Source organism: Brucella lupini (assembly GCF_002252535.1).
In the GTDB taxonomy this organism is placed as follows: domain Bacteria; phylum Pseudomonadota; class Alphaproteobacteria; order Rhizobiales; family Rhizobiaceae; genus Brucella; species Brucella anthropi.
In genome coordinates, this window is sequence record NZ_NNRN01000062.1 from 1 (window position 1) to 115,343 (window position 115,343).

Below are 115,343 nucleotides of genomic sequence, written 5' to 3' on the forward strand. Positions count from 1 at the left end.
CTCGGTGGAAACGCCGGGTCAGTTCTCAGTGGCAATCAACACTACTGTCTCTGTTGTGACTGAGTTGCACAGAAAAGTCTTTCAATCAACACGACAAGCATACGATTTGACTAATGTCAAATGATGGTGCCAATTGTATTTGAGAGTAAGAAGAGTTTCCATAAGGCATTGTTACACAACATAAAAAGAAAATCTCTTATGAAGGCATCTATGAGTTCGCACTTCAATTTGTGGGTCAGCAGTTAAGGAAACTGCAGATGAAATCAAATCGGTGACAGGCAGACTTCGACAGGATTGTCAGCTTACGAAAAGGCGAGGGCGGCTTCTGGTATGACAAGCGGCGATGCGCCTCCCAGTGTTAGCCGGTCTACGAAGCTGAGGGATGCTTTCAAATCGCCCCAACATGAGACGATAGGCGTCAGGCTTGTCGTGGGCCATCGGCTTCCCTGTCTGGATGCCCATTCGTCATGCACCAACCTGTTGCAATTAGTCTGATCGTATTGACCCTTTTGTTTACAATGAACGCATATGGCGAAGGCTTTCGCTCATTATGTCCAGCTGTCGGATGTAGTAGTGCCCCGAACAGCACTCAGCCTATACCGGCGCTTCCGCTACGATGCGCTCATTTGATGTCATGCCGGGACCGACGAATGGCTCTTACCTTTCCGCTGCTTCCACCTCCGCAGAAAAAGAGGTCGCCGCCATCGGATTCAAGTCCCGATACTCCGGTTCCGTCCGGCATGTCCAAACGTTCTAGCACGGCACCCGTTTTCTGATCGATGCGGCGAATATCGCTCCCGGTGTCTTCCCACGTACCGTGCCAAAGTTCGCCGTCGACCCAAGTGACGCCGGTGACGAACCGATCGGATTCGATCGTGCGCAGTACTTCTCCTGTCTCGGGGTTCACCTGATGTATCTTTCGAGCACGATGCTGTCCGACCCAGAGCGAACCTTCTGCCCAGGCCAGGCCGGAGTTTCCGCCATTTCCGGGAGCCGGTATTGTGGCGACTATCTCCCCGGTCTTGGGGTCGATCTTTCGGATGACGGAATCACCGATCTGGAACAAGTGCTCGCCGTCGAACGCGGTTCCCGCATCGGCCGCGACGTCGAGCGAGCGCAGGATCTCCCCGCTTTCGGGGTCAAGAGCATTCAGTTTTTTGCCCGTTGCAAACCAAACTTTATTGCCGTCGAAGCTGACCCCGGCCACATCATCTGCATCGGGGAAGGGGCCATATTCACGGATGATTTCAGCGGTTGAGTGTTTCATGTCTTCATCCTAACTGTAAATCTGTGTGGCGGGGAGCAACAAGCTTGTCGGGAATCCAGGCACACTCGCCGCGATCCAGCGGCATGCTCTTCCGCGCCCGAACGTCTCGACCTTGTTGTCGCGGGCAAGCTCTTCGAGTGCTCGCTGCACCGTACGCGGGCTCACGTTCAAGGCCAGCGCCAATGCCGAACTCGACCAGGCTTCCCCATCGCTGAGCAAAGCTAGGATTTGGGCACGGTCGCCTTCTACGTGCGGCACCAGCACGGCGACATTGCGCGTGGTGTGAGGTTGCAGAACAAACCCGTCCCTGGTTGCATTCAGTGTCGCCAGCGGTTTGACGGCCTCACGCAGCCGGGCAACTTCAACACGCAGGCGCGCGCGGTGTGACGCATCAGCTTGCCGCGCGTTGAAAGCGCGTTTGAGAAGCGTCTCACGTGCTACATCCTTCGGCCAAGCTTCCGCCAGAGCGCGCATGAGTTTAAGCAGCACCGGACGAGTGATGAGTGGAACTATTGTTGTCCCTCCACGCACCACATTGCGGCAGGTATCCACTATGAGTGTATCGGACGCCAAAAGCCTTTCGATGTCTTCGAGATGGAGCAAACGCTCTTTGCCACAGGTTACCAAGCGAGCTGCTGGCGCGCCGAATGCTTGTGCTGCCCGGTCGACCTCGGTCGAGAGCGCCGGAATACGTGCGTCTGTCGCCGCCTGTCTTGCCCGTTCCAGAGCTGCTTTCGCCGGTTCGGTCCTGATGCGGCGGATGGCTATGCCAGCCGCCACTAGTTCCCGACCGGCCAGCGACGCGCGAGGCAGAGCGCTGTCATCCAATTGACTGAGCAATGCTTCGGCTTCATCAAGACGGCCGATCAGGAGAAGGTGCCGGGCTTCGAGATAGCCGGCGTGGGCCGCGTTGCTGCGGTCACCGAACGCTTGAAGTGCCGACCGGGCTGCATTGAGCCTTTGCAATGACCGGCCGAGATCACGCGAAACAAGTGCGATTTCGGCTTCGGCAACGGCGCAACGCGCACGCGCTACAATTTCTTTCGAGCCGAAGCTGCGCGCCGCGCTTCGCAGCAGTCCTCGGGCACGCACGAAGTCGCCGAGTTGCGCCATTGCGATGCCGCGCAACGCCAGTGCCGGCGGATCGTCGCGTAGTGCAACCCTTTTCAGGGCAGCGAGGGGGTCGCCTGCCGAGAGAGCGTTTGCAGCGGCGGCGATCAGCGGGTCCATTGAAATCCCGTCATACTTGTAACTCTCATGATCCCCTCCATCCGAGCTAGCTTGATTGTATCGCAACGGCTGGAAACGGCAATTCGATGGGAGAAGCAGAAATGCCAAGGCGCACCTTAACAGAAAAAGTTGGTTCGTCGTCCAAGCTGACGAGTGATGCGTCCGGTTGGATTGGGCTCGCCGCCACCCCGACATTCGCGCTGATGGCGTGGATGTCTGCAGTCGGCTCGCAGGACATAATGATGTGTTCTGGCGCATCGACCTTCGTCTCCGTCAACAGTATGGCCGTGATGTACGTGTTGATGAGCCTCTTTCACCTACCGCCGTGGATGAAGCTTTTTGCCGCCCGTTTCCAACTCCCCAATACCAAACCATAGGAGACTCACAATGCAACACGCTGTTGTTTCACATGATGACTGGCTGACCGCTCGCCGGGATTTCCTGAAAGCGGAGAAGGAGTTGACGCGTCTTCGCGACAAGGTTGCCCAGCAGCGGCTCGCCTTGCCGTGGGTGCGCATCAACAAGGAATATGTCTTCGACACGCCGGACGGCTCAAGCACGCTGGCAGATCTCTTCGATGGCCGGTCTCAACTTCTGGTGCAGCATTTCATGTTCGCGCCGGGATGGAAGGAAGGCTGCCCCAGCTGCTCCTTCATGGCTGACCACACCGATGGTATGAACAAGCACCTTGCGCATCACGACGTCACCATGATCGCCGTCTCCCGCGCGCCGCTTGCCGACATTGAACGTTACCGCAAACGTATGGGCTGGGAGTTCAAATGGGTGTCGTCGTTTGACACTGACTTCAACTACGATTTTCGGGTGAGCTTCTCACCCGATGAGGTCGCCAGCGGAAAAATTGACTATAATTTCGGCGAATGGAAGGAAAACGGTGAAGAATGGCCGGGCGTCAGCGCCTTTTACAAAGACGATGCGGGCGAGGTCTTCCGGACCTACTCCACTTATGGGCGCGGCGTCGAGGTAATGATGGGCACTTACAATATGCTCGATCTCGCTCCGAAAGGTCGCAACGAAGCCGGAGGCATGGACTGGGTGCGCCGTCACGATCGCTACGGGCAATCGCTCCATAAGGCATGATAACCGGACGGCAAAGAGAGAACGAAGCACTAGCCGGAATCCGTTGGAGTTCCGGCTAGTGCCTTTCGCCGTTATGGCACCGCCTTCTCTTTTAAACTGTTCAACAACGGCCCCTGTGAACATTTGAGTATTCAGGGCTCGGGGAGCAAACTCTGAACGCAGATCAAGCCGACGCCGTATTCTTGGAATTGGCCGTTTAATGTGTTTTTGCTCGGATATTGTCTTCGTATGAATACATGAACCATCTTCTTGATAGTCCAAGTTTTCTTCTGCATTCCCTTATGTCAGGTTGCTTCGGCTTATTGTCATGGTTTCTGTTCTTGTGCCGATCCTGCAACATTTTTATCTCGACGCAATGCGAGTTTTCGCACCACGACGTAGAATATCGGCGTCAGGAGCAGCCCGAACAACGTGACGCCGAGCATGCCGGAAAACACGGCTATGCCCATGACATGCCGCATTTCGGCACCCGCTCCTGTTGCGATCACAAGTGGCACGACACCGGCAATGAAGGCGAGCGAAGTCATCAGGATGGGTCGAAGTCGAAGCCGTGCCGCCTCTAGCACCGCATTTAACGGATCGACGCCCTCATTTTCCTTCGCTCGCGCGAACTCGACGATCAGGATCGCATTCTTGGCAGCAAGGCCAACCAGAACGACGAAACCGATCTGAGTAAAAATGTTGTTGTCGCCACCGGTAAGCCAGACTCCGACAATTGCCGAAAGGAGAGCCATCGGCGCGATCAGCAATACAGCAAGCGGTAATGACCAGCTATTATACTGGGCAGCCAGAATGAGAAAAGCGAGTAGAACGGAAAGTGGGAAGATATACATTGCCGTGTTTCCGGCCTGCTTCTCCTGATAGGCGAGCTCCGTCCATTCGAAGGCCATGCCGGATGGCAGGGTTTCTGTCATGATGCGTTCTATTGCGGCTGTTGCCTGTCCGAACGAATAGCCGGGGGCCGGACCGCCGCTGATATCAGCTGATGGAAAGCTGTTGTAATGCATGACACGATCCGGTCCCGAACTATGCTGGATCGTCAAAAGCGCCGACAACGGAATCATTTCGCCCGCCATGTTGCGCACCTTCAGTCGGCCAATATCTTCCGGGTGCATCCGGAAAGGCGCATCTGCCTGGACAACCACCCGATAAGTCCTGCCAAAACGATTGAAATCATTCACATAGAGAGAACCAAGGTTCACCTGCAGCGTTTCAAAAATTGTGTTGAGGGGCACACCTTGCGATTTGGCTTTCACCCGGTCGATATCCACCTGAACCTGTGGCGCATTCATCTGGAAGCTTGCAAGCATGCCCGCGAGTTCCGGTGCCTGCATCGCCTTGGCCATGATTGCCCCTTGCGCCCCGGCAAGCGCTTCAAGCCCCAGGCCGGCCCTGTCTTCGATCTGGATTTTGAAACCTCCAGTCGTACCGAGGCCAGGAACCGGCGGTGGCGGAAATATACCGGCAAAACCATCAGGTATCTGGCTGAACTTGCCCATCAAGCGGCCTGCTATGGCAAAGGCGGACAAGGAGGGATCGTTACGTTCGTCAAAGGGCTTGAGCATCGTGAACATGACAGCAGCGTTCGGGATATTGACCATGCCATTGACCGAAAGCCCCGGGAAAGCGACCACACTTTCCACGCCGGGTTCGGCAAGTGCGATCTCTGACATTTTCTTAACCACCGCCTCGGTTCTGTCGAGCGACGCTCCCGTTGGCAGCTGCGCAATACCAACGAGATAATATTTGTCCTGAGCCGGAACAAATCCGCTAGGTACAGTCTGGAACCCCATCCATGTCATGCCGAGCAGGCCAGCATAGACGAACAGGACGACCGCGCTCAACCTCAAGGCCCGTCGCACCGACCAGACATAGGCAGTCGATGCACTGTCGAAGAACCGGTTGAAGAGCCTGAAGAACCAGCCGAACAAGCCGTCGATCACCCGTGTCAGGAGATCACGTTTGACGTCGCCGTGATGCGGCTTCAAGAGCACACCTGCAAGCGCAGGAGAAAGTGTGAGGGAGTTGATTGCCGACAGGATGGTCGAAATTGCGATTGTAAGGGCGAATTGGCGATAGAACTCACCTTGCAGGCCGGACAGAAATGCGGAGGGGATAAAGACCGCCGAGAGCACAGACGTAATGGCAATGATTGGTCCCGTCACTTCGTCCATAGCCTTGCGAGCAGCTTGCTTGGGCGTTTCGCCGAGCGCGATGTGACGCTCGACATTTTCGACGACGACGATAGCGTCATCGACCACAATTCCGATGGATAGCACCAAGCCGAACAGAGATAGCGTGTTCAGCGAGAAACCGAACATATACATGAGGGCGAATGTGCCGACCAACGATATCGGCACGGCGACCAAAGGAATGATCGAAGCACGCCAAGTCTGAAGGAAGAGCACGACAACGATTACGACCAGGACAATGGCTTCAAGCAATGTCATCACGACAGCCTCAAGGGAGGCTTTCACGAAGACTGTGGGATCATAGGCAATGCGATATTCGATCCCTTCGGGAAACCCCTTCTGCAGTTCTTCCATGGTGCCGCGAATGGCACTGGCTACATCAAGTGCGTTGGCGCCGGGGCTCTGGACGATCTGCATCGCCAGTGCCGGTTTTCCATCGAGAAGACTGCGTAGAGCATAGCCGTCAGCCCCTAGTTCGATTCGTGAAACGTCCCGCAACCGGGTAACCTGACCATCAGCGCCGGTCTTGACGACGATATCGCCGAACTGTTCCTCATTGGATAACCTGCCGAGTGTATTGACCGTAACCTGAAGTGCAGCCGAGGCATCTGGTTGTTGGCCTACCGAGCCTGCGGCTACCTGGGCATTCTGCTCCTGAATTGCTGCCACGACGTCCGAAGCGGTCAGACCGCGGGCGGCCACTTTCGCCGGATCAAGCCAGACCCGCATGGAGTATTCACCAGCCCCCCAGACAAGCACATCGCCTACACCCGAGATACGCGCAAGCTGGTCGCGTACCTGCAAGGTGGCGAAATTCGACAGATAGAGCGGATCATAGCGATCATCGGGTGATACGAGATGAACCACCATCAGGATATCGGGCGAAGTCTTTTGCGTCACCACGCCGATGCGCTGAACCTCCTGCGGCAGACGCGGAAGCGCGCGTGAGACGCGATTCTGCACCTGAATTTGCGCCATGTCAGGATCCGTGCCCTGCTGGAACGTTACGGTCAACGTCATACGTCCATCGGTGGCAGCCTGCGAGCTCATATAGAGCATATTCTCCACGCCATTAATGACCTGCTCCAGCGGCGCGGCGACCGTTTCGGCGATCACTTCAGGGCTGGCACCCGGATAGTTCGCCGTAACCTGCACCGTTGGAGGAGTTACCTGCGGATACTCACTCAAGGGCAGCTTCAGGAGTGTGAGCCCTCCACCAATCAACATCAGGACAGAGAGGACAACCGCAAAGATCGGGCGGTCTACGAAAAAGCGCGGGATGTTCATCGATGCGCCTCCCGAACACCTGCTGCAGCCTGGGCAGCTTCGCCCTGCTGGTTGGAGAGCATCGGCACTATCTGCGGATCGACTTCCATTCCGGGGCGAACGAGCCCCTTGATGATGATTTTTTCACCGGACTTGAGCCCCGCAGAAACAACGCGCATTCCGTCGATCATCGGCCCCAGTTCAATCGGGCGGTACTCTGCCTTATTCTCCGCTCCGAGTACCAGCACATAGCGTCGCCCCTGGTCGACGGCAATCGCCTGCTCATCAATGAGTACGGTTTGGGTCGGTTCGGCAGTCACGAGCTTCACTCGCACGAAAAGGCCAGGAGCCAGCCTGTCGTCGTAATTCTGAACGATTGCACGGGCTCTGATCGTGCCTGTGCCCCGGTCGATGCGGTTGCCGAGAAAATCGAGTTCGCCGACAAGCGGGTGGCCATTATCGGTCATCAAGCCGACCTTAACCGGAAGCCTGTCCGCTTCGCCCTCCGTCACGGATGCGCGTCCACGAGCTGCGAATTCCAGATAGGTTGCTTCATCGATATCGAAATAAACATAGAGTGGATCGGTCGAAACAATCGTGGTGAGAAGCGTGGCAGCCCCCGCATTGCCGCCGGTAACGAGATTGCCTTCTGTGACAAGAACGCGATCAACGCGACCGGCAATCGGTGCTGTGACACGCGTGAAAGACAGGTCGAGTTCTGCAGCTGCAATGGCAGCCTTGACGATCTCCACCTGAGCCTTGCGTTGCCGAAGTGCAGCCCTCGCATCATCAAAGGTCTTACGCGATACAGTCCCATTCGGAGCCAGCGCTTCAGCGCGTTTGAAATCGACCTCAGCCTGATCAAGCAAAGCAATAGCCTGCTGCAATTGAGCTTTGGCTGCATCCAATGCGACCTGGAACGGCCTTGCATCAATCTGGAACAGAAGGTCGCCGGGTCGAACAAGGCCGCCTTCAGGAACGCTGACGCTAACTATGGCCCCACCTACACGTGGACGCAGGTCAACTGTCCTTGTTGCCTCGGTATGACCGGTAAACTCTACGGATGGGGCAACATTGCGTGTGACGACCTCGGCAATCGGTACTTGGGGAGCAGGCATTTGAGCGGGCTGTGCGGCTGCGGATGAAACAAGCGAGAGGAATCTTTGGGTATATGGCTCGATATCGTCTCGATAGACCGCATAAAAGGTACCACCAACGATGACGGCGCCGGCCAGGAACAGGGCGGCGGCTCTATTACTCATTCTCGTTCTCCTTCATAGGGCCGCAGCGTCTGCCAGCGGGACATGACGACGGTCATTTGACGACCTTGCTGTTTCCAACGGTGGAAAGGTCAAGGCCCTGAGAGTTATTTTCCCAAGGAGAGTATTGGTGGCAGCTGCAACCTCGTTTGGCGGCCAATCTCGCGCATTGTTTCGCCAATATTCCGGGAAAGAGAAGAAGCGATTGATCAAACGATGCTGCTCTTACATGTGAGGGCCGGAGCCTTCGCACTGTTCGTGATCGGGTTCACGTCCCTGCGCAAAAAAAACGGCCTTGACCTTACAAGTGTTGGAAGCTGCAGGCTGACAAAAATTCCGCTCAGAACGCCAGTCGATTGTCGGCCGAACTGGGAACGAAAGCACGTCCACCGAGTGAAAGGCCCATATATGACGCACACCAGTACGCCACGCATTCTCATTTACACAACCCCGACTTGTCCGGACTGTCATGCCCTTAAGCGCTGGCTCTCCGAGCAGGGGCTTTCCTATGAGGAGCGCGACCTCAGTGAGCCGGAGATTGCCGAGGAAGCCAAAGCGCGCACAGGGGTTCGGGTGGCTCCGATCACGATTGTCGGTTCCGAAATTTTCTACGGAACATTCGTGCGGCAGAAGCCAGGTTTGCTCAAGGCCCTCGGATTGAATGATGGACTGTAAGGAAAGCCGGATGACCAGAAGAATCGTTGATATACGACAGACACGGACCCGACTGGAAGTCTTGAACGGACAAACAATCCTCGAAGCTGCACTCGCTGCCGGTATTTCCTATCCTCATGGCTGCCGATCCGGTCGCTGCGGCTCATGCAAATCGCGCCTGATCGAGGGTGAGGTTCAATTGCTTCAGCACTCGCGCTTTGCACTGACTGAGGAGGAGAAATCCGACGGCTTGATCCTCGCGTGCTGCGCATTGCCGCAAACGGATGTCGCTGTCGCGTGGCTTGTCAGCGACGAAAAGGCCGTGGAGGCTCCGCGGCGTCTTGATGCGGTCGTGACCGGGCTATATGACCTCACGCACGACATCAAACTGATACGAATTGCGCCTGCAGATGGCTCGTCTTTGCCGTTTACCGCCGGACAATATGCCTAGATCAGATTTACCGGAACTCCGGTGCGCAGCTATTCCATGGCCAACCGTGTAGGTGAGGGCAGTCTGGAATTTCACGTTCGCCGCGTCGCAGGAGGTATTACGTCCGAACACATACACGGCGCGCTGAAGTCTGGTGACAAAGTTGAACTCGAATTTCCCCTTGGTTCCTCCTATCTGCGCCAAAATCATTCCGGTCCGATGCTGTGCATCGCTGGCGGTTCCGGCCTTGCGCCGATCAAGTCGATCGTTGAGACCGCCCTTGCTCACGGCATGAAGCAGCCGATCCATGTTTATTTCGGAGCACGCAGCGAATGTGATCTCTACCTAGTCGAGCATTTTCAGTCCTTGGCCGAACAGTATGCCAATCTTACCTTTGTGGTGGTGTTATCCGAGGCAGAAGCGACACAGTACCGCTGTGGTTTTGTGACAAAGGCGGTTGCCGACGACCTGATGGACCTTGATGGGTGGAAGGCCTATGTCGCCGGCCCACCGGGAATGGTTGACGCTGCCATTCAGCTCGCCTTGGCGCGCGGATTACGTGGTGAGGACATGCATGCCGATGTGTTTTTCACGCCCGATGACGGGCCTAACCAAACACCAGCCCAGTGAACTGGATCAAGGATCAATCCTGAGAGAGTGCGAAGGGAGAGAATTCATATGTGCAATAGGTTCGACTGTTACCCGGAGCCAACCGCTCAGGAACTACTCTCGGATCCCATAATCCGCGCTGTCATGGCTGCAGATGCTGTGGATGAAAACCAGTTGCGAGGCTTGCTTGAACAGATGAGCCGGCAGCAGGCGGCGAAAACTCAGAATATTGCTGCTCGCCACTAAAATCGCTGTGCAAGTCGACGAAGTGGACAACGTGATGATAGAGCGCAGGTCTGGATCAGATTTGCGCCCTTTAACTTTGCTCCGAAAGCCGACCTGTTCGAAACCTTTTCACTTTTTCCGAGATGCGTTCCAGACAGGACAGCCCCATACCGATGATTTCCGGCGGAGAATAATACTGAAATAAAAAGCCGCCGCTGCGTATGGTCATGATACGCGGCGGCGGTTCCAGGCAGCTAGTCGCTGTGATCGGCGATTCATTTCTTCATCATGGTATCCATGGAGACTGTAGAAGCCTTTGTCGAAGGGCTGCTCGGCAAAGGGCTTCTACATTGCAGACATATCGTGACAGTGCATGGATTATCCGTTGTCATCTAGCCTTGTGCGATCGCCATGCCCGCGCTGATCGCAAGCACATCCGTGATGAATATCAGCGCGATCTTGTTCCTATTCAGTTAGCGGTTGCGGGATAACCTGCTTCCTCGAGAACCTTCAAGACAGACGCCAGTGTCGCAGTTGTTTCGACCTTGACCGCGCGCTCTGTCGGATTGGTGTCGACCTTAGCGCCGGAATCTACCGATTGGATCGCCATAGTTACAGATTTGGCGCACCCGCCGCAGGTCATGCCTTCGATTTTCAATTCCATGAGATTTCTCCTTGTTTGGGTCTCATGACATGCAAGGTGGTTCTTCCAACCGTGGAAAGGTCAAGCGGAAAAAACAAGAAAAATATCATTGACCTTCCCACGGTTGGAAGAACCATACTTCGACTGAACCTGAATTTCGGAACGAAAAAGGAGTCAGCTATGAATGCTCTTGTTAGAACTCCAGAGACGAAGAACGCAGCAATTTGTCTACCCAATAAAGGCGATACTTGCACGTTCCAGATCGGCTCTCGCGAAAATGCTCTTAAGGCTTTGCCGGCCTGAAGATTGCGGGAGTGATTACATGAATATTGGACAAGCTTCTAAAGCATCCGGCGTATCAGCCAAGATGATCCGCTACTATGAGCAGACCGGCCTCATACCTGCTGCCGACCGAACAGCTTCCGGCTACCGCGACTATTCGGACACAGACGTGCATATGCTCCGTTTCATACGGCGAGCCAGAGATCTCGGCTTCTCCGTTGCGGAGATAGGCGATCTTCTCGGGTTATGGCGTGACGAGACGCGACAGAGCGCGGTAGTCAAACGTTTGGCACAAGTTCATATCGACGAACTCCAGAAGAAGATCGCCGATCTGCAAGACATGACCCAGACACTCACGACGTTGGTCAACGCCTGTCACGGCGACCATCGCCCCCATTGCCCGATTCTGCAGCGGCTCGAAACCGATCAGGATGATGAAGACCTTTCGGTTCAGCCGCGTAGTGGTGCTATTGCCCGCTTCATGCAGTGAGACTGACGCCACTGCGACAGAACCCATGAACGCCTTGCGTCTGCCGTCATTGAGAACCTCGACTGGAGCGCCTTCATCGACCGCTACGACCGACCGGAGACGCTGTTTTATCTCGATCCGCCGTATTGGGGCAGCGAGGACTGTTATGGGAAGGAGTTGTTCAGCCGAGGCCAATACGAGGTGATGGCCGAGCGCCTCGGTCGCATCAAGGGTCGCTTTATCATGTCCATCAACGACGTGCCGGAGATCCGATCGATCTTTTCGGTCTTCGACATCGAAGATGTGGACCTGACCTACGCAGCGGCTGACGGTAAGGGGAAGGTGGTCAACGAACTGATAATTAGCGGGAGGGCTTAACGGCCCCTTTAGTGGGGCTTCAATGAACGTTCCGCTCAGTTCTTTGAAATCGTAAAACTGTTGTCATTCGATTTTGCGCGCTACACGACGATGATTGCTATTTGATTGCTAGCGTCAATGTGGTGAAAACGAAAACTGGCTAAATCATTGATTTTATGGTGCCGCTTAGGTGACTCGAACACCTGACCCCATCATTACGAATGATGTGCTCTACCAACTGAGCTAAAGCGGCCCGGAACATTACATTCCAATTTCCCGAAGGAAGCCAACCGTTTCCGGTTGAACGGTGCGCTGATAACCAAAAGCATGAAGGAAAGCAAGGCCCAAATCAAACAATCTCGTTGTTTGTTCAAAAGCTTTCACAACATGTATACCGCCAGCGTCAGGCAGGGCGGAAATCAACCGGTTTTTACAGCAGGCATGCGACAATGACCCGTTGAGTGTGAAACGCTGGAACCACACCAGCCTTTAAGCTGGCGCGGTTCCGTGACCATCAAAGAATCAAACGCCTGTGCAGAGACGCTGGCGGGCGTCGTTATATTCACGCTCCAGCCGGTCGACCAGTTGCCCGGCAGGTGCCACTTCGTGGATGGCGGCGATACCCTGACCGCAGCCCCATATATCCTTCCAGGCCTTGGCGCCTTCCTGCTGAGCCTTGTCGAAATCCATCTTGGATGGATCGGCTTCCGGTAGGTTTTCCGGATCGAGACCTGAATTGGCGATCGACGGCTTCAGATAATTGCCTCCGATGCCGGTGAAGTAGTTGGAATAGACGATGTCGGATGAATTCGAGTCTACGATCATCTGCTTGTAGGCATCTGTCGCGCGCGCTTCGGTCGTGGCGATGAAGGGCGAGCCGATATAGGCGAGGTCGGCGCCCATGGCCTGAGCGGCGAGGATCGATCCGCCATTGGCGATGGCGCCCGAAAGGAGCAAGGGGCCGTCGAACCAAGAACGGATTTCCTGCACAAGCGCGAAGGGCGACAGCGCACCGGCGTGGCCGCCAGCACCGGCAGCGACCGCGATGAGGCCGTCCGCGCCCTTGCGGATTGCTGAATTAGCATGGCGGTTGTTGATGACGTCATGAAGGACGATACCGCCATAGGAATGGATTGCCGCATTCACTTCCGGCACAGCGCCGAGCGAGGAAATGACGATCGGCACCTTGTATTTCACACAAAGGCCGAGATCGTGCTCAAGGCGCTTGTTGGAACGGTGCACGATCTGGTTGACCGCGAAGGGCGCGGATGGCCGATCCGGATTGGCCTTGTCGTAAGCGGCAAGTCCTTCTGTGATCTCTGCCAGCCACTCGTCCAGTTGTGCTTCAGGACGGGCATTGAGTGCGGGAAAGGAACCGACGACGCCTGCCTTGCACTGCGCCATGACCAGAGCCGGATGCGAAATGATGAATAGGGGAGCACCAACCACCGGGATGCGCAGTCTGCTTTTCAGGATATCCGGCAAGGCCATCTTCAATCGTCCTCCATGATTGACGTTTCCGTAAACGTAATAGTTTTAGCATCTCCTCGCTCAACGGCAATATCAAAAGCGCGCGAGCCGATCTATCAATACAGGTCGCCCGCGGTTTTCCGAGAATCTTGACAGGGAGTGACGGAAACCAGCTGATTGGGACATTCTTGATGCATGGACACTCCATGGTTAGCAGAATTGCCCGGAGGGGAGGGAATCGCCAGCCTACTTCGGGATGTCTCGTTCATTCGCATGGGGCAGTTCGGCGCTGTAAAACCATACGGATGGGGGAAAACCGCAGTCAGAGTTAATATTTGGTGTCTCCGACATGCTTATTGGCTAGTCAAAGCGGGTGATGAACAGCTAAATGCCTTGATTCAGACGTTAATTTCGCTGAGGCTTATGAAATCGTCTGCATCGGAGACCGCTTGCTCCTGTTGAGGGCGTGACGAAACGGCGGGAAGAACGAACAAGGGAAGAGCAGCCTTTGGAAAGTATTGAGCGCGCGATCAGGAATGCATTTGCCAAGGCGGATGCGCATAATCCGGCGACCCGCCAGCGAATCTATGAATCCGCTTGGGGTGCGCATGAGCGCGCTCTTGCGGCAAATACCGCGCTCAGCGATGTGCAGAAGGAACAGCGCCGCCAAAAGCTAAAGGACGCGATCTCGCACATTGAACAGGAATTCAAGACCGGTGGTGACAAGACTGAGCGTCACGACCCGTCACTTGATGCTCCGCACAGGGAAGATCCGATCCTTGGCGGTAAGGCGGAAGAGGCATCGCCTGCGCTCGATACCAGCGACATCCGTGCGACCTCGCGGCAGAAGAAGCGCAGCAATGCCGATCTCGGTTATGAGGGCGGCGTTTCGCGTAAGGACCGCAGGAAAAAGAAACGTCATTCACCTTTCTATAGCTATGGTATTCCGGCGCTTGTGCTCGCTGTTGCCGCTTTCATCGGTTATTCGCTCTATAACAGCTTTATCGATTTGAGCCGTGGACCGGCGAACAATCCGCTGCATAGCGATGGCAGTATTGCGCCTTTGAAAGAAGGCGAAGAGCCTGGCGGATTGAAATGGATCACGATTTTCCAGCCGTCTGAGGCAACACGAATGTCCGTCAAGGGACGTGCGACGGCGGAAATCAGGCAGGAAGGCACACGCAGTTTCGCACGTGTACAATCTTCCGGTACCGAAGATACGGTCACATTCGATGTGGGCGAAGGCATTTTGAACCAGCTGGAAGGCAAGAAGGCGACCTTCGACATTGTTGCGCGAGCGGATGATGGCAAGACGACCCAGATGTCAGTCAATTGTGATTTCGGCGGTCTTGGCGATTGCGGGCGCAGGCGCTACGACGTTCGCGATTCCGTGAGCGACTTCCTTTTCGATATGGATATTTCGTCCGGCCAGAAGGCAGGTCGCGCCGGCACGATCACGGTCAACTCGGATTTGAGCGGTTCCGGCAAGCCGGTCAATATCTACGAAATCCGCGTTTCAACGGCGGCTGAATAATCAGCTCAGCAGCTTTTCCAGCGTTTCAAGCCGGTCCGCTTCGCGGGGCGGCTTGTCCCAGCGAAGCCGTGAGAAACGCGGAAAGCGCATGGCAACGCCGGATTTATGGCGCGTGGAGCGGTTGAGACCCTCGAAGGCAACTTCCACCACCAGCCCATGATTGGGCTCGGCGCGGACAGATCGCACCGGGCCGAAGCGCTCGGTGGTGTTCTCGCGCACAAACTTGTCCAGCAGCTTCAATTCTTCGTCCGTAAAGCCGAAATAAGCCTTGCCGACCGGCACCAGCACTGGCTCGTCTTCCGGTCCCGTCCAGACGGCAAAGGTGAAATCTGAATAATAGCTGGAGCGCTTGCCGTGCCCACGCTGGGCATAGACGATCACGGCATCGACGGTGAAAGGATCGCGCTTCCATTTGAACCAAGGTCCTTTCGGGCGTCCGGGCAGATAAGTGCTGTCGTGGCGCTTTAGCATCACGCCTTCGATGACGGGATGGGGTGGATTGGCGCGAAACTGCGCCAGTTCCTGAAAGTCAGCGAAAGGCAGTATCGGCGAAAGATCGAACCGGCGGGGGTCGAGCTTGCCGAGGAATTTTTGCAGGCGGGCACGGCGTTCGGAAAAGGGCAGGGCGCGCAAATCGGTGCCGGTCTGCTGGTTCCCTTCCTGCAACAGATCATAGGCCCGCACGAAAGCCGGATAGTCGTGTAACTGTTTTGCACTCACGGTCTTGCGGTTCAATCTTTGCTGGAGATCGGAAAACGTGGCGGTTTCTATGCCGGTTTTGCCGTGATGACCGACGAGCAATTCGCCATCGATTGAACCTTCGAAATCCATAGCCTCCAGAATGTCCGGGAATGCGCCGGAAATATCGTCACCGGTGCGTGAATAGAGACGGCGCACGCCGTTTTCCGCAACGGCCTGAACCCGAATGCCGTCCCACTTCCACTCGGCGCTGTAAGCGGATGCATCGAGCGAGGGGATTTCAGCTTCATTAAGCGCTGTCGCCAGCATGACGGGGCGAAACGGTGCGGCTGCGGTGGCAGCAGGTTTTTCGCCACGGCCTTCCAGCCAGGCGAAAAGCACCTCATAGGGCGGTGACTGGCCGTGCCAGAGTTCCTCGATTTCGACAACGTTGACGCCGCCGAAATCAGCAAGAGCCTGTTTGGCGAGGCGGGCCGAAACCCCGATGCGCAAACCGCCGGTGACCAGCTTCAACAGTGCATAACGTTCCGAAATGCCGAGCAGATCGAGCCATCCGGCCACAAGCATCGGGCCTTCGCGGCGCGAAGCATTCTGCAACTCGTGCACGACGATGCCAAGCGGCAGGTTGGCTCCCGGAGCAGTTTCACTAGGGCCGGGCCAGATGAGCGAAATCGTTTCGGCGAGGTCTCCAACATAATCATAGGAATAGGCAAAGAGTGTGGGATCGGTGCGCTCGGCTATCAGTGCGCGCAGCATGGCGGGCTTCACGCTTTGCAGTTCGAGATCACGCGTGATTGCCGCCAATGCCAGACCGCGATCGGGGTCGGGAGTAGCACGGAAATAGTCAACAAGCAGCCGAAGCTTGCCGTTGCGCTGCGGTGTCAGAACCAGCCGATCAAGAAGTTCAGCGAAAGCACGCATCAATCGCCCTCATCTTCATAGCCGACGAGATGCAGCGGCTTGGCTGGTATGTTCTGCAGTTCGCACCAGCGAACGAGCGCTTCCTCGCGCCCATGTGTGACCCATACTTCGGCGGGTGCAATTTCCGTAATTGTCGCCGTCAGTTCATCCCAGTCGCAATGGTCGGAAATGATGAGTGGCAGTTCCACGCCCTGTTGTTTGGCGCGCTGGCGGATGCGCATCCAGCCGGAGGCGAAGGCTGAAATGGGATCGGGAAAACGCCGCGCCCAACGGTCGGAAAAAGCCGATGGAGGACCGACGATGATCTTGCCTGTAAAATCCGGCTGCGCCTCGTCACGCTCCACGGTTGCCGGTTCGAGCGGACCGAGATCGATACCTTGTGCCTGGTAATAATCGCAGATCTTTTCCAGTGCACCGTGAATATAGATCGGTTCCGAGTAGCCTGCATTGCGTATGAGTTTGATAACCCGCTGTGCCTTTCCCAGTGAATAGGCGCCGACAAGATGTGCGCGTTCAGGAAATTGCCGGATTGATTTGAGAAGCGTCGCGATCTCGTGTGACGCATCAGGGTGACGGAACACCGGCAGCGCAAAGGTTGCTTCGGTGATGAAGACATCACAGGCCACCGGCTCAAAAGGCGCGCAGGTTGGATCGACTGCGCGCTTGTAATCGCCCGAAGCGACAATGCGGGTTCCATCTTTTTCCACCGCGATCTGGGCCGAGCCGAGCACATGGCCCGCGCCATGAAAACGGACCCGAACACCGTTGATCGTCAGGGTTTCACCGAGGCCAATCGGTTGTGTGGTTTCGGCGAAGTTCGCGCCGTAGCGTAGCGCCATGATGTCGAGCGTTTCGGGCGTTGCCAGCACATGGGTGTGGCCCGAGCGAGCGTGATCGGAATGCCCGTGGGTTATGAGCGCGCGTTCCACTGGACGCACGGGGTCGATGTAGAAATCGCCGGGCGGGCAATAAAGGCCTTTGGGAGAGGAGCAGAGAAGCTGGTTGAAACGCATGGTTTGAAGATAGGTCACGAAGTTCGCCCCGAAAAGAGAGGGAGCTTGCGTCTGCTGACAAAATGAGAACAAAAGTGAACAAACACCTTGGCGGCTTGCCTTGCTGCGATTAGATTGACGGCGTGACACTGAACCTGAAACCCGCCGCCGCATCTGCCGCTTTTCCCTTGCCGGACCGTTTTCTCGAATGGTTTGCGGCCAAGGGTTGGTCGCCGCGCGCGCATCAGCTTGAGCTTCTGGCCCGTGCAGAACAGGGCCAGTCGACGCTGCTGATCGCGCCGACCGGTGCGGGTAAAACGCTGGCCGGGTTTCTGCCGGCGCTGGTGGACCTGGAACGAAATGGCCGTAAAAAGCCGGGTATGGCGAAGCGCGGCGTGCATACGCTTTATATCTCGCCGCTGAAGGCTCTGGCCGTCGATATTCATCGCAATCTGACGGTGCCGGTCGAGGAAATGGGTCTCGACATCTCAATCGAGACCCGGACCGGCGATACGCCTGCGCACAAACGCCAGCGGCAGAAGCTGGCGCCACCGGATATTCTACTGACGACGCCAGAGCAGCTTGCACTGTTGATCGCTTCCAAAGGCGCGGAACAATTCTTCAAGGGTTTGCGCTACGTGGTGCTGGACGAATTGCATTCGCTGGTGATTTCCAAGCGCGGACACCTTCTGGCGCTGGGGCTGGCACGGCTGCGCCGCCTGCAACCGCAATTGCAGACCATCGGCCTTTCCGCAACGGTGGCTGAGCCCGATGAACTGCGCCGCTGGTTGGTGGAACAGGACAGCACCGGGCCGATGGCCGGACTTGTGACGGTGGACGGCGGAGCCAAGCCGGAAATCACCATTCTCGATTCCGACGAACGGGTGCCATGGTCAGGCCATTCGTCACGTTATGCCATTCCTGACATTTACGAGGCGATCCGCCAGCACCGCACGACGCTTTTATTCGTCAATACGCGCAGTCAGGCGGAGATGCTGTTTCAGGAACTGTGGCGGGTCAACGAGGACACGCTGCCCATTGCGCTGCATCACGGTTCGCTCGATGCCAGCCAGCGCCGCAAGGTCGAGCAGGCCATGGCCGCCAACACATTGCGGGCTGTGGTCGCGACTTCGACGCTTGATCTGGGGATCGACTGGGGTGATGTCGATCTGGTCATTCATGTCGGCGCACCGAAAGGGGCGAGCCGCCTTGCGCAGCGCATTGGCCGTGCCAATCACCGCATGGACGAGCCAAGCCGTGCCATTCTTGTGCCCGCCAATCGCTTCGAGGTGATGGAGTGCCGCGCCGCACTCGACGCCAATTATCTGGGCGCGCAGGATACGCCACCCCTGATCGACGGGGCGCTGGATGTGCTGGCGCAACACGTGCTTGGCATGGCCTGTGCCGAGCCTTTCAACGCCGATCAGCTTTATCGTGAAGTGCAGAGTGCTGCACCTTATTCGAACCTTCCGCGAGACACGTTCGACCGTATTCTGGATTTCGTGGCGACTGGCGGCTACGCGCTCAAGACCTATGAGCGGTTCGCGAAAATCCGCAAGACCGTGGACGGCACGTGGCGGGTGTCCAATCCGCGCATCGCGCAGCAATATCGGCTCAATATTGGCACGATTGTCGAAGCGCCAGAGCTGAATGTGCGGCTTACTCGTGGCGGCAAGGGTGGAAACGCGCGTGGCGGACGTGTTCTTGGTCGCATCGAAGAATACTTCCTTGAGACGTTGACGGCTGGCGACACGTTCCTGTTTGCCGGAAAGGTGCTGCGGTTTGAAGGCATCCGTGAGAATGAATGCATCGCCTCCAATGCTGCCGGGCAGGATGCCAAAATTCCTGTCTATGCAGGTGGCAAATTTCCGCTTTCCACCTATCTTGCGGCACAGGTGCGCGCCATGCTTGCCGACCGCACGCGCTGGCAGTTTTTGCCGGAACAGGTGCGGGAATGGCTTGAAGTGCAGCAATGGAAATCCGTGCTGCCTGCAACGGATGAGCTGCTGATCGAAACCTTTCCGCGCGGCAATCGCTTCTACATGGTCGCCTATCCGTTCGAGGGCAGGCTGGCGCATCAAACGCTCGGCATGTTGCTGACGCGCCGTCTGGAACGCATGGGCGCACATCCGCTTGGCTTTGTCGCGACCGATTATTCGCTGGGACTCTGGGGCCTCAAGGATATGGGCGCGATGATCGGCACGGGAAAGCTCAATCTCACCCGCCTGTTCGACGAGGATATGCTGGGGGACGATCTCGAAGCCTGGCTTGATGAAAGCTACCTTTTGAAACGCACTTTCCGCAATTGCGCCGTGATTTCAGGGCTTATCGAGCGCCGTCATCCGGGACAGGAGAAAACGGGCCGTCAGGTTACGGTTTCCACTGACCTGATCTATGACGTGCTGCGGACCCACGAGCCGGACCATATATTGTTGCAGGCGACGCGCGCGGATGCGGCGACCGGACTTCTGGATATCAAGCGTCTTGGCGACATGCTGGCACGCGTGAAAGGTCATCTTTTGCACAAGCCGCTCGACAGGATTTCACCGCTGGCGCTGCCTGTGATGCTCGAAATCGGACGTGAGCGTGTGGCAGGCGATGGCGAGGAAATGCTGCTTGAAGAGGCCGCAGATGATCTGATCAAAGAGGCGATGCAATGAAGACTGCGGTATGGGGCAATGGAGAGGCCTACAGTCTGGCCCATACGGAAGTGCGTGGCGTTGCAGCTGTGTGCGATCCATCCGGTGCACTGTTCCTGCCCGACCTGCATATGCTGATCGTTTCCGATCTGCATCTGGAAAAAGGTTCATCCTTTGCCCGGCGCGGCCAGCTCATCCCACCTTATGACACAGCAGCGACGCTCGACATGCTGGCGCTGGCCATCGCACGCTATCAGCCGCGAACCGTCATCAGCCTTGGCGACAGTTTTCATGATGCCACGGCCAGCGAGCGCCTGCCGTCGCTTTATGCCATCCGGCTGAAGTCGCTTATGGAGCATCGGGACTGGTTCTGGATCACCGGCAATCACGATCCGGATCGCCCGGTAGACCTACCGGGCGATTGTGTGGAGGAACTGGCAGTCGGGCCGCTTGTTCTCCGGCATGAACCATCGCGCAAGGCCGGGCAGGGCGAGATTGCAGGGCACCTTCACCCCGCGGCCCGCATTGTGCGACGTGGTCGGTCGGTGCGTCGCCCTTGTTTTGTAAGCGACGGCGAAAGGCTCATCATGCCTGCTTTTGGAGCCTATACGGGTGCGCTGAATATTCTGGATCGCGCTTTCCGAGGGCTGTTCGCTGACGAGACCCTGCGCGCCTATATGCTGGGACAGGGGAAGGTTTACCCTATTGCGCGCGGTGCGCTTTATGGGGGTTAATCCCTGCGGAACAGAATGCGTCCGAACCAGCCGGTGAAGACGGCAAGGAAAACGGCAAAAAGGCCGTAGAGAAAGCTGTTCTGGTGGGCGGCGTTGTAGATGCTCTGTTCAAAACCAGCCTTGACGATTTCGAGACTGGCATTGGCTTCACGCAAAAAAACACCGTTGCGGAACAGAAGCGCCCGAGCCTTGTGGCGCCCGACCGGCACATTGGCGGGCAGGTTCAATGTGGCGCGAAACAAGGTGCGGGAAATGAACTCCACGCCCCCGATGCGCTGCGTATAGAGGCCCTGGCGGATTTTCATTTCCCGCAGTTCGTTGCCGAATGTCGGGATATTGCCCGACAGGCTACCCGGATCTTCCGGCACGAGATAGAAGTTGCGCACGCCCACCGAAAGTTGTCGGTAGATTTTCTCTTCGGTAATGTCCTGCAGATTGCGGGTAGAGGCCAGCGAGTAGGAGAGCGGCACGCCCATGAAGGTTTCCGAATCCGAATTCACCCAGACACCGAGATAACGGTCCTTCTTGCGCACCACGAGATCGCGCGAGGGGCCTTGTAGCACGACGATGATATCGTAACGGCCTTGTCGTTGGATCATCGGATCGGCATTGTCGAGCGCGCCGAATATGGTGAGGTCAGTGCCGCCGAAATTCGATGTGATGGCGATGGTTTCGGTTGAAAGTCCGATTTCGATGGTTTCATCCGCAGGGTTCTGCAATTGCGGAACCGTGTTGCCGTTGCCGCTGGAATCGACCTGCGCCAGTGCGCTTCCCGTCATTAGAAGGAACATCAATGCGGAGGAAAGCGTAAGGCTCCGCATGTCAGATATCCGCAATCGAAATGGAAAACAGATTGTCGGGCCGCACGAACAGGCCAAAGGCGAGGCGCAGGCCAACGGCAAGCACGAGAAGCGCCAGCAAAAGGCGCAACTGTTCGCCGCGCAGTTTTTGGCCCGCGCGTGCGCCATATTGCGCACCGATCACGCCGCCAACCATCAGCAGGAAAGCAAGTACGATATCGATGGACTGGTTGGTCGTTGCCTGCAGGACGGTCGTGACTGCGGTCACAAAGGTGATCTGAAACAGCGAGGTTCCGACAACCACATTGGTCGGAACATGCAGCAGATAGATGAGCGCCGGAACCATAATGAAACCGCCGCCGACACCCATCACCGATGACAGAAGGCCGATGAAGAAGCCGATGCCGAGAACCGGAATGATGCTGACATAGATGGTGGAGGCGCGAAACCGCATCTTGAATGGCAGGCGGTGTATCCACGTATGCTGGCCGGACCGCCGCACAGCACCTGCTTGTCCCTTTTTTACGCGGCGCAAGGCGCGCAGGCTTTCCACCAGCATCAGACCGCCGACAGTGCCGAGAAAAAAGACGTAGAGGATGGAAACGATCAGGTCCAACTGGCCGAGATCGCGCAGCCACGAGAACACGAAGATACCGACGAGGGAACCCAATATACCACCCGCCACGAGAAACAGGCCGAGCTTGATATCGAGCGTGCGACGTTTGAAATGCGCCAGTGCGCCGGAAACCGACGAGGCGATGACCTGATTGGCACCGGTGGCGACCGCGATTGCAGGTGGAATGTTATAAAAGATCAGAAGCGGCGTGATCAGAAAGCCGCCGCCGACGCCGAACAGTCCGGAGAGAAAACCCACGGCGGCGCCCATGCCGAGAAGAACCAGCATGTTGACCGATAATTCCGCAATGGGAAGATAAATACCCAATTCCGAACCCGGCTTTCACGAACGCATGACACACAGCTGCTTGCGGTCGCGCTTCTCCGCAAGATGTTTCACTCTACTAAAACATCTCCGGCAAAATTATGAAACTGTTCTGCGTGCGGAAATGCATGAAAACAAGTAGTTAGGCTTAACTCCACACGTGAGTTTCAGCCCGGCCACTTCTCATAATGTCTTGCTCTGTCGCCATCGCGAAGTCAAACGCCGATTGCTGATAAAGTTATCTCGCGAAACTCTATTCGAGGAAAAATGCTAGGTGTTGTTTAAGAACAACAAAAAGAGCCTAGAAGAGAGCTTAAAACAGTCATTGTTGGTATAATCCCATAGAATATATAGGAAATACATGAGCGCAATCTGGCCACGATGCACTGTCGATCAGTCGGTAGCGTTCTGTCGGTTGCTGATGACGATATTGATATCTTCTTTCGGCGTGATGACGGAATGACCAGACGATGGGTAAAACTGTGCACGGATCGAAATGTTGTCGGACATTTTACTGTCGGTCAGGCTGCCGTTCTTTATGATATAAAGATAGGGATTGGTCAGGTTTACGCTGAAGTTTCCAGCAAAGCGGCTGCTGGACTTGAAGCCAAAGCAGTTCATGCTTTCGGCATAGTAGTTGCCATTCATGACATTCCATTCTTCCATAGGGCTGGACCGTGTGAGACAGGTCTTTTTGCCGTCTGGTGTGGTGAAGTTCGCATTGAACGACACGCCTATGAAGATGTTCTTCAGCTCGAAACTGCCGGATAGGACTTTGAAAATGGATTTGTACGGATGAATATCCTCGGCAGGGATAAGTTGCTTGTCGCCGGAAGAAATCTCAAAGTCGATCGCATCTCCCTGGAAGCTTTTGATGTCCTTGTCGAGCGCGAGGGGAATCTTCGCGATGATCCCGTTTTCCATGTCGTTGTTTACGTGCAAGAGCATCGTCTATCCCCTCGTTGATAGGGCTTAGATAATAAGGCTCAACGAGTCGATTCAACCTGTCACTTCTTTCAGACGCTTGTGATTGAAACGAGAAAGGGCAGCTTCTGCTGCCCTCGAAAAATCCGATTTACTTCAACGTGTTACTTGTTCTTCTCGAGAAGAAGCTGGACCAGTTGCTGGTCAACGTCGCCGGTCGGCGTCTGGCCATTCGCCTTCTGGAAGGCGGCAATTGCAGCGCGGGTCTTGCCGCCCATCAAGCCATCGGCAGTGCCGACGTCGTAGCCGTTCTTCTGGAGAATAAGCTGGATGTTACGAACAGCCTTCTTCATATCCACCGAGCCGGTGGTGAGCGGTTTGCTCTCGGTCCAAGCATCCGGGACGTCGATGGAGTTGGTTGCCTGATCGAGCGGCTTGGCCTTCCAGAGCTTGACCAAATCCTTGGCGCGTTCAAGCTGTTCCGGTTTCAATGCCTTGGCAATCTGGTCGCGCTTGTCGGCAGCATCCTTGTCACCAGCATTGGCGGCAAGCGAGAACCACTTGTAGCTTTCTTCCAGATTGACTGGCATGCCCAGTCCCTTGGCCGCAAGGATTCCGAGATTGAACTGGCTGTCCTTCACGCCGAGTTCGGCGGCATCGGTGAACCAGCGCACGGCGGAAGCATTGTCAGGGTTTCCATTGGCGCCGGTTGCGAAAAGGACGGCGAGGTTGTGCATCGCGCTGGCGTTACCCTGCTGCGCTGAAAGCTGGTACCAGGTCTTGGCCTTTTCGAGATCGCGGGCCATGCCAAGGCCCTTCTCGTTGAAGTTGCCGAGACGATATTGCGCCGGGGCAAAGCCTTGACCTGCAGAAATCTCATACCATTTCGCCGCCTTGGCAAAGTCGGCGGCAACGCCGCGACCTTCCATATAGCGATTGCCGACCTCGAAGAGCGCACGAGCATCGCCCTTGGCCGCAGCCACGCGAAGCGCTGCCGGACCGGCTTCTTCCGGTACAGGCGGAATGGCCGCCTGAGGCTTTGCGGCAGGTTCGGCCGATGCCGCCGTTTCAACAGGCTTCACCGGATTGGCGATTGTTGCGGCAGGCTGTTCAACCTGTGTCGGTATTTCCACCGCCGCCTGCTGCTCGTTTCCTGGTTCCGGGATTTCTTCCTGCGCAACTTTCTCCGAGCGCAGCTCCGTAACCGGAGGCACTGTTGCGGGGGCGGACGGCTCGAGCGCAGGTGTGGTGTCCGACGCGATTTTTGCAGCGATTTCGTCGGCTGGCACAGGTGTATTATCGGCGGCAGTTGTGTCGATCTGAGGCGGCACCGTATCAAGTGCGGCTTCCACCGGCTCGTCGCGGTTGAGGAAAGCTGAGCCGATCTGCAGGCCGGCCATCGCGATCATCACAGCACCGATTGCCATCAGGATCGGCTTACGCTGGCGCTGGATCATGTCGCCGACTGATGACTTTTTCTTACCGGTGCGCTTGGTCGCGCCCTTCTGAAGCTGTTCGGATTCGGCGGCGGCAAGCTGCGCGGCCCGCCGGGCCGCCGTGATGAAGTCCACCTTGCCGTTGGCTGCAAGGGCCAGATCGGCAGCATCTTCGCGCTGGCGGCGTTCTTCGCGCACCCGCTTCATAATCGAATTGAGGTCCGGCATGCCTTCGCCCTGAGGGCGAGGGGATGGTGTCGTTTCCAGCTCCGGTTCTTCGCGTGTGATCGGCTCGATGGCCGCAAGATCGCTTTCAAAGGCTGGCGCATCAAGCGTCGCGTCAAAAGCGCTGGCTTCGAGCGTTTCGTCGTTCTTTCCGACGGATTTGTCGGCGCGGCGACCGCGTATAGCTTTCGCGAAACCGCCGAAGAGCGATGACTTCCCGGTCAAGTCACCTGCCTGCGTATCGGCGGGACCGGCTTCGCTCTGGACGGTTGCAAAAGCTGCTTCCGCTGCCGCTGCAGCCGGGGAACGTGGTGCCGACGGACGCGGCGATCCAGCGTTGGGGCTGGTGAAGGCCGGTTTTTCAGTGTCCGACGTGTCTGATTTGCCTGCCACGTCTTGCTCAAGCCTGGCCAGACGATCAACGATCTTGACCAATGTGTCGTGGACGGTCTCGAATGTCTTGCCGTTGCGCTCGTCGGAATTGCGCGCCAGGGCCTCGAGCGATTTCATGTCTTCGGCGAGTTGCCGGGCGATCACGCTGTCGCCATGTGATCCATGCTGCAGAACGCGCGCGACAGCACTTTCGGCAGCTTCGCGCGCTGCATCCAGCACTGTTTCGCGATTGGAGGCGATGGAGCGCTCGATGGAATCGAGACGCGGCTTCAATTCTGCGATCTCGGCAACGGGCTGCGCAAGATGATGGGCGATATTTGCAATCTGATCTTCGAGGCTGCGGATTGCCTTCACATCCAGTCCAGGGCCGTCATAGGTCGGCGCCTGAAGCAGACCCAGTGAAATCTGCTGCGAAAGATCGTCGAGGCGGCCTTCCAGAGTGTGGATCGCGCTGTTGTCGACATGCTGCGTGGCATATTGCGCGTCGAGACGCTCGGTCAGTTCTGCAAAGCGGCGGTCGATTTTGTCCAGAACGGAAGGATGCGGCTCCTCTACCCGGCGCTCGGCAGCTTCGAGCTTCTCGCCGATGGCTTCAAGACGCGCCTCTACAACGTGATAGTCGGACTGGTTCAGATTCTCCATGACCTTGCCAACCTGATTGGCAAGCAGGTTAATCTGGTGTGCGAGCTGGTCGATGACGCCTTCCGGTAGCGCTGAGCCGCTTGAAAGACCGTCGATGCGAGAGGAAAGTTCGCCGAGCTTGCGATAGAGCGTGTCGGAATTCTGCTGCGTTGCCGAAGTGGCGAGCTGTTCTGCGAGCTCTGCCAAACGGCTTTCGATACGCTCCAGTCGGCGCGCACTGTCCTGATCCGGGCGCTGGGCGCGGCTGGTGGCGATGATAGCGCGGCTGATTTCGTCCAGCCGCTCATCGATCTGCTGCAGACGGCTCTGATCGAGCGACGACGCGTGTTGTGGGCTGAGCGATTCCTCGATGGAATTCGCGAGCTGGCCGATGCGATCCTCGATTGCGCTCAGGCGGTTCGACTGGGGCAACGTACCGATGGCGTCGCGCACCTGCTCAAGTCGCGAGCCTATCGCATCCAACGCCGGATCGACGGCGTTGTGGCGCTGTTCGAAGGCCTCGAAACGCGCGTCGAAGCGATCCCAACGATTGTTGAGACGATGCAGTGTTTCTTCGCGCGCGAGGCTCTGGACGGTGCGATTGAGCTCTTCGAGCTGGCGGCGGAGCGCCTGCGCGTTTGCCTCACTGCTGCGTTCGGCGAGAAGGCGTACACTGTCGTTGATACGCTCGAAATCATCGCTCATCTGCTGTGAAAAGCCTTCTTCGCTTGCGGCGCGCTGAAGGCGGGTCATCTCGCGGCTGGCACGGCTGACCTCGGCGCTTGAGGCATAATGCGGCTTCGGCTGCGGCTCTTCATGGCTACCGCGCATCCGACGCAGATTTTCGGCAATCTCGGCGAGGCCGGTTACAGTCTCGTCCGGATGGCGAACTGGGTGACGTTCGGAACGCAGAATATCACGCACGTCCGGGGCGCTGTCCTGTTCCAGATCCATCAGGCGTTTCTCAAGGCTCGCCAGCGTGCGGTTCAGTTCTTCCATGGCAGGTGATGACGCTCGGCGCTCGCGGCGGGCATTCAAATCGTCAATAATTGATCGTGAACCTGACGCCATATCTGGATTTGCCATGATAAATTCACTTTTTCTAATGATAGAGGCCGCCGGGAGCAAATTTCACCAGCGCAACAGGCAAGAATTTGCTCTGCTTACATTTGTACAAACGTGGTAAATAACTCGTTAATATATGCGGCTAAGTGAGTGCTTTCGTGGATGCCGAATAGCATCCCATGGTTGAGCGGGCTGAATTCAGCGTGTCAAACGCGACCCGGCATGAAAAGCGGATCTATCGAATACGAAAGATGCGTGAACCGCGGCGGCAAAATGTAAATCGAAGCTACGGCACTGACAGCAATGTCAATGTGAGCTGTCATCAACAGTGGTTCCATCGCGCAATCGCGCGGTGACCGGGCGTTTCCGGGGGCGGAAACAGGGTAGGACATGAGTAAACAGGCTAACGCACCAGGGCTGGTCGCAGATTTAGCAATTGCGGATTTGCTAACCGGCGCAAGCGGGAATATGCGAAAGGAAGGTCAGTCAGGCGGTCAACTATACCGGATCGGCGATCTAGCGGAGGAGTTCGACCTGACGTTGCGCGCCTTGCGCTTCTACGAAGACAAGGGATTGCTCAATCCACGCCGCGCGGGCGTGACGCGGCTTTATGATTACAACGACCATACACGCTTGCGTCTTATCCTGTTTGGGCGGCGCATCGGCTTCACACTGAGCGAGATGGGACAGTTGATCAGCGTGTGGGAAAATGAGACCCGCGACGCTGTCGAAGTGGAGAAGCTACGCAAGCGTTTCAAGGAAAAACTGGTCGAGCTTGAGAAGAAGAAGGACGAGGTGGATCGGTCGGTTGAAGAGCTGCGAACCATCCTCGCACGAATGGGGCGACAGTCGTTTTGATTGCGGGTGTATGAAGTTTGAAAATATGGCTGCCCCTATCTGATTGGCAGGACAGATAAGGGCAGCCTATTTGCTCGTAATAAAAAATATATATAAAAATCAACGCCTTTAGAATGCAATCTAGACCTTGACGCCATACGGGGAATGACGGAATAGCCTATCCTGTATCGGTAATATACAAGCCATTTTGCATCCTCCGTTTTTGCTCCGCATGCTGTGTTTGGTCTAATCCACCAACACAGATGTTGCTTGCAGAGCAAGAACGGGTCGCGTTTAGCAATAAGAAAGAGTTTTAAAACCTCCTGTTCGTTGAAAACAAAGCCATCTTAACTGGATTTAGATCGATCTTAAAATAGCAACTTGCTGGGTAAGATTTCTCAATCTACATTGTCTAATTTAACTAGCGCTAAAAATTGAAATGTAATTTTCGGATAACTGAATTATCCGCAAGGAAGCTTCCGGAAGGCTTCGTTCTGGGATTCCTGAAAACTTGTATCGACTTGTGTCTCGCCAAGTGCGCTCTGGGGCGGCTTTGGACGATGAAACTACGGTTCACAATTATTCGCCGTCATCTTTTTAATTTGGGTATATGTGTGCATCCACGAATGTGCGGCCTCGGCCAGATCGAAGTCGGAGCGAACTCCGCCTGGCAGGTCCGAATGTTTCAGCCTGTTGCATGAAGTGTGCCGTGGAGTGGGAACCTCGACGCATCGACGGGGTTATTCCAGCCTTGCGACTGATGGCGCATCCAAGATGTGCCCAGAACGAACAGATGGAGCGCCGGTCTGATCCAATCAGATCGAATTCGCTCTGATGCGAAAGTGAGGCCGACAATGAAAAAAGCTCTTGTTCTGACCGTAGCGACGTTTCTCACCAGCTCCGGTTTTGCGCTGGCGCAGGATCGAGTGCTTATCGAAGTGCCTCAGGCAGCACGCGATTATGTCATTGCAAATCCTTCGGACCCGGTCGTCATTGAGGGCGAAATCAGTGACGGTTATGTTCTCCCTGATGCAATCGCGGTTCATCCGATCCCCGACAATCCGGGTTTCGGTTACATCTATGTCAATGGTGAACCGGTGATCGTTTCCATGCAGAACCGTCAGGTCGTCTATTATACCGAAGGGCCGAATGCCGGTCCGCTGGTGCCGAATGAAGTCGTGACTTACATCGAAACCAATCCGGTTGATCCGGTCATCATCGAAGGAGATATCGCCGAAGGTATGGTCATCCCCGAGGATGTGCCTCTGGTGGCTGTTCCTGAGCAGCCGACTTATTCCTATGTTTATGTGGAAGATCGTCCGGCTCTGATCGATACGCAGACCCGCCGCGTTGTATGGGTCAAGTAAGCCTTCAAGGGTCGATGAATAGTAGAAGGGCGGCAGAATTGCCGCCTTTCTCATGTCTCACATGTGGTCATCCGGTCTACGTAATCGGCGTGATTTTCACCGTTCAGCTCGCGTTACCGGTCAAAAATGACCGTTCACGAAGCCGCAAATTTGACCATAACACCACGCTGGCGAAAATATGCCTGCATGAGCTTCCTGCCGGAGCGATTGTTCTGCACCAGCTTGGCCGGATCGAACACAGCCTCTTTCAGGCCCGCGCGCTCAAGCGCTGCTTTCAGGGCGGCGATATGTAAATCGATGTCGACATTATCCGCCTGAAGCGATTCATAAATTCGGTCTGTCGCTTCCGCTACAGTAGGTTCGCTCACCACTATACTCCTGTTGTTGCTTGCAGGCGCTTATCACACTTTCCCTTCGACCACTATCAGGATGAAAAGCGTCTTTACATGAACATTTCCCCGTCCCGCACGAACTTGTGTAATTTTTGACGTTTACGGAAACGTCAAAGTAGGTTAGCTTCGAGCCGAAATTGACTGGACGAGCGCGAATTCCGTGATGTGGTCAGTCAAAAAAGCGGCAAAAATGGCTGTTTTCGCAGAAAATCATCCCTTTTTGTTGCAACATGCGCGCTGTCACAACGTTTTGCTATAATGTGGCATGCAGGCATGAAACGCGGTTACGGGCTCGTTCCAGCCATCGCGGAACGGCTCAGGTGGTGAATTTGGAGGATTTCTATGCCGAGCTATCGCGCGCCAGTTGAGGATACGAATTTCGTTCTCAATGACGTTCTGAATTATCAGCGCTACAACAATCTGCCGGGCTTTGCCGACGCGTCGCCCGATGTCGTCGAGGCAATCCTGTCTGAAGGTGCGAAGCTCGCCGAGGGCACCCTGTTTCCGGTCAACCAGACCGCTGATCGCGAAGGCTGCAAGCGTCATTCGGATGGTTCGGTGACGACGCCGAAAGGCTACAAGCAGGCTTACGACCTTTATCGCGAAGGCGGCTGGCTCGGCCTTGCCGTGCCGGAGCAATATGGCGGGCAGGGGCTTCCTTATCTCCTGCACACGGCTGTCGGCGAATATATGTCGTCAGCCAATATGGCGCTCACCATGTATCCGGGCCTGACGCAGGGTGCGATTGCCGCAATCCTGACCCACGGCACCGATGAGCAGAAGGACACCTATCTGCCGAAGATGGTGGAAGGCACCTGGACCGGCACGATGAACCTGACCGAGCCGCATTGCGGTACGGATCTGGGCTTGCTGCGCACCAGCGCCGCGCCGCAAAAAGACGGTTCCTATAAGATTTCCGGTCAGAAGATTTTCATCTCGGCTGGCGAACACGACATGTCCGAAAACATCATCCATCTGGTGCTGGCCCGTATCGACGGCGCGCCGGAGGGCGTGAAAGGCATTTCGCTGTTCATCGTGCCGAAGTTCATTCTTGATGAAAATGGCAATCCCGGCGAGCGTAACGGCGTCTCCTGCGGTTCCATCGAAGAAAAGATGGGCATTCACGGCAACTCCACCTGCGTCATGAATTATGACGAGGCAAAGGGTTTTCTGATCGGTGAAGCCCATAAGGGTCTGCGCGCCATGTTCACCATGATGAATGAAGCGCGTCTTGGTGTAGCTTTGCAGGGCCTTTCGATTGCCGAAACCGCTTACCAGAATGCTGCCATCTATGCGCGTGAGCGCATTCAGGGCCGCGCGCTTTCGGGTGCTGCGGCACCGGACAAGAAGGCCGATCCGATCATCGTGCATCCGGATATCCGCCGCAACCTCATGAATATCCGTGCTTTCAACGAAGCCGGTCGGGCGCTTATCCTTTGGACGGCACTCAACTCCGATATCGCCCATCGTGCAGGCGATGAGGCGGAACGTCAGGCAGCAGATGATCTCGTTGGTCTTTTGACGCCGGTTCTGAAAGGCGTTCTGACCGACAAGGGATTTGAACACGCCGTCATGGCGCAGCAGGTCTTCGGCGGGCACGGCTATATCGAAGAACACGGCATGAGCCAGTATGTGCGCGATGCGCGCATCGCGATGATCTATGAAGGTGCAAACGGCATTCAGGCGCTTGACCTCGTCGGTCGCAAGCTGGCGCTTAACGGTGGCCGCGCAATCACCGCCTTCTTCAAGGAAGTGGGCGATTTCTGCGAAGCTAACCGTGAGAACGAGACGCTTTCTTTCTGCACCAAACATCTGAAGAAGGGCCTCAACGATCTTCAGGCCGCCACCATGTGGCTGATGCAGAATGCGATGGCCAAGCCCGACAATGCAGGTGCCGCCTCCAACGACTATATGCATCTGTTCGGTCTGGTGGCGCTCGGCTTCATGTGGGCGCGCATGGCCAAGATCGCGGAAGAAAAGCTTGGCAGTGGCGAAGGCAACAAGGCGTTCCTTGAAGCTAAGCTTGTTACCGCGCGCTATTATTTCGAGCGGATCATGCCGGAAAGCGCAGCACATCTCGCACGCATCCAGTCGGGCGCGGATTCGATGATGGCGCTCAACGCGGACACATTCTGAGTTAGGGATTGAGCTAAATTTCGAATTTAGCGGGAAGGAGTCAACATGGCTGAGGCTTATATTTACGATCACGTGCGCACACCGCGCGGACGTGGCAAGAAGGATGGCAGCCTGCACGAAGTGCCTGCCGTTCGTCTGGGTGCGAAGGTTCTGGAATCCCTGCGCGACCGCAACGGTATCGACACGGCAAAGGTCGATGACATTATTTTTGGCTGCGTCGACCCGGTCGGTGAAGCTGGTGCGGTCATCCCGCGGTCGTCAGCTTTTGAAGCCGGTTACGACTTCAAGGCGCCGGGCATCCAGATTTCGCGTTTCTGCGCCTCGGGCCTCGATGCGGTCAATCTGGCAGCAGCCAAGGTCGCCTTCGGTTCCGACGATCTGGTGATTGCAGGCGGCGTGGAAAGCATGTCGCGTGTCGGCATGGGCATGTCGGGCGGTGCCTGGTACATGGACCCATCGGTCGGCTTCCCCGGCTATTTCATGCCGCAGGGTGTTTCTGCTGATCTGATTGCCACGAAATATGGCTTCAGCCGCGATGACGTCGATGCCTATGCTGTCGAAAGCCAGAAGCGTGCCGCCAAGTCGTGGGAAAAGGGCTATTTCAGGAACTCGGTCATTTCGATCAAGGACCAGAATGGCCTGACCATTCTCGACCATGACGAGCACATGCGCCCGACGACCGATATGCAGGCTCTGGGCCAGCTCAACCCGTCATTCGTGATGCCGGGCGAAATGGGCGGCTTCAATGCGGTCGGCATTCAGGCTCATCCGGAAATCGAAACCGTCAATCACGTCCACCATGCTGGTAACTCGTCGGGCATCGTCGACGGTGCGGCTGGCGTTCTGGTTGGCTCCAGGAAGGCTGGCAAGGCATTCGATATCAAGCCGCGTGCGCGCATTCGTGCTTTCGCCAACATCGGCTCTGAACCAGCGCTCATGCTGACCGGCCCGGTCGATGTCACGGAAAAGCTTCTCAAGCAGGCGAAGATGAAAATCTCGGACATCGACCTGTTCGAGCTGAACGAAGCCTTTGCCGCTGTTGTTCTGCGCTACATGCAGGCCTTCGACATTCCGCACGACAAGATGAACGTCAATGGCGGTGCCATTGCCATGGGCCATCCGCTCGGCGCAACCGGCGCTATGATCCTCGGTACGGTGCTGGATGAACTGGAACGCCGCGATCTCAACACCGCGCTGGTGACCTTGTGCATCGGTGCCGGCATGGGCACGGCGACAATCATCGAGCGCGTTTAAGGCGAGGGAGGTTTTACGAATGGCTTATGTAAATTTCAAAGTTGAAACCGACGCCGATGGCATTGCTCTCGTCACCTGGGACATGCCTGAAAAGTCGATGAATGTCTTCACCGTCGAGGCGATGCAGGAACTGAATTCCATCATCGACGCGGTGACTGCCGATGATAAGATCAAGGGCGTTGTTATTACGTCAGGTAAGGACAGCTTCTCTGGCGGCGCGGACCTGACCATGCTGGAAGGCATGTTCAAGGAATTCCAGAAGCAGAAGGCCAAAGACCCGCAGGGCGCGGTCCAGACCCTGTTCGACAATGTCGGCAAGATGAGCGGTCTTTTCCGCAAGCTTGAAACTTGCGGCAAGCCTTGGGTTTCGGCTATCAACGGCACCTGCATGGGCGGCGCATTTGAAATGTCGCTCGCTTGCCATGCACGGGTGGTGTCGGATGCACCGGGCGTGAAGATGGCTCTGCCGGAAGTGAAAGTCGGTCTGTTTCCGGGCGCTGGCGGCACGCAGCGCGTTCCGCGCCTTGCCAATCAGCAGGATGCGCTCCAGATGATGACGACCGGCTCCAGCCTGACCGCGCAGCGCGCCAAGGCAATGGGTCTCGTCACCGAGATTGCTCCGGCCAAGAAGCTGGTCGAAACCGCAAAGAAGCTCATCAAGGGCGGTCTCAAGCCGGTTCAGCCATGGGATGAAAAAGGCTTCAAACTGCCGGGAGGCGCGATCTATTCGGCTGCCGGTGCGAATCTCTGGCCTGCCGCAACGGCAATCCTGCGTCGCGAAACATCCGGCAATTATCCGGCAGCGCTTGCCATTCTGAAGTCGGTTTATGAAGGCCTGCTGGTGCCGTTCGATACCGGCCTCAAGATCGAGCAGCGCTATTTCACCGAAATTCTCCAGACGACCGAAGCGGGCATGATGATCCGTTCGCTCTTCGTGTCGCTGCAGGAATTGAACAAGGGCGCACGCCGTCCGGTCGATGAAAAGCCGACCAAGCTCAAGAAGATCGGCGTTATCGGCGCTGGCTTCATGGGTGCAGGCATCGCCTATGTGACGGCCAAGGCAGGCATCCCGGTTGTGCTGATCGACCGCGATCAGGAGTCTGCCGACAAGGGCAAGGCGCATACGGCTGACCTCATCGCCAAGGAAATGCAGAAGGGCCGCGCGACGGAAGCAGACAAGGAAAAGCTCCTGTCGCTCATCACCGCAACGCCTGATTATGCGCTTCTCGAAGGTGCCGATCTGGTGATCGAAGCCGTGTTCGAGGACCGCGAAGTCAAGCGTGTTGCGACTGAGAAGGCCGAGGAAGTGCTCAAGACTTCCGCAGTCTTTGCTTCCAACACCTCGACCCTGCCGATCACTGGTCTTGCCAAAGTCTCAAAGCGTCCGAAGAACTTCATCGGCATTCACTTCTTCTCGCCTGTCGACAAGATGATGCTGGTGGAAGTGATCCTTGGCAAAAAGACGTCCGACAAGGCACTGGCCGTAGCCCTTGATTACGTTCGTGCGATCAAGAAGACGCCGATTGTCGTCAACGACACGCGTGGCTTCTACGTCAATCGTTGCGTGCTGCGCTATATGTCGGAAGCCTACAACATGCTGGTTGAAGGTGTTCCGGCGGCCATGATCGAAAATGCCGCCCGTATGGCCGGTATGCCGGTTGGTCCGCTTGCGCTCAACGACGAAACCGCTATCGACCTGTCGCAGAAGATCCTCAAGGCAACGCTTGCCGATCTTGGCGAAAAGGCGGTCGATCCGCGTCATGTGGAACTGGTGGATCGTCTCGTCAACGAGTTCGACCGCAAGGGCCGCAAGAACGGCAAGGGCTTCTACGATTATCCGGCAAAGCCCGCCAAGAAGCAGCTGTGGCCGGGCCTCAAGGATCTGTATCCGCAGCAGAACCCGGACAAGATCGATGTGAACGAGCTGAAGGAACGTTTCCTCGTCACCATCGCTCTGGAAGCTGCCCGCGTGATGGAAGAAGGCATTGTCACCGATCCGCGTGAAGCCGATGTCGGCTCCATTCTTGCCTTTGGTTTCGCGCCTTATACCGGCGGTACGCTGTCCTATATCGACGGTATGGGTGCGAAGAAATTCGTCAAGCTTGCCAAGGAGTTGCAGAAGAAGTACGGCCAGCAGTTCAAGGCGCCGAAACTTCTGCTCGACATGGCCGAAAACGGTGAAAGCTTCTACCAGCGTTTCAACCCGTACAAGACGGAAGCAAAGAAGGCAGCGTAAGTTTAACCCTTCGCAAGATTATCAGGCGCGGCATGTTTCATGCCGCGCTTTTTGTTTGTGCTCCTTGCCATAGCTGAACTGCACCATATCCAGGATAAGAAAATTTTCCCTGTTAATTCAGCCGTCTTGCGCAATTACTGCTTTTTCGGTAGGTTGAAGCTGAAGATGGGACGGAATAATAGGTTTAAAATCCTTTGAAGCATATCTTTCCTGATGGGGATTATTCAGGAAGATATGTCGGAACCTAGGTGGCGGATCATTACTATGTTTTCTCACGAGAGCGTGTGGGCGGCCATTGATGCCCTGGCTGAACGTCATTCCCTGAGCGCGTCCGGGCTGGCGCGTCGTGCAGGGCTCGACCCTACGACCTTTAACAAATCCAAGCGCTATGCTTCCGATGGGCGTGCGCGCTGGCCTTCGACGGAATCGCTGGCCAAGGTGATGGAAGCAACCGGCTCGACGTTCGATGAATTCACGCGGCTCATCCGTGGCGAAAATCGCACGCCGCAATTCGGCGAATATACGCAGGACATGCCGTCCATTCCATTGCTCGGCATGGCCGAAGCGGGCGCTGGCGGCTATTTCGATGATGCCGGGTTTCCGGCTGGACAAGGCTGGGACATTGTGGAATTCCCAGCCGGATCGGGAGAAGGTGTGTACGCGCTGGAGGTTTCGGGCGACTCAATGTTGCCCCTTTACCGTGATGGCGATACGCTGATCGTAGCACCCAATACCGCCATTCGCCGGGGCGATCGCGTGGTGGTGCGGACGAAAGACGGAGAAGTGATGGCCAAGATCCTGCATCGCCAGACGCCACGAACCATTGAGCTCCATTCGCTCAATCCCGAACATCCGAACCGCATTTTCGAGTCCAAGGATATCGAATGGGTCGCCCGCATTTTATGGGCGAGCCAGTAATGGCGCAATCGCAGGATAGAAGCCATGCACGCGCCGTTTTCGGCGGTCTGGCTGGCATAACAGGCGCAGTTCTGATCGCAGCCTTCGTGGCGCCGTTCTATGGTGCACTGGATCGCCCGGTGGTCGTCATCAACTCCAGTGATACGAAGACAGAATCCGGTACGGGAAACGGCATCGTCGTCGAACAGTTCGACTATAACGAGCCGGGGACATCGCCTGAAACGGGCAATGCCTCAGAGGAGACGTCGCCGCAACCGGGCCAAGCCGCCCCCGTTGAAGGGCAGCCGCCTGCGTGGAAAGAGAACGGCAAGGTCAACGACCAGGTGAATGACAACGGCATTGAACGCGAGGCACCGCGTCCACCGCTGAGCGATCTCGGTCTTGCATCCACGCCCAAACCGCCAGAGCCACCGGCACCGGCCACGCCTGTCGATGCGGGCGAACAGATGCAGCTTTTGCAGCGACCTGTCGCTGTGGCGGCCGGACGGCTTGAAAGTCAGGGCCGTATGATTGAATTGCAGGGCATCGAAATCGTACCCTTAGAACAGACCTGCCAGACCGCTTCCGGTGAAAGCTGGCCGTGCGGCATGCAGGCGCGCACTGCCTTCCGGCAATGGTTGCGTTCCCGTGCCGTTATGTGCCGCCTGCCGCAAAATGACAGCGGTGCTGCGGTGGCGACCGAATGCATGCTGGGCAATGAAGATGCAGCCGCATGGCTGGTTGCCAATGGCTGGGCGAAGGCCGCTCCGGGCGGTGCCTATGATGAAGCGGGTCGTAAGGCTGTGGAAGCGCGTCTCGGCATTTTCGGCGACAAGCCCGATACGTCTCTGCCCAATCCGGAGCCAGATAGCGGCAATATGATGGATAATCCGTCGCCGCTGGCCCCTGAACCGGAGCTGCAGCCATCTTCGCCGTCGCCACAGTTGCAAGGCGATTTTCCGCCCGCACCGCCTGCGCAATGACGAAAGAGGCAAAAACTCCTAAAGCAAGCCTCCAAGAAGAGGATCGTACCGAACTGGAATGCGGGTGCACCTGTTCTCAGATGCCAGAGAATACCGTTCGAAATGTGCTGTTCATCGACATGAGGCTTGCCGCGCACTGTGGTCGGAAGAACTGGTTCGATCACCGACCATTCGAAATCAGTTCAATCAAAGGCACTCTCACTGCCTCCAATCGCTGGAGACAGTGAATCGCAACATACTTTATAGTATGTGACGCAGACTTTCTTGGCTCGGTGCAGGACTTCCTTGTCGCAGATGCTACTGTCCGGTCGTTTTTTCTCCGACGACGAGTGCGAGTGCACGGACCGGCGAGCCGGTTCCTTTCACGAATTTCAAGGGTGCTGCGATCAGGATCGCCCCCTTGGCCGGTAGCTGATCAAGGTTGCTCAGGCTTGCCAGTCCGTATCGGTTTGCCTTGTGCATGAGGTTGTGTGCCGGAAATGGAGGGGTCATGGCTCCTGCGGATCCTGCATCCGTACCGACTGTTTCCTGACCCCAACCGATAATGCCTTTGGAAAGCAGATACTCGATTGCTTCAACGGTTGGTCCCGGAGAATGCGGGCCGTTTTCATCGGCATTCAGAAATGTATCGGCCGAACCATTGCGCTTGTACCAGTCGGTGCGCATCAAAACCCATGACCCGGCTTCAATTTCGCCATGCTCTGCTTCCCATTCCCTGATGCTATCAACCGTCAGCAGATAATCAGCGTCGGCGGCGGCTTGTGCGGAACGGTCGATTACGTTTACAGGAGCAACGAAGTTCTGTGGCGGGATCGTATCGGTGGTGTTGTTGGAGTGATCCTTGCCGGTGATCCAGTGACACGGGGCATCGAAATGGGTGCCGGTGTGCTCGCCAAGCTCTATCCAATTCCAGGCCCAGAACGGACCATTCTGATCGTATTGGCTGATAGTGTGAACTTTAACGTTCGGTGTGTTTTTGCCGAATTGTGGGGGAAGGTAAAGGACGGGCGTATCCGGACCGAGTGGTGCGGTGATGTCAACGACCTTGACGGTGCCAGACAGCAGTCCGGACGCAAGGCTGGAAAGAGCAGATGTATCGTTCATGAAATCCCCATTTCGCCCTGAGCCGGCGCCGGCATTATTGTGCGGTCCTTGATGAACCGGTCTCTTTCGGACGTTCACTCGAAGCCTATGGCAGGGAATATGCTCTTGCAAGTATCTCTTTTACAGAATCTTCCAGGAATTTTCTCGCGGCAGAAGAGCGTTCGCCAATAAACCGAATTTTCTGGACTTTTTTGTCCGTGCGTCCTGTCGTGACTGGTAGTGAAACCTCGTGCAAGGTAATGCAGTTATATGCATTCAAGTATAATATCGGTCATCTGTAAAAACTGGGCTCGCATGTCGACGGCATTCTTCACAGTTCGATTGCTTTAAGGGAAGGTTTTTGTGTGATCTGCCGACCAATAAAGGGCAGGGGTGTAGCGGTCAGGTTAATTTAGGCTTGAAATATCGGCTGTCTGGCGCAATTCTCATTGATTGCAGCGCAACGATATGCACCGGGCGGATAATGGATCTCGAATTTATAGTCACCGAAGTCGATGAGAGCGAAAAGCAGGAGTTGCGCCTCTGGCTGCGTATGCTTGCAACAACCAGACTGGTTTCACAGGAAATCCGCCGCCGTCTGCGCAAAGAATTTGGTGTCACGCTGCCACAATTCGACATTCTTGCCCAACTTTACCGGGAACCGAACGGGTTACGGCTCGGGGAACTCTCGCGCCGGACCATGGTGACGAATGGCAACATCACCGGCTTGATTGAGCGATTGGAAGCCGACGGTCTTGTGCGTCGTGAAACACCCGGTGCCGACAGACGCGTTACCGTCGCGCGATTGACTGATTCTGGGCAGACGGTGTTCGCAGAAATGGCGCGGGTCCATGAAAGCTGGTTACGTGATCTGATGGCCGAGGTCGATCGCGACACCATCGCTTCGTTGCTGAGAGATATGAAGTGTCTCAAAAAATCGGTCGGCAATCACCTCATTGATGACAATGAGGAATAGCATTCCCAGCTCCGCCATTCGATATGGATGACTGATCTACTCTCTGCCTTCGCGTTGAGGTACGATAAAAAACACAACAATAACAATTGGATATGAGGAATGATATAATTCCTGCACTTGCAGAAATTACCAGGGAATATTTCACTTGCTTATTTGATCAAATGATCTTTAGATGCGCGCATGTTGGGAAGCCAATCCAGGTTGAAGCTGCGTTCATGCAGTGTGCTCACGACGAAGATGTGAAAACAAAGGGACAGGACGGTGCTGGTTTGATTACGCCAAGCTGACCAGGCTCCCGGAAGGCCGGCTTTGACACTCGCTGAGGGGCGGGGCTGAGACGGAAAACAACAGGAGAGATAGATTCATGATCCGCCTTGCCAGACGCATCACCGAAAGTTCCAGCAAATCTTTTGGCATGTATGCCCGGGCGGCGGCACTCGGAGCGGATGCCGGTGACCTCATCCACATGGAGCTTGGCAGCCCCCATGCCGATACGCCACTGCATATCAAGCAGGCGACGGTCAATGCATTGATGGCAGGCGATGTCCATTATTCGCATTTTCAGGGAATCCCAAAATTGCGCGAAGCCCTGGCCGCCCGTCTGCGTGAGAAGAATGACATGGATGTTTCAGCCTCCGATATCGTTGTCACTAACGGGCTGACCCATGCGTCCTTTGCCGCTTTCATGGCGCTGCTTGACCCGGGCGACGAGGCAATCCTCTTGGAACCTTATTATCCTCAGCATATCGGCAAGATAGAACTCGCCGGAGCCAAACCTGTTCTGGCGCCGCTGGATGCCAGCGACCGTTTCTCGATCAAGGCGGAACTGATCGAACCGAAGATCACGGCCCGCACAAAAATGATTGTTCTGATCAATCCGTGTAACCCGACGGGACGGGTCTACAGTCGCGAGGAGCTGGAAGTTCTGGCGGATATTGCTCGCCGTCACGATCTGGTGGTGGTTTCTGACGAGGTTTACGAAGAGATACTGTTCGATGGCGCGCGCCATGTTTCGATCGCTTCGTTGCCCGGCATGAAGGAGCGAACGATTTCAATGTTCGCTTTTACCAAGAGTTTTGCCATGGATGGTTGGCGACTTGGGTATCTCACAGCACCGCAGCATATGATCGAAGGTATCTTGAAGATCACGACCAACGACGTCACTCACGTGAACACATTCATTCAGGCGGGGGCGCTGGCGGCGATCTCAGGGCCGGAGGAGATATTGGCCGAACTGGTGACGGAAGACAAAGTAAAGCGCGACATTGTCGTGTCGCGGTTAAATCAAATGTCTGGTGTCACGTGCGACTGGCCGGAAGGCACGATCTACGCGTTTCCCAAAATCGCTGCATTGGGTCTTAAGTCGCAGGACATGGCCGAACGCATCATGACAGAGGCGGGCGTTGTGCTGGAAGCGGGGAGTTTTTACGGAGCGGGCGGTGAAGGGCATTTGCGTGTCTGTTTCGGTTCGCAATCGCTTGCACGTGTCAATGAAGCCATGGATCGCCTTCAGCGGTTCTTTGGTTCCCTTTGAATGACTGGAGCATCTTCGCTGCGGTCTGGTTGCTCAGACCAATGCGATTTTAGTTGAAACTTAAAATTCCATATGATCAAATAATCAAATAGGTCGACGCAGGTAGGAGCAGGGACTTCTGCCGAAAAGAAACGACCCATAGAGGGAATAACAACATGATGATCTGTCGCCGTAATTTTCTGGCTATGGCAGGCCTTGCAAGCGCTCTGGCTGCGAGCTCCTTTGCCATGACATCTGCATCTCTGGCTGCCGACGCACTTAATATCGGTGCCTATCCCAGCAACCCTCCTTTCGAGTTGAAAAATGCCGATGGGACGTTTGAAGGCTTCGAAATCGATATCGCGACCGAGGCAGCCAAACGGGCCGGACTGGAGCCGGAAATCGCTGATTACGGGTTTCAGGCCCTGTTTGCCGCAACGACTTCCCGGCGTATCGACGTGGCGGTTTCGTCCATAACAATCACGCCGGAACGCCTGAAATCACAGTCCTTCACCCAGCCTTACTACGATTCAGATATCGGGGTTGCGACCAAGACCGATAGCGCTGTCACCGGACTGGCCGATTTGAAGGGCAAGACCGTTGGTGCCCTTTCCGGCTCTACCGGCGAAAAATGGGTCAAGGAAAACAAAGAGGCCAAAGGCTTCGCCGATATCAAAGGCTATAACTCGCAACAGGATCTGTTTCTTGATCTCGGTGCAGGCCGCATAGATGCCGTCATTTCCGACATACCCGGCATGGAACATCTCTTTCTGAAGATGAAGGGGTTTGCCGTGAAAGACCGAATTCAGACCGGGGAGCAATATGGTCTGATGATGGCGAAGGACCATCCGTTGCTTGGCAAGCTCAACGATGCGATTACCGCCATGAAGCAGGATGGGACCACTGCGGCTATTCACAAAAAGTGGTTCGGTACGGACCCTGCCGCCAATTCCTCGACAGTCACCGTCGTGCCGATCCCGCAGCCGTAATCTTTTGACGTTGGTGACAGATGGGCCGCATTTGCAGGATCGGCCCATCTTCGACCGTTACTTCTCAGACTGACCGGTCGTGCGCTCCCAGGATTTGCCTGCGAAGGACGCCAATATGACATTCGTCGAAACCTTCTTGAACACCGATGTTCTCGTTTCGAGCCTGCCAGCGCTTGGACGTGGCCTGCTCAATACGTTTCTCATCGGTATCGCCAGCATTTTCTTTGGTGTTCTGTCGGGCTTGCTGATCAGTATTGTCCGTATCTACGGACCGAAGGTTCTTCGTTATCTCGCGATCGCCTATATCGATGTATTCCGCGCCATGCCGGTTTTGGTCGTGCTGATCCTGATCTATTATGCACTGCCATTCATCGGGATACGCTTTTCTGCCTGGACCTCTGCCATCATGTCTTTCTCCATGGTTATGGCGGCATATTCGGCGGAAGTGTTCCGGTCCGGCATCGAAAGTGTACCACGCGGCCAGTTCGAAGCTGCTTCTGCGCTTGGAATTCCATTCCCGGTTACTCTGTGGAAAGTGGTTTTGCCACAGGCGATCCGTATCATCATTCCGCCGACTACCAGCAATTGTGTTTCCATGTTCAAGGACACCGCATTGGCGTCTACTGTGGCTCTGCCCGAGCTTTTGAAGGAAGCGCAGGACGCACAGGCGCTTTATGCCAATCCGACACCGTTGATCGGCGCAGCGCTTATCTATCTCATCCTCCTGCTGCCGCTGGTGCGCCTGGTCGCGCTTCTTGAGGCGCGGTTCAAAAAGGAAAGAGTCCGATAGTTCCAATTTCGGTTTCATCGACGGATATCGGCAACAGCAATGGCAGGCATAATATGAGCGGTTATTTTCTCTATCACTCGATCGGTACCTTTCCGGGTAAAGCGGAAAAGGTGAAAGCGGCACTTAGTCGTTATTCGGATATCTGGTCGGCAGAAAATGACTCTCAATGGCCGGCAATGCTGGCGGAGCGCGGGCATTTCATCCGAAGCTGGGAGAACCTGATTGGCGCCCCCGCAGGCTCCATGACTACCGTAGAGAATGTGACACTGGCCCTTTACAGTCTGATCGGTGCACTGCCTGAGGAATTATTGCGCGGCCGCCGAATTCTGGCCGCCGCCGATTGCTTCCCGAGTCTGCATTTTTTGCTGGCCGGGTTGCAGGCGCGGTTCGGATTTACGCTCGAAACCGTACCCATGAGACAGGGCGAGAGTTTTGTACGCGACGAGGATTTCATCGATGCTTGGGGCAGCGATGTTGCGATTGCGTTGGTGACATGGGTGTCGTCCACGACATCGAAGCGCGCCGACCTGGACCTGATGTCCCAACACGGCAGGCAGCACGGCACGATCATCGTTGCAGATGTCACCCAGGGCGTAGGCATCCGCCCCTTTTCCGTCGGAGAGATAGATGTCGTGGTGGGATCGTCTCTCAAATGGCTTTGTGGAAGTTCGGGAGCAGGGGCAATCTATGTGCGTCCGGGACTATTGACGACTTGCAAGCCGGAATTGCGTGGCTGGTTTAGTCAACCTAATCCGTTTTCCTGGGATCTTGATACTTTTGCCTATGCCGACGATGCGCGGCGCTTCGACCATGGCACGCCTGCCGTGCTGGCGGCTATAGCCTCGCAACCCGGCCTTGATTTTGTTTCCGCGACAGGTGTCGACGTGCTGGCCCGGCACAACGAACTGTTGACCGGCAAGATTGTGGAACGGGTCGCTGCCAACACTGCACTGTCGTTGGTCTCTCCAGAAAGGCCTGAAGAGCGCGGCGGCAGTGTGATGGTGCAAGCGGTTTCGGCTGAAAGGGCGGCGGCGATCGTGACCGCACTGAAGGCTGAAAATTTTTACTGTGATTGTCGCAGTCGTATTCTGCGGTTTTCACCTGGGTCGGTGACCTCCCTGATGGAAACGGAAGCCTTGTGTGATGCGCTGGATAGGCTGGCGCTCGATTAAACCTTTTGGTTCCATGCTGACTTCTGCTCGAACCTGTTGTTTTCACCGTATTTATGCGACACCCGGTGATCCTATCGGGTGGTAAAATGCTATAACTGAGGAACACGGAGACAAGGGATTTGAAGCAAATGATCGGTGAAACCCGTCTGTTGAAGGTATCCTCGCGCGTAACTGTGCAGGACGGTGTCTACCAACAGCTTCGCCAGGCTTTGATGTGGGGCTCATTCGAGCCGTCGCAGGCGGTGACGATCGCTTCACTTGCCGAGGAGTTCGGCACAAGCCATATGCCCGTACGTGAGGCGCTGCGACGGCTGGCGGCGGAGAACGGACTGGAAATCGCCCGCAATGGATCGGCACGTGTGCCTGATATTTCGCGGACACGGCTGGATGACATTTGTCGGGTCCGCGTTGCTCTCGAGGGGCTTGCCACCGAACTTGCGACGCCGCGGATGACGGCTGCCGATATTGACCGCTGTTTGACGCTCGCGCGGGAGCATGAAGCTCTCGGTCAAGAAGGCAAGATCTATGAGATGCTGCGCAAGAACCAGGAGTTTCATTTCACGATCTACGAACTATCGGGATCGGAAACATTGCCCCAGATGATTGAAACGCTGTGGCTGCGACTTGGACCCTATATGCGCCTTCTTTCCAATCATGTCCGTCAGCAAGTGGACCAGGGTATTATCCATCCTTATTCAGCCTATCATTACGAAATGCTGGATGCCATTCGTGCCGGCGACGCAAAAAAAGCGGGCAGTCTGATGATCCAGGACATTGAAGCAACGCAACGACTTTTGCAGAAACTTTGTTAGGCATCGAGATACGCTTGCCTTGATTGCGGACTGACGCGCTCTAAAGGGCTGATCGTTGCGATGGACGTTAAACCCTTTCAAGCGCGATGGCGATACCTTGCCCCACACCGATGCACATAGTGGCGAGCGCAAAGCGACCGCCGCCAAGTTTCAATTCCAGTGCTGCCGTGCCGGTGATACGGGCTCCGGACATGCCGAGCGGATGTCCGAGAGCGATGGCACCGCCATTCGGATTGACGCGGATGTCGTCGTCGGCAATTCCAAGAAGACGTAACGTGGCCAATCCCTGGCTGGCGAAGGCTTCATTCAGTTCGATTATATCGAACTGCTCCTGCTTCATTCCCAGCCGTGCCATCAATTTCTGGCTGGCTGGCGCTGGGCCGATACCCATGATGCGTGGAGGAACTCCTGCCGTAGCACCACCCAGAACTCGAGCAACAGGCGTGAGGCCGAACTTGCGGGCAGCGGCTTCCGAAGCAATGATGAGCGCTGCCGCTCCATCGTTGACGCCCGACGCATTCCCAGCTGTAACCGTGGCACCTTCCAGCCGGTTGATTGGTTTCAGTTTGGCCAGTGCGTCCAGCGTGGTTTCGCGCGGATGTTCGTCAGCACCGACGACCACGGGATCACCCTTGCGCTGAGGAATGGAAACGGGCGTTATTTCTTGCGCCAGTCGGCCGTTGCTTTGTGCTGCAGCAGCCTTCTTCTGGCTTCGCGAGGCGAATTCATCCTGATCGGCGCGTGTGACCGCGTAATCGACAGCCACGTGATCCCCGGTCTCCGGCATGGAGTCGATGCCGTATTGAGCTTTCATCACCGGATTGACGAAACGCCAGCCAATTGTCGTATCGTGAATTTCTGCGCGGCGGGAGAACGGGCTGTCTGCCTTAGGTAAAACAAAGGGCGCGCGGCTCATGCTTTCCACACCACCCGCAATCATAAGTTCTGCTTCGCCTGCACGAATGGCGCGCGCGGCGGCAAGCACGGCGTCCATCCCGGAACCGCAAAGCCTGTTGATCGTCGTACCGGTGGCGGTAACGGGATAACCAGCAAGCAGTGCCGCCATGCGCGCAACATTGCGGTTATCTTCCCCTGCCTGATTGGCGCAGCCGAAAATCACGTCCTCAATCGCCTCGCAATCCAGTGCCGGATTGCGCTCGACCAGTGCTTTGAGCGGAATAGCGGCAAGATCGTCCGTGCGGATGCTGGACAACGCCCCGCCAAAACGTCCGATGGGGGTGCGGATGTAGTCGCAGATGAAAGCTTCTGTCATCGGGTTTCTCCAGTCTGGCGTGTCGCGAACATGGGGCCGCCCTTGATCGAGGGAAAGCCGTAGCCATTGACCAGAACGAGATCAATGTCGTCGGAATGGCGCGCAATGCTTTCTTCGAGCAGGGCTTGCCCTTCATGCGCCATGGCGGCGAGCAGGCGCTGCATGATCGCTTCATCGCTGAAACTGCGAGGAACAATGGCGTTGTGCGCGCGATAATCGTCGATCAGTGCGTGGACGTCGGGGTCGCTTGTGCGGACACCGTCCGCATAGCGATACCAGCCGAGACCGGCCTTGCGGCCAAAACGTCCGGCTTCGCATAATTTGTCGGCAACGTCGAAATAGGGAAGGTTCGGATCGCGGCTTGCCGCCGCTCTCTTGCGCCGCGCCCAGGCAATTTCCAGGCCGGCCATGTCGTAAACCGCGAAGAGTCCCATCGGAAAGCCATAGGCTTCCATGGCACGGTCGATATCTTCGGGATAGGCGCCTTCAGCCAGCATTTTCTCGGCTTCCGTGCGATAGGCCGAAAACATCCGGTTGCCGATGAAGCCTTCACAGACACCGGTGACGATGGGCAGCTTCTTGATTTTGCGGGCAAAGGCGATACCCGTTGCAAGCGTCTCGTCGGAGGTTTTCGCACAGCGCACCACTTCCAGGAGCCGCATGATATTGGCTGGCGAGAAGAAATGTAATCCCAGCACCCGGTCGGTGCGGTTCGTAACGGCGGCCAGTTCATCCGGATTGAGATAGCTGGTATTGGTTGCCAGTATGGTTGCCGGAGACAGCAAAGCGTCGAGCTCGCGGAACAGCGATGCCTTGACGGTGAAATCATCGAAGACGGCTTCGACGACGAGATCGGCATCGGCAAGCGCAGCCATATCGGCACTGACGGAGAGCTTTGCACGCTGCGCGTCTGCGGCTTCGGTGGAAAGCCTGCCCGCATTGACGGCCTTCTGGATCATGTCGCTGATCCGCGCATGGCCCTTGGCGGCTGCTTCCACAGTCGTTTCATAGCCGATGACCTTATAGCCAGCGGCAAGGCAGGCGACGGCAATGCCTGATCCCATCAGGCCGGTCCCGGCAATGCCGATAGTGGAAAGCGCCAGAGGTTTTGCCTCCATGCCTTCGACTTTTCCAGCGGCGCGTTCGGCAAAGAAAAGATGCCGCAAGGCGGCTGCCTCTTCGCTGTCGCGCAGGCGGATGAAGGTTGTCCGTTCTTCGGCCAGACCTTCGGCAATCGAGATCGTGGTGGAAAGTTGCACCAGCCGCGCCGCTTCTCCGGGAGCGGTCGCGCCGCGCGCCTTTTTCAGTAATTTGGCTTTGGCCTGTTCAAAGGCGGCAGCATCGGGTGCGGTAACGGGCAGATCGCCGGTCCGGCGTAACGGCTTGCCGATCAGCGCATTGGCGAGCGCGATAGCGTCGGCCACAAGATCGCCGACCGATATCTGGTCGATCAGGCCCAGTTGCTGCGCTTCGTCCGGGGCAATCTGGCGTCCCGTGGCGATCATATCGAGTGCTGCGAGCGGCCCGATCAATCGGGGCAGGCGCTGTGTGCCGCCAGCGCCGGGCACGATCCCAAGCTTGACTTCCGGCAAGGCAAAGGAGGCGCTGGTCGATGCGATGCGGGCGTGAGCCGCAAGTGCTACTTCAAGTCCGCCGCCCAAAGCGGGGCCGTTGATTGCGACCACCACGGGTTTGTCGGCGTTTTCGATGATCGTGATGACATCGGGCAATGTCGGTTCAACCGGCGGTTTGCCGAATTCGCGAATGTCCGCCCCGCCGATGAAGATCTTGCCTGCACCGCTCAGCACGGTCGCCCGGATCGCAGCTGTTGCGGAAGCATGGTGAATGGCTGCGGCAAGCCCTTTGCGCACCTCGGCAGAGGTGGCATTGACCGGCGGGTTGTCGATCGTGACGACAAGAATGCCATCGACAACCATGCCTGTCACAACGGGGGAGAATTCGCGTCTATCGGCCATGGTGGTCTCAGTCCGGTATTACGGCAAAAGCCTGTATTTCGATCTTGGCCCGGTCTTCGACCAGCGCGACCACCTGCACCGCCGCCATGGCGGGGAAGTGCTTGCCGATCACATCGCGATAGGCGCGACCGATGCCTTTCAGATTGGCGGTATATTCAGCCTTGTCGGTGAAATACCAGGTCATGGAGGCGATATGCTCCGGCCTGCCGCCAGCTTCCGCCAGAATGGCGACAATGTTCTTCAATGTCTGCTCGGTCTGCTCGACAAAATCGTCGGTCTCGAACTGTTGCTGTTCGTTCCAGCCGATCTGGCCGCCGATATAGACGGTGCGCCCACGCGCTTCAACGCCATTGGCATATCCGATGGGGCGGGCCCAGCCTTGCGGCTGAAGTGTCTTATGCATGTTGTGTCTCCAGAAAATACGTGCGGGAAAGGCTTAGTTGGCCTTCAGCAGTTCGCGCGCGATAATGAGTTTCTGCACTTCCGTTGCGCCCTCATAGATGCGAAGTGCGCGTATCTCGCGATAAAGCCGCTCGGCGATTTCGCCGCTTTTCACGCCGCGACCGCCAAACATCTGCACGGCCTTGTCGATGGTTTGCTGGGCGTTTTCCGTCGCAACCATCTTGGCCATCGCGGCTTCCTTGGTGGTGTTCAGCTTCTGAACGTCGCGCCGCCATGCGGCGCGATAGGTCAGAAGTGCTGCGGCGTCGATATCGGTCGCCATGTCGCCGAGCGTGGCTTGTGTCAGCTGCAAGTCGGCCAAAGCGCCGCTGAACATCGGGCGCGACTGCGCATGGGACAGCGCCTCGCTGGCTGCACGGCGCGCAAAGCCAAGTGCCGCCGCCGCAACCGATGCGCGGAAAATATCGAGCGTGCGCATGGCGATCTTGAAACCTTCGCCCGGCGCACCGAGGCGACGCGAGGCCTGGATGCGGCAATTGTCGAAGCGGATCGTGGCGAGCGGATGCGGCGCGATCACATCAATGCGTTCTGCGATGGAAAAGCCGGGATCGGTAGCGAAAACCACAAAGGCGGAAATGCCCCGTGTTCCCGGTGCCTCGCCCGTGCGGGCAAAGACGGTGTAGACATCGGCGATGCCGCCATTAGAAATCCAGGTCTTTTCACCGTCGAGCACATAATCATCGCCGTCGGCTCTGGCGGCGCAGCTCATCGCCGCCACGTCGGACCCCGCCAGTTTTTCCGACAGGGCAAAGGCCGAAATCCATTCGCCGCTTGCCACTTTCGGCAGCACGGTCTGCTTGAGTTCGTCCGATGCCGTGAGGCTGATCGCACCGGTGCCAAGGCCCTGCATGGCAAAAGCGAAATCAGCGAGACCGTCATGATAGGCCAGTGTCTCGCGGGCAATGCAAAGCTTGCGGGAATCTATACCTTCGCCGCCCGTCAGGCTGACTGCTGCTTCCAGCAGCCCGGCTTGGCCGAGTGCCTTCACCAGCGCGCGGCAGGCATTGTCCGTGTCGCTGTGGTCGACACCGGCCAGCGCCGGGCTTGCCGCGAAGGCATCCAGTTTTGCGGCCCAGTCGGCATGGGCGCTTCCAAAAAACGGCCAGTCGAGATGCTCCCGCGTCAGCGGTTTTGCTGCGGAACTATCCATCGTCAGTTCCCCTCGAAAACGGGCTTCTGCTTGGCTGCGAAAGCCTCGAAGGCACGGCGGAAATCCTGCGTTGCCATGCAGATCGCCTGTGCTTGCGCTTCCGATTCCACCAGCTCTTCAATGCCCATCGCCCATTCCTGATTGAGCATGGTTTTGGTCATGCCATGCGCGAACCATGGACCGTCGGCAATACTACGCGCCAGCGCTTCGGCCTTACCCGAAAGATCGCCTTGCGGATGTAGCGCGTTGAAGAAGCCCCAGCGCTCGCCTTCGTCAGCACTCATGAAACGTCCGGTATAAAGAAGTTCCGACGCGCGGCCCTGACCGATCAGTCGCGGGAGAATGCCGCATGCGCCCATATCGGCGCCAGCAAGGCCGACGCGGGTGAAGAGGAAGGCCGTCTTGGCTTCCGGCGTGGCGATGCGCAAATCCGATGCCATGGCGAGAATAGCGCCAGCACCGGCGCAAATGCCGTCAACGGCGGCAATGATCTGCTGCGGACATTTGCGCATGGCCTTGACGACATCGCCGGTCATGCGCGTGAAAGCCAGAAGATCTGGCATCGTCATATGGGTCAGCGGTTCGATGATCTCGAAAACATCGCCGCCCGACGAGAAGTTTCCTCCAGCGCCGGTCAGGACGATGGTGCGCACGTCGGAGGCATAGACGAGATTGCGAAACAGGTCGCGCAGCTCGGCATAGCTTTCAAACGTCAGCGGATTTTTCCGGTCCGGGCGGTTCAGGGTCAGCGTGGCAACGCGACCGTCTTCGCTCGTCTGCCATAGAAAATGCGTCGCCTGATAATCCTTGAAAGGCTTCAGATTGCTCGCCATCGAAATTGTGCCGTCGTTCATCCTGCCATTACCTCCCCACCGGCGATTGCAATCGCCTGTCCAGTTATCGATTGCGCGCTGGGCGATGTGAGCCACAGCACGGTTTCAGCCACTTCTTCCGGCTGTATCAGGCGTCCCTGCGGGTTCGCCTTGACAAATTCCGCCAGCACATCTTCCTCCGACCGCCCGGTCTTGGCGACAATGGCCGCAATCGAGCGGGAAATGATCGGCGTATCGGTGAAGCCGGGGCAAACGGCGTTGACGGTCACGCCCTTGCGGGCGAGTTCCAACGCCAGCGCGCGGGTCAACCCGACGACCCCGTGCTTTGCGGCGCAATAGGCCGAGACATAGGAATAACCGCTCAGGCCCGCCGTGGAGGCGATATTGATGATGCGCCCGCCTTTGCCGCCCGCCTTGATGTCGTCAAGGGTGGCCTGCGTTACATTGAACACGCCGGTCAGATCGACATCGAGAACGCGGCTCCACATATCGAGACTGGTTTTCTCGAAAGGTGCGCTCGGCGCTTCCCCTGCATTATTAATAAGAATGCTGACCGGTCCGAAAGCGGCGCGCGCGCTGTCCAGCCCGGTTGCAATGGCTTCGCGGTTGGTCACATCGAAACCATCGGCAATGAAGCATCGCTGCCAGTCCAGAAGGGCGGCGGTTGCTTCCAGCGGTTCGCGGCGGCGACCCGCCAGGGTCACATTCGCCCCGGCGCGCGCAAGGCCAACGGCGATCGCGGCGCCGATGCCGCTACCGGCGCCGGTGACCAGCGCATGCTTGCCGGAAAGGGCAAGGCCAACAGCGGCATCGTTCATCGCAATCTCCCGTTACTTCGCGCCTTGCGGCGCTGTGGCGGCGCGGGCGAGATTGGCTTCATACTGATATTTGGCGGAGCGATATTGCTTCGGCCATGCGATGGAGTTGATGCCGATTTTTGCCGCCTCATGCAGCGCCCATGACGGATCGGCAAGATGTGGGCGTGCCACGGCGCACAGATCGGCGCGCCCGGCAGCAATGATCGAGTTGGCATGATCGGCTTCCGAAATCGCACCGACGGCAATGGTCGGAATGTGGATTTCGTTGCGGATCTTGTCGGAGAACGGGGTCTGGAACAGACGGCCATAAACCGGCTTTTCTTCCTTCCAGACCTGACCCGACGAACAGTCGATCAGATCGGCACCTGCGGCCTTGAACATGTCCGCGAAGATGGCTGCATCTTCCGGCGTGTTGCCGCCTTCGAACCAGTCGTGGCAGGAAAGACGAACCGAGATCGGCTTGTCCTGCGGCCAGACTTCGCGGATTGCGTGGAAGACTTCCAGCGGATAGCGCGCACGGTTTTCGTAAGCGCCGCCATATTCATCCTCGCGCCGGTTGGTGAGCGGCGAGAGGAAGCTCGACAGAAGATAGCCATGCGCACAGTGCAGTTCGAGCCAATCGACGCCAGCTTCTGCGGCGCGCTTGGTGGCGGCGACAAAGTCCGCTTTCACCCGATCCATGTCGGCGCGGTCCATCGCCTTTGGCGTCTGGCTGTGCTTGAGATAGGGAAGGGCGGAAGCGGACAGAAGCGGCCATGAACCCTCTTCCAGCGGCTGGTCGATCCCTTCCCATGCAAGCTTGGTAGCACCTTTGCGCCCGGCATGGCCGATCTGCATGGCAACTTTGGCATTGCTGTTGTTGTGCACGAAATCCACAACGCGCTTCCAGCCTTCGGCCTGTGCATCGTTCCAGATGCCGAGACAGCCGGGCGTAATCCGCGCATCAGGAGACACGCAGGTCATTTCGGCAAAGACCAGTCCCGCGCCGCCCATGGCGCGGCTGCCCAGATGCACCATATGGAAATCGTCGATCAGGCCATCGGTCGCGGAATACATCGCCATCGGCGACACGACGATGCGGTTTGGCAGCGTCACGCCACGCAGCGTATAGGGCGTGAACATCGGCGGCAGGCAACGCTCGTCTTCCGTCACGTTCAACCCCTGTTTGCGGGCAAACCAGCGCTCATAGCCTTCCAGCCAGTTCTTGTCGCGCAGGCGCAGATTTTCGTGGCTGATGCGCTGCGAGCGCGTCAGCATGGAATACATGAACTGTTCCGGCTCCAGCGTGTCGGCATAACGCTGGCCTACGACCTCGAACCATTCCATGGCATTGCGCGCAGCGTTTTGAATGCGTGCGACATCGACGCGGCGGATTTCCTCATAGGCATGCAGGACTTCAGGAATGCCTTCCTTGCCGTGACCGAGTTTCTGGAACTGGTTGGCCAGTTCAATCGCGTCGTCGATGGCAAGTTTGGTGCCCGATCCGATGGCGAAATGCGCGGTATGGGCTGCGTCACCCATCAGCACCACATGGGAATTGCCGTTGAAGTGGCTCCATTTTCCGCAAATCAGACGGTTGAAGTTCAGCCAGGCCGAGCCGCGCATATGGCGCGCATTGGTCATCAGCGGCACGCCTTCCAGCGTTTCCGCAAACAGCTTTTCGCAGAAATCGATGGATGCTGTCTGGTCCATCTGGTCCAGGCCATGCGCCAGATAGGCTTCCTCGGTGGTTTCGATGATGAAGGTCGAGGTTTTGTCGTCGAACTTGTAGATATGCGCCTGGAACCAGCCATGATCGGTCTTGCGGAAGTCGAAGGTAAAGGCGTCGAACAGCTTTTCCGTGCCGAGCCAGATATAGCGATTGGGCCGCACGATCAGGTCGGGCTCGAACACATCCTCATAGCGATTGCGAATGCGGGAGTTCAGGCCGTCCGAAGCGATGATGAGATCGGCGTCCGGGAAATCGAGATCGCTTTCCACGTCGGTTTCAAACTGAAGCTTCACGCCCAGCGCTTCGCAGCGCAGCTGAAGAATGTTGAGCAGGCGCTTGCGCCCGATGCCGACAAAGCCGTGACCGCTGGTGCGCTGGCGCGTGCCCTTGAACAGCACCTCGATATCATCCCAGTGATTGAAGGCGTCCTGAATTTCGGCCGCACTTTCCGGGTCCCAGACCTTCATGGATTCCATGGTCGCGTCGGAAAACACCACACCCCAGCCGAACGTGTCGTAAGGGCGGTTCCGCTCCACGACCGTAATGTCATGTTCCGGATGAAGTTTTTTCATCAGAAGGCCGAAATAAAGGCCGGCCGGACCTCCTCCAATACACACGATACGCATGTTGAGTTCCCTTTCCGATATGCTGCCAAACGGCGCCGGTTAATTATTTTAAGTTTAAAATATAATTGGCGACTTCGACGCGTCAAGTGAAAAAATCGCCATCTTTTTCATATCGCCTGCGACACAGGGGAAATGGCTGTGAACTAAAATATGCAAATGCAATAATTATAATCACACCAAAAACCGCTATTGACACAGTTTAGAATTGGAAAATATGCTGATGCAAATGAATTGATATTCCGGCAAACGGAAAAGGGGAACTATCATGGCGGAGCGGTCATTCGCCCGCGAGGTCGAGGATCTGAAACTCGGCTCAGGCGAAATTTTCAGTGGTGAAGGCATTCTCGCCATCACCAAGGCGCTGTTGCAGTCGGGCGTGTCCTATGTCGGCGGCTATCAGGGTTCGCCGATTTCGCATCTGATGGATGTTCTCGCGGATGCGAAGGACGTGATGGAAGACCTGGGCGTCCATTTCGAATCGTCCGCGTCGGAAGCCGCAGCCGCAGCCATGCTTTCCGCCTCCGTGATGTATCCGGTGCGCGGTGCAGTGACCTGGAAATCGACGGCCGGCACCAATGTCGCCTCCGACGCCCTGTCCAACCTTGCCTCTGGCGGTGTGACCGGCGGCGCGCTGGTCATCATCGGCGAGGATTATGGCGAAGGCTCCTCAATCATGCAGGAGCGCAGCCATGCCTATGCGATGAAATCGCAAATGTGGCTTTTGACGCCGCGGCCCAACCTGCCCTCGATTGTGGAAGCCGTTGAAAAGGGCTTTGAACTGTCGGAAGCCTCCAACACGCCGGTCATGTTGCAGGTCGGCATTCGCAGCTGCCACGTGCATGGTCAGTTTGTGGCGAAGGATAACAAGCGGCCTGCCCACACGCTGGCCGAAGCGCTGGAAAATCCGAGGCGCGACGTCAACCGCATCGTGCTGCCGCCCGCGTCTTTCCTGCACGAGAAGGAAAAGCTCGAAAAGCGCTGGCCCGCAGCCGTCGAGTTCGTCAAAGCTAATCGTCTCAACGAATATTTCGGCCCGAAAGAGGGCGATGTCGGCATCATCCTGCAAGGCGGACTTTACAACAGCGCCATGCGCGCCTTGCAGCAAATGGGGCTGGCCGATGTTTACGGCGAAAGCCGGGTTCCGCTCTATGTGATGAATGTCGCCTATCCGATGATAGACGACGAGGTCATCGACTTCGTTGCCGGCAAAAAAGCCGTGGTGATACTGGAAGAGGGCGCGCCTGAATATATCGAGCAGGCGCTGCATACGTTGCTGCGCCGCCGCGATATCCAGACAAAACTGTCCGGCAAGGATGTGCTGCCGCTGGGCGGCGAATACACAACGCCTGTGCTTTTGAAGGGCCTGACGGCATTCTTCGATGCGCATGCACCGCAATTGCTCGGTAACCGTCCGCCGCTGCCAGATCCGTCGCCGGTTCTGGCCGATGAGCGCGTCAAGGCGCTGGCCGAAGTGGTGCCGCCGCGCCCCGCAGGTTTCTGCACCGGTTGCCCGGAACGCCCGATCTTCGCCGCCATGAAGCTGGTGGAAAAGGAGCTCGGCGAGCATCACGTGTCAGCGGATATCGGCTGCCACCTCTTTTCCATTCTGCCGCCGTTCAATCTCGGCGGCACGACCATGGGTTACGGCCTTGGTCCGGCCTCGGCCTCCGCTTTCAACGTGCCTGCGGGCAAACGCTCCATTTCCGTGATGGGTGATGGCGGTTTCTGGCACAACGGTCTTGCCACTTCGGTCGGCAATGCCGTCTTCAACAAGCAGGACGGCGTCATCCTCGTGGTCGACAATTACTATTCGTCGGCGACGGGCGGTCAGGACGTGATGTCCTCCAGAGCGATCAATCCGCGCCGCAAGACCAACAATTCCATCGTCGATGCGGTCAAGGGAATTGGTGCGGGCTGGGTCCGCCAGATCGACCACACCTATGACGTTGCAAAGATGCGCGACACGCTGAAGGAAGCGCTGACGACGGAAGAAAAAGGCCCAAAGATCATCGTGGCGTCGTCGGAATGCATGCTCAACAAGCAGCGCCGCGTGAAGCCGCAATTCGCCAAGGCCGTCAAGGACGGCAAGCGGATGGTCAAGCAGCGTTTCGGTGTCGATGAGGATGTGTGTACCGGTGATCACGCCTGCATCCGTCTGTCGGGTTGTCCGTCGCTTTCGGTGAAGCACACCGACGATCCGCTGAAGGACGATCCGGTCGCGGCCATCGACAATTCCTGCGTCGGTTGCGGCAATTGCGGTGAGGTTTCGGAAGCGGCGGTTCTGTGCCCGTCCTTCTATCGCGCCGATGTTATCCACAACCCGACGGGTTGGGACAAGTTCGTGCATCGCCTGCGCTCGGGCGTCATCGGCTGGCTGCAAAAGCGCCGCCGCGCGTCGCGCATTGTCTTTGCGGATTGAGGAACAGGCATGTCTACATTGAATGCATCGCCGTCCGCCCCTCTTTCGCAGGACAAGCCGCTATCGATTGCTATTCTCGCCATGGGCGGTCAGGGCGGCGGCGTTCTGGCCGACTGGGTTGTGGCGCTGGCGGAAACCAATGGCTGGGTCGCGCAGACCACATCCGTGCCCGGCGTGGCGCAGAGAACCGGCGCGACGATCTATTATCTCGAACTGTTGCGGGCCCGCGAAGGGGCGCATCCGATCCTGTCGCTGATGCCCACGCCCGGCGACGTCGATATCGTCATCGCGGCTGAATTGATGGAAGCGGGGCGCTCGGTGCTGCGCGGCCTCGTGACGCCCGACAAGACATTGCTCATCACCTCCACCCATCGCTCCTTCGCGGTGGGCGAAAAGGAAAAGCCTGGTGATGGTATCGGCAATCCGGTGGTGGTTGAGGACGCGACGGCCTTTGCTGCGCGCAAGACCATTGCCTTTGACATGGAAGCGCTGGCAACGAAAAGCGGCAGCGTGGTGTCTTCGGCTTTGTTCGGCGCGCTTGCGGCTTCCGGCGCTTTGCCTTTTGACAAGGCCGCCTTCGAAGCGACCATCAAGTCTGGCGGCAAGGGCATCGAGGCAAGTCTCAGGGCTTTTGAAGCTGCCTATCAGCGCGCGCTTGGCGGCGCGAACGACAAGCTTGCGGCAACGCCCGCAAAGCGGCTCGACCCTCTGCCCGAACGGTCCGATCATCCGGCACTTGACGGGCTTATCAAGCGCATTCGCAGCGAATTCCCGGGTGAATGTCATCCGATGCTTTTTGCGGGCATCAAGAAACTGACCGAGTTTCAGGACCCGGCCTATGCGGATGAATATCTGACCCGTTGCGCTGCCTTGCTCAAGGCCGATCGCGATAATGGCGGCACGGCTCACGGCTTTGCCTTCACCGTACAGGCGGCAAAATATGTCGCTATCGCCATGGCCTATGACGATGTGGTCCGGGTGGCCGATATCAAGGTGCGGGGCTCGCGGTTTGAGCGGGTGCGCAAGGAAATCGGCCTCAAGAAAGACCAGATTGCCTATACGACCGAATATATGCATCCGCGCATGGAAGAAGTGTGCGGCACTTTGCCCAAAGGCATCGGCGTCTGGATCGAAAATCGGCCAAAACTCTTTGCCTGGCTTGACAAGCGCATCAGCAAAGGTCGCCGGGTAAACACGGGAACGTTGTTCTGGTTCACCGGGCTTTATGTCGTTTCGGGGCTGCGGCGTTTTCGACGCGGCAGCCTGCGCCATCAGCGTGAGGTCGAACATCGCGAAGCCTGGCTGGCACAGGCGATGGCCGCCTTACCCAAAAATTACGATCTCGCGGTCGAGGTGCTTGGCTGCCGCCGTCTGGTCAAGGGCTACTCCGACACGCATTCGCGCGGCTTGTCGAAATTCGACCGCGTCCTGTCCGCCTTGCCTGTTCTGACCGAGCGGGACGACGGCGCGGACTGGTTGCGGCGCCTGCGGCAGGCAGCCTTGCTGGACGAACAGGGTATCGCGCTTGATGGCGCGCTGAAAACAATCGCGACGCTCTGAGAGAAGCGCGCCGCTATTTCAAAGAAAAAAGGGGAAGGACTATGTCTCAAGCGCAGAGCATAGATGCGCCGGCTGTTGCCGGAAAGGAAATATCGGCAGGCAAAAGCCTGCTCGTCGTCGGCCTGTGCTGGCTTGCCATTTTTGCGGAAGGCTATGATGTCGGCGTCATCGGGGCCATTCTGCCCGCCTTGTCCGTCGATCCGGTCTGGCAACTGACGCCGATAGAGCTTGGCGCCATCGGCAGCTATACGGTGATCGGCATGCTGATCGGCGGCATTCTTGCGGGCACGCTGAGCGAGCTTCATGGACGCAAGCCGCTATTCGTCGCCTGTATCACCCTGTTTTCGCTGTGCATGATCGTCAGCGCCGTGGCGCCGTCGCCTTTCATCTTCGGGCTGAGCCGGTTCATTTCCGGCATCGGGCTTGGCGGGATTATTCCGGTCGCCGCCGCGCTGACGGTGGAATATTCCCCGATCAAGAAGAAGAGCTTCAACTACGGTCTCATGTATTCGGGTTATTCAATGGGATTGCTTGCCGCCGCCTTGTGCGGTCGTGGCTTTCTGGAAGTCCATGGCTGGCGCACCATCGTTCTGATCGGCGCAATCCCGCTGCTGTTTGTTCCGATCTTCCTCGCATTCCTGCCGGAAAGCGTGGAATCGCTGGTCCAGCGCGGTAAGCATGATGCAGCGCGCAAGACGGCAGCGCGCATGGGCGTCGGCGTTCCGGCGGCAATTGTCCGCAAGCATGGCAAGGTCGGCTGGCGCACTGTTTTCAGTGAAATCTTCTCCCCGAAAAAGGCGTTCGAAACAGCCTGCTTCTGGATCGCGCTCTTCATGGGGCTGCTCTTGGTCTATGGTCTCGCGCAATGGCTGCCGCAGATCATGCGCAAGAATGGCTATGATCTTGGCAACAGCCTGCTGTTCCTCGCTGTCTTCAGCCTCAGCTCGGCGATTGGCGGTATTGTATTGGGCACATGGGCGGATCGCTTTGGCGTGCGCCGCACGGTTGCCTGCTCCTATGCGCTGGGCGCGCTTGGCATTGTGGCGCTCGCCTTCAAGGGTTCGCTGCTGATGAACTATGTGTTCGTCGCAATTGCCGGTTTTGGCACCGTGTCGGCGTCGCTGGTTCTGACAGGCTTTCTGGCCCAGCGACTTGATTCCTCGATCCGCTCCGCCGGAACTGGCTGGGCGCTGAGCTTCTCACGCATTGGTGCGTTGTCAGGTCCGCTGCTGGGCGGATTGATCGCAAGCCTTAATGTCGGTCCGCAATGGAACTTCTATATCTTCGCCATTGTCGCTACACTGGCCGCTGTGGCAACTGCGTTGATCCCGTCACGCCCGACGGACTAAGCCACAAAAAGCCGATCCGCTCTCAATAGCGGATCGGCCTATTATCGAACATAATATCAAAGTTCGTTTTTACGGATGTTCCGCAGCATTTTCTGCAAGGTGCCGACAAAGGCGCGATGCTCGTCTTCATCAATGCCTTCAAACAATTGCAACAGCAGATCATACATGACCGGCCATGCTTCGTTAAAAATGTTGCGGCCTTCTTCGGTCATCGAAATATCGCGGATGCGCATATCTTCGGCGCGCGCCTGACGGCGAATGTAACCCTGCTCCTCAAGGGAATCGAGCGTGCGGCTCATCGTCGATTGTTCGGTCACGGTAAAGACCGCAAGCTCATTGATCGTCGCCGAAGGCGTGACACTCAGGACAGCCAGCGTTCGCAATTTGACTGTCGTGATCTGGCGGCCTTTCAGCGCCTCCGCAAGGTTCGCATTGTAGCGTGCCATCAGGCGGTTCATCAGGTAGGGCGCAAAACTGTTCAAGCCGATCTCGCCCAGCGAACGCGCGGGGTTCTCCTCCTGATGTTCGGAAGCCAGAACCGTACCTGAGAAGCGTTCCTCCATGAATTCCCTCACTTTAGATCATGGTTACAATAGTCATGCGCCCGATGCGGTAAGGCATCAGGCGCAACAAGGCGCTCTCATCGGTGTTAATATCGGTTGTGGAAAGATGCCAGAGAAAAAGGCGGATGCGATCTTGCAATCGCATCCGCTGCTGTTTCTGGATCAGGGGCGGGAGGCCTCACCCGAGATGCCGTTACCGCTGGTGGCAATGGCAACCTTGTCGTCGTTGAGGCTGAAACTCTCGCGGGTGACTACAAGAACGATAGCCAGAATGATCGCTTCCATGATTGCGAAGGTCAGGAAGGCGCTGACAAAGGACCCGCCCGAAACCTTGATGACCACGCCCATGACCCAGGGCGAAATGAACGTCGCAAGGATGGCGAAGATTTCGGCATAACCAACCGCTGCTGTTGCCAGCTCTTCTGGGTATTTTTCACTGAGAAAGGCGAAGATCGCACCGCCGCCGAAAAGTGCCATGCCGCTCAGGAGCGCCATCAGGATGAGCCAGCCGAAGCCAAGCGGTATGGCCATGCCGACGGTGAACATTGCCGCGACGAGGACGGCAAGCACGGTTCCGAACTTGATCATCCCTGTTTTGTTCAGGCGGTCGGCGGCGTAACCGCCGATGACGAGAAACACGACCTGCGACAGTCCCATCAAGGTGCCGATTAGGGCGGCGTCTTCCACCGGCATCTGATGCACGGCAATATATCCGGGAATGACCCAGGTGGCGGTTCCGGCAATGGCCATCGTGCAGGCCGAAATGCCGAGGCTGCCGACGATAATCCATTTCGAGCGGAAGATGCTGGCCAGAGACGCCGTGGAGGTTTGCTGCTTTTCCGGTTCCCAGCGGAAATCCTTATAGCCGATATGAGCCGGATTGTTGCGGGTGAAGAGCAGCACGGCAGCCGCCGTCGCCAGCGTTCCGATGGCAAGAATGGCAAAGAAGGTGCGCCAGCCGTAGGTGATGGAAAGCGGAATGCCAATCGCAAAGTCCAGCGTGATTGCAAGACTATAGGCCGCGAGGATCAAGCCGATCATGCTGCCGCGCCGATTCTGCGGGAACCAGCCAATGATGAGTTTCATGTTGCCGAGGAAGATTGCGGCATCGAAGAAACCGATGAACAGGCGCAACGCAATCAGCTGGGCGTAGGTTTGCACATAGACTTGCGCCACCATGCCGATGGCGGTGCAGAACAGACCGATCAGCAGCAACGACCGCGCATTCATGCGGCGGCTCAATTGCGACCAGACAATCATGCCGAGACCATAGGTCAGTGCGAAAATCCCCTGTGCCAGACCGGCCTGCGCGGAATCAAGCTGGAGCGTTTCTGAAATGAACGGTATCACTGCCGCAAAGGCGTACCAGTCAGCGGCGAGAAACATTTCGCATAAAAGCGCCAGCGCCAGCATTCCCCATTGCCAGCGCTTTATTCTGGATTGATCGAAGTCCGATAGGCTTTCCCATTGCATGGTCTGGTTCCCCTTATTTTTACCTGCAAAGTTATGATGCTTCCTCGCGGGAGCGTGCGGTGCCCAATGTTTGAAGTCGGATATCAGACCGTAGACAGGAAATCGCGCACAAGTGTCGCCGCAGCTGGCGCCTCTTCAAACAGCAAATGTCCGGTCGCGCCGAGTTTCTCCAGCCGTGCTTCATCGGTCCCGCGCTGCCATTCTTCGGCATATTGCACGGGGATGACCCTGTCTTCCTCGCCCCAGAGGATCAGGGTCGGCATGTGAAGCCGGTGCAGCCAGTGTCCAAGCTTCGGATTGCCGCGTCCGTCAGTTGCGTGGACCAGCGCCAGCGCACCCATTTCGCGTCCGAGCGCCGCATCGAACCGGCTGTCGGGCTCGGTCGGGAAATAGCGGAGCGCAACTGCCGGATCATGCGTGAGATGGGCTGGGATATCGGCAGGCGCGACCTGAAACAGATCGGGGAGAGGGATTGTTGGAAGATCAAGACCGGCAGGTGCGGCGAGAAACAGCGCGGCAAGCCTTTCCGGCTGTCTTATCGCGAATTCTGCGGCAATCCAGCCGCCAAGTGAGAAGCCGCCAAGGCTGAATTGATCCAGTGCGAGTGCATCGAAGAAATCCATGTAATGGAGCACATAGTCGCCGATCTGCACGATATCGGCGTCGTCGTCGCTTTCACCGAAATTCGGATGAAACGGGATGATGAGCCGGTTTCGCGAAGCAATGTCGGCCAGGCTGTCAAAGCCGGGAAATGTCCCGGTTCCATGCAGAAAGACCACATCCTTACCTTCACCCTTCACAAGATAGGTGACGGTTTTGCCTCGGATTTCGACCGTGCGTTTTTCAAAACTGCTCGAGTAATTCAACATCTTTCCACCTTATGCCGCTGGCTTGGTGTGACTGGACCAATTGCTTTTTCATCTGATCGACAGCGCTGTCGATCCGCGCTTCCAAGGCCGGGGGCAGAAGCCCATCCGGTTCCAGGTCCGCCGAACAGGCATAGATGCCCGTTGCGACGGTTCCCGCTTCGAAAAAGCCGAAGAGCGGACGCAGATGATGTTCAACGACCAGCGCATGACGATGCCCGCCGCCCACTGCGCACAGCACGGTCGGGCGACCGCGCAGCGCGAGCGGATGGACGAGATCGAACACGTGTTTGAAAAGACCGGGATAGCTTCCCTGATAAACAGGGCAACCGACGATCAACGCATCGCAATGCTCGATCTCTGAAATGAGGCTTTCGGATTGCCGGTCCAGTGCCTTGCGATTGACCGTGAACAGGTTCGACCCGGCATGCGACAGGTCCAGATGCGTGACCGACACATCGTCTTCCGCTTCCAGCCTTGCGGCAATCGCCTGGGTTAGCCGGTGAACTTTCGTCGGGCGATCACACCCGACGAAGCTGACAATATTTCGCGCCATGGCCGGTCTCAGTTTTCGCTGATGCCGAAAACGGTCCATCGCGCATCGGCGCCTGAAAGGCCAAGTAGCCCCTTGCCGCATTCCTCGACGATCTGGTCGGCGAGCAAAATATGCTGGGTGCCGGAATGGATATCGCGATAAAAGCGCTGCATGGCCGTGTTGTGCAGCGAGGCTCCACGAGCCGCACGATGCGCGAATGTCGCTACATCTGAAACGATGTCGTGCATATAGCGCAGCGAGAGCTTCACCATCGTCATCTGGTCGAGGGACGGGACGCCGCCGGATGCGGTGGTCTGCGAGACGTCTTCCCATGTTTCCATGGCCAGCGCCCGTGCGGCCCGGTAACGGGCTTCGGCATTGGCAAACTGGAACCGCAGGCTGGCGCTGTCTGCGCTCTTGCCGAACGGATCCTGTCGCTGACGGATCACCTTGGCGAGTTCGTCGAGTATCCGGCGACCGACGCCGATGGCCCAGCTTGTATGGGTGAGGGCGCTGTAGCCCGCCAGCCCGAGATGGCCCTGTGTCTGACCGCGCTTCGGTGCGGACTGCGTGAAACTATAGGTCATTGAATCCGGCACGAAGAGGTCTTCATCGGTTGCCAGCGTGTAGTCGAAGCTGCCCGTGGCGCGCAGGCCCAGCACATCCCAGTTGCCAAGCAGCTGGATCGTCGAGCGCGGGTGATGTGCGACGATGATCTGCGGTGCGCCGGTTTCGTCTTTAAGAAGTGCCTTTCCGCTCGGGTCCTTGGGATCGAGAAGGAAGCAGCCGGAATGAATCCATTCCGCGTGGAAGATGGAGCTTCCATAAGCCCAGTTGCCGCGGATCATGTAGCCGCCATCGACCTTGCGGGCAAAGCCGCGCGGCACGCCATTGCCTGCAATAGTGATGTCGACGCCGTCCTTGAAGACATTCGCAATCCCCTCGTCGTCGAGGTAGATCGCCATGGTGGTGCCTTCCATATTGTTGACCATCGTGCACCAGCCCGATGAGGCATGGGCATAGGAAAGCGCCGACATGATCTTCATAGCATCGATGGGTCGCAATTCCGCGCCGCCGACTTCCTTGGGAAACAGCATTGTGTAGAAGCCACCCTTGCGCATGGCGTCCACGACGTCGTCATGCATCCGTCCGAGTGTCTCTGCCTCTTCTGCCTTTTCTTCAATCAAGGGTAGAATCGCTTGAAGGCGGTCATTGAAGCCCTGAAGGACTGCGGAATAGTTGTCGGCTGTGTGAGTCCGGTGCACGCTGGTATCCAAGTTAGTTCCCCTTGATTTAGTGGTTATAAGCAGGAATGATACGGACAAGAGTGGGAACGGACATTCCCCCCAGATGGGGGGCTTGGGAACTCGGGAGAGAGAATGCCCAGGCAAATATTATCGACAGACGAGCGGATATCTGCAGCGCTTTCCGTTGCGGAGAGTCGCAATTATGACGACTTTACAATAGCTTGTGATTATTTTGCCGCGAATGTCCTGCGGGTGCGATCGCTTGGAATTTATTTGCTGGAGAATAATCGGCCGCGCCTTTTTCACAGCATCAACACGCCCACCGGCTTTCTTCTTGAATATCAGAATGGGCTTGCGGATTCGGATCCGATGATTGCGGCAGTGGTGCAGAATGCCGGCGCGGTTGCGGGCTCGCGATTGCCCCAGAATGCGGCGGGGAATGTGCCGCTGATGCGAACGCTGCTCTATCGATGGAACTACAACGATAACTTGTGCTGTCCGGTTTACGTTGGCGACAACATACAGGCGCTGATCTATGCCGCCGGTTTCGAGATGCACGCAACACAGCTCGAAGAACAGGTTTCGCTGCTGTGCCGTTCGTCGGCGCTTGCCTTGCGCAACATTCAGGAAGCACGTCCGGCGAAGACGCCCAGCGCCAATCTGACCAACCTGTCGCCGCGCCTATCGACGGTCGCCCGGTTGCTTGCAGCTGGCAATACCAACAAGCAGATTGCCCGACATCTGGAGCTTTCGCCCCATACGGTGAAGGATTATGTCGACGATCTGATCAAGCGTTTCGGTGTTCGTAACAGAACCGAAGTGGCCGTCCTGATCAACCGCATGAGCGGTGCGAGGAAAGCCGAGCCGGCCGGATTTGTCCTGTCGGGACAGGAACGGCGCGGCCTTCCCATAGAGCATTTCTGAAAACGCTTTCCGCGTTACTAAGGGCAGAGGAATTTAACGGCGCGGCTTTCGGGATCGCACAGCGTGTCGATGACATTGCAATGATGCGTGCCATCGATTTCCCAAGCGCTGGTTTCTATCCCCAACCCGTACCAGATGTTTTCCAGCAGCGCATTTTGCCGTCTGAACTCCATCAGCTCATCGCCGCCGACGCAGCAATGAACGGCAATATCTGTACGCGGGCGCTGGAGTGTCGCGCTCTCCGCGACAGCTTCGGCCTCGTCCATAGAGAAAATATCGTTCATCGCGGTTTTGAGAAGCGGGCGTAAATCGTGCAGCCCGCTGATAGAAAGAACACGCTTGATCCGTTCCGCCGTTGCGACGGCAATGGGCGCATTTTCGCACGCCATGCGGCTGACCAGATGCCCTCCGGCGGAATGGCCGGTCAAGGCGATATCGCCGTCCACTTCCTGCGCCAGATGGTCGATAAAGCGGCCAATTTCCCGTGTGATACCAGAAATGCGCGCTTCGGGGCACAGCGTATAGCTTGGCATGGCAACGCGATATCCGCGCGCAAGCGCGCCTTGCGCCAGATGTGACCAGAAGCTTTTGTCCAGCCCCTTCCAATAGCCGCCATGGACATAAACAAGTGTGCCCTTGGCCGTGCCTTCCGGCAGGAAGAGGTCATAATGGTTCCGCGCGCCGTCGGCATAGGCGATGTCAGGGATCAAGCGACCCTGATCGCGCATTTTCTCGCGAAAGCCGGATGCCAGTTTCGTCCAGCTCGGCGGATAGGTGGCGGAATCGCTGATGGCCTTCATATTGTCGTAAGCGGTATCGTAGTCGTGCAGCACAGAAGTCTCCTTCATATTTCATGCTTGAAGCCGCACGTCAGGCGCGGGCTTCGGTTGCCGCCTGCGCGCGTAGGGCGGATCGCTGCAACTTTCCGGATTCCGTTTTGGGCAGGCTGGAAACCCAGCTTATCACGCGGGGATATTTATAAGGCGCGAGTTCGCTTTTGACGTGACTTTGCAGTGTTTCCTGCAAGTTCGTGTCGCCATGATATCCTTCGTTCAGCACGACATAGGCTTTGACAATGCAGCCTCGTTCGTCATCGGGCGCCGCCACCACGCCACATTCCGCCACGGCTGGATGCGCGAGCAGGCTGGCTTCGACTTCCGGTCCGGCGATGTTGTATCCGGCGGAAACGATCATGTCGTCGTTGCGGGCCTGATACCAGAAATAGCCGTCCGCATCCATGACATAGGTGTCGCCGGTGATATTCCAGCCGTTCTCGACATATTTGGTCTGGCGCGCGTCGGCCAGATATTTGCAGCCGAGCGGTCCGCGAACGGCAAGTCGTCCGGGGGTGCCGGGCGGGCATTCCTGCCCATTGTCATCGATGACGCGGGCTTCATAGCCGGGGATGGGTTTACCAGTCGCTCCGGGTCTGATGTCGTCTTCCGGCGCAGAGATGAAGATATGCAGCATTTCCGTCGCGCCGATGCCGTCGGCCAGCGAAAGCCCGGTCGCACGCTTCCACGCTTCGAAAGTAGGGAGCGGCAGGGCTTCACCAGCTGAAACACATTTGCGCAGGGACGAAAGATCGTACTGATCGATCTTCGAAAGCATGGCTCGATAAGCGGTCGGCGCTGTGAAACAGACAGTCGGTTTATATTCTCCGATAGCCACGGCTAGATCGTGCGGTGCGGTTTTTGCCGGTAGCACTGTGGAAGCGCCGATCCTGAAGGGAAACAGGACCAGCCCGCCAAGCCCGAATGTGAAAGCCAGCGGCGGCGAGCCGATGAAAATGTCATCTTCGGTCGCGTTCAATATATGATGTGCATAGCAATCACAGACGATCAGCAGGTCGCGGTGGAAATGGATCGTCGCCTTCGGCAAGCCGGTGGTGCCGGATGTAAAGCCGAGCAGGCACGGATCATCCCCGCGTGTCGCGACCGCCTCGAAATCGCTGGAGGCACCGGCCAGCAATGCGCCAAGTTCCCCGCCTGCATTGCCCTCCCAGGTCACCAGAGTCTTAATGAAATCGGTCTGTGCCACGGCATTCTGCATCTCGCCGATCAGTGCGTGATCGCAAAAGGCAATGCTGATTTCGGCCTTGTCGATGATCTGGACCAGTTCACGGGCGCGCAGGAGTGGCATGGTCGCGACGACAACGCCGCCTGCCTTGATGATCGCCAGATAGAGCGCAATCTTGGTCGGGTTATTGCCCGAGCGGATCATCACGCGATTGCCTGTTTTCATGCCGAGCTTGTCGGTCAGCACATTGGCGATCTTGTTGATCATTGCGGCGAGATCGCTATAGGTCCAGCGCACGCCAGGCGCCTGCAATGCAATGCGGTCGCCTTTGCCGTTTGCAAGATGTGCATCCACCAGTTCGTAGGTGGCGTTGAGCTGTTCCGGGTAGCCGAGTGCGTCGAGGTTGATGATATCCGGTAGAAATTCCGCAGCCGGGAGATTATCCAGAACGAATGTGTCCACATGAGCGCTGGGGTGCATGCTCGTCTCCTGTCAATGCCAGTTTGCGTTCGACTGCTGGGTCAAACGTGCAAGTAACGTTCCTTGATGTCCGGGGTGGTCAAAAGGGCGGCGTTGTCACCGCTCCACACCACGCGGCCCTTTTCGATGACCACATGACGGTCTGCGAAGCGCGCCAGCGCATCGACATTCTTGTCGATGACAAGGATCGCCTCGCCTTCATCCTTGATGTTGCGCAGGCAGGACCAGATCTCTTCGCGCATGAGCGGCGACAGGCCTTCCGTCGCTTCGTCTAGCACGACCATTTTCGGATTGGTCATCAGGGCGCGACCAACCGCCAGCATCTGCTGTTCACCGCCCGAAAGCTGGTTGCCCATGTTGCGTCGCCGCTCCTTCAGGCGTGGGAACATCCGATAGATGCTTTCCAGCGTCCATTTGGACGAACGCGCATCCGAACGCCGGGTGGCCAGCAGGTTCTCTTCGACGCTCAGCGTCGGAAATATCTGCCGCCCTTCCGGAACCAGACCGAGCCCCTCGCGGGCAATTGCGTAGGGCGGCTTGCCGGTAACGTCATGGCCATTGACGAACACCTTGCCGCCCTTGGGCGGCAGCAAGCCGAAGATCGACTTGATGGTCGTCGTTTTCCCCATGCCGTTTCTGCCGAGGATCGTGACGACTTCTCCTGCACTGACTTCAAAGTCGATGCCGAAGAGAATGCGAGACTGGCCATAGGCGTTCTGGAGTCCTTCGACCTTCAGCATCACGCGGCCTCCTCTTCGCCGAGATAGGCGGCGCGCACATCCGGGTCGGAGCGCACGGCAGCGGGTGTTCCGGACGCGATGACACGTCCGTAGACGAGGACGCTCACCTGATCCGCCAGCGAGAAAACGGCATCCATGTCATGCTCGATCAGAACCAGCGTATGGGTCTGGCGCAGGGAGCGCATCAGTTCGACCAGCACCACGGATTCCTCGTGGCTGGTGCCAGCCAGTGGCTCATCAAGCAACAGCATCTGCGCTTCGGTGGCGAGCGCGATGGCAATCTCAAGCTGGCGCTTTTCGCCGTGCGACAGCGCTCCGGCCCGGCGATGGGCGCGGTCGTCGAGCCGCACGCGGGCAAGCGCTGTCATGGCTTGTTCGTTGATCTGGACCTCCTTGCTCGCCGCCTGAAAAAAGCGGAAGCTTGAACCGGATCGCGCCTGAACGGCCAGCGCAACATTTTCAAGCACGCTGAAACCTTCAAGAACCGAGGTGATCTGAAACGAACGTGCAAGGCCGAGATGGACACGATTGGGCATGGGCAGACCGGAAATGTCTCGGCCATCGAAGATGACCGAACCGCGGTCGCTTTTGAGATTGCCCGAAAGCTGGTGGATCAATGTCGTCTTTCCGGCGCCATTGGGGCCGATCAGCGCGTGAATTTCGCCGCGTTTGACGGTGAGATTGACCCCATCCGTGACCTTGAGCGCGCCAAAGCTCTTGTGCAGGTCTCGCACCTGAAGCAGTTCATCCGACATCGGAACCTCCACGCAGCTTGTGAAGCAGCCCGCCGATACCGTCGCGACTGAAAAGCACGACGAGAACAAGGAAAAGACCAAGGCCGAGTTTCCAGTGTTCTGAGAAATACGCCAACACTTCCTCAAGAAAGATGAAGGCGGTTGCGCCGAGGACCGGGCCGATCAGCGTGCCCATTCCACCCAGCACGACCATGACGATCAGTTCGCCAGAACGCTGCCAGCTCATGAAAGCGGGCGAAACGAACTGGATCTGGTTGGCCAGCAGAACACCTGCTATGGCCGCCGCCACACCGGCGATGACATAGGCGGTGAGCTGAAACGAGAAGGGTGAGAAGCCAATGGCGCGCATGCGTACCGGGTTGTCCCGCGTTCCGCGCAGGACGCGGCCAAAACGGGAATGCACCAGCATACGGAAGATGAAAAATGCGCCCATCAGAACCGCCAGCACGAAGTAGAACAGCACCAGATTGCTGGAAAGCAGCGTATTGCCGAACAGCGTCGAGCGGGTGGACAGCGTCATTCCATCGTCGCCGCCAAAGGCTGACAGGGAAACCATGAAGAAGAAGGCCATCTGCCCGAAGGCCAGTGTGATCATGATGAAATAGACGCCGCTGGTTCTCAACGAGATATAGCCGGTGACGAGGGCGAAGAACGCCGCAACAACGATGGCCGCAACCAGCTGGAGGATCAGATCGTCGATGCCATAGCTGGACAGGATGCCGACTGCATAAGCGCCGATCCCGATATAGGCGGCATGACCAAAGGACACGAGCGCGCCGTAACCCATGATGAAATTGAGCGAAAGCGCGGCTAGCGCGAAGATCATGATGCGTGTCACGATCACGAGAAGAAAGCTGTCGTTCAATACGGATGCGAGAAGCGGAACGATTGCAAAGGCGGCGAAGACCAGCCACGGGCCCGCATCCAGCAAAGGCGAGGTTCGGCTCTTTGCCGTTTCCGGCATGGCGGTATCGCGGGTGCTGTTATGGGTAATCTCGCTCATCGGGTTCCTCCCTGCGCCGGGAAGAGACCTGTCGGACGGAAATAGAGCACGGCTGCCATAAGAATATAGGTGAGCATCGGCACCAGCGTGCGGCCCATCTGGGAGGCAGCGGCCGGATCGAGCAGGTTGCGGAGCAGCATCGGCCCGAAGGTGCGGCCAAGCGTATCGACGAGGCCAACGGTGATGGCCGCAACGAAAGCACCGCGCACGGAACCGACGCCGCCGATCACGATGACGACGAATGTGAGGATCAGGATGGAATCGCCCATGCCTGGATCAACGGAGAGAATGGGGGAGATCATGCCACCGGCAAAGCCTGCAAGCATCGCGCCAAGTCCGAAGACCACCATGAACAGGCGGCGTATATTGATGCCGAGAGCCGAAACCATGTCGCCATTGGTCGCTCCGGCACGCAGCAACATGCCGATGCGCGTGTGATTGACGAGGACATAAAGACCTGCCGCCGTGGCGAGGCCAGCGGCGATGATCAGCAGGCGATAGACGGGATAGCGCAGGTTGCCAAAGAGCTGGATGGAACCGGATAGGGAATCCGGCATCGGCACGCTGAGCGGAGCCGCGCCCCAGATGATCTTCACGAGTTCGTTCACTATCAGGATCAACCCGAATGTAGCCAGAACCTGATCGAGATGGCTGCGTTCGTATAATCGTCGAAAGACCAGCACTTCCAACACAATGCCGATGACAAGGGTGACGGGCAGGGCGATCAGGATGCCGTAAAAGAAGCTGCCTGTCATGGCAGTGAAAGTCGCAGTCAGATAGGCGCCGACCATATAAAGAACGCCATGCGCCAGGTTGATGAGGTCCATGACGCCGAAGATCAGTGTCAAACCGGCTGCGACGAGAAAGAGCAAAATGCCAAACTGAATCCCGTTAAGGGACTGCAGCAGAAAAAGATTGAGCATGGGGGACGTCCGGAACTCGTTGTACTGAAGTCCGTTTCACGCCAGACAAACTGGCGTGAACTGTTTCAGACTTGGAAATTGAGAGGACTGGGCTCATCGGAGCACCCGCCTTCCACCGGGTTACATCTTGCATTCAGCTGCGTAATTATCCTTGTAATCGTTGAAGACCGTTTCAACGTAGGACGTGGCGAACTGGCCGTCGTCACGCTTGACGACTTTGGTCAGGTAGAAATTCTGGATCGGAAAGTGGTTGTCGCCAAAGCTGAATTCACCGCGCGGCGAGGTGAATTTCGCGTCTTTCATGGCGGCCCGCAAGGCATCCTTGTCGGCAATATTGCCGTTGACCTGCTTGACGGCCGCATCGATCAGCATGGCGGCGTCATAAGCCTGCACCGCAAAAGTCGCCGGAATGCGCTTGAATTTGGCTTCATAGGCGGCGGCAAATTCCTTGGCTGGTGCGGAATCAAGATCCGGCGCCCAGTTCGAACCGGCGAAGAAGCCAACTGCCGCATCCTGCTGCGCGGGCAGGGTGGTCTCATCCACGGTGAATGCCGAAAGGAACGGGGTGCCTTCAAGACCGGCCTGACGATACTGTTTGACGAAATTTACGCCCATGCCGCCGGGCAGGAAAGCATAGACCGCGTCAGGCTGTTCGGCTGCGATCTGGGCGAGTTCTGCCGAATAGTCGAGCTGGCCAAGCGGCACATAGATTTCCTGCGCGACTTCGTTCTTGTAGGAATGCTTGAAACCGGCCAGAGCGTCCTTGCCAGCCTGATAATTCGGGGCGATCAGCACGACGCGCTGGTAGTTCTGCTTTTCGGCATATTTGCCGGAAACTTCATGCATCTGGTCGTTCTGATAGGAGGTGACGAACAGATTGGGGTTGCAATCCTTGCCGGCCAGATTGGACGTGCCTGCATTGGTCGAGATCAGAAACGTGCCGGAATCGGTCGCTGGTTTGACGATAGCGTTCAGGACATTGGAGAAGATGGGGCCTACGACAAAATCCACTTTGTCGCGCTGGATCATCTGCTGGACCTTGTTGACGCCGATATCCGGCTTCTGCTCATCGTCCTGAATGATGATTTCAGCATCGAGGCCGCCGAGCTTGTTGCCCAGCTTGTCCATGGCAAGCAGAAAACCGTCGCGGGATTGTTCGCCCAGCAAGGCCGCTGGCCCGCTCAGCGTATAGATCAAACCGATCTTGATCTTGCCTTCTTCGGCCTGCGCGGTTCCGTTCAACATGGTTGCGGCGAGCAGCGCGAAGGCCGCTTTCGTCGAAATTTTCATTGTTCCACCTCGATTGCAGCGTTCTGCTTTGTCTTATTTTTCTTTCGCATTATCCGGTGCAAAACCGCTTCACACTTTTGCTGGAAATGCTCTGATACCCGGCAGATGTACTCCCATACTTCTGCCGGGCGGATGCATTATTCTGCTGGAGCGGGCAAAAATTCAACCTCGTGTGCCGGTGCAATGCGAACTATTTCAGCAGGATCACCGACATTGTCGATGCGAACGAACAGATCCCAAAGTTTTGCAGTCGGCGAAACCCAGAAAACGCACTTCACTGGCTGCTCGGTCTTGTTGAAAATACCGTGCGACACGTTGCGTGGCAGGCAGACGAGATCGCCAGCTTCGGCAACGGCTTCCTTGCCGTCGAGAAGCAGGTCGAAGCGTCCTTCCAGCACGTAGATGAATTCTTCCTGCGTGGTGTGGATATGTGGCGGAACGAAAGTGCCGGGAGGGAAGGTTGCGTGCCAGGACATGGAGCTTTCGCAGACATGCTTGGGCACATAGGTCTGACCGAGAATATGCCAGACAACACCGTCCACGGAGGAACCGGATTTGGTCACGCCAGCTTGAAGAACAGTCACTCTAATTCCCTTTCATTAGAGCGCACCCCGAAAAGTGTGAAACGGTTTTCGGAAAAGATGCGCGTTAAAAAATATTCAGACGCAGGTTTCAGGCAGAGGCCCGAGACACTCCCCGATTGACTTGCTGTGTTGAAAAGCCAGCCTTTGCGGCATAGCCGCGAACGATTGCCTCGCGCTCGGCAAAGCTGATGAAGCCGTCCAGATCGGCAACACCGGATGGAGCGCGGCGTTCAACCTCATCGATGACGCCTTCCGGGCCGCCCAGTCGGTTGAGCCGGACGATTTCTGCCGTCGCGGGCAGCCGGATTGCCTGATAGGCCGCCAGCGCCGCGCGACCGTGCTCCGCAGCGGCAAGATGGTCGGCAAGCGTGCGTGCGTCGATGATCGCCTGGCTCGCGCCGTTCGACCCCACCGGATACATCGGATGGGCGGCGTCGCCGATCAGCGCCACGCGGCCATCCGTCCACCAGCGGGCGGGGTCGCGGTCGCACATCGGATATTCGAAGAATGTATCGGTTGCGCGCACCAAAGCGGCAAGGTCCACGACATTGATGCCGAATTTTTCGACATGGGGCATCAGCTCTTCATGCGTGCCGCGACGGCTCCAGTCCTCGCGCTTCGGCGCAGGCGATCCGTCGGCGCCGGGACGATAGGTGACGACCCAGTTGTTGAGAATCTTGCCGGGCGTGGTGCCCTTGGCTATCGGGTAAAGCACCAGCTTATACGTAAAGCCGCCAGCCACGATCATGGTGCGACCGTCAAGGAACGGATCGCTTTCAACAGCGCCGCGCCACATCATGACGCCGTTCCATTTGAGACCGGCTTCGTTCGGGAACATCTGATGTCGAATGACGGAATGAATACCGTCCGCGCCGATAATGATGTCGGCAGTTGCCGAGGTAATTTTTGAACCTTCGGCAAAATGAACCGTGGCAGAACCCTCGTTCTGGGTGTAGCCCACGCAGCGCTGGTTCGCGATGACGGCATCCGGTCCAAGCCGTTCGATGACGGCATTATAAAGCAGTTTCTGCAAATAGCCGCGATGGATTGAGAACTGGGGCACATCATAGCCTGCATCGACGCCGCGGGGCTCGCGCCATATTTCCTGGCCCTGCCGTGTAGCGTAAATCAGCTCTCGGGTGCGGATGCCGGTGGCGTCCAGCGCGGGCAGAAGGCCGATTTCAGCCAGTTCGCGGATGGCGTGCGGAAGGACATTGATACCAACGCCCAGTTCACGGACTTCCGGTGCTGCTTCGAAAATCTGGCAGTCAATGCCTCGTGCGTGCAGCATCAATGCCATCGTGAGGCCACCGATGCCCCCTCCGACGATAATCGCTTTCATTCGCGGTTCCCTTTTTCGTGGCTGCTCTTTGGCGCCTGGGACCAACGATAAAAGCGGGAACAATGCTGTCTATCACCAAAACGCCATTCCTAACAGGAAACCGCCAGAAACGCGCTTTCGTGCAAAATTTTCGTGGCGCTTGCGCTCTCGCTCCAGCGTGATACTTTAATCTTAAAATAAAATGCTCTCTAAATGAGATACGGGGAATATCGTGATGCCGACTACGAGCTATATGCACAGGCTTTCGCCGTCCATCGATTCGTTCCAGGACACCATGTCGGGTCTCCTCAGGCCTTGCCGCATCTCGAAGAAATCCAGCCGGACCTACCGGACGGAAGTTTCACATGGGCGCATGCGTCCCTTCGGCCTGACTGCGATCCGCATTGGCGGCCATGCCCGCATCGAAGTTGAAGCGCATAACGACATGACTTTGTTGCAGGTTCCGTTGCAGGGCATCTTCGTCTCGCGCGACCGGCGCGGTGACGAGCTGTTGTATCAGTCCGGCATGAATGCGCAGCTGGTCGACGCGCATTCGGCGATTGATCTCGAATTTCACCCTTCCACGCGCATGCTGATCTTCAGCCTGAACGATACCCAGATCGATATTCTGGGGGGCAAGGAATTCATCGAGCAGTTTACCCATAACAAGCGCGTCGTATCCTTCGATACTCTGGTGGGTCATGCCTTCTATCAGCTGGCGCATTTCGTCATAAACGAGATCGAGAAGGATAAGGAAGCATTCTTCCATGGCGGTCTGTCGGAGCGTCTCGAAGACAGCCTGATGGCATCGCTTGCAGCGGCGCTCGACACGCAGCCGCGCGCAAGGCCGCTGACGAGTGCGGTTCCGAGCTATGTCCAGCGTGCTGAAAAATTCATGCTCGACAATCTCGACAAGCAGCTGACCTTGCAGGAGCTTGTCGATGCAACGGGCACCAGCGCACGTACCTTGCACCGCACATTTCGCAGTGTCCGGGGCAACACGCCGCTCGGCGTGTTCAAGAACATGCGGCTGGACAAGGTGCATGCAGAGCTTGTCCGCGGCCACGCCGGGCCGGGGGATATCACGCGTATCGCCATGGCCTGGGCTTTCAATCATATGGGCTTGTTTTCAGCGGACTACCGACAGCGCTTCGGCTATCTCCCATCGGAAACCGTGCGCCGCGCGCAATAATCCTTCGGTAGAAACGCCTCGGGCGGCACCCCGTATATTGAATTTCCGGTTGGATTGTGGTGCTGCACGCCGCCAACCTCAGGCGTGCCTGTGCCGGGAGCAAAGCCCCGGGGCCTGCTCGGCGAGCATATGTTCTTGCAAATCAGAAACACTATCACTGCCGACCGTATAGACGGTAGGACGGTCGGTCGGTTACCTTGGCTCTTGAGATTTGAACCGGAGATGAAGCCTTCATGATCAAGGGTATAGCGCTGCTATTGTTGTTTCAGCTGCTTGGCGAAAGCTTTATCTTCATGAGCGGGCTTCCTATACCGGGCCCCGTTGTGGGGCTCGTACTTCTGTTCGTTGCCATGCAATTGTGCAAGATATTCGACTGGGGTATCTTTGCCGAAGCAGAAACGGCGGCCGATGGTTTTCTCGGTAATCTCGGCCTGCTTTTTGTCCCGGCGGGGGTCGGAGTGGTGGCTATGTGGAGCCAGATTCAGGGGCAAGCCACGGCAATTCTGGCTATTGTGGTGATCTCGGCAATTCTCACATTGGCGGTGACGGTCTGGACCTTCATTCTTGTGCAACGCTTCATGGGGCGGAGGTAGCGTCATGAAACATCCACTGGAACTATGGGTTTACCTTTCAGCATCACCTTTGCTGTGGCTCACTCTCACATTATGCGCATGGATCGTGGCGACGCATATTTCCGTTCGACTGAAGCGCCATCCATTGGCCAATCCTGTACTGATTTCCATCGTGCTGCTTTCCAGCCTGCTTGTGATTTTTGATGTTCCCTATGGACGATTCTTTGAAGGAGCCCAGTTTATCCACTTCCTGCTCGGTCCAGCCACAGTAGCCATTGCCGTGCCTCTATTCCGCCAATGGCATCAGGTGCGGCAAGCGCTGATCCCAATGGGAGCAGCGCTCGTCGTCGGCTCGTTCTTTGCGGTTCTTTCCATAGTGGTGATGGGCAAATGGGCCAATCTCTCCAATGAAGTGCTGATTTCTTTTCTGCCAAAATCCGCAACTGCAGGGGTTGCCATGGCGATCTCTTCCACACTTGGCGGCACACCGTCGCTAACTGCGGTGTTGGTCGTACTTACCGGCATTATCGGCGCACTTGTGGTTACACCTTTTATGAATGCCATGCGGATAAAGGACTACGCTGCGCGTGGATTTGCGGTGGGGTTGACGTCGCACGGTATTGGAACTGCACGTGCTTTCGATGTCGATGAGACGGCTGGGCTCTTCGCCGGGATTGCCATGGCCCTGAACGCTATTGCAACGTCACTCGTTGTTCCGCTGCTCGTCAAACTGCTCCTCAGCTGAAACGACGACGCGGCGTTTAAAGCGGCGGGTTGATCGACACTAAATTGTCCCCATGGCCACGCGAGCCGTTTGGCTCGCTGGCTGCCATATGGGGACGAAGAACTATATGCGTGGTCAGGGCAGTTGATTTACTGCTTGATAGCCTCAGCCTGAATTTCAAGCTTGACCATCTTGGCCATGCCTTCTTTTACAAGGAAGTCCACGCCCCACTGGGTGCGATCGATAGTTGCTTCAAAATCGCCACCACAGACTTCTGCCTTGAAGATCGGGCTCTGGTAACAACCGAACTTGGTGGCCGTGAGCTGGATTGGCAGTGTCTTTCCCTTCATGGTCAGATCGCCATCCACTGATACCAGCTTGTCTTCGTCAAAATTCCACTTGGTCGACTTGAACTCAATGGTCGGGAACTTTTCCGCGTCCAGCATGTCAGCACCTGTCACGTGCTTATCAAATGCGGCCATGCCTGTATTCAGCGTCTTTACGGGAATTGAAATATCCATCTTCCCATCCATCGTTTCAGGATCGAACGAGATATCGCCGTTGATTTCATAGAAACCGCCGCTGTTTGTCGATGTATTGAAGTGATCAATATAGAAAACAGCTTTTGTATGTGTTGGGTCCAGTTTGTAATCCGTAGCCTGGGCAGCCGAGACTGACAGCAACGAGGCTAAGAGTGGCAGTACGAACTTTCTCATGTCCATTTCCTTGTCGAGATTTAGCCGTGAAGCGTGAATACAGTGATCGCTTCGATGCCTTTGTAAGTAGCTGTCGGGCGCAACGCTGTGTAGTTCGGATTTCGGTACTCAATGTCCTATAAATAGGACGGTTGCTTGCGTTGAAGCGAGAACTGCAGCAGATACAGCCGGTATCACAGGAATTTTCCTGGCAGCTTTGGCTGGCGCATGAAGAGTGTTGCGAGCGCTGCAAGAGCAATGGCAAGACCGATCATGACGAACATGTCGCTGTAGGCCAGCACGAAAGCCTCCCGTTGAACGGTTCTGGCGAGCATGGCCGTGGCTTGGGCAGTCACTCTCGTCGGATCGCTGTTGTGAGCTTCCAGCATGGCTGCGGTTCGGTCGATGTGGCCCTGCACATCCGCAGCGCCCCGTTCCAGATGCAGGCCAAGCAGATTGGAGTGCAACTGCTCCTGCACGCGTGTAAATGTGCTGACCGCAGCAAGACCGATGGCTGTGCCAACCGTGCGAACGATATGAACAAGGGACGCAATCCACGGTATTTCCCTGACGCTGATGTCTTCCGTTATCAGAACCATCAGAGGTATGGCGGTGAATGGTGCGGCGATGGACTGCACGAACAACGAAGGCAATATCTGATCCGAGGTCCACAGATGCGTGAGACCGGACAGCATAAGAACACCTGCGCCGAACAGCATCAGCCCGAATGCTGCCAGACTGCGCGGATCCATCCTGTAGGTCAGCCAGGCGACGAATGGCGTCAGAACGATCTGCGGCAGAACAGAGACCCAGAACATCGTGCCGCTTTCCAGCGCGCGATAGCCCTGAATACGGATCAGGTATTGCGGCAGCAGATAAGCAGAGGTCATCAACCCGATGCGCATGGCGAACATCAGGAACAGACTGAAGCCAATATTCCGTCTGGCAAGCAGACGCGGACTGACCACCGGATCTGGATGCCACAATGCATGGATGAGATAAATGCTCAGAAAGAACAAGGCCGACGCCAGCAGACCCACGATCAATCCCGATCCGAGCCAGTCGAGGCGGTTGCCCTGATCGAGTGCCGTAACCAATGCAGCCAGCCCGAAAGACAGTGCCAGCAGACCGAAACCGTCATGTCTGCGGAAGCGCAGGAATTTGATAGGATCGTTGGCAAGCCCGTAGGCTCCCGCCAGCAGTGTAAGACTGCCGGGTATAATGTTGATCCAGAACAGATATTGCCAAGACAAGTGAGTGATCACCCATCCCTCGATGCTGACAGCAAGGTTTGGTGTAAGTGACGAAGCCAGCGCATAGAGCGACAAGCCGTAAAGCCGCAGATGCTGTGGCAAATGCCGCATGATCACGGCATAAGCCATCGGCATCAGGATACCTGCACTCAGGCCGCGTATCGCCTGAATGCTGATAAGCGTCTGGAGATTGGGGCTGAACGGCGCCAGCATCGATGCAATCGTGAAGATGAGTGCTCCGATCATGACCCCGCGAGCGGGCGAGAGGATCGAGCGCAGCCAGACGGCGGATGGTATGGCGGCCACTTCGGCAACGACATAAGCCGTCGTCAGCCAGCTCGCCTCATCCATGCCAACACCAAGTGCGCCACGAATATCGGCAAGCCCGATATCGGTGAGGCGCGAGTTCAACAGGGATGTCGTCGTGCCAAGCAGGACGGCGGCGACGCCGATCAAAGCCCGCATGTTGGGTAGGCTTGTGGCGCGCGATTGGGCAGAACCCCGAACGGTCGTAGCGGTGGACATGGCTTTTCGGCTCCTGCCGCCTGCCGTCTCAAACGAAGTTTCGCGGCAAGCGGCCCAATTAGCTATTTGATGAGACTGGCTGTCGTCTCAATGCTCTGGTCTGTATGCACGGTTGCCACGACCGACATGCCCGGGCGAAGCAGTTCGTCGAGTTCACCATTCTGTTCAAGCGCGATGCGCACGCCGACGCGCTGGGCCACTTTGGTGAAATTGCCGGTCGCGTTGTCCGGTGGCAGCAGGCTGAATTCCGATCCGGTTGCCGGTGACAACCGCTCCACATAACCGCGCAGTTCCTTGCCCGGGAATGTATCGACCGTCACGCTGACAAGCTGTCCCGGCCTGAACTTAGCCAGCTGCGTTTCCTTGAAATTAGCGACGACATAAAGCTTCGAGACAGGAACGACGGAAACGAGTTGCGACCCGGCCCGCACATATTGTCCTTCGCGCGCGCCGCTGACACCCACAACGCCATCCATCGGTGCTGTGATACGGGTGCGATCCAGGTCGATCTGCGCGAGCCGCAATGCAGCCTGCTGATTGGACAGTTCAGCCTGTGCCTGGTCGGATTGGCTTGCCAGAACGTCCAGCTTCTGACGCTCGGCTGCTATTTCGGCCTGTTTTTCTGCAATCTGCGCTTCGATGCGTTTGACGTCGGCAATCGCGGCTTCCAGCTTTTGCGCTGTCGACCAGCCGTCTTTCGTCAGAGATGTCTGGCGGCGACCTTCACTGACGACACGCTCGCGGTCGGCATTGAGCGCCGCCAGTCCGGCTTCTGCCTGCTCGATCACACGCTGCTGCAAGGTGATGTTGCTCTGTGCGTTGCGGATTGTGGCCTGGGCGGCGGCTACGCTTGCCTTGGCCTGATCCACCTGTGCCTGATACTGGGTCGGATCGATCTGCATCAGTAATTGTCCGATCTTGACGTGCTGGTAATCCTCCACCAGCAGGCGCACGATACGCCCGCCAACCTCAGCGCTGACCGGTGTTGTGTCGGCGCGCAGATAGGCATTGTCGGTCGTCTGGTTGGTCATGCCTGCCACCCAGCTTCCCCAGCCAAGCGGAATAACAATAGCCAAACCGATCCCGGCAACAATCACAGACGCGCGCGCAAGACTGAGATAGGCCCGGCGGCGGGGCTTTCCTGCTGCTTTGAAGGGCTCCGGCTTGTCCTTGACCGGAGCTGGCTGCTGAAAGAGAACAACTGGCTTGTTCATAACACGCAGTTCCTGAGTTGATTGTCTGAATTGATATCCGACTGTGAGAACCAAAAGGCGAAGCCGCGGCTTCGCCTTCAGTTTCGACATGGGATGAGTATCGTTAGTTCTGAAAGCTGGAAGGTGAAGCATCGCCGAAGCGATGTGCCGAGCCGTTCTCTGTGACCTCTTTTGCAGGAACGATCGCCGCCGTGCTGGTGAAGTCGAGCTTGAGGAACGAAGAGTTCACATCCCGTCCGGGCAGAACAAATGCCTTGTCCTGTGCGGCCATGGCTTCCGGCTGGCCGACGAATGGGTTTTCAGCCAGAGCGGCACCGGTGCTGAGAACAATTGCGGTAATAGCAAAAGCGATCTTTTTCATTTTCAGTCTCCTTGGGACTTTGTTTTGGCTTGTGAAAATCAAAGCCGTTTGATGGAGCGAATATGGTATGCCTCCTTTCATGATTGAAATGATTTGTTATAATTTGAATTATGAGCAGCATTCATAATATCGACCTCAATCTGATCCGTGTCTTCAACGCGTTGATGGAAGAGCGGAACGTGACCAAGGCCGGGGAGAGGCTCAATCTCACCCAGTCGGCAGTCAGTCACGCACTCGGAAAATTGCGATATATTCTGTCAGACGAACTGTTCGTGCGCGGCCCGCAGGGCATGCATCCGACGCCACGCGCCGAAGAGCTGTCGCAGCCGCTGCGTTCGGCTCTTGCCGACATATCAGCGGCACTTTCACCAGTTCAGTTCGATCCCGCCACGGCGGATATGAGCTTTGTGGTCGCCACTTCCGATTTCTATATCGGCACGCTCTTTCCTGCCGTCATGGAGCGACTCGAAAAGGAAGCGCCGGGTATCCGGCTTTGGCTTCGATTGTTCAATGATCTCAATCTGGTCGAAGAACTGGATCGCGGAACCCTGCATCTCGTTGTCGGTGCTTTCGGACGCATTCCCAGCCGATTCAGGCGGGAGACGCTGGTATCTGTCGATAATGTCTGGATCATGCGCAAAGACCATCCGGCTTCTTCCGGCCCGCTGACAATTGAAACACTCGGGCATTATCCACACATTGATGTCTTGTTGTCAGGCCGCGCGGCAATGGAAGCTGCCGGCATGCAAGAACAGGAAGGTCTCGAGCGCGCGTTTGTAACCAGCAATCCGCCATTTCTTGAGGGGCTGCTACGGGAGGTCGGTCTGTCACGCCGTATTGGCGCAACGGTTTCCCTCATTCTTGCCGTACCGCCGCTTGTCGCGGCGACCAATATGATCGCCCTGTTACCGCGCAGTGTCGCGGAAACCTACAAAGATACTTACGGTCTTGTTCTGCATGAGGCACCCTATCCGTTGCCAGCCACTCAGATCAACATGCTGTCGCACAATACTTTCGGGGCGCATCCGGCTGTCGCCTGGCTGCGCTCCGTTCTGCGCGAAGCGATAACAGTCTCCCAGGCCTGACTCATCAGAAATGACAAAAAACGCCGGGCTATAACCCGGCGTTCTCTTGCAATGCTCCAACCGACAAGCAAAGCTCGCTTACCGGAATTGTCGCGACGGCTTATTTGCCGGACGTCATTGTGTTGTAGCTGGTGATCAGGTTGCGATAATCTGGAATGTGGTTTGCAAACAGCGTACCCAGACCTTCAATATCGTTGCGCCAGTCGCGATGCAGTTCACAGGCAACGCCGAACCAGGTCATCAGCTGCACACCGGCTGCACTCATGCGGTCCCATGCCGAATGGCGGGTCACTTCATTGAAGGTGCCCGACGCATCAGTGACGACAAAGACGTCGAAACCGGCTTCGATAGCGGACAATGCCGGGAAAGCCACACAGACTTCGGTCACGACACCAGCGATGAGCAACTGCTTCTTGCCGGTAGCCTTCACCGCCTTGACGAATTCCTCATTGTCCCAGGCGTTGATCTGGCCGGGGCGAGCGATATAGGGCGCATCGGGGAATGTTTCCTTCAGCTCCGGCACCAATGGGCCGTTCGGGCCGTTTTCAAAACTGGTGGTCAGAACAGTCGGCAGCTTGAAATACTTGGCGAGATCGGCGAGCGCCAGCACATTGTTCTTGAACTTGTCCGGGTCGAAATCCCGTACCAGCGACAGCAGACCGGTCTGGTGATCAACGAGAAGAACCGCAACATCATCCTTGTTGAGGCGTACATATGGCTTGGTCATCGACGTTTCCTTTCAGGAAGTCAGAGGATAGATCGCCACCCGTATATTCGTGTAACGTTTGGCGTTGGTGGAATGAATGAAAGCTATCTCGGCAACGAAAAGCGCAAAAGATTGTCAAAATCGACGCTGCGTTCTATTAATGGAACGATGGAAGACCTGAACGACCTTTATTACTTTGTGCAGGTGGTTGATCATGGCGGCTTCGCGCAGGCAGGCCGCGCCATCGGCCTGCAAAAATCGAAACTGAGCCGCCGCATCGCGATTCTGGAGGAGCGGCTGGGCGTCCGCCTGATCCAGCGCTCGTCGCGCCATTTTTCCGTCACCGATATCGGGCGTGAATATTATCGCCGCTGTCTGGCAGTTCTGGTCGAAGCGGAAGCTGCCACTGCTTTCATCGCGCAACATCGTGATGAGCCGCAAGGCGTGGTTCGGTTAAGCTGCCCGACAGCGCTGATTTCATTCCAGTTCGGGGCGTTATTTGCCAAGTTTCTCACAGCCTATCCGAAGGTGGACCTGCATCTGGAAAGCACCAATCGCCGTGTCGATGTGATCGGCGAACGTTTCGATGTTTCCATCCGCGTGCGGTTTCCGCCGCTGGAACAAACCGACCTTCTGATGCGCAAACTGGACGACAGTTCGCAATATCTGGTCGCGCGGCCCGGCTTCCTCAATGAACCTGTGACCACACCGGCTGATCTGATGGGGCTACCAAGCCTCGCATGGACATCAGCCTCCCATAATTACGAATGGCGGCTTGAAAAGCACAATGGCGAGCGGGCCGTCATTCCGCACCGCCCCCGCTTTCTGACTGACGACATGGCGGCCTTGCGCGATGCGGCGCTGGACGGTGCCGGGATCGTGCAGCTACCGACCATGATGATCTGGCGGGACCTTGCCGCAGGCACATTGGTGCCTGTCTTGCCCGAATGGCGCCCGGCTGCGGGCATCGTCCATGCGGTATTTCCATCCCGACGTGGTCTACTGCCCTCGGTGCGCACGCTGATCGACTTTCTGGCGCGGGAATGCGCTGTTCAACGCAAGGCTATCGACGAAACTATTCTTTAGCCAGCGGTAGACCATACGTTGGAGAAGGTCTCTGGGTCGTCATGACCTGTGTTCGCTTGCGGATAGAGCGGCATACTCTTCGACCAAAAAATCGAGAAGTGCGCGCACTGAAGGCAGCAGGCCACGCCGCGAGGGAAAAGCAGCATGGATGATGCCGCTGCGGGGTGCCCAGTCGGGCAGAAGATCAACCAACCGCCCAGCCTTTATATCATCCCGGACAACCATTGTGGGAAACTGGCAAACGCCGATGCCTTGAAGAGCGGCCAGCCGCAGCGCAACCATATCTTCCGTGATCAGCAGCGGTTGATAGGGAATTTCAGCCGTGGTGCCGTTCGGACCAAGCAGGTTCCATTCAAAACTGTTGTGGGATGATCCCCAGGCAAGGCCGGGCATGTCGACGAGGTCGGCGGGGACGGCGTTGCATCCCTCCTTGACGAATACAGGGCTTGCCACCAGTCGTTGCTCGCTTTCCGCCAGCTTGCGGATGACGAGGTCGCTATCCTCGAGCGGTGGAAAGCGGACGCGGATAGCGAGATCGAAGCCTTCGCGGATAACATCCACGCGCCGGTTTGTGCTTTCCAGATGTATTTTCACCTTTGGGTATCGCGCCATGAAACGGGCGATCATTTCACCGACCTGGAAATAAATGACCGATGCCGGGCAACTCACCCGCACCGTGCCTTGCGGTTCCGTGCGCATTCTGTCGATCACATCCAGCGCGGCATCGGCCTCAACCATCATCGCCAGACAATGGCGATAAAATTCCTGGCCGATATCCGTCACGGCAAATTGTCGGGTGGTGCGCTGGATAAGCCTGACACCGAGATCATCTTCCAGCAGGGCGATCCGGCGGCTCAGCCTGGAGCGCGGCATATCCAGTTTTCGGGACGCAGCGGAAAAGCCGCCTTGCTCCACGACTTCCACATAAAGCCGCATATCGTTGAGATCAGCCATGGCCGGGCCTTTCATTGTCCTGTTTTCAGGACAGTATAACCTGAACTTCGATCTACCGGTCAATTTGTTCCAGATTTATTTTGCTCCCAGACAGTCAATTCAGTGTCCGCAAGGCAACGAAATAAATCGGGAAGATCGAGATGAGACAGGTTATCGGCATTTACAGCAGCTCATCGCCCCATTGGGTGGGTGATGGATTTCCGGTTCGCTCCATGGTTTCCCATGCGACAATGGGCGAACACATCAGCCCCTTCTTGCATCTTGATTATGCCGGGCCGGAACAGTTTGCACCCACGGCAACCCCGCGCGGGGTGGGCAGCCATCCCCATCGCGGTTTTGAAACCGTGACCATTGTCTATCAGGGCGAAGTTGAACATCGCGATTCCACTGGAAGCGGAGGCATGATCGGTCCCGGTGATGTACAATGGATGACTGCTGCCGCCGGGATTTTGCACGAGGAGCGCCATTCGAAGGCGTTTACCGAACAGGGAGGCACGCTGGAAATGGTGCAGCTCTGGGTCAACCTGCCTGCCAAGGACAAGTCCGCGCCCGCCGCTTACCAGACGGTGCTCGATCGGGATATTCCGACCGTGGCCCTGCCGGAGGAAGCTGGAATTGTCCGTGTCATAGCCGGGAACTATGCCGGACATGCCGGACCAGCACGCACCTTCACGCCGATTGATCTATGGGACCTGCGCCTGAAACAGGGCGGAAGCGTTGTGTTTGATCTTCCCGATCAACATACGACCGGCCTGGCAATCTTGCGCGGAACGATCACCGTCAACGGCAACAGATCGGCACGGGATGCGCAATTCGTTCTGCTCGACCGAAAAGGTGGCAGTTTCGAGGTTACGGCTGACAGCGACGCAACCGTTCTTCTGCTGAGCGGCGAACCGCTTGGAGAGCCTGTCGCCATGCGTGGCCCTTTCGTCATGAACACAAATGAAGAATTGCAGGATGCTTTCGCGGATTTCCGAACAGGGAAATTCGGCGCCATTTCTGCCTGATCCATTCCCGTAGCGTCAGTAAGAACCACGGGTATCCCCGGACCGGAAATGCTTTCGGCCCTGAATACGTCCAAGCCTGAAGAAGGAGACTTAAAATGAGCAGCCCAGCTAACTTTAACGGCCAGCGTCCGGTTATCGACCCCAACGACGCCGTCATGCTTCTGATCGATCATCAGAGCGGCCTGTTTCAGACCGTCGCAGACATGCCGATGCCTGTTTTGCGCAATCATGCGACCGCGCTTGCCAAGATGGCCACGCTGACCAAGATGCCGGTCATCACCACGGCATCCGTGCCGCAGGGCCCCAATGGTCCGCTGATCCCCGAGATTCATGAGAACGCCCCTCATGCCAAATATGTAGCGCGCCGTGGCGAGATCAACGCATGGGACAATCCGGATTTCGTTGCTGCCGTGAAGGCCACGGGCCGCAAGACCCTGATCATCGCAGGCACCATCACCAGCGTTTGCATGGCCTTCCCGGCAATCAGTGCCGTTCAGGACGGTTACAAGGTTTTCGCCGTGGTGGACGCATCCGGTACCTATTCCAAGATGGCGCAGGAAATCACGCTCGCTCGTGTTGTTCAGGCCGGTGTCGTGCCGATGGATACGGCTGCGGTGGCTTCGGAACTCCAGAAGACATGGTATCGTGACGATGCGCAGGAATGGGCCAATGTCTACACCAAGATTTTCCCTCCCTACCAGCTTCTCATCGAAAGCTACTTGAAGGCGCAGGAAGTCGAAAAGAACCACGAACAGCTCGATTCACAGCGTGGCTGATTGTGATTGAAATACAAAAGGGCGGCATTACCTGCCGCCCTTCTTCTTGTCCTCACGTTGATATGAAAACCGCATTGCGCAATGAATGTACGCAATGCGGTTCAATGTTCAGCCTGTCGTGTCATCCCACGGATTTCCCGACAGTGTTTATGCGCAAGGCTTACTTCTGCCAGCTTTTGACCAGTTCATCGTAATTGACCGTAACCGGCTTTTCTTTTTCGTTCTCGATCTTCAGCTGAGGAGCGAGGTTACCCTTGGAAACGGCATCCTTGTTCCAGTACTCGATGTCATGTTCCTCGGCGAGCTTCGGTCCGATGTCGCCCTGTACCCCCGCACGTTCCAGACGCGAGAGAACTTTTTCCTGTTCGGCGCAAAGTGAATCCATCGCTTCCTGTGCCGTTTTTGCACCCGACGATGCATCGCCGATCGCCTGCCACCAGAGCTGAGCCAGCTTTGGATAGTCAGGCACGTTGGTGCCGGTTGGCGACCACTGGACGCGGGCCGGCGACCGATAGAACTCGACCAGACCGCCGAGCTTCGGTGCCCGATCCGTGAAGCTCTGATGATGGATGGACGAGTCGCGGATGAAGGTCAGACCCACATGGCTCTTTTTCACATCGACCGTCTTGGACGTCACGAACTGCGCATAGAGCCAGGCAGCCTTGGCCCGGTCATCCGGGGTGGACTTCATGAGGGTCCAGGAACCCACGTCCTGATAGCCAAGCTTCATGCCGTCCTTCCAGTAGACGCCATGCGGGGAGGGGGCAACACGCCATTTCGGCGTGCCATCCTCGTTCACGACCGGCAGGCCGGGCTTGGCCATATCGGCGGTGAAAGCCGTGTACCAGAAAATCTGCTGGGCGATGTTGCCCTGCGACGGAACCGGGCCGGATTCGGAGAAGGTCATGCCTTGAGCTTCTGCCGGAGCATAGGCCTTGATCCAGTCGAGATATTTCTGGATGGCGTAGACCGAAGCTGGTCCATTGGTATCGCCGCCGCGGGCTACGCATGAGCCGACCGGACGCGACTGGTCATCAACCTTGATACCCCATTCATCAACCGGCAGACCGTTTGGCAGTCCCTTGTCACCGTTGCCAGCCATGGAAAGCCACGCATCGGTAAAGCGCCAGCCGAGAGACGGGTCCTTCTTGCCATAGTCCATATGGCCGTAGACCTTTTTGCCGTCGACATCGCGACCGGTGAAGAACTCGGCGATGTCCTCATAGGCAGACCAGTTGACGGGTACGCCAAGATCGTAGCCGTACTTGGCCTTGAAGTCGGCCTTGTTCTTCTCGTCGTTGAACCAGTCGTAGCGGAACCAGTAGAGGTTTGCGAACTGCTGGTCGGGAAGCTGGTAGAGCTTCTTGTCCGGAGCCGTCGTGAACTTGCTGCCGATGAAATCGTCCAGATCGAGGCCCGGATTGGTGACATCCTTACCTTCATTGGCCATGAAGTCGGTGAGGTTGCGGACCTGCTGATAGCGCCAGTGCGTGCCGATCAGATCGGAGTCGTTGACCCAGCCGTCATAAAGATTCTGGCCGGTCTGCATCTGGGTCTGAATTTTTTCGACGACGTCGCCTTCCTGAATAAGGTCATGCGTGACCTTGATGCCGGTGATGGCGGTAAATGCGGGCGCCAGCACCTTCGATTCATAATCATGGGTGGTTAGCGATTCCGAAACGACCTTGATATCCATGCCCTGGAAAGGCTTGGCCGCATCGATGAACCACTGCATTTCCTTTTCCTGATCGGCGCGCGACAGGGATGAAAGGTCGCCAATTTCCTTGTCGAGAAATTGCTTCGCCTCATCCATTCCCGCTGAAGCCGCCCCTGTCATTGCCAGCACGATAAGTGCTGTAGTCGTCATTAGATGCCGTCGCATGTTGATCCTCCCAAAGCTTGCGAGTGCATTGCATATCGACTTCCGGGCGCGGTTTGTCCCCCGAGCCCATTTTGCGCGGAGCGGAAGGTTTCCGCTCCGGATTTCTCACACAAAGCGGAATACGCCGATGGCGTAGACCACTGAAATGGCAAGAGCCCACCAGAGGTTCGGACCGACCAGCCCGAGCCATGCCAGATTGATGAATGCGCTGCCGAGCAGCGAGATAAACAGGCGGTCGCCGCGTGTTGTCTCGAAGCGCAGGATACCGTTGCGCGGCGAGCCGCCGGGCGAGATATATTCCCACACGCCCATGCCCAGCAGCAGAAATGCTATGGCGCAGAAAAATGCCGCCGTCTGCCAGGTCCAGGCCATCCATGAGAAGTCGGGCATATGAAACATCGTCATACCCTCCCTAGGGCAAAGCCCTTGGCGATGTAATTGCGGACAAACCAGATCACCAACGCACCGGGTATCAGCGTCAGAACACCCGCCGCAGCGAGCAGCCCCCAGTCCATACCGGCAGCAGAAACGGTGCGCGTCATCGTGGCTGCAATGGGTTTCGCGTCTGTCGTCGTGAGCGTGCGGGCGATGAGCAATTCCACCCATGAGAACATGAAGCAGAAGAAGGCTGCCACGCCGATGCCGGATGCGATCAGGGGCATGAAGATCTTCACGAAGAACTTTGGAAACGAATAGCCGTCGATATAGGCTGTCTCGTCGATTTCCTTCGGTACGCCCGACATGAAGCCTTCCAGAATCCACACCGCCAGCGGCACGTTGAACAGACAATGCGCCAGTGCGACCGCGATATGCGTATCGATGAGCCCGAATGCCGAATAGAGCTGGAAGAACGGCAGGGCGAACACCGCCGGAGGCGCCATGCGGTTGGTCAGGAGCCAGAAGAACAGGTGTTTGTCGCCCAGAAACCGGTAGCGCGAGAAGGCATAGGCTGCAGGCAGCGCCACCGAAACCGAAATCACCATGTTCATGACCACATAGATGATCGAGTTGATATAACCCGAATACCAGGCGGAGTCGGTGAAGATGGCGCGATAGTTCTGCAATGTTGGCTCATGCGGAAAGAGCGTCAGCGACGTCAGGATTTCCTGATTGGTCTTGAAGCTCATATTGATGAGCCAGTAGATCGGTATCAGAAGCAGAACGATATAGATTGTCGGTATCAGCCAGCCGAACCGCGACCTCTCACGTCTTCTCGATTTTTGTCGGACGGCGTTTGAGACCGGCGCAATTGCAGGTGCACTGCCCACGGAAGTTCCCTGTATGGCGTTCATCTCACACCTCCTGATCGTGGCTGGTCATGACGGTGTAGAACACCCATGACAGCAGCAGGATGATGAGGAAGTAGATCAACGACATCGCCGCCGCCGGTCCAAGATCGAACTGACCCAGCGCCATCTTGACCAGATCGATCGACAGAAATGTTGTCGAATTGCCCGGTCCGCCGCCCGTCACCACGAAGGGCTCGGTATAGATCATGAAACTGTCCATGAAACGGAGCAGGACGGCGATCAGCAGAACGCGCTTCATCTTCGGCAGCTGGATGTAACGGAACACTGAAAACCGCGAAGCTCCGTCGATTCTGGCTGCCTGATAATAGGCATCCGGAATGGATACGAGACTTGCATAGCACAACAGCACCACGAGGCTGGTCCAGTGCCACACGTCCATGATGATGATCGTCACCCAGGCGTCGAACGGATCGTTGACGTAGTTGTAGTCCAGCCCCAGCCAGTTGGCGTAGTAGCCGAGCAGGCCGATGTCGCTGCGTCCGAAAACCTGCCAGATCGTGCCGACCACGTTCCACGGGATCAGCAGGGGCAATGCCATGGTGACCAGACAGACGGGGACCCAGAAGCCCTTTTTCGGCATGTTGAGCGCAATCAGGATGCCGAGCGGTATCTGGATCGCCAGCACGATGAACGAGAAAATGAGATTGCGCCAGAGCGCATCCCAGAAACGACCGGAGTGAAGAATTTGCTCGAACCAGTCCGTCCCGGCCCAGAAGAACTGGTTGTTGCCGAACGTATCCTGCACCGAATAGTTCACCACCGTCATCAGCGGAATGACGGCGGAAAAGGCGACCAGCACCAGCACCGGCAGGACCAGGAACCAGGCTTTGTTATTCCAGCTTTTTTCCATGGTCAGCCCTCCATTCCCACGCGCCAGGAATCCGCGAATATGCCGATTGCCTTCGGATCGAAGGTCACGCGCGGTTCGGCTGGTATGTCGTCGTCCTCGCCGATCACGACGGCGAGTTTCTGCCCCTCAAAACCTGCCCGCACGATGCGGTAGCGCCCGATATCCTCGATCTTGTCGATGCTGATTGGCAGGCCTTCGCGACCGAGCCTGACAAATTCCGGACGGATGCCCAGTTCGATGCTTTTTGCATCACCAATCTGCGGTATGCCGGGCAGTGGAATGGCCTGCGCGCCGACTGTGGCAGTCTGGCCGTCGATCCGTGCGGGCATGAGGTTCATACCCGGCGAGCCGATGAAATAGCCAACGAATGTATGCCTCGGGCGCTCGAACAGTTCGGCAGGCGTGCCGATCTGCACGATTTCTCCGTTATGCATCACCACGACCTTGTCGGCGAATGTCAGCGCCTCCGTCTGGTCATGCGTGACATAGACCATCGTGAAACCCGATTGGCGGTGCAAGCGTTTCAGCTGTGAGCGCAGCACCCATTTCATGTGCGGATCGATAACCGTCAGGGGTTCGTCGAACAGGATTGCGTTCACATTCGCGCGTACCAGTCCCCGACCGAGCGAAATCTTCTGTTTCTGATCTGCCGTCAGTCCGCGTGCGCGTCGCCCGGCAATGCCGCCGAGGTCGGTCATTTCCAGAATGTCCTTGACGCGACGTTCCACTTCCGCTTCCGGCATCCGTCGGTTGCGCAACGGAAAGGCCAGATTGTCGAACACGGTCATCGTGTCGTAGACGACGGGAAACTGAAAGACCTGCGCAATGTTGCGGTCTTCGGTGGCAAGGCCGGTTACGTCCTGCCCGTCGAAAAGGATGCGCCCCTCAGTTGGTTGCAGAAGGCCGGAAATGATGTTGAGCAGGGTCGTCTTGCCGCAACCGGACGGGCCGAGCAGCGCGTAGGCGCTGCCGTCCTCCCACTCGTAATTGACCATGTTGAGAGCGTATTCGCCTGCGGCTTGCGCCTTCGCATTATAAGCGTGGCGGATATGATCGAGAGTGATACGTGCCATCGTCGCCCTCCTATGCCGCCAAACCAACCGTGCGGCCAACCGCGCGGCCAGTTTCATCGAATGCCATCAGGTGTCGCGTGTCGAGGTAGACCTCGATTTCGCGATCAGGCTCGACGATCTGGATACCGTGCGCCAGCATGACCCAGCGGTCGCCTTCGTAATCGAGATGGATGAAGCTTTCCGATCCGGCGATCTCGGATACCAGCGTGCGGGCCCGAATGGGAACCGTAGCGTTTTCCGCCGGGCGGACCAGCAGATGATGCGGCTGAAACGCGATCGTCAGTGGACCGTCGCTTATATCAGCCAATTGGCTTGGTACGGCAATGGCCGGGCGGTCGGCGCGCAGGAAACGATCCCCCGACTTGACCATGCGTGCTGTGTTCAGGGGCGGGTCGGCAAATGTTCGTGCCGTGACGAGGTCGAGCGGGCGGCGATAGACATCGATTGTGCGCCCGAACTGCGTGATGCGGCCTTCTGAAAGTGCCGCCGTATTGCCGCCGAGCAGCAGGGCTTCCGAAGGTTCGGTTGTTGCGTAAACAAAGATCGCACCGGATTCGGCAAAGATGCGCGGCAGCTCTTCACGGAGTTCCTCACGCAGCTTGTAGTCGAGATTGGCCAGCGGTTCATCGAGGAGGACGAGATTGGCCTTTTTCACAATGGCCCGGGCAATTGCAGTGCGCTGTTGCTGCCCGCCGGAGAGATTAAGCGGTGTGCGGTCCAGATAAGGCGTCAGCTTGAGAAGGTCCGCCGCCTTGCGAACCTCGCTGTCGATCTCCGACTGTGCCTTGCCAGCGATGCGCATCGGCGAAGCAATGTTTTCATAGACCGTCAGAGCCGGGTAATTGATAAACTGCTGGTAGACCATCGCCACATTGCGCTTCTGCACGGGCATGCCTGTAACATCCTGTCCGTCGAACAGGATCGAGCCTTCACTTGGCTTGTCCAGGCCCGCCATGAGGCGCATGAGCGAGGTCTTCCCGGACAAGGTCGGTCCGAGCAGGACATTCAGGCTCCCGCGAGGCAGTACCAGACTTGTCGGATGGATATGGGTGGCTCCACCAACCGTCTTCGAGATATTTCGCAATTCCAGCATATGTCCCGAGGCCTCCTCCAACCGTCGGAATTATTGCGCTTATTGGCAATTCCTCTCAATATGAACTTCCAGGGACTGTGCCTTATCCCTTATGAGCAATCCGTGTTCTGCGAACCGCTTCCACACTTTCTCAGGAAACATGCAAGTTCCAACGACAATCCGGGCGCTGTTAACAGGATGTTTCCTAACGGATTTCATCCAGCTTAACACAACACCGAACCCGGCGCTCAATGAGCGCGAGCCAGCAGATGCGGCAGCGCGACCGTGATCTTTAACGCTTGAACAAACTTGGTTTGGATGACTTCGACAAGCACGCAGCTTGTCGCTTTGGCGATGGTGCCGAACACCGTTATCGCCACTGTCCGAGAAGAGGGCATGCGCACTCGTAACTGACATGTTCCTCCCCCTGTCCACACGTTCGGCCATTGCGAGTGTGAAAGCCAAACAATGAAAATCGAAAACAAAAAGAAAGTCAAATGAAGATAATTGTTTCACTTGCGAAATGTGGGCGGACCGTCGCGAGCCATGTGAAATGGTGGCTGTCGGTATAGCCGCGGTCCGCGCAGAGCGGGTTTCCTGCAGCGGATCCATATAAGCTCAAGTTACCCGCACGGAACCCGAAGGGTGCATTACACCCAAACAGATGTAGACAAATTACCGGCTCTTCTTTTGCGTCATTTGACGGCACAATAGCCTTGGAGCCGAATATTTCTCAACACCATTGGGAATTGGGCGCCGGCGAGGAGAAATGGTGATGAATGAACTACGTCCCATATCCAACGAGACCCTCACTGCAGGTGGTGTTCAAGGTACGTCTTTAACTACCGCAGCCGGACACCTGGCGCTCGTGCCGACATGGCTCCCTTTCGGTGTCGCTTCAGGCACAACCGGCAATTCCGCCGGAAGCGGTGGAATGGGACTGAGCGTCGGTGTGATAAGCAGCGACGCATCCGCTGTGTTCGTTCCGTCCAATACGGCAATTGCCGGTCCGGGAGCCGGGGCGGGCGCGGACCAGTTCAACAACGCATTGATTAATCAGCATGTCGTTGAAATGGCTGGAATGGGGGGAGACGGCGGAAACGGCAACGCCGTGATCGGAGGTACAGAAGGCGCGACCTCCAATCATGCAGGAAGCGGTGGCGACGGGGTTTTCTTCGGGGGACTTGTCAGCTCTGACGTCGCGGTTTTTGCTCCCGTCAATGCTGCGGTTGCAGGCGGATCCAATTCCGTAGCGTCTGCTAACCAGACCAACAACGCTGCCTTCCTGCAAGGCGCGGACCAGATGGCGGGTATTGGAGGCTCGGGTGGAGACCATAATGCCGCCGGGTCCGTTTCGGCCTCTCCGATACATACAGACGCTGGAAATTCCTATTATTTCACCGGTGATAATTATGCGGGTCATGGTGGCGCGGGTGTTTTTGCCGGCACCATGATCGATGTGAACGTGGCGATTTTCTCCCCCATCAATATCGCTGTCGCTGCCGCTGGCGGCAATGCAGAGGCGCACCAGACAAACAACGTGATTTTCGATCAGGGCGGCACGCAGATTGCCGGGATCGGCGGTAATGGCGGCGGCTTCAACATGGCCTCGGACACAATTTTCACCGGCAATACAGCTGCAGGAAGCGGTGGTGACGGTGTTTCCCTGGGCAGTATGGTGGACGTGAATATCGGGTATTTCCACCCGATCAATATTGCAGTTCCCGCTGGCGGAACCGCTGATGCCCAGCAGATAGACCATCTGCTTGTCGATCAGCATGCTCTACAGATTGCCGGTATCGGTGGTTCAGGCGGCTACGATAATCTGACCGACACAAGCCATGATGCGCTTCTTGCAAACGACATTCTTGGCCTTCTTCACGCTTGATACATTCCGGTCTGGCCCACCCTAAAGTAGGTACCCGAATTTCTAGCTAGTCCCGCAACATCAACACGCGCACTCTTTGGAACGCGGTCGGTAACGCGATTTTACCAATCTCTTATCTGGGAATGCCGACCACCAAGACTGATGTTCAATCCGAAACAGGGCTGGGGCTCAACAGGGAGGAATTAAACGATGCCTATTCCGAGAGTTTCCGACACAATCCATCTCAGTGACGTTTATGCAGGCGACGCTAATGCCGGTAACGGTGCTGATGGCTATAATTTTGGGAATATCAATTACAATCCAAGTGCAGTCGTGGCCAATACGCAAAACGTAACAGGCGCAGCCGTTGATGTGCATAGTGGCGATTCCCCGTGGTTAAACGCCAGCTGGGACGCAGGCCATGCCGGAGATGGCGGCGGAGCCGATGCAGCGAATGGCTTTCTCGCCAACATCACCAACAATGGTGCAGGCGGTGCTGGCGGCGACGCGAATTCCAACGGCAGTCTGGGTTCTTCGAGCGGCGGCAATGTAGCAGCCGGTCAGGCGGACACCAGTGCCGTTCAATATACCGAACTTCTGGCCGACCAGCACGCAACGATCCTTGCAGGGGTCGGTGGTAACGGCGGCGATGGGAACATGGCTCGCGGCGGTGATATTTCCTCTGCGCTCGTGCACTCCAATCCGGAAACGACGACCACAACAACCACTACGACGACCAACGATATCGCGAACTTTGTCGACAGCTTTAACGACAATTTTCACGATATCGATCTGAGCCACTTGCCGCTGTGATCGGCGATTGGCTTTTGCTGGGTAGTCGAGAAATCCGACTTGGGAGCGACGGTTGAAATCGTTGCTCCCCATTTTACCCGGAATTGCCGATACGCTGACATTGCCTCACAGGCCAATGGGTATTGTGAACCTACGATAACAATGGAGATCTCGACGGAGACGACACATGACAGCGGCATTTACGCAAGCGCGCTATACGGTGACCCCATTGGTCGCTGCCTTGCGTCGGTGTGCCGGTGCCTTCGGTTTGGTCTTCGCCTATAGTTGCGGCTACAATATTTTTCTGCTTGCTCCCTCCCTCTATCTTCTTCAGATTTATGATCGTGTTCTGTCGAGCCGCAGTGTTGATACTTTGCTGATGCTGACGATCATCATCGCGATAGCCGTTATTGTCGGGTCTCTGCTCGATATCGTACGCCGCGCCGCGCTTTCCCGGATCGGTAGCTGGCTCGATCGTCAATTGCGTCCTGTCGTCATGAATGCATCCTTCGAATATGCGGCGCGCACTGATGCCGGAACAGCCGCTGAAAATTATCGTGACCTTTCCGTTTTGCGCCAGTTTCTGGATTCCCCATCATGTGCGCTATTGTTCGATATTCCTTGGGCCCCAGTTTTTCTCGTGCTGCTTTTTCTGGTTCATCCGCTCCTCGGGTTTATCGGCTTGAGCAGTGCATTGTGCCTGCTGCTTTTGGCCTTGTTGAATGAGTTCACGACGCGCGAATTGAATGAACAGGCAAATATTGCGCAGGCACGAAGCTATTCCCGCTTCACAATGGCTCTCAAATATATCGGTGTAATCCGCGCGATGGGGATGCAACATGGCGCAGCTCACCTCATTTACCGGGATGCCGAGGCTGTCAGAGCGGCTCAGGATGGTGTGGCGCGTCGAACAGAGGTGCTTCAGGCATTTTCGAAATCGGTGCGTGCGTTGACGCAAATTTTGATGATGGGAGCCGCGACATGGCTCGTCCTCCAGAACAACAGCAACCCCGGAATTATTTTTGTCGCCAGTCTGTTGCTGGGGCGTGGACTGGCACCTGTAGAAGGCGCCATAGGCGCGTGGCGGGCACTGGCTTTCGTACGCGGTGCATTCAATCGCCTGAACAAGATGCTCACTCTGGTTGCACCCGGAGACAGCAAGCGAACCATTCTGCTACCGGAGCCCAAAGGCCAGCTCGTTCTCGACAATGTCGGCTATCGGTTCCCCTCATCGGATCGGTTCATTCTGCGAGGCGTGTCGTTTCAGGTCGCTCCTGGCGATTGTGTTGCCTTGATCGGCCCTTCAGGATCGGGAAAATCCACGCTCGGACGAATTCTGGCCGGCGTTTCACGGCCCACGTGTGGGTGTGCTCTTCTGGGTGGCATTGATATTTCACTGCTTCGCCATTGCGACAATGCCCGCCATATCGGCTATCTCCCGCAGGATATTGAACTTTTCGGCGGTGCGATCAAAGACGTCATCGGTCGGCTCGACAGCTCGGATCCGCGTAAGGTTATCGAAGCTGCCAAGCTCGTCGGACTGCATGAGACGATCATGCGATTGCCGCAGGGATACGAAACCGATATCGGCGAAGGTGGCGCCTTGCTTCTGCGGGCGCAACGCCAGCAATTGGGACTGGCGCGCGCAGCCTATGGCAACCCTCCTCTCGTGGTCCTTGATGATCCGAATTCCAGTCTCGACTATGAGGGTGAGCGGCTGTTGTTCGACGCCATAGAGCGCATGAAGTGCAGGCAAATTACAATTGTGATCATCACGCATCGAATGGGCATTCTGCCCGTGACCGACAAAATCGCTGTGATGCGTGACGGTATGGTGAGCGCTTTTGGAGATAGCGAGAAAATCTTCGATGCTTTCCTTCGCGTCCCCGCGAAAACTGGACCGTAAGGGATGCCTCGTCATGACCCTCGTTCCCATCGAACTCCCGGTGAAGGTAGCAAATGCGTTGAAGTATTCGCTGCTGCTGGCTCATTTGCGGGCAATACAGCTGAAGCTCCCGTCTTTCCCGCTATTGCTGCCTGGGAAAAACACTTTGCCAACGCCGCTTACATCACGGCCAAGGCTGCGCGGCGTGGCCTGGACAGGAAACCTGCTCGTATTGATATTCGTTGCAGGCTTCGGAATATGGGCAGTTTTCGCACCGCTTAAAAGTGCGGCGGTCGCTGTGGGTGTTGTCGAAGCGGAATCCAGCCGCAAGACCATTCAGCATCTGGAAGGCGGTATTGTTCAGCAGATCTATGTCCACAATGGCGATTTGGTTTCCAACGGTCAGATTCTGATCAAGCTGGACGATACAAAGCCCAGGACGGAGCTGGTCGGTATTCAAGGACAGCTGTGGGACGCACAGGCGAGCCGGGCTCGGCTGGTCGCTGAACAGGCGAACGAGATGCAACTTTTGTTTCCACCGGAGCTGGAACAACTCGCGCCGCATAACCCGGCCGTCAACGCCATTGTCGTCGGACAACGAAGAATATTTGAAGCCCGTCGCGACGTCTATCGATCTGAAATTGCCATAACGCACGAGAAAATGGGGCAGGTGAAGGAAGAGATAACCGGATTGGCGGCGCAAAAAATGGCCTTGTCGTCCCGCATCGAGATCACGCGCCAGCAACTGGACATGATAAATCCGCTTGTGAAAAAGGGGCTCGAGCGCAAAACGAGCGTATTGAATCTCGCACGCGAGAAAGCTGATCTGGATGGACAGCTGGGAGAGACCATAGCTCAGATGTCCCGCGCTTATCAGGTGATCAATGAAGCACAGGCCAATCTCGTCAAGCTGGAGAGTGATCGCCAAAACGAGATCGCAAAGGAACTGCGCGAGACCGAAAACCAGCTTTTCCTGTTAAGCGAACGATACCGCGCAATCAACGATCAACTGATCCGGACGGATATCAAGGCGCCCGAAAACGGGATTGTCATGGATTTGCGCATTCATACTACGGGCGGCGTTATCGGGGCAGGAGAGCCGTTGCTGGATCTGGTGCCGCAGGATGGCAACATGATCGTGTCAGCGCATGTTCGGCCCGAGGATATCAACCTTGTGCGTCCCGGCTTGAACGCTCAGGTGCATCTTTTGCCCTATGATCAGCGACGCGTGCCTCTTCTGGAAGGACAAGTGACATATGTTTCGGCCGACCGGCTTATCGATAAACAGACCGGGCAGCCCTATTATGCCGCGACGATCCGCGTGACCGACGATGAACTGATGCAGGCCGGAGACGTGGAAATGATCCCCGGAATGCCTGTGCAGGCCCTGATAGAAACCGGGGAAAGCAGTGTCGCACTTTATGCTGTCAGGCCATTGCTGGACAGTTTTCACCGGGCTTTCCGCGAAAACTGAATTATCTGCGCCTATTGAATGGCGCTCCCATTGGCAGTCGCTTTGGCACCAAGCAATAGAACGACTTCGGTTCTGTTCTGAACATGTAGTTTACGCATAATATGCTGCAAGTGCATCTTCACGGTATTGCCGGAAAGATTGAGCTTCTCAGCAATGACCTTGTTTGAATGACCGCGCTGCAACTCAGTCAGAACGTCAACTTCCCGCGGTGTGAAACCGGTAATGGCTGGCTGGCACCAGCTGTAGTTCACACTATCGGTTCCATCGTCGGCCAATTCAGTCGTTGACCTATCTTTGAGGGAGATCGTTGTTTGAATCGTACTCTGAGCGCCCTGCGGATGCGGACAGAATATGCCTCCCGCAAGCACCAGCCGAATGCCAGCCAGAGCGATCTCTACCGGAAGGGACGACGTAAAGAACCCTCGCACGCCCATTTTAATCGCTTGTGACTCCAGCAGAACATCGTCTTTGTTGGAAAAAAGAGCAATCGACGCCGCTTGAAAGTGGCTCTCAACGGTGAGGAGCTCTTCCCGCAGTGCGGAGCTATCCATCGCCCTGCCTCCCAGATCCAACGCAATGAGAGCTATGTCACGTCTGCTGGCTTTGACCAGTTCTGTTAAAGAGGCCATGCCAACGACATTACAATCGGCAAGTTCGTATTCCAGGAATTTTACAATGGATGTCCGCACGAGCGTATGTTTGGCCACGATGATCATGGTCCGACGTCTGCGCACTGTGCGCCGTATCTTTTCAAACTCGGTTGACACTGCAGGCTCCGTTTCTTCAATCGCCGGAGGTCTTCTCGACAGTTCCGAATGTCCATCGAATCTAGCATTCGATGGAGTAAAGGGATGCTCGCACTGTGTGTGAAGATTGGATACTATCCATACATCCTATCACAGATGATGGTGGGATTACCAAATAATCTTTGGTTTATATTCCGGTGTCATTGTTTAATAGAGATTATTCCAGCTTAACATATGTTAATACAAGAAAAGCCGAAAATGACAATCAAGAGTATATTTAAACTTACTTTGAAATACTCCGGCGCCGGAGCGCAAAAGTGAATAGGTGACCGGGAGTGCCAACATGGCTCATCATCCCAGGCATATTGGGGTCGAGTGATAGATAGCAGCTAGGCGGCGGAGGGTATTGAAACCGCGCAGAACCCACAGATCAGGCGCTGTCAGCAAGAACTTGTTTAGCGCATGGGTATGTGGCCCAGGGCAACGTCGGTCATCCAATGAAAAAAGCCCCGGAAAACCGGGGCTGTTTCCTGTCGTGTCTGGGCACTTAGGCCAGTTCGCCAGCCAGCGCCTTTTTGATCAGCGCGCGGGTTTCGTCGATGCCGTAAAGCGCGACGAAGGAGCCGAAACGCGGTCCGCGTTCCTGACCGATCAGCACTTCATAGAGCATCTGGAAGAAGGAAACCGAAACGCCGGGACCGCCTTCCGGGCTTTTCTTGGTGTGGTCCTGATAACGCTCAATGGCACGGGCGACGTCAAGAATGGCGTTCTGGATGTCGTTGCCATCAGTGCCGGCAGGCAGCGTTGTGAGCTTCGCATCCAATGCTTCAAGGGCTGCCCGTTCCACATCATCCGGCGCGCGGAACTGCTTGGTCGGCTTCACGAAATCGTTGAAGTAGCGGATCGCATAGCCGACGAGCGCATCGAGTTCCGGATTGTTTTCCGGCGTAACGCCCGGCACGTGGCGCGAGATGAAACCCCACAGCACAGCCGGATTTTCGGCATTCGATGCGCTGACCAGATTGAGCATCAGCGCGAAAGTGACTGGCAGGTTCACCTTCGGCGGGTTGCCGTAATGAATGTGCCAGACCGGATTGTTCAGCCGGTCCTTCCATTCCTGACGCTCATAGGCCGAGAGATAGGTGAAATATTCGTCCACCGCCTTCGGGATGACATCGAAGTAAAGCCGCTTGGCGGTCTTCGGCTTCTGAAAATTGTAAAGCGCAAGGCTTTCAGTCGGCGCATAGGCCAGCCATTCATCGATGGAAATGCCGTTGCCCTTGGACTTGGAAATCTTCTGGCCCAGCTCGTCGAGGAACAGTTCGTAGACGAAATGTTCCGGCGCGCGACCGCCGAGGATTTCGCAGATGCGGTCATAAACGCCCGCATTGGTCTGGTGGTCCTTGCCGAACATTTCGAAATCGACGCCGAGCGCTGCCCAGCGCATGCCGAAATCCGGCTTCCATTGCAGCTTCACCTTGCCGCCTGTGACGGACAGCGTGGTTTCAACGCCGTCCTCATCGTCGAACGTGATGGTGCCAGCCTTGGCATCCACGCTCTTCATCGGCACGTAAAGCACGCGACCAGACTTCGGCGAGATCGGCAGGAATGGGCTGTAGGTCGCCTGACGCTCTTCGCCGAGCGTCGGCAGCATCACCTTCATGATGTCGTCATAGCGCTCGACAGCCTTGAGAAGCACGGCGTCGAACTTGCCGGACTGGTAATATTCCGTCGCGCTGGCGAATTCATAATCGAAGCCGAAAGTGTCGAGGAAGCGGCACAGCATGGCGTTGTTATGGTCCGCAAAGCTCTTGTAGTCGCCACCGAACGGGTTCGGAACGGCGGAAAGCGGCATCTGCAGATAGGGTTCAAGGGCTGCCTTGTCCGGCACATTGTCCGGGATTTTGCGCATGCCGTCGAGATCGTCGGAGAAGCAGATCAGGCGTGTCTTGACCTTGTCTTCGGTCAGGATGCGAAAGGCGTGGCGCACCATAGAGGTACGCGCCACTTCGCCGAACGTGCCGATATGCGGCAGGCCGGAAGGGCCATAACCGGTCTCGAAAATCACCGTTTCCGGCAGGCCGGTCTTTGCATAACGCTTGAGGATTTTCTTCGCTTCTTCAAAAGGCCATGCTTTCGCTTCCGCAGCCGCCGCGGTCAGTTCCGGGGTCAGCGTGATGTCGGGAAGGCGGTGCGAGGTCATGGTTTAATCCTGTGAAGAAAGTTTATTCATTGAAAACTTGCGCGCAAGGGAGGCGCATACTGCTCTATGGCGCGGCAACCACTGTCCGTCAACGGTTGCGACCGAATTTCCTTGCGCAACGGGATGCGGCTTCCTAACTTTCAAAACAATTTGGGCCGTTGAAGTTGATTCCGGCTATTGTTGTGCAGGAGTACCCGATGAAAAAGATCACCCAGCAGGATGCACTCGTCTATATTATGATTACGACGTCTGCCGCCGACACCACCATGACCGATGCCGAGCTGGAATCCATCGGCAATGTGGTGACGCGCCTGCCGGTTTTCCGCGGTTTCGATACCGGGCGCCTGCCGCAGATTGCCAATGATTGCTATGCGCTTCTTGCCGATGAAGACGGCCTGGAAAAAATTCTCGACCTTGCCCATGAAGCACTGCCGGAACGTCTCTACGATACGGCCTATGCGCTGGCTGTCGAAGTCGCTGCTGCCGATCTCCATGTGGAGCAGGAAGAACTGGAATTTCTCCAGATGCTGCGTGACCGCTGGACACTGGATGAACTGACCGTTGCCGCCATCGAACGCAGCGCCCGCGTGCGCTTCCGCAAACTTGATCCTGTTGTTTAGAGCCTGTTCCAAAAGCCATCCTGTGTGGCTGCAAATGGCAATTTGTCTGCGTTCCGGTGATCATGCAGCTTTTTGATTCAGGCTCTCAAGCGCTGGTGGCTGCATAGGCTCGGCTTCCCTCATCCAGAACCGTCGAACTTCTTCCTGAGCTTGTCGAAGGATCAGCAGTTGAATGCAAAACGGGCGGAAAATCCGCCCGTTTCCTTTATGGGTTTCAGGAAATCAGCACACGACCGGGAGCCGTCGTGCCTTGCGCCCTTCCAGAGCAGCACGCATGATGCGGGCAGCTTCTGCAAATGTGGGCGTTTCCTTCCAGTGTTCAGCATGGATGATGCCGGTCGGGACGATATCCCTCAGCGCTTCCAGCGTGTGGCGCGGCACCATGTCGGTGCAGTTCCACAGGCGGCGGAAGATGACACTGATCCGTGTGACCTTGCCGTTGACCTGAACGGACGGTTCGGTCGTTTCCAGAGCCCAATCTTCATAAGCATCGACCGCATCCTGGAATGCATGATGGAGATAGATCGGTGCGTGACCGTCATGAAGCGGGGGCAGCAAACTAGACATTTCTGTTTCCTCTCTTCCAATGGGTTCAGCTTTCAGGGGGCATTTGCGGCCAGATGAATGAAATGGGGCGCACAAATGCATTCAAATAAGAGCCATGAATTGCTCTTCAGTGGTCTATGCGTGCCGTGTCGAAATGAAGCTCACGAAATACGACAACACATAATTAACCATGATCTACGGAAGAAGCCCTGTTTGGCAAGAGGGGATTTTCTTTAAATTGGGTTTAATCGAAAAAATAATTCAAACGCATAGGTTGAAATACTTCATTAATAAGCTAGCAAATAATTGAAATATCATTTTTACTTGACGGTTAAAGATGCCGGAAAGCGAAGTGTTTTTCGATATTTATTGTTCCGGTAACAGGTTTTGATCCTGTCATTTACGGGTGACTGGTATAAAAAGTCGTCAAATGAAAATGTGATTGCGGGGCAATGGATATGGCTCAACTGGTTCTGTCACGTAGGGCTTTTCTGGCGGGATCGACCGCTTTGGCCGCTGTCGCCGTCTGGCCGCAACGGTCGAATGCGGCTGGTGAAGCGCAGAAAGGTGGGCGGCTGGTTGTGGCCGCAGATTCAGAGCCACGTAATCTGAACCCGGCCATCGTGGCCTCCAATGGCGTTTTCTTTATCGCAAGCAAGGTGATCGAACCTCTGGCGGAAACGTCCTTCGAGGGCGAAAATGGTCTCGCGCCACGGCTTGCGACAGGCTGGGAAGGCTCCGCCGACGGGCTGACGGTGAGGTTCCGTCTGCGCGAAGGCGTTAAATGGCATGACGGCAAGCCGTTCACATCGGCGGATGTGGCATTTTCGGCCATGGAAGTCTGGAAACCGCTGCAAAACCTGGGCCGTGTTGTGTTCAAGGCGCTGGAAAAGGTTGAAACGCCAGACGACCTCACTGCCGTTTTCCATTTCTCCGAGCCGACGCCCTTCCAGCTTATCCGCAATGCCCTGCCGGCGCTGACGGCAGTGCTGCCGAAGCATGTCTTTGCGGGCAGTGACGTCATGGCTAATCCAGCCAATGAAAAGCTCGTAGGCACCGGTCCGTTCAAATATGCCGAACATAAGACCGGCGAATATTACCGACTGACGCGCAACGACGCTTATTGGGGCAAGGGTGAGCCTTATCTGGACGAGATTGTCTATCGCGTGCTGCCGGATCGCGCCGCAGCGGCTGGCGCGCTGGAGGCCGAAGAAGTCGATCTGGCTGCTTTCTCCGCCGTGCCGCTCGCCGATCTGGACCGCATTTCGAAGGTTTCGGGCCTGACGGTCATCTCCAAGGGTTATGAGGCGCTGACCTACCAGCTCGTGGTGGAAATCAACCACCGCCGCAAGGAACTGGCGAACCTGAAGGTTCGGCAGGCAATCGCCCATGCCATCGATCGCGATTTTGTGGTGAAGACAATTTTCCTCGGTTACGCCAAGACCTCGACCGGTCCTGTGCCGCGTTATGACAGCCAGTTCTATACCGATGATGTGCCGTCCTATCCGTTCGACGTCGCAAAAGCGAATGCGCTTCTGGACGAGGCTGGTTACGAGCGGGGCAAGGACGGAACGCGCTTCACGCTCAAGCTTCTTCCGGCGCCCTATTTCAACGAAACGAAACAGTTCGGTGATTATCTGCGGCAGGCGCTTGCGGCGCTCGGCATTGATGCACGCATCGTCAACAACGATTCCGCCGCGCACCAGAAGGCAGTTTACACTGACCACGATTTTGATCTGGCCATTGCGCCGACGGTTTATCGTGGTGATCCGGCCATATCCACGACAATTCTGGTTGAGGGCGGTATCCCGGCAGGCGTGCCGTTTTCCAATCAGGGCGGCTATGCCAATGCTGAACTGGATGCGCTGATCGCCAAAGCCGCACGCGAAATCGATGAGAAAAAGCGCACGGCGCTCTATCATCAGTTCCAGCAGATGGTGGACGCAGATTTGCCGCTCATCAATGTTGCGGAATGGGGGTTCATCACCGTCGCCAGCGACCGCGTGAAGAATGTTTCCAGCAATCCGCGCTGGGCAGTTTCCAACTGGGCGGATACGTGGCTGGAACAGTGACGAACCTCGTGGATTGATTGTATCCTGCCACCGTGAAACAGATTCTGGCCCTTTTCCGCAAACGATTGGTCGGCAGCATTATGGTGCTGGTGATTGTCATTGTCGGCTGCTTTTTTATGTTGGAAAGCGCGCCGGGCGATGCCGTCGACGCTTATGCCGTAACATTCGGCGGTGATGCGGCAACGATTGCAGAAATGCGGGCGCGCTGGGGGCTGGATCAGTCGGTCTGGCATCGGCTCGGGGCCTATCTGGCAACCCTTGTGCAGGGTAATCTCGGCTGGTCCGTCAGTTTCAACCGGCCCATTCTTGACGTTATTCTGGAGCGCCTGCCCAACACGCTTCTCTTGATGGGGGCGGCGACTGCCTTGTCTTTTGCCGTGGGGTCGCTCCTTGGCATCGTGGCAGGGGCGAAGCCCGGAAGCTTTCGCGACCGGTTTCTTTCCGTTGCATCGCTGGTTCTTTATGCGATCCCCGGTTTCTGGCTGGCGCTCGTGCTGGGCATCCTGTTTTCGATCAGGCTGCGGTGGTTGCCGTCGAGCGGCATTGAAACAATCGCTTCCGGCAAGCACGGGTTGGCGCGGGCAGGCGACATTGCGGTCCATCTGGTGTTGCCGGTCGTTTCGCTGGCGGTGATTTATCTGGCGCTTTACCTGCGGGTCATGCGCGCCGCCATGGCCGACATATGGCGCATGGATTTCGTGCGTGCCTTGCGGGCGAGGGGCATTTCGCATTCGCGCATTGTCCTGCGCCACGTGGCGCGGAATGCATTGCTGCCGCTCTTTACCGTGCTGGGCTTGCAGGCCGCATCCATGCTCGGCGGCAGCGTGGTGATCGAAAGCGTTTTCGCCGTGCCGGGGCTGGGACGGCTTGCGCAGGAGGCCGTCGCAAGTCGCGACACGCCGCTTCTGCTCGGAGTCATTCTGATCAGCGCCGTCATGGTGATCGTGGTGAATTTCCTTATCGACCTGATCTATCTCTGGCTTGATCCGCGTATCGCTGCCGGAGGCGGTAGGGCATGAGCGGGGCTAAACGTTATTTCAGAACGGGTGAGGGTATAGCAGGTGCAATCCTGCTGGTGCTGCTCGTGCTGGCAGCACTTGCCGCTCCGCTACTCTTTCCCGCAGATCCTTTAAGTATTGTCTCAACGCCGCTGCTGCAACCCTTTGACAATGCAGATTTTATTCTTGGAACTGACCGGTTGGGACGTGATGTTCTGGCTGAGCTTTTCTATGGTGCGCGCACATCGCTTGCAGTCGGGCTGGCCGCAGCCTGCGCCGCAGTCGTCCTCGGCAGCACTGTCGGGACGCTGGCCGGTTTTGCGGGCGGTATCGTCGATGAAGTCCTGATGCGGATTACGGAAGCCTTCCAGACCGTACCGGGCTTTCTGCTGGCGCTGGCGCTGGTCAGCATTGCCGGGCCGTCGCTGCCGGTGCTGATTGCAGCAATTGCACTTTCAAGCTGGACGCAGGCTGCGCGCCTCACACGCGGGCAGGTGCTCACAATTCGCGAAAGCGATTACGTGGCGTCGGCTCGCGTCATCGGCATGCATCCGATGGAAATCGCTTTCCGCCAGATACTGCCCAATGCTCTGCCACCGGTTCTGGCGCTGGTGCCGGTGATCGTCGCTTCCGCCATATTGATCGAAGCGGCCTTGTCCTTTCTGGGCTTGGGCGATCCGAACCGCGTCACCTGGGGCGGCATGATCGCCGAGGGCCGCACGGTTTTGCGCTCTGCGCCCTGGCTTTCTATCCTGCCGGGACTGGCACTGGCGTTCACTGTCGTCGGTGTCTATCTGGCGGGCGAAGGACTGACGAACGCCTTGTCCCGGCGCGAGGTGCAGTCATGACGGTGATTGTCCGGCTGGAACAGCTTTGCGTACGCTATGGCCGTGAAACGGCGCTGGAGAATATCGATCTTGATGTCCGACGCGGTGAAACTCTGGCAATCATCGGCGAAAGCGGTTCGGGCAAAAGCACGCTGGCGCTGGCGCTGGCCTCGCTCCTGCCGGGCAATGCTCGCATTTCGGGCAATATGGAATGGGCAGACGGTAAGCCGCTACCGGGACGCGACATTGGCTTCGTGTTTCAGGACCCGGCATCGAGCTTCGACCCACTGATGACGGTGGGCGCGCAACTTGTCGAGACCATTCGCGCCCACGCAAAAATTGACCGAGCGGCAGCGAAAGCCAAAGCAGTAAGCCTTTTACAGCGCGTTCACATTCCGCAACCCGAAGCAAGTTTTTCGCGCTATCCGCACCAGTTTTCGGGCGGGCAGAAACAGCGCATCGCAATTGCGCTCGCCATTGCTGCCGGTCCGCGCCTGCTGATTGCGGATGAGCCGACAAGCGCACTCGACACCATTGTGCAGAAGGAGATTGTCTCTCTTCTGCAGGAACTGGTGCGCGCAGACGGAATGACGCTGATCTTCATCACCCATGACATCGCTTTGGCATCGGGACTGGCGGATCGTATCGCGGTTTTCCGGCAGGGCGTGCTGGTGGAACTTGGCTCCGCTCGAACGATCATTTCTGACCCACAAACAGATTATACGAAGGCTCTGATCGCTGCCGTGCCGGTGCTGGAGGCAGCCCATGGTTGATCCGATTCTGAAGGCCGACGATCTCATTTTAAGCTATGGCGACGCCCTTGCGCTCAATGGTGTCAGCCTCACGATCCAGCCGGGCGAGACACTGGCGCTGGTCGGTCCGTCTGGCAGCGGCAAGTCCACGCTGGCGCGGGCACTGCTGCGGCTTCACCCGCTTGCAGGCGGTACAATCCATTTTGAAGGCGAGGACTGGCTGGCGCTCAAAGGGGCCGATCTCCGCAAGCAGCGGGCGCGCTTGCAGATGGTGTTTCAGGACCCGCTCTCGGCTTTTAACCCACGTGCGAGCGTCTATGATCTCCTGCGCGAACCGCTACGCATTCATGGGCTCAAGCGCGATATTGCCAGCCTTTTGCAAACGGTTGGGCTTGATCCGGCGCTGGCACTGCGCGGCGTCCATGAGATTTCCGGTGGGCAGCGCCAGCGCGTCGCGATTGCGCGGGCGCTTGCAACCGCTCCGTCGCTGATCGTACTGGACGAGGCGGTTTCGGCGCTCGATGTCACCGTGCGCGGCGCTATTCTCAACCTGCTGCGGGATATACAGAAAGCCGCACAGACGGCCTATCTTTTCATCACGCATGATCTCGCAGTGGCAGCGCAAATGGCGGATCGTATCGCGGTGATGGAGCGTGGGCGGATTGTCGAATGCCGCCCGACGCGGGAGCTGATAACGGCACCGCAAGCGCCTGTTACCAAAGCGCTCATCGAGGCTGTGCCGAGATTGATAGTTTAGGCTTTGCCAAGCTCGACGGAACGCTTGCGAGCCGCTTCCACCGCTTCAGCCACCAGCGTCTTGAGGCGGTCGCCGCCCATCAGAACTTCGAGCGCGGCAGCGGTGGTGCCGTTCGGGCTTGTCACTTGTTCGCGCAGCTTTGACGGCGTGTCCGTGCTGGCATCGGCCAGCGCGCCTGCGCCCATCACCGTCTGCATGGCCAGCAAAGCTGCCGTTTCCTGCGGCAGACCGGCGGTCACACCGGCATCGGTCAGCGCCTCGATGAAGTGGAACACATAGGCAGGCCCAGAACCCGAAACGGCGGTTACAACGTCCATCAGCGCTTCATCGTCCACACTTGCGACCTTGCCGGATGTCTTAAGCAGACGGGCAACGAAGGCTGCGTTTTCGTCGGTCACATTGGCGTTCTTGTAGGTGACGAGCATCCCCTTGCCGATGGCGGCAGGCGTGTTCGGCATGCAGCGTAGCACGGCTGCATCGTGACCAAGCTTGCTTTCAAAAAGGGCGACCGGAATACCGGCTGCAACGCTGACGAAAGTGGCAGCGGGTGCGAAGCGCTTATAGGCTGGCAGAACCTGTGCCATGACCTGCGGCTTGACCGCCACGAGAACCATGCGCGGCTTCAGATCGCCGGGCAGGGCTTCAGCATCGGCAAAGGCATGGACGCCAGCACCAGTGGCGCGATCGCGAAGTGCTTCGGTGGGCTCCACGACATAAACGTCTTTTGCCTTGAGAATACCGCTATCGAGCCAGCCTTTCAGCATGGCGAAGCCCATATTGCCGCAACCGACCAGAATTACCGTGTCATGCATATTGATTGTTCCACCTTTGGATTTCATTTGGACATGGCCCGCGATGGTATAGCCCCGCCTTATTACACTCCGCAAGTATATGTGGCGTATCCACGAATTTCTGAGGTTAAATCATTGATCGCCCAAAATATATCGACCAATATGAACCAAAGTTGAGTGAAGCTTCGGAGGGGAAGAATGGATCCGGCTTTGACAACGGGTGTGCCGCCAGCCGAAGCCTTTGGCCATGTCCGCATCATCATAGGCATGATCCTCGGCCTGTGTGTTTCACGCCTTTTGACTGGATTGGCACGCTTTATCCAGCATCCCGGCAAGCAGAAAATTTACCCGGTCCATCTGGCTTGGGTGGGTTTCATCCTGCTTTCGGTGATCCATTTCTGGTGGTTCGAGTTCAACTTGCGAACCATTCCGCTCTGGACTTTCGAGAAGTATCTGTTCGTAATCTTTTATGCCGGATTGTATTTCCTGCTCTGCACGCTGCTCTTCCCCGACAGTATGGAAGAATATACCGGCTACCGCGATTACTTCATTTCCCGGCGCAAGTGGTTTTTCGGCATTCTGGCGCTGGTCTATGTGGCCGATTTCATCGATACGTTGTTGAAGGGAGCCGATCACTACCGGCTCTATGGCACTGAATATCCGATTCAGGTTGCAGGCTTTATCCTGTTCAGTCTGATTGCGGTGTTCTGGGATAACCGGCGCTATCATGCGATTTTCGCCGCCGCCGCGCTGATTTACCAGATCACCTTCACACTGCGCCACTTCGCGACGTTGAGTTAGGGCATGTCTTTATCCCGCAACGATAGGATAAAGACATATGTAGAAACAAAGAGATAAAGTATTTCCGATGGTGCAATCAAAACAGGAAATGCTCTAACGCTTTTCAGCATTGCTCCGGGTTTCCGCGTCCACGATTTCGCGGAACTGGCGTAGCAGCGGGTGGCGCGCCGTCTGCTTGACGCCGTAGTCGAGATTGAATGCATAATCGAAATCCGGCGGATTGAGCCCGATATTATGCTGCATCATGGTTTCGAGCTTGTCGAAGCCCTTGGCAAAAATAGCTTCCGTCGATTTGCCTTCGCTGTAATCCGCCCAAAGCTCCATGATTTCTGCGCGCAGATCGTCCGGCAGCGGGGCACACAGCGTCATGAGGTCCGCTTTTTCGCGCTCGGCTCGCCCGTCATCGGCAGATTGGTGGATTGCGGGCACATCGCCGGAAATCGCCTCGCCCAGATCGTGGACGATGCACATCTTGATGAGTTTCAGCCGGTCGCAATCGCCCAGCTCACGGTCAAACAGCGTAACCAGAAGGCATAGCCGCCAGCTATGTTCGGCGGTGCTTTCCGGTCGGCCCTGTGAGGTATGACCGGATCGCAAAGTGCTTTTCAGCCGCTCTGCATTCTGGATAAACTGGATTATGCCACTCAGCCGCTCTGGATCGATCGGGTATTCCGTTTCGGTGCTCACAACGGCCTCCTGATTTATCTGTATGAATCAATACATATAATTGCAATTTTAACGATTTATTTGCCATGATGAATACTAATCTGGATTAATAGCCACGGGTGAAAAACGGGACGGAGCGATGGTGGAAAGGGACGGAGAAAGGAGACGTGCTGCTGCGCGCCCACTTCTGGCCTATGCGCCGGAATTCCTTGTGCCTGTGCCATCCGCTCGCGCGACCGAAGACAATGACGAAGAGCGCGAACATCAAAGGCGCCGCGAGGAGTTGCTCCGCCGCAAACAGGATTTGTTAGACGCTGAAGCGAGCGAGCGAGTTGATCCAAAGGCGGATATGCAGGGCCGGATGAATGCCGTGCGGGAGGCGCTGCAAGCCAATCTCGACGGTGCACCGATCAAGACGCAACCCGCGCCAGCTGCCCCCACATCAACCATCGTGCCGAAACTTGAAAAGCCGCTACAATTGCCACGCCGCTGGCGTCGCTGGGGGCTTCTGGCGGGTTTCACAATGCTGGGCGGAATTATCGGAACCGCATATGCTGTTCTGGAGCCGCCCCAATATAGCGCGACAGCATCCTTGCAGGTTTTCCCGCCGGAGCGGCGGAGTGAAATTGCCTCGAATGCCGTACTTGAGCGCGCCGCACAGATGGCGCGCATTGAACGTGCAGCCGATCTCGGCGCTCCTTCATTTCTGGAGGAATTGCACTTTCGCCTGACCCTATTGTTGCCCGAAGACCAGCAATCTCCGGCCCTGACTGGACATAAAAAGATGTCGGGTGCGCAATTGCTGCGCCAGCGTCTTGATTTTACACAGGCACTCGACAGCGGCACGGTCAATGTCGAGGCTATGGCTGACAGGCCGGAAACGGCAGCACTTTTGGCCAATGCCGTTGCACAGGCATTTCGCGATCATCTGCAGGGTGGCGCTGAACTGAGCGGGTCTGAGGGTGATCTTCCGGCGCGCCTGCAAAGTCTGGAGGCGGATGCCGAAGCGGCGCAGCAGGCGGCAACTGCTTTTCGCGTCAGCCGGGATTTTGGCGACGATGACAACAAGGCCGCACTTCAACGTGAATTCGCCGACAGCAAGGTCGAGACAGCGCGCATCGCAGCGGAGGCCAACAGCCTGAACGGCGCGACTGCGGAGAGCCTCGCCGGTAAGGGCGTGCCTGAAACCATGCGATCTGGAGCGTTGGGTGCTCTGGTGGAGCGTTATCGCGCTGCAGGGCAGGGGGCTGATGCGAACCAGATCGAGGCGGACATCGACAAGGAGATTTCCAGCCAGCGTAGTGTGTTACAGGCCGATCTTAAGAATGCGGTCGAACGCGAGCAAAAGGCAGCGGCTGCCATTGCCGGTTTCGGCTCGACGCCTGCCACGGACGAAGACAAAGCACGCCTGCAGATGCTGGAACGCGATGCGGCGGCAAAGCAGGCGCTGTTTGAAGATTTGCAGATGCGTGCGGCACGGGGCGAACCTGCCTCGGCGGGGTCTGCTGCGACAGTGCGGATCGTTACGCCAGCGATGGCGGAACCGAGCCCGCGCACTCTCTCTCCACAAGGGATTATCGCCCTTGGATTGCTGGGCGGGTTTTTGCTTGGCCTTCTTGCGATGATGCTGGCCGGTCGCAAGCCCCGATCGTCGGTCAGAAGCGAAGTCGAGCCGGACGAGGTTCTGGAACCCTATGGCGAAACCCGGCTTGCTGCCGTTATCCGCGAAGCCAATGCGCGCTGGGAAGCCGAGAATGAAGGCACCAACAGCACCACGGAAAATGCCGCCCTCGGTCGTGCCATCGATGATGTGCGCTCATCCCGTGTTGCAAAGTCCTGACCGGTTCTCGCAGGACTTTCCGTTCTGAAACTTCATAAAATCCTGCATTGTCGCGCATTCGCCAATTGTCATCGGGCATCATGACGCTTATGGGCATGTGTACGAAAAAGATGTCGTGTATCTCCCAGACACTTAAGCCCGATATCACAAAAGAACGGAGCGCTCGCTATGGCTCAATTGATTGATGGCAAGAAGCTCGCCGAGGATGTGGTTTCCACGGTGAAGACCGAAACCGAAAAGCTCGTGGCCGCAACCGGCATCGTGCCCGGCATTGCGGTGGTGATTGTCGGTGAAGACCCGGCAAGTCAGGTCTATGTCGCTTCCAAGAGCAAGAAGGCCAAGGAATGCGGTTTCCACTCGGTGCAGCACGATCTGCCGGAAACGGCGTCGGAGCAGGAGCTTCTCGACCTGATCGAAAGCTTGAACAACGATCCCGCCATTCATGGCATTCTGGTGCAGTTGCCGCTGCCGAAGCACATCGACTCAGGCCGGGTGATCCAGACCATTTCACCCGACAAGGATGTCGATGGCTTTCACTTTATCAATGTCGGCAAGCTTGGCACCGGCGAAGTTGAAACGGCTTTCGTTCCCTGCACGCCCGCGGGCGCGATGATCATGATTGAGCGCATCCATGGCCGTGATCTTTCGGGTCTCAATGCCGTGGTAATCGGTCGCTCCAACATTGTTGGTAAGCCGATGTTCAATCTTCTGCTCGCTGCCAATGCAACCGTTACGGTTGCGCACAGCCGCACGAAAGACCTGCCCGCGATTGCCCGCACGGCGGATATTCTGGTGGCGGCGGTCGGACGCCCGCAAATGGTCAAGGGCGATTGGGTCAAGCCGGGAGCAACGGTGATCGACGTCGGTATCAATCGCATTCCGGCACCGGAACGGGGCGAAGGCAGGACACGACTGGTCGGCGATGTCGATTTCGTGGAAGCCGAAAAAGTTGCCGGAGCGATCACGCCAGTTCCAGGTGGCGTCGGTCCGATGACCATCGCCATGCTGATGGCCAACACGCTGACTGCGGCCTGCCGCACTGCTGGCGTGAAAAAGCCAGTTTTTTGACACAATTGAACCGCGCTTTTCGCGCGGTTTTATTCCGGTTTTGATGGTTTGAGAGGCAAAACAGCTGAAATCGCTGTTTTGCCTTAATTTCATTCGGACTGTTTTCAGAACACCGAAGCGCCTTCGTCGGCCCGTCCGGCGATTTGGCGGAAAGCGCGGAACAATTCGCGCCCCATGCCATGCTCGTTGCCTGAAAGATCGGGACGGTCTTCGCCACGGTCATTCAGCAAGGCCACATTGACCAGAGCTTCCAGAGTGCCGTTCACGGCATCCAGACGAATGACATCGCCGTCGCGGATTTTTCCGATGGCGCCGCCATCGAGAGCTTCCGGCGTGACGTGGATAGCGGAGGGCACCTTGCCTGATGCACCGGACAGGCGACCGTCGGTAACAAGAGCAACACGCTGGCCGCGATCCTGCAGAATGCCCAGAACCGTCATCAGCTTGTGCAGCTCGGGCATACCATTGGCTTTCGGCCCCTGATAGCGAACCACCGCGATGAAATCGCCGGTCAGCTCGCCAGCCTTGAACGCGGCCTGCATTTCTGCCTGATCGTTGAAGACCTTGGCGGGCGCTTCGATGACCTGGCGCTCCGGCTTCACGGCGGAAACCTTGATGATCGCATTGCCGATATTGCCGGTCAGAACCTTGAGGCCGCCGGTCGGCTGGAATGGCGCATGGATCTTGGCCAGAACCTTGTCGTCGCCGCTTTTCTCCGGCACCGGCTCACGCACGACTGTACCGTCAGCACCCAGCTTCGGTTCGATCGCGTAAGGACGCAGACCTTCGCCGAACACGGTGCGCACATCCTCATGCAGGATGCCGCCATCGAGCAGTTCGCGGATCAGGAAGCCCATGCCGCCAGCGGCATGGAAATGGTTCACGTCGGCAAGGCCATTCGGATAGACGCGGGCCAGAAGCGGAACCACATCCGAAATCTCGGAAATATCGTGCCATGTCAGCTTGATACCGGCAGCCGCTGCCATGGCGATCAGGTGGATGGTATGGTTGGTCGAGCCGCCGGTCGCGTTCAGACCGATGACGCCATTGACGAAGGAACGCTCATCCAGCATTTCGCCGACTGGCGTATATTCATTGCCGCAGGCAGTGATCGCCAGCGCGCGCTTGGCAGCCTCGCGGGTCAAGGCGTCGCGGAGCGGCGTGCCCGGATTGATGAAGGATGCGCCCGGCAGATGCAGGCCCATGATTTCCATCAGCATCTGGTTGGAATTGGCCGTGCCGTAGAAAGTGCAGGTGCCGGGACCGTGATAGGACTTCGATTCCGATTCCAGAAGTTCGGCACGCCCGACCTTGCCTTCGGCATAGAGCTGGCGGGTCTTGGCCTTTTCATCGTTCGGCAGGCCGCTGGTCATCGGACCGGCAGGCACGAACACGGCGGGCAGGTGGCCGAAGGTCAGCGCACCAATGATGAGACCGGGCACGATCTTGTCGCAGACACCGAGATAAACGGCTGCATCGAACATATCGTGCGACAGGCCGACGGCGGTTGCCATCGCAATCACTTCGCGGGAGAACAGCGACAGTTCCATACCCGCAAAACCCTGCGTAACCCCATCGCACATGGCAGGCACGCCGCCAGCAACCTGCGCCACGCCACCCGCTTCACGTGCAGCCTGCTTGATAAGCTGCGGGAAGGTTTCGAATGGCTGATGCGCCGACAGCATGTCGTTATAGGCGGTGATGATGCCGAGGTTCGGAATCTCGTCGCCGATCAGCGCCGCCTTGTCGTGCGGGCCGCAGGCGGCGAAACCATGCGCGAGATTGGCACAGCCCAGCACTGCGCGTTTTGGCTTGTTGGATGAAGCCTCTCGCACACGGCCAAGATAGGCTTCGCGTGTCGGCTTGGACCGTTCGCGAATGCGCGCGGTGATTTCCTGAATGCGTTTATGTGCCGTCTCGGTGGGCATGGGTATCACCTGTGCCAATCTGGCTTGAATCGAATTTAACTTGTCCAGTAGAGCTGGATTGGTGTGCGCGCATGATGGAAGACAGCCCGCACGGGCATTTCATTCTCGTCATCGCCGGAAAGCGCCTTTTCCAGCGTTGCCTGCTTGGCAGCGCCTTCGATATGCAGAACCAGCATGTCGGCTTCGGCAATGATGGGAAGGGTCAGGGTCAGACGTTTTTCGCCAGCACCTTCGGCATGGATCGGCAGCACAAGCGCCCTTGTTTCCGGGTTGATCGCCTGATCAAGCCGGTCGGCACCGGGAAAGAAGGAGGCGGTATGACCATCATTGCCCATGCCAAGCACCACCACGTCGAAAGGACGACGCAACGCATCGATGCGGCTGGCGGCAGCAAGCGCCGCCGTTTCGGCCGTCGCCGCCGGATTGTAAAGGCCGACGAATTTGGCCACGCCCGCATGATCGCGCAAAAGATGCTCGCGCACCAGCTTTTCGTTGGAACGGTCGCTATCGACGGGGACGAAACGCTCATCCACAAGGGTGATCGTGACGAGGTTCCAGTCGATCATCTTGCGGGAGAGCACTTCGAACAGCTTGAGCGGCGTGGTGCCGCCAGAGACGGCCAAGGTGGCCTGTCCCCGTTCAGCGATGGCGGCATTCAGCTT

The 115,343-nt window shown here is 56.9% G+C and carries 98 protein-coding genes, 1 tRNA gene and 3 pseudogenes (1 of these 102 running past the window's edge); 46 read left to right on the plus strand and 56 right to left on the minus strand.

Annotated elements, in window-relative coordinates; translation table 11 throughout:
- Positions 1–622: 622 nt before the first annotated feature.
- Together CES86_RS23470 and CES86_RS23475 are read right to left on the minus strand one after the other, a co-directional pair.
- On the minus strand, positions 623–1,267 hold the full coding sequence (locus tag CES86_RS23470) for a Vgb family protein (protein ID WP_012093389.1): 645 nt from the start codon (positions 1,265–1,267) through the stop codon (positions 623–625).
- 9 nt (positions 1,268–1,276) lie between these two features.
- Positions 1,277–2,497, minus strand: a complete 1,221-nt coding sequence (locus CES86_RS23475) for an HTH domain-containing protein (protein WP_012093388.1) — start codon at positions 2,495–2,497, stop codon at positions 1,277–1,279.
- Between the two features lie 86 nt (positions 2,498–2,583).
- On the opposite strand from CES86_RS23475, the gene CES86_RS23480 reads away from it, so the two are divergent.
- Together CES86_RS23480 and CES86_RS23485 are read left to right on the plus strand one after the other, a co-directional pair.
- Positions 2,584–2,874, plus strand: a complete 291-nt coding sequence (locus CES86_RS23480; RefSeq protein WP_012093387.1) for a hypothetical protein — start codon at positions 2,584–2,586, stop codon at positions 2,872–2,874.
- Positions 2,875–2,884: 10 nt separating this feature from the next.
- Positions 2,885–3,595, plus strand: a complete 711-nt coding sequence (locus CES86_RS23485) for a DUF899 domain-containing protein (RefSeq protein ID WP_094515553.1) — start codon at positions 2,885–2,887, stop codon at positions 3,593–3,595.
- A gap of 305 nt (positions 3,596–3,900) precedes the next feature.
- Here the strand turns inward: CES86_RS23485 and CES86_RS23490 are convergent, their stop codons facing one another.
- Both CES86_RS23490 and CES86_RS23495 read right to left on the minus strand, forming a co-directional pair.
- Positions 3,901–7,074 (minus strand): efflux RND transporter permease subunit, encoded by a 3,174-nt coding sequence (locus tag CES86_RS23490; RefSeq protein ID WP_094515554.1) that lies wholly within the window; start codon positions 7,072–7,074, stop codon positions 3,901–3,903.
- The gene (locus CES86_RS23495; RefSeq protein WP_094515555.1) at positions 7,071–8,315 is read right to left on the minus strand and encodes an efflux RND transporter periplasmic adaptor subunit; all 1,245 of its coding nucleotides are present in this window, start codon (positions 8,313–8,315) and stop codon (positions 7,071–7,073) included. The genes CES86_RS23490 and CES86_RS23495 overlap by 4 nt, the downstream gene beginning before the upstream one ends.
- A gap of 405 nt (positions 8,316–8,720) precedes the next feature.
- Between CES86_RS23495 and CES86_RS23500 the strand changes: the two genes are divergently transcribed.
- Together CES86_RS23500 and CES86_RS23505 are read left to right on the plus strand one after the other, a co-directional pair.
- Positions 8,721–8,987 (plus strand): glutaredoxin family protein, encoded by a 267-nt coding sequence (locus tag CES86_RS23500; protein ID WP_094515556.1) that lies wholly within the window; start codon positions 8,721–8,723, stop codon positions 8,985–8,987.
- A gap of 10 nt (positions 8,988–8,997) precedes the next feature.
- A pseudogene (locus CES86_RS23505) lies at positions 8,998–10,026 on the plus strand (2Fe-2S iron-sulfur cluster-binding protein).
- A 673-nt stretch (positions 10,027–10,699) separates the two neighbouring features.
- On the opposite strand, the gene CES86_RS23510 reads toward CES86_RS23505, so the two are convergent.
- Complete coding sequence (locus CES86_RS23510) at positions 10,700–10,894, minus strand: heavy-metal-associated domain-containing protein (RefSeq protein WP_010659230.1); 195 nt, start codon at positions 10,892–10,894, stop codon at positions 10,700–10,702.
- 301 nt (positions 10,895–11,195) lie between these two features.
- On the opposite strand from CES86_RS23510, the gene cueR reads away from it, so the two are divergent.
- Both cueR and CES86_RS23525 read left to right on the plus strand, forming a co-directional pair.
- Positions 11,196–11,645, plus strand: coding sequence for a Cu(I)-responsive transcriptional regulator (gene cueR / locus CES86_RS23520; protein ID WP_010659229.1), 450 nt, complete (start codon positions 11,196–11,198; stop codon positions 11,643–11,645).
- 24 nt (positions 11,646–11,669) lie between these two features.
- Positions 11,670–12,002 (plus strand): annotated as a pseudogene (locus tag CES86_RS23525) (DNA adenine methylase); the annotation flags it as partial.
- 156 nt (positions 12,003–12,158) lie between these two features.
- On the opposite strand, the gene CES86_RS23530 reads toward CES86_RS23525, so the two are convergent.
- Positions 12,159–12,234: transfer RNA gene (locus CES86_RS23530), tRNA-Thr, on the minus strand.
- Positions 12,235–12,503: 269 nt separating this feature from the next.
- Entirely contained in the window at positions 12,504–13,472 is a 969-nt protein-coding gene (locus CES86_RS23535) for an NAD(P)H-dependent flavin oxidoreductase (protein ID WP_094515558.1), read from the minus strand.
- A gap of 487 nt (positions 13,473–13,959) precedes the next feature.
- Here CES86_RS23535 and CES86_RS23540 point away from each other — a divergent pair, with 487 nt between their 5' ends.
- Complete coding sequence (locus CES86_RS23540) at positions 13,960–14,985, plus strand: hypothetical protein (RefSeq protein ID WP_094515559.1); 1,026 nt, start codon at positions 13,960–13,962, stop codon at positions 14,983–14,985.
- Here CES86_RS23540 and CES86_RS23545 read toward each other — a convergent pair whose 3' ends face one another.
- Together CES86_RS23545 and CES86_RS23550 are read right to left on the minus strand one after the other, a co-directional pair.
- Positions 14,986–16,605, minus strand: a complete 1,620-nt coding sequence (locus tag CES86_RS23545; protein ID WP_094515560.1) for a cisplatin damage response ATP-dependent DNA ligase — start codon at positions 16,603–16,605, stop codon at positions 14,986–14,988.
- Positions 16,605–17,618, minus strand: a complete 1,014-nt coding sequence (locus CES86_RS23550) for a ligase-associated DNA damage response exonuclease (protein ID WP_094515818.1) — start codon at positions 17,616–17,618, stop codon at positions 16,605–16,607. The genes CES86_RS23545 and CES86_RS23550 overlap by 1 nt, the downstream gene beginning before the upstream one ends.
- Positions 17,619–17,740: 122 nt before the next feature.
- On the opposite strand from CES86_RS23550, the gene CES86_RS23555 reads away from it, so the two are divergent.
- Together CES86_RS23555 and pdeM are read left to right on the plus strand one after the other, a co-directional pair.
- Complete coding sequence (locus CES86_RS23555) at positions 17,741–20,257, plus strand: ligase-associated DNA damage response DEXH box helicase (RefSeq protein WP_094515561.1); 2,517 nt, start codon at positions 17,741–17,743, stop codon at positions 20,255–20,257.
- Positions 20,254–20,970, plus strand: coding sequence for a ligase-associated DNA damage response endonuclease PdeM (gene pdeM / locus CES86_RS23560; RefSeq protein ID WP_094515562.1), 717 nt, complete (start codon positions 20,254–20,256; stop codon positions 20,968–20,970). The genes CES86_RS23555 and pdeM overlap by 4 nt, the downstream gene beginning before the upstream one ends.
- Here the strand turns inward: pdeM and CES86_RS23565 are convergent.
- The 4 genes from CES86_RS23565 to CES86_RS23580 form a co-directional block, all read right to left on the minus strand.
- Positions 20,967–21,791, minus strand: a complete 825-nt coding sequence (locus tag CES86_RS23565; protein WP_010659221.1) for a TIGR02186 family protein — start codon at positions 21,789–21,791, stop codon at positions 20,967–20,969. The genes pdeM and CES86_RS23565 overlap by 4 nt on opposite strands.
- A 1-nt stretch (position 21,792) precedes the next feature.
- Positions 21,793–22,674: a sulfite exporter TauE/SafE family protein gene (locus CES86_RS23570; RefSeq protein WP_029926549.1), complete on the minus strand. Its 882-nt coding sequence runs from the start codon at positions 22,672–22,674 to the stop codon at positions 21,793–21,795.
- Positions 22,675–23,103: 429 nt separating this feature from the next.
- Positions 23,104–23,658, minus strand: a complete 555-nt coding sequence (locus CES86_RS23575) for a hypothetical protein (protein ID WP_012093372.1) — start codon at positions 23,656–23,658, stop codon at positions 23,104–23,106.
- 140 nt (positions 23,659–23,798) lie between these two features.
- Positions 23,799–27,395: a peptidoglycan-binding protein gene (locus tag CES86_RS23580; protein ID WP_094515563.1), complete on the minus strand. Its 3,597-nt coding sequence runs from the start codon at positions 27,393–27,395 to the stop codon at positions 23,799–23,801.
- 369 nt (positions 27,396–27,764) lie between these two features.
- Here CES86_RS23580 and CES86_RS23585 point away from each other — a divergent pair, with 369 nt between their 5' ends.
- Both CES86_RS23585 and CES86_RS23590 read left to right on the plus strand, forming a co-directional pair.
- On the plus strand, positions 27,765–28,232 hold the full coding sequence (locus tag CES86_RS23585; RefSeq protein ID WP_094515564.1) for a MerR family transcriptional regulator: 468 nt from the start codon (positions 27,765–27,767) through the stop codon (positions 28,230–28,232).
- Between the two features lie 833 nt (positions 28,233–29,065).
- Complete coding sequence (locus CES86_RS23590) at positions 29,066–29,578, plus strand: DUF1236 domain-containing protein (RefSeq protein ID WP_094515565.1); 513 nt, start codon at positions 29,066–29,068, stop codon at positions 29,576–29,578.
- A 134-nt stretch (positions 29,579–29,712) separates the two neighbouring features.
- Here CES86_RS23590 and CES86_RS23595 read toward each other — a convergent pair whose 3' ends face one another.
- Positions 29,713–29,949 carry a hypothetical protein gene (locus CES86_RS23595; protein WP_029926552.1) on the minus strand — a complete coding sequence of 79 codons (237 nt, stop codon included), beginning with the start codon at positions 29,947–29,949 and terminating at the stop codon, positions 29,713–29,715.
- 363 nt (positions 29,950–30,312) lie between these two features.
- Here CES86_RS23595 and CES86_RS23600 point away from each other — a divergent pair, with 363 nt between their 5' ends.
- The 5 genes from CES86_RS23600 (at position 30,313) to CES86_RS23620 (ending at position 37,476) form a co-directional block, all read left to right on the plus strand.
- A complete protein-coding gene (locus tag CES86_RS23600) occupies positions 30,313–32,106 on the plus strand; it encodes an acyl-CoA dehydrogenase C-terminal domain-containing protein (protein WP_094515566.1) in 1,794 nt (597 codons plus the stop codon).
- 45 nt (positions 32,107–32,151) lie between these two features.
- Positions 32,152–33,360, plus strand: a complete 1,209-nt coding sequence (locus CES86_RS23605; protein WP_094515567.1) for an acetyl-CoA C-acetyltransferase — start codon at positions 32,152–32,154, stop codon at positions 33,358–33,360.
- 19 nt (positions 33,361–33,379) lie between these two features.
- Positions 33,380–35,596 (plus strand): FAD-dependent oxidoreductase, encoded by a 2,217-nt coding sequence (locus tag CES86_RS23610; RefSeq protein WP_094515568.1) that lies wholly within the window; start codon positions 33,380–33,382, stop codon positions 35,594–35,596.
- A gap of 264 nt (positions 35,597–35,860) precedes the next feature.
- A complete protein-coding gene (locus tag CES86_RS23615; RefSeq protein WP_094515569.1) occupies positions 35,861–36,514 on the plus strand; it encodes a S24 family peptidase in 654 nt (217 codons plus the stop codon).
- Entirely contained in the window at positions 36,514–37,476 is a 963-nt protein-coding gene (locus CES86_RS23620; RefSeq protein WP_094515570.1) for a thermonuclease family protein, read from the plus strand. The genes CES86_RS23615 and CES86_RS23620 overlap by 1 nt, the downstream gene beginning before the upstream one ends.
- A 62-nt stretch (positions 37,477–37,538) precedes the next feature.
- On the opposite strand, the pseudogene CES86_RS28075 reads toward CES86_RS23620, so the two are convergent.
- Together CES86_RS28075 and CES86_RS23630 are read right to left on the minus strand one after the other, a co-directional pair.
- Positions 37,539–37,640 (minus strand): annotated as a pseudogene (locus tag CES86_RS28075) (IS5/IS1182 family transposase); the annotation flags it as partial.
- 133 nt (positions 37,641–37,773) lie between these two features.
- Positions 37,774–38,580 carry a cyclase family protein gene (locus tag CES86_RS23630; protein WP_010659209.1) on the minus strand — a complete coding sequence of 269 codons (807 nt, stop codon included), beginning with the start codon at positions 38,578–38,580 and terminating at the stop codon, positions 37,774–37,776.
- Between the two features lie 340 nt (positions 38,581–38,920).
- Here CES86_RS23630 and CES86_RS23635 point away from each other — a divergent pair, with 340 nt between their 5' ends.
- The 6 genes from CES86_RS23635 to CES86_RS23665 all read left to right on the plus strand — a co-directional run bounded on the left by CES86_RS23635 (position 38,921) and on the right by CES86_RS23665 (position 44,811).
- Positions 38,921–39,535 (plus strand): MarR family winged helix-turn-helix transcriptional regulator, encoded by a 615-nt coding sequence (locus tag CES86_RS23635; RefSeq protein ID WP_235820019.1) that lies wholly within the window; start codon positions 38,921–38,923, stop codon positions 39,533–39,535.
- Between the two features lie 364 nt (positions 39,536–39,899).
- Entirely contained in the window at positions 39,900–41,069 is a 1,170-nt protein-coding gene (locus CES86_RS23645; protein ID WP_012093361.1) for a pyridoxal phosphate-dependent aminotransferase, read from the plus strand.
- 155 nt (positions 41,070–41,224) lie between these two features.
- Positions 41,225–42,037: an ABC transporter substrate-binding protein gene (locus tag CES86_RS23650; RefSeq protein ID WP_012093360.1), complete on the plus strand. Its 813-nt coding sequence runs from the start codon at positions 41,225–41,227 to the stop codon at positions 42,035–42,037.
- A 115-nt stretch (positions 42,038–42,152) separates the two neighbouring features.
- A complete protein-coding gene (locus CES86_RS23655) occupies positions 42,153–42,827 on the plus strand; it encodes an amino acid ABC transporter permease (protein ID WP_012093358.1) in 675 nt (224 codons plus the stop codon).
- Positions 42,828–42,880: 53 nt separating this feature from the next.
- Positions 42,881–43,999, plus strand: coding sequence for an aminotransferase class V-fold PLP-dependent enzyme (locus CES86_RS23660; protein ID WP_094515574.1), 1,119 nt, complete (start codon positions 42,881–42,883; stop codon positions 43,997–43,999).
- Between the two features lie 128 nt (positions 44,000–44,127).
- Positions 44,128–44,811: a GntR family transcriptional regulator gene (locus tag CES86_RS23665; protein WP_010659202.1), complete on the plus strand. Its 684-nt coding sequence runs from the start codon at positions 44,128–44,130 to the stop codon at positions 44,809–44,811.
- A gap of 67 nt (positions 44,812–44,878) precedes the next feature.
- Here CES86_RS23665 and pcaF read toward each other — a convergent pair whose 3' ends face one another.
- From pcaF to CES86_RS23700, 7 genes are read right to left on the minus strand one after another with little or no spacing between them, the layout of a single operon-like run.
- Complete coding sequence (pcaF, locus tag CES86_RS23670; protein ID WP_012093356.1) at positions 44,879–46,084, minus strand: 3-oxoadipyl-CoA thiolase; 1,206 nt, start codon at positions 46,082–46,084, stop codon at positions 44,879–44,881.
- The gene (locus CES86_RS23675) at positions 46,081–48,060 is read right to left on the minus strand and encodes a 3-hydroxyacyl-CoA dehydrogenase NAD-binding domain-containing protein (protein WP_094515575.1); all 1,980 of its coding nucleotides are present in this window, start codon (positions 48,058–48,060) and stop codon (positions 46,081–46,083) included. Before CES86_RS23675 ends, pcaF begins: the two co-directional genes overlap by 4 nt.
- A 7-nt stretch (positions 48,061–48,067) precedes the next feature.
- Positions 48,068–48,463: a RidA family protein gene (locus CES86_RS23680; protein ID WP_010659199.1), complete on the minus strand. Its 396-nt coding sequence runs from the start codon at positions 48,461–48,463 to the stop codon at positions 48,068–48,070.
- 33 nt (positions 48,464–48,496) lie between these two features.
- Positions 48,497–49,672 (minus strand): acyl-CoA dehydrogenase family protein, encoded by a 1,176-nt coding sequence (locus CES86_RS23685; protein ID WP_012093353.1) that lies wholly within the window; start codon positions 49,670–49,672, stop codon positions 48,497–48,499.
- A gap of 2 nt (positions 49,673–49,674) precedes the next feature.
- Entirely contained in the window at positions 49,675–50,526 is an 852-nt protein-coding gene (locus CES86_RS23690) for an enoyl-CoA hydratase family protein (RefSeq protein ID WP_012093352.1), read from the minus strand.
- Positions 50,523–51,323 (minus strand): SDR family NAD(P)-dependent oxidoreductase, encoded by an 801-nt coding sequence (locus tag CES86_RS23695; RefSeq protein ID WP_012093351.1) that lies wholly within the window; start codon positions 51,321–51,323, stop codon positions 50,523–50,525. Before CES86_RS23695 ends, CES86_RS23690 begins: the two co-directional genes overlap by 4 nt.
- 12 nt (positions 51,324–51,335) lie before the next feature.
- Entirely contained in the window at positions 51,336–53,660 is a 2,325-nt protein-coding gene (locus CES86_RS23700; protein WP_012093350.1) for a bifunctional salicylyl-CoA 5-hydroxylase/oxidoreductase, read from the minus strand.
- 265 nt (positions 53,661–53,925) lie between these two features.
- Here CES86_RS23700 and CES86_RS23705 point away from each other — a divergent pair, with 265 nt between their 5' ends.
- The 3 genes from CES86_RS23705 to CES86_RS23715 are packed head-to-tail and all read left to right on the plus strand — an operon-like array spanning position 53,926 to position 58,988.
- Entirely contained in the window at positions 53,926–56,079 is a 2,154-nt protein-coding gene (locus CES86_RS23705; RefSeq protein ID WP_094515576.1) for an indolepyruvate ferredoxin oxidoreductase subunit alpha, read from the plus strand.
- A 9-nt stretch (positions 56,080–56,088) separates the two neighbouring features.
- Entirely contained in the window at positions 56,089–57,639 is a 1,551-nt protein-coding gene (locus CES86_RS23710) for an indolepyruvate oxidoreductase subunit beta family protein (protein ID WP_094515577.1), read from the plus strand.
- A gap of 41 nt (positions 57,640–57,680) precedes the next feature.
- Positions 57,681–58,988: an MFS transporter gene (locus CES86_RS23715; RefSeq protein WP_094515578.1), complete on the plus strand. Its 1,308-nt coding sequence runs from the start codon at positions 57,681–57,683 to the stop codon at positions 58,986–58,988.
- A gap of 56 nt (positions 58,989–59,044) precedes the next feature.
- On the opposite strand, the gene CES86_RS23720 is transcribed toward CES86_RS23715, so the two are convergent.
- The 5 genes from CES86_RS23720 to CES86_RS23740 all read right to left on the minus strand — a co-directional run bounded on the left by CES86_RS23720 (position 59,045) and on the right by CES86_RS23740 (position 63,690).
- The gene (locus tag CES86_RS23720; RefSeq protein ID WP_010659191.1) at positions 59,045–59,551 is read right to left on the minus strand and encodes a MarR family winged helix-turn-helix transcriptional regulator; all 507 of its coding nucleotides are present in this window, start codon (positions 59,549–59,551) and stop codon (positions 59,045–59,047) included.
- Between the two features lie 162 nt (positions 59,552–59,713).
- Positions 59,714–61,024, minus strand: coding sequence for an MFS transporter (locus CES86_RS23725; protein WP_094515579.1), 1,311 nt, complete (start codon positions 61,022–61,024; stop codon positions 59,714–59,716).
- Between the two features lie 83 nt (positions 61,025–61,107).
- Positions 61,108–61,893, minus strand: a complete 786-nt coding sequence (locus CES86_RS23730) for an alpha/beta fold hydrolase (RefSeq protein ID WP_094515580.1) — start codon at positions 61,891–61,893, stop codon at positions 61,108–61,110.
- On the minus strand, positions 61,868–62,446 hold the full coding sequence (locus CES86_RS23735) for an NAD(P)H-dependent oxidoreductase (protein ID WP_012093342.1): 579 nt from the start codon (positions 62,444–62,446) through the stop codon (positions 61,868–61,870). Before CES86_RS23735 ends, CES86_RS23730 begins: the two co-directional genes overlap by 26 nt.
- A gap of 8 nt (positions 62,447–62,454) precedes the next feature.
- Entirely contained in the window at positions 62,455–63,690 is a 1,236-nt protein-coding gene (locus CES86_RS23740) for an acyl-CoA dehydrogenase family protein (RefSeq protein ID WP_235820020.1), read from the minus strand.
- A gap of 114 nt (positions 63,691–63,804) precedes the next feature.
- On the opposite strand from CES86_RS23740, the gene CES86_RS23745 reads away from it, so the two are divergent.
- Positions 63,805–64,596: a response regulator transcription factor gene (locus tag CES86_RS23745; protein ID WP_151689462.1), complete on the plus strand. Its 792-nt coding sequence runs from the start codon at positions 63,805–63,807 to the stop codon at positions 64,594–64,596.
- Positions 64,597–64,613: 17 nt separating this feature from the next.
- Here CES86_RS23745 and CES86_RS23750 read toward each other — a convergent pair whose 3' ends face one another.
- The 9 genes from CES86_RS23750 to CES86_RS23790 all read right to left on the minus strand — a co-directional run bounded on the left by CES86_RS23750 (position 64,614) and on the right by CES86_RS23790 (position 73,732).
- Positions 64,614–65,429: an alpha/beta hydrolase gene (locus tag CES86_RS23750; RefSeq protein ID WP_094515819.1), complete on the minus strand. Its 816-nt coding sequence runs from the start codon at positions 65,427–65,429 to the stop codon at positions 64,614–64,616.
- 37 nt (positions 65,430–65,466) lie between these two features.
- Positions 65,467–67,095 carry a benzoate-CoA ligase family protein gene (locus CES86_RS23755; RefSeq protein ID WP_094515582.1) on the minus strand — a complete coding sequence of 543 codons (1,629 nt, stop codon included), beginning with the start codon at positions 67,093–67,095 and terminating at the stop codon, positions 65,467–65,469.
- 41 nt (positions 67,096–67,136) lie between these two features.
- A complete protein-coding gene (locus CES86_RS23760; RefSeq protein WP_094515583.1) occupies positions 67,137–67,835 on the minus strand; it encodes an ABC transporter ATP-binding protein in 699 nt (232 codons plus the stop codon).
- Positions 67,835–68,590: an ABC transporter ATP-binding protein gene (locus tag CES86_RS23765; protein ID WP_094515584.1), complete on the minus strand. Its 756-nt coding sequence runs from the start codon at positions 68,588–68,590 to the stop codon at positions 67,835–67,837. Before CES86_RS23765 ends, CES86_RS23760 begins: the two co-directional genes overlap by 1 nt.
- Positions 68,580–69,593 carry a branched-chain amino acid ABC transporter permease gene (locus tag CES86_RS23770; RefSeq protein WP_094515585.1) on the minus strand — a complete coding sequence of 338 codons (1,014 nt, stop codon included), beginning with the start codon at positions 69,591–69,593 and terminating at the stop codon, positions 68,580–68,582. Before CES86_RS23770 ends, CES86_RS23765 begins: the two co-directional genes overlap by 11 nt.
- Positions 69,590–70,516, minus strand: coding sequence for a branched-chain amino acid ABC transporter permease (locus tag CES86_RS23775; RefSeq protein WP_010659180.1), 927 nt, complete (start codon positions 70,514–70,516; stop codon positions 69,590–69,592). Before CES86_RS23775 ends, CES86_RS23770 begins: the two co-directional genes overlap by 4 nt.
- Before the next feature lie 120 nt (positions 70,517–70,636).
- Positions 70,637–71,806 carry an ABC transporter substrate-binding protein gene (locus CES86_RS23780; protein WP_010659179.1) on the minus strand — a complete coding sequence of 390 codons (1,170 nt, stop codon included), beginning with the start codon at positions 71,804–71,806 and terminating at the stop codon, positions 70,637–70,639.
- Positions 71,807–71,943: 137 nt separating this feature from the next.
- Positions 71,944–72,390 carry a cupin domain-containing protein gene (locus tag CES86_RS23785; protein ID WP_010659178.1) on the minus strand — a complete coding sequence of 149 codons (447 nt, stop codon included), beginning with the start codon at positions 72,388–72,390 and terminating at the stop codon, positions 71,944–71,946.
- An 88-nt stretch (positions 72,391–72,478) separates the two neighbouring features.
- Complete coding sequence (locus CES86_RS23790; RefSeq protein WP_094515586.1) at positions 72,479–73,732, minus strand: flavin-dependent oxidoreductase; 1,254 nt, start codon at positions 73,730–73,732, stop codon at positions 72,479–72,481.
- A gap of 214 nt (positions 73,733–73,946) precedes the next feature.
- On the opposite strand from CES86_RS23790, the gene CES86_RS23795 reads away from it, so the two are divergent.
- From CES86_RS23795 to CES86_RS23805, 3 genes are all read left to right on the plus strand, one after another.
- Positions 73,947–74,903: an AraC family transcriptional regulator gene (locus tag CES86_RS23795; protein ID WP_010659176.1), complete on the plus strand. Its 957-nt coding sequence runs from the start codon at positions 73,947–73,949 to the stop codon at positions 74,901–74,903.
- A 233-nt stretch (positions 74,904–75,136) separates the two neighbouring features.
- Positions 75,137–75,496, plus strand: a complete 360-nt coding sequence (locus CES86_RS23800) for a CidA/LrgA family protein (protein ID WP_010659175.1) — start codon at positions 75,137–75,139, stop codon at positions 75,494–75,496.
- Between the two features lie 4 nt (positions 75,497–75,500).
- Complete coding sequence (locus CES86_RS23805) at positions 75,501–76,220, plus strand: LrgB family protein (RefSeq protein ID WP_094515587.1); 720 nt, start codon at positions 75,501–75,503, stop codon at positions 76,218–76,220.
- Between the two features lie 128 nt (positions 76,221–76,348).
- Here the strand turns inward: CES86_RS23805 and CES86_RS23810 are convergent, their stop codons facing one another.
- The 4 genes from CES86_RS23810 to CES86_RS23825 form a co-directional block, all read right to left on the minus strand.
- Complete coding sequence (locus tag CES86_RS23810) at positions 76,349–76,915, minus strand: YceI family protein (RefSeq protein WP_094515588.1); 567 nt, start codon at positions 76,913–76,915, stop codon at positions 76,349–76,351.
- Positions 76,916–77,088: 173 nt separating this feature from the next.
- Positions 77,089–78,672, minus strand: a complete 1,584-nt coding sequence (locus tag CES86_RS23815) for a DHA2 family efflux MFS transporter permease subunit (RefSeq protein ID WP_094515589.1) — start codon at positions 78,670–78,672, stop codon at positions 77,089–77,091.
- A 62-nt stretch (positions 78,673–78,734) separates the two neighbouring features.
- On the minus strand, positions 78,735–79,886 hold the full coding sequence (locus tag CES86_RS23820) for an HlyD family secretion protein (protein WP_167387149.1): 1,152 nt from the start codon (positions 79,884–79,886) through the stop codon (positions 78,735–78,737).
- A gap of 103 nt (positions 79,887–79,989) precedes the next feature.
- Entirely contained in the window at positions 79,990–80,247 is a 258-nt protein-coding gene (locus CES86_RS23825; RefSeq protein ID WP_094515591.1) for a hypothetical protein, read from the minus strand.
- A 110-nt stretch (positions 80,248–80,357) separates the two neighbouring features.
- On the opposite strand from CES86_RS23825, the gene CES86_RS23830 reads away from it, so the two are divergent.
- Positions 80,358–81,332 carry a LysR substrate-binding domain-containing protein gene (locus tag CES86_RS23830; RefSeq protein WP_012093323.1) on the plus strand — a complete coding sequence of 325 codons (975 nt, stop codon included), beginning with the start codon at positions 80,358–80,360 and terminating at the stop codon, positions 81,330–81,332.
- A gap of 100 nt (positions 81,333–81,432) precedes the next feature.
- Here CES86_RS23830 and ycaC read toward each other — a convergent pair whose 3' ends face one another.
- On the minus strand, positions 81,433–82,059 hold the full coding sequence (gene ycaC / locus CES86_RS23835; RefSeq protein WP_012093322.1) for an isochorismate family cysteine hydrolase YcaC: 627 nt from the start codon (positions 82,057–82,059) through the stop codon (positions 81,433–81,435).
- Between the two features lie 147 nt (positions 82,060–82,206).
- On the opposite strand from ycaC, the gene CES86_RS23840 reads away from it, so the two are divergent.
- A complete protein-coding gene (locus CES86_RS23840; protein ID WP_094515820.1) occupies positions 82,207–83,124 on the plus strand; it encodes a LysR substrate-binding domain-containing protein in 918 nt (305 codons plus the stop codon).
- A 39-nt stretch (positions 83,125–83,163) separates the two neighbouring features.
- Here CES86_RS23840 and CES86_RS23845 read toward each other — a convergent pair whose 3' ends face one another.
- Positions 83,164–84,078 carry a LysR family transcriptional regulator gene (locus CES86_RS23845; protein ID WP_192798566.1) on the minus strand — a complete coding sequence of 305 codons (915 nt, stop codon included), beginning with the start codon at positions 84,076–84,078 and terminating at the stop codon, positions 83,164–83,166.
- A 140-nt stretch (positions 84,079–84,218) separates the two neighbouring features.
- Here CES86_RS23845 and CES86_RS23850 point away from each other — a divergent pair, with 140 nt between their 5' ends.
- Positions 84,219–85,085: a pirin family protein gene (locus CES86_RS23850; RefSeq protein WP_094515593.1), complete on the plus strand. Its 867-nt coding sequence runs from the start codon at positions 84,219–84,221 to the stop codon at positions 85,083–85,085.
- Positions 85,086–85,180: 95 nt separating this feature from the next.
- Positions 85,181–85,861 carry a hydrolase gene (locus tag CES86_RS23855; RefSeq protein WP_094515594.1) on the plus strand — a complete coding sequence of 227 codons (681 nt, stop codon included), beginning with the start codon at positions 85,181–85,183 and terminating at the stop codon, positions 85,859–85,861.
- A gap of 160 nt (positions 85,862–86,021) precedes the next feature.
- On the opposite strand, the gene CES86_RS23860 is transcribed toward CES86_RS23855, so the two are convergent.
- From CES86_RS23860 to CES86_RS23885, 6 genes are all read right to left on the minus strand, one after another.
- Positions 86,022–87,743 carry an ABC transporter substrate-binding protein gene (locus CES86_RS23860; protein ID WP_010659168.1) on the minus strand — a complete coding sequence of 574 codons (1,722 nt, stop codon included), beginning with the start codon at positions 87,741–87,743 and terminating at the stop codon, positions 86,022–86,024.
- Between the two features lie 105 nt (positions 87,744–87,848).
- On the minus strand, positions 87,849–88,142 hold the full coding sequence (locus CES86_RS23865; RefSeq protein WP_012093317.1) for a DUF2160 domain-containing protein: 294 nt from the start codon (positions 88,140–88,142) through the stop codon (positions 87,849–87,851).
- 2 nt (positions 88,143–88,144) lie between these two features.
- Positions 88,145–89,035, minus strand: a complete 891-nt coding sequence (locus tag CES86_RS23870) for a carbohydrate ABC transporter permease (RefSeq protein ID WP_029926704.1) — start codon at positions 89,033–89,035, stop codon at positions 88,145–88,147.
- 1 nt (position 89,036) lies between these two features.
- Positions 89,037–89,903 carry a carbohydrate ABC transporter permease gene (locus tag CES86_RS23875; RefSeq protein WP_010659165.1) on the minus strand — a complete coding sequence of 289 codons (867 nt, stop codon included), beginning with the start codon at positions 89,901–89,903 and terminating at the stop codon, positions 89,037–89,039.
- A 2-nt stretch (positions 89,904–89,905) separates the two neighbouring features.
- The gene (locus CES86_RS23880) at positions 89,906–90,976 is read right to left on the minus strand and encodes an ABC transporter ATP-binding protein (RefSeq protein WP_094515595.1); all 1,071 of its coding nucleotides are present in this window, start codon (positions 90,974–90,976) and stop codon (positions 89,906–89,908) included.
- Positions 90,977–90,986: 10 nt separating this feature from the next.
- Entirely contained in the window at positions 90,987–92,069 is a 1,083-nt protein-coding gene (locus CES86_RS23885) for an ABC transporter ATP-binding protein (RefSeq protein ID WP_010659163.1), read from the minus strand.
- A gap of 754 nt (positions 92,070–92,823) precedes the next feature.
- Here CES86_RS23885 and CES86_RS23890 point away from each other — a divergent pair.
- The 4 genes from CES86_RS23890 to CES86_RS23905 all read left to right on the plus strand — a co-directional run bounded on the left by CES86_RS23890 (position 92,824) and on the right by CES86_RS23905 (position 98,066).
- Positions 92,824–93,936: a hypothetical protein gene (locus tag CES86_RS23890; RefSeq protein ID WP_094515596.1), complete on the plus strand. Its 1,113-nt coding sequence runs from the start codon at positions 92,824–92,826 to the stop codon at positions 93,934–93,936.
- 189 nt (positions 93,937–94,125) lie between these two features.
- Positions 94,126–94,728, plus strand: a complete 603-nt coding sequence (locus CES86_RS23895; protein WP_010659161.1) for a hypothetical protein — start codon at positions 94,126–94,128, stop codon at positions 94,726–94,728.
- A gap of 166 nt (positions 94,729–94,894) precedes the next feature.
- Positions 94,895–96,613, plus strand: coding sequence for a type I secretion system permease/ATPase (locus CES86_RS23900; RefSeq protein ID WP_094515597.1), 1,719 nt, complete (start codon positions 94,895–94,897; stop codon positions 96,611–96,613).
- A 13-nt stretch (positions 96,614–96,626) separates the two neighbouring features.
- The gene (locus CES86_RS23905; RefSeq protein WP_010659160.1) at positions 96,627–98,066 is read left to right on the plus strand and encodes an HlyD family type I secretion periplasmic adaptor subunit; all 1,440 of its coding nucleotides are present in this window, start codon (positions 96,627–96,629) and stop codon (positions 98,064–98,066) included.
- Between the two features lie 11 nt (positions 98,067–98,077).
- Here CES86_RS23905 and CES86_RS23910 read toward each other — a convergent pair whose 3' ends face one another.
- Complete coding sequence (locus tag CES86_RS23910; protein WP_094515598.1) at positions 98,078–98,782, minus strand: LuxR C-terminal-related transcriptional regulator; 705 nt, start codon at positions 98,780–98,782, stop codon at positions 98,078–98,080.
- Positions 98,783–99,359: 577 nt separating this feature from the next.
- Complete coding sequence (locus CES86_RS23915) at positions 99,360–101,015, minus strand: lysine--tRNA ligase (protein ID WP_094515599.1); 1,656 nt, start codon at positions 101,013–101,015, stop codon at positions 99,360–99,362.
- A 197-nt stretch (positions 101,016–101,212) separates the two neighbouring features.
- Here CES86_RS23915 and CES86_RS23920 point away from each other — a divergent pair, with 197 nt between their 5' ends.
- On the plus strand, positions 101,213–101,635 hold the full coding sequence (locus CES86_RS23920; protein WP_010659157.1) for a tellurite resistance TerB family protein: 423 nt from the start codon (positions 101,213–101,215) through the stop codon (positions 101,633–101,635).
- A 222-nt stretch (positions 101,636–101,857) separates the two neighbouring features.
- Here CES86_RS23920 and CES86_RS23925 read toward each other — a convergent pair whose 3' ends face one another.
- Positions 101,858–102,202, minus strand: coding sequence for a BRA0787 family protein (locus CES86_RS23925; RefSeq protein ID WP_010659156.1), 345 nt, complete (start codon positions 102,200–102,202; stop codon positions 101,858–101,860).
- A gap of 437 nt (positions 102,203–102,639) precedes the next feature.
- On the opposite strand from CES86_RS23925, the gene CES86_RS23930 reads away from it, so the two are divergent.
- From CES86_RS23930 to CES86_RS23950, 5 genes are read left to right on the plus strand one after another with little or no spacing between them, the layout of a single operon-like run.
- Entirely contained in the window at positions 102,640–104,253 is a 1,614-nt protein-coding gene (locus CES86_RS23930) for an ABC transporter substrate-binding protein (protein WP_094515821.1), read from the plus strand.
- 17 nt (positions 104,254–104,270) lie between these two features.
- Entirely contained in the window at positions 104,271–105,272 is a 1,002-nt protein-coding gene (locus tag CES86_RS23935) for an ABC transporter permease (RefSeq protein ID WP_094515600.1), read from the plus strand.
- Positions 105,269–106,099: an ABC transporter permease gene (locus tag CES86_RS23940; RefSeq protein WP_010659153.1), complete on the plus strand. Its 831-nt coding sequence runs from the start codon at positions 105,269–105,271 to the stop codon at positions 106,097–106,099. The genes CES86_RS23935 and CES86_RS23940 overlap by 4 nt, the downstream gene beginning before the upstream one ends.
- Positions 106,096–106,851: an ABC transporter ATP-binding protein gene (locus CES86_RS23945; RefSeq protein ID WP_094515601.1), complete on the plus strand. Its 756-nt coding sequence runs from the start codon at positions 106,096–106,098 to the stop codon at positions 106,849–106,851. Before CES86_RS23940 ends, CES86_RS23945 begins: the two co-directional genes overlap by 4 nt.
- Positions 106,844–107,587 carry an ABC transporter ATP-binding protein gene (locus CES86_RS23950; RefSeq protein WP_094515602.1) on the plus strand — a complete coding sequence of 248 codons (744 nt, stop codon included), beginning with the start codon at positions 106,844–106,846 and terminating at the stop codon, positions 107,585–107,587. The genes CES86_RS23945 and CES86_RS23950 overlap by 8 nt, the downstream gene beginning before the upstream one ends.
- On the opposite strand, the gene proC is transcribed toward CES86_RS23950, so the two are convergent.
- Positions 107,584–108,399 carry a pyrroline-5-carboxylate reductase gene (gene proC / locus CES86_RS23955; protein WP_094515603.1) on the minus strand — a complete coding sequence of 272 codons (816 nt, stop codon included), beginning with the start codon at positions 108,397–108,399 and terminating at the stop codon, positions 107,584–107,586. The genes CES86_RS23950 and proC overlap by 4 nt on opposite strands.
- 177 nt (positions 108,400–108,576) lie before the next feature.
- Between proC and CES86_RS23960 the strand changes: the two genes are divergently transcribed.
- Positions 108,577–109,179 (plus strand): hypothetical protein, encoded by a 603-nt coding sequence (locus CES86_RS23960; RefSeq protein ID WP_094515604.1) that lies wholly within the window; start codon positions 108,577–108,579, stop codon positions 109,177–109,179.
- 93 nt (positions 109,180–109,272) lie between these two features.
- On the opposite strand, the gene CES86_RS23965 is transcribed toward CES86_RS23960, so the two are convergent.
- Positions 109,273–109,866: an HD domain-containing protein gene (locus CES86_RS23965; protein WP_094515605.1), complete on the minus strand. Its 594-nt coding sequence runs from the start codon at positions 109,864–109,866 to the stop codon at positions 109,273–109,275.
- 118 nt (positions 109,867–109,984) lie between these two features.
- Here CES86_RS23965 and CES86_RS23970 point away from each other — a divergent pair, with 118 nt between their 5' ends.
- Entirely contained in the window at positions 109,985–111,685 is a 1,701-nt protein-coding gene (locus CES86_RS23970) for a Wzz/FepE/Etk N-terminal domain-containing protein (RefSeq protein WP_094515606.1), read from the plus strand.
- 168 nt (positions 111,686–111,853) lie between these two features.
- Positions 111,854–112,753, plus strand: coding sequence for a bifunctional methylenetetrahydrofolate dehydrogenase/methenyltetrahydrofolate cyclohydrolase FolD (gene folD / locus CES86_RS23975; protein ID WP_012093300.1), 900 nt, complete (start codon positions 111,854–111,856; stop codon positions 112,751–112,753).
- A 104-nt stretch (positions 112,754–112,857) separates the two neighbouring features.
- Here the strand turns inward: folD and edd are convergent, their stop codons facing one another.
- Both edd and pgl read right to left on the minus strand, forming a co-directional pair.
- Positions 112,858–114,681, minus strand: a complete 1,824-nt coding sequence (gene edd, locus CES86_RS23980) for a phosphogluconate dehydratase (protein ID WP_010659145.1) — start codon at positions 114,679–114,681, stop codon at positions 112,858–112,860.
- 35 nt (positions 114,682–114,716) lie between these two features.
- Positions 114,717–115,343 carry the 3' portion of a 6-phosphogluconolactonase gene (gene pgl, locus CES86_RS23985; RefSeq protein ID WP_012093298.1) on the minus strand. Its footprint extends 72 nt past the window's final position, so only the last 627 of its 699 coding nucleotides appear in the window; its start codon lies off the right edge, out of view; the stop codon is at positions 114,717–114,719.

Bases quoted from the DNA above. Each gene is read 5' to 3' on its own strand.
- CES86_RS23470 (WP_012093389.1), bottom strand. From the start codon at position 1,267: ATGAAACACTCAACCGCTGAAATCATCCGTGAATATGGCCCCTTCCCC.
- CES86_RS23475 (WP_012093388.1), bottom strand. From the start codon at position 2,497: ATGGACCCGCTGATCGCCGCCGCTGCAAACGCTCTCTCGGCAGGCGAC.
- CES86_RS23480 (WP_012093387.1), top strand. From the start codon at position 2,584: ATGGGAGAAGCAGAAATGCCAAGGCGCACCTTAACAGAAAAAGTTGGT.
- CES86_RS23485 (WP_094515553.1), top strand. From the start codon at position 2,885: ATGCAACACGCTGTTGTTTCACATGATGACTGGCTGACCGCTCGCCGG.
- CES86_RS23490 (WP_094515554.1), bottom strand. From the start codon at position 7,074: ATGAACATCCCGCGCTTTTTCGTAGACCGCCCGATCTTTGCGGTTGTC.
- CES86_RS23495 (WP_094515555.1), bottom strand. From the start codon at position 8,315: ATGAGTAATAGAGCCGCCGCCCTGTTCCTGGCCGGCGCCGTCATCGTT.
- CES86_RS23500 (WP_094515556.1), top strand. From the start codon at position 8,721: ATGACGCACACCAGTACGCCACGCATTCTCATTTACACAACCCCGACT.
- CES86_RS23510 (WP_010659230.1), bottom strand. From the start codon at position 10,894: ATGGAATTGAAAATCGAAGGCATGACCTGCGGCGGGTGCGCCAAATCT.
- cueR (WP_010659229.1), top strand. From the start codon at position 11,196: ATGAATATTGGACAAGCTTCTAAAGCATCCGGCGTATCAGCCAAGATG.
- CES86_RS23535 (WP_094515558.1), bottom strand. From the start codon at position 13,472: ATGGCCTTGCCGGATATCCTGAAAAGCAGACTGCGCATCCCGGTGGTT.
- CES86_RS23545 (WP_094515560.1), bottom strand. From the start codon at position 16,605: ATGCGTGCTTTCGCTGAACTTCTTGATCGGCTGGTTCTGACACCGCAG.
- CES86_RS23550 (WP_094515818.1), bottom strand. From the start codon at position 17,618: ATGCGTTTCAACCAGCTTCTCTGCTCCTCTCCCAAAGGCCTTTATTGC.
- pdeM (WP_094515562.1), top strand. From the start codon at position 20,254: ATGAAGACTGCGGTATGGGGCAATGGAGAGGCCTACAGTCTGGCCCAT.
- CES86_RS23565 (WP_010659221.1), bottom strand. From the start codon at position 21,791: ATGCGGAGCCTTACGCTTTCCTCCGCATTGATGTTCCTTCTAATGACG.
- CES86_RS23570 (WP_029926549.1), bottom strand. From the start codon at position 22,674: ATGCTGGTTCTTCTCGGCATGGGCGCCGCCGTGGGTTTTCTCTCCGGA.
- CES86_RS23575 (WP_012093372.1), bottom strand. From the start codon at position 23,658: ATGCTCTTGCACGTAAACAACGACATGGAAAACGGGATCATCGCGAAG.
- CES86_RS23580 (WP_094515563.1), bottom strand. From the start codon at position 27,395: ATGGCAAATCCAGATATGGCGTCAGGTTCACGATCAATTATTGACGAT.
- CES86_RS23585 (WP_094515564.1), top strand. From the start codon at position 27,765: ATGAGTAAACAGGCTAACGCACCAGGGCTGGTCGCAGATTTAGCAATT.
- CES86_RS23590 (WP_094515565.1), top strand. From the start codon at position 29,066: ATGAAAAAAGCTCTTGTTCTGACCGTAGCGACGTTTCTCACCAGCTCC.
- CES86_RS23600 (WP_094515566.1), top strand. From the start codon at position 30,313: ATGCCGAGCTATCGCGCGCCAGTTGAGGATACGAATTTCGTTCTCAAT.
- CES86_RS23605 (WP_094515567.1), top strand. From the start codon at position 32,152: ATGGCTGAGGCTTATATTTACGATCACGTGCGCACACCGCGCGGACGT.
- CES86_RS23610 (WP_094515568.1), top strand. From the start codon at position 33,380: ATGGCTTATGTAAATTTCAAAGTTGAAACCGACGCCGATGGCATTGCT.
- CES86_RS23615 (WP_094515569.1), top strand. From the start codon at position 35,861: ATGTTTTCTCACGAGAGCGTGTGGGCGGCCATTGATGCCCTGGCTGAA.
- CES86_RS23620 (WP_094515570.1), top strand. From the start codon at position 36,514: ATGGCGCAATCGCAGGATAGAAGCCATGCACGCGCCGTTTTCGGCGGT.
- CES86_RS23630 (WP_010659209.1), bottom strand. From the start codon at position 38,580: ATGAACGATACATCTGCTCTTTCCAGCCTTGCGTCCGGACTGCTGTCT.
- CES86_RS23645 (WP_012093361.1), top strand. From the start codon at position 39,900: ATGATCCGCCTTGCCAGACGCATCACCGAAAGTTCCAGCAAATCTTTT.
- CES86_RS23650 (WP_012093360.1), top strand. From the start codon at position 41,225: ATGATGATCTGTCGCCGTAATTTTCTGGCTATGGCAGGCCTTGCAAGC.
- CES86_RS23655 (WP_012093358.1), top strand. From the start codon at position 42,153: ATGACATTCGTCGAAACCTTCTTGAACACCGATGTTCTCGTTTCGAGC.
- CES86_RS23660 (WP_094515574.1), top strand. From the start codon at position 42,881: ATGAGCGGTTATTTTCTCTATCACTCGATCGGTACCTTTCCGGGTAAA.
- CES86_RS23665 (WP_010659202.1), top strand. From the start codon at position 44,128: ATGATCGGTGAAACCCGTCTGTTGAAGGTATCCTCGCGCGTAACTGTG.
- pcaF (WP_012093356.1), bottom strand. From the start codon at position 46,084: ATGACAGAAGCTTTCATCTGCGACTACATCCGCACCCCCATCGGACGT.
- CES86_RS23675 (WP_094515575.1), bottom strand. From the start codon at position 48,060: ATGGCCGATAGACGCGAATTCTCCCCCGTTGTGACAGGCATGGTTGTC.
- CES86_RS23680 (WP_010659199.1), bottom strand. From the start codon at position 48,463: ATGCATAAGACACTTCAGCCGCAAGGCTGGGCCCGCCCCATCGGATAT.
- CES86_RS23685 (WP_012093353.1), bottom strand. From the start codon at position 49,672: ATGGATAGTTCCGCAGCAAAACCGCTGACGCGGGAGCATCTCGACTGG.
- CES86_RS23690 (WP_012093352.1), bottom strand. From the start codon at position 50,526: ATGAACGACGGCACAATTTCGATGGCGAGCAATCTGAAGCCTTTCAAG.
- CES86_RS23695 (WP_012093351.1), bottom strand. From the start codon at position 51,323: ATGAACGATGCCGCTGTTGGCCTTGCCCTTTCCGGCAAGCATGCGCTG.
- CES86_RS23700 (WP_012093350.1), bottom strand. From the start codon at position 53,660: ATGCGTATCGTGTGTATTGGAGGAGGTCCGGCCGGCCTTTATTTCGGC.
- CES86_RS23705 (WP_094515576.1), top strand. From the start codon at position 53,926: ATGGCGGAGCGGTCATTCGCCCGCGAGGTCGAGGATCTGAAACTCGGC.
- CES86_RS23710 (WP_094515577.1), top strand. From the start codon at position 56,089: ATGTCTACATTGAATGCATCGCCGTCCGCCCCTCTTTCGCAGGACAAG.
- CES86_RS23715 (WP_094515578.1), top strand. From the start codon at position 57,681: ATGTCTCAAGCGCAGAGCATAGATGCGCCGGCTGTTGCCGGAAAGGAA.
- CES86_RS23720 (WP_010659191.1), bottom strand. From the start codon at position 59,551: ATGGAGGAACGCTTCTCAGGTACGGTTCTGGCTTCCGAACATCAGGAG.
- CES86_RS23725 (WP_094515579.1), bottom strand. From the start codon at position 61,024: ATGCAATGGGAAAGCCTATCGGACTTCGATCAATCCAGAATAAAGCGC.
- CES86_RS23730 (WP_094515580.1), bottom strand. From the start codon at position 61,893: ATGTTGAATTACTCGAGCAGTTTTGAAAAACGCACGGTCGAAATCCGA.
- CES86_RS23735 (WP_012093342.1), bottom strand. From the start codon at position 62,446: ATGGCGCGAAATATTGTCAGCTTCGTCGGGTGTGATCGCCCGACGAAA.
- CES86_RS23745 (WP_151689462.1), top strand. From the start codon at position 63,805: ATGCCCAGGCAAATATTATCGACAGACGAGCGGATATCTGCAGCGCTT.
- CES86_RS23755 (WP_094515582.1), bottom strand. From the start codon at position 67,095: ATGCACCCCAGCGCTCATGTGGACACATTCGTTCTGGATAATCTCCCG.
- CES86_RS23760 (WP_094515583.1), bottom strand. From the start codon at position 67,835: ATGCTGAAGGTCGAAGGACTCCAGAACGCCTATGGCCAGTCTCGCATT.
- CES86_RS23765 (WP_094515584.1), bottom strand. From the start codon at position 68,590: ATGTCGGATGAACTGCTTCAGGTGCGAGACCTGCACAAGAGCTTTGGC.
- CES86_RS23770 (WP_094515585.1), bottom strand. From the start codon at position 69,593: ATGAGCGAGATTACCCATAACAGCACCCGCGATACCGCCATGCCGGAA.
- CES86_RS23775 (WP_010659180.1), bottom strand. From the start codon at position 70,516: ATGCTCAATCTTTTTCTGCTGCAGTCCCTTAACGGGATTCAGTTTGGC.
- CES86_RS23780 (WP_010659179.1), bottom strand. From the start codon at position 71,806: ATGAAAATTTCGACGAAAGCGGCCTTCGCGCTGCTCGCCGCAACCATG.
- CES86_RS23790 (WP_094515586.1), bottom strand. From the start codon at position 73,732: ATGAAAGCGATTATCGTCGGAGGGGGCATCGGTGGCCTCACGATGGCA.
- CES86_RS23795 (WP_010659176.1), top strand. From the start codon at position 73,947: ATGCCGACTACGAGCTATATGCACAGGCTTTCGCCGTCCATCGATTCG.
- CES86_RS23800 (WP_010659175.1), top strand. From the start codon at position 75,137: ATGATCAAGGGTATAGCGCTGCTATTGTTGTTTCAGCTGCTTGGCGAA.
- CES86_RS23805 (WP_094515587.1), top strand. From the start codon at position 75,501: ATGAAACATCCACTGGAACTATGGGTTTACCTTTCAGCATCACCTTTG.
- CES86_RS23810 (WP_094515588.1), bottom strand. From the start codon at position 76,915: ATGAGAAAGTTCGTACTGCCACTCTTAGCCTCGTTGCTGTCAGTCTCG.
- CES86_RS23815 (WP_094515589.1), bottom strand. From the start codon at position 78,672: ATGTCCACCGCTACGACCGTTCGGGGTTCTGCCCAATCGCGCGCCACA.
- CES86_RS23820 (WP_167387149.1), bottom strand. From the start codon at position 79,886: ATGAACAAGCCAGTTGTTCTCTTTCAGCAGCCAGCTCCGGTCAAGGAC.
- CES86_RS23825 (WP_094515591.1), bottom strand. From the start codon at position 80,247: ATGAAAAAGATCGCTTTTGCTATTACCGCAATTGTTCTCAGCACCGGT.
- CES86_RS23830 (WP_012093323.1), top strand. From the start codon at position 80,358: ATGAGCAGCATTCATAATATCGACCTCAATCTGATCCGTGTCTTCAAC.
- ycaC (WP_012093322.1), bottom strand. From the start codon at position 82,059: ATGACCAAGCCATATGTACGCCTCAACAAGGATGATGTTGCGGTTCTT.
- CES86_RS23840 (WP_094515820.1), top strand. From the start codon at position 82,207: ATGGAAGACCTGAACGACCTTTATTACTTTGTGCAGGTGGTTGATCAT.
- CES86_RS23845 (WP_192798566.1), bottom strand. From the start codon at position 84,078: ATGGCTGATCTCAACGATATGCGGCTTTATGTGGAAGTCGTGGAGCAA.
- CES86_RS23850 (WP_094515593.1), top strand. From the start codon at position 84,219: ATGAGACAGGTTATCGGCATTTACAGCAGCTCATCGCCCCATTGGGTG.
- CES86_RS23855 (WP_094515594.1), top strand. From the start codon at position 85,181: ATGAGCAGCCCAGCTAACTTTAACGGCCAGCGTCCGGTTATCGACCCC.
- CES86_RS23860 (WP_010659168.1), bottom strand. From the start codon at position 87,743: ATGCGACGGCATCTAATGACGACTACAGCACTTATCGTGCTGGCAATG.
- CES86_RS23865 (WP_012093317.1), bottom strand. From the start codon at position 88,142: ATGTTTCATATGCCCGACTTCTCATGGATGGCCTGGACCTGGCAGACG.
- CES86_RS23870 (WP_029926704.1), bottom strand. From the start codon at position 89,035: ATGAACGCCATACAGGGAACTTCCGTGGGCAGTGCACCTGCAATTGCG.
- CES86_RS23875 (WP_010659165.1), bottom strand. From the start codon at position 89,903: ATGGAAAAAAGCTGGAATAACAAAGCCTGGTTCCTGGTCCTGCCGGTG.
- CES86_RS23880 (WP_094515595.1), bottom strand. From the start codon at position 90,976: ATGGCACGTATCACTCTCGATCATATCCGCCACGCTTATAATGCGAAG.
- CES86_RS23885 (WP_010659163.1), bottom strand. From the start codon at position 92,069: ATGCTGGAATTGCGAAATATCTCGAAGACGGTTGGTGGAGCCACCCAT.
- CES86_RS23890 (WP_094515596.1), top strand. From the start codon at position 92,824: ATGAATGAACTACGTCCCATATCCAACGAGACCCTCACTGCAGGTGGT.
- CES86_RS23895 (WP_010659161.1), top strand. From the start codon at position 94,126: ATGCCTATTCCGAGAGTTTCCGACACAATCCATCTCAGTGACGTTTAT.
- CES86_RS23900 (WP_094515597.1), top strand. From the start codon at position 94,895: ATGACAGCGGCATTTACGCAAGCGCGCTATACGGTGACCCCATTGGTC.
- CES86_RS23905 (WP_010659160.1), top strand. From the start codon at position 96,627: ATGACCCTCGTTCCCATCGAACTCCCGGTGAAGGTAGCAAATGCGTTG.
- CES86_RS23910 (WP_094515598.1), bottom strand. From the start codon at position 98,782: ATGATCATCGTGGCCAAACATACGCTCGTGCGGACATCCATTGTAAAA.
- CES86_RS23915 (WP_094515599.1), bottom strand. From the start codon at position 101,015: ATGACCTCGCACCGCCTTCCCGACATCACGCTGACCCCGGAACTGACC.
- CES86_RS23920 (WP_010659157.1), top strand. From the start codon at position 101,213: ATGAAAAAGATCACCCAGCAGGATGCACTCGTCTATATTATGATTACG.
- CES86_RS23925 (WP_010659156.1), bottom strand. From the start codon at position 102,202: ATGTCTAGTTTGCTGCCCCCGCTTCATGACGGTCACGCACCGATCTAT.
- CES86_RS23930 (WP_094515821.1), top strand. From the start codon at position 102,640: ATGGCTCAACTGGTTCTGTCACGTAGGGCTTTTCTGGCGGGATCGACC.
- CES86_RS23940 (WP_010659153.1), top strand. From the start codon at position 105,269: ATGAGCGGGGCTAAACGTTATTTCAGAACGGGTGAGGGTATAGCAGGT.
- CES86_RS23945 (WP_094515601.1), top strand. From the start codon at position 106,096: ATGACGGTGATTGTCCGGCTGGAACAGCTTTGCGTACGCTATGGCCGT.
- CES86_RS23950 (WP_094515602.1), top strand. From the start codon at position 106,844: ATGGTTGATCCGATTCTGAAGGCCGACGATCTCATTTTAAGCTATGGC.
- proC (WP_094515603.1), bottom strand. From the start codon at position 108,399: ATGCATGACACGGTAATTCTGGTCGGTTGCGGCAATATGGGCTTCGCC.
- CES86_RS23960 (WP_094515604.1), top strand. From the start codon at position 108,577: ATGGATCCGGCTTTGACAACGGGTGTGCCGCCAGCCGAAGCCTTTGGC.
- CES86_RS23970 (WP_094515606.1), top strand. From the start codon at position 109,985: ATGGTGGAAAGGGACGGAGAAAGGAGACGTGCTGCTGCGCGCCCACTT.
- folD (WP_012093300.1), top strand. From the start codon at position 111,854: ATGGCTCAATTGATTGATGGCAAGAAGCTCGCCGAGGATGTGGTTTCC.
- edd (WP_010659145.1), bottom strand. From the start codon at position 114,681: ATGCCCACCGAGACGGCACATAAACGCATTCAGGAAATCACCGCGCGC.